The organism is Pontiella sulfatireligans (genome assembly GCF_900890705.1).
Lineage (GTDB): Bacteria > Verrucomicrobiota > Kiritimatiellia > Kiritimatiellales > Pontiellaceae > Pontiella > Pontiella sulfatireligans.
Genome location: NZ_CAAHFH010000003.1, coordinates 1 through 115,343 on the forward strand (window position 1 = coordinate 1; position 115,343 = coordinate 115,343).

Genomic DNA, 115,343 nt, shown 5'->3' on the forward strand with positions numbered 1-115,343 from the left:
TGTCGATGGAGGCCGTCAGCTTTCCCGCCTTGGCTCCGCTGCCGTATTCATAGCGGCGGTGCGGCTCGCGCGCGCCATACCAGAAAAACCACGGTCGACCCTTTGCCGTTTCCAAAAACGCATCAAAGTTGGCTGCATAATCCTCGTTGGACATGCCCTGAGCCGGCGGTTTTGCCTTAATTTCCGCCCAAGCGGTTCCGATCATCTGCCGCGGACAGCCATCCATCATTCCGGGATCACCCGGCCCCCAGCCCTTCCCAGTTTTGGCCGTGAGGTATCCGTTTTCCCGCAGGATCTCCGGGAAGGTTTTAAATTTTGCGGGAAATTTAATCACATGGTTTGCGGCCTCTTCGAGCTGCCACGAATTGCGGCCCGTCAAAATGCTCGACCGTGACGGCGCGCACTTAGCATTGGGTGTATAGGCATTGCGGAACAGAATACCCTCCCCCGCCAGCCGATCAAACGCAGGCGTTTCCACCCAGTCACAACCGCAGGCCCCCATATGCATCCATGTGGCATCGTCCATGATGCAAAATAGAATATTGGGCCGTTCTGCACCTTGTGCCGACAAACAAACCAGAAACAAAACCCATTTAATCCATTTCATAAAAACTCCAGACCTCCGAACCAACGATCAGATATTCTTCGCATCAAAAGGTTATATTTACCCATACGATGCAAATCATGGAATCTAAACGGGAAGTTCAACCCCTTTCGATGAGTCGCTAAAAAAACCGTACGGTTAATCATTTTTTCCTGCGGATCGAACCATTGCGAGGCCGACTAACACCATAATCTGTTTAGTTTTCTTCAATAATCAGCCGGATGAATTGGTTGGTTGTTCCGGCGGTAAAAATGCGGTTGGAAACAAAATTAAAGTCGCCATCGACGATATTGGTTCCGATGACGGTATAGCCTTCGTTTTTCCAAACATTGGAAACGAGATTGTCGGTCAGTTCCAGATAGTACAGCAGGCCGCTGTTTGGATCGGATCGGACGGCGTGGACATAGTTAAACCCATCGCTCCCTTTTTCAAAGGTTGGACGATGGCCTTGATGCGCGGGATTGGTTGGATCGCCGCCGAGTCCATATTCGACGAAGTTGGAAAACTGGTCGTTGTCGTCGTCGCCATCCGGCCCGAAAACAAGGCCATACTGATTCGACCAAGCAGCATAGCCGGAAGTTCGGGTTGCCCACACCGTCGTGTAGCCATTGGAAACGTCGTTAAAGTCGGCAAATAGAATGCTGTTTCCATTTGTCCAACTCTGTTCCCAGTCTTCGGTCAGCATGTTGGTTTGTCCGTTCGACCAATTTACATAATTATTGGTCACCAATGTTGTAAAATCAGCAATCCGGTCGCCCCTCCACCGTAACACTCCTTGATCGATGTTCATGACGGCATCATCGTCCATGCGCAAAGCAGCAGAAAAGCTGCCTTCGATCTGAAGCAATCCGCTATTCAGGTTAAGCGTCGATGATCCGGCATCGGTATCGCTCCAATCCATCTCAACCCCAGGGGTCAGGATGGTGCCGCCATTGAGGTTCACGGTGCCATCTCCTTCGCCCGTCCCGATGCGTAGCGGATTCCACGCGGAGAGCGAAAGGTTCAGGTTGCCGCCATTGATTTCGAGTTCCCCATGTGACGAATCCCCCACGAAGAAAAAGTTCCCGATTGTTGCCGCTCCATTATTCAGCAGCAACCGGCCTATTGAGTTACCGAACGTGCCCAGCTTAACATCGTTTTTTACCATTAGATGGCCCCCAGGTGAAACCGCCACGGTGGCCATTGCATCATGCGAAATATTCAATATATATGCATAGGATTCGGCATCGACCTCAAGCGAGCCTGCAACCGATGTATGATGGACCGCATCAACGGTAGCTGGAACGGTTCCGACATCCCAGTTGGCCGCATTCGTCCAGCGTCCATCCCCAGTCGTATTGACAAACTCACAAGTCTTAGGATCGGTTTCTTGCTTAATCAATCGCACAAAAAAGACGGGCACTTCCTCTACGGAATGCAGCTCAAAATCAAAGTTTAAATCCGGGGCGTCCATCACGGCATCAATGAAAAAGGTTACGGTTTTCACCTTGTCCTCACCGGTTGCCACCACCGACTTTTCCTGCGTCCCACTGCTAGTGGTATAAACCAGCTTTAGCGTACCAGGAACTCCATCATAGTAAGATACTTTAATAACGACAGGGTGCTCGCCCATTAGCAACAAACGATCATCCACAACAAATCCCATCTTTTGGCCTTTGCGCGCAGTATAGTCATAGGGCCTGCCGTTATCCGCATACCACAAATCCTTTGCGGTAGGCACCGCCATACACGGGGTTGTTTCGTATCCGGAAATATCCCGCTGATACAGCCAGCGTTCCACATTTTTCACCGGCCCTGCATTGGAGCTGCCGTCTTCGTTTTTGTTGGCCCATGGACTGATGCTGAGTTCATTGAGCATGACCCAGGCATCGGGCGTATTCTCAACGTTTCTGGATAGACCCAGTCCCAGGTACCAGGTGAGTTCCGGGTTGAGTGTATTGTTGTCATGCATCACATAATTGCGGCGCATCTGCAGCATACGGAACGACGAGATCTGATATCGATACGGGAACGATTCCTTCCAGCCGAACCGCTCTTCGTTAGAGTACTCTTCATTCTCATCGCCAAACCGCAGGTTGTTTGCAATGAACGGATTGGTTTCGTCCACATCCACGTGCCGGTCTGAATTGATCGTTATACCGAACTGAGGCATGTGAATGGTTGCCCCGTACATTTCGATAAATCCATTTCGGCTGCCGATGCCCAATTGGCCGGCATAATCCACGTGCGATTGCAGACCACTGCCCACATACATCAGCTTCCAGACATTTGTACCGAAGGCATCAGCCCAGAAATCTAGCCTTTCTTTCGTGCGGGAGGCAATTTCGTCGGCTGTATATTCAAATCCAAGCTGATCAAAATCATCCTGATCGTATACAGTAAACTCTTCACCATACGAGGCCGACCGGTAGCACAGATTCACCACCTTCAGTTCCTCCATGGCCGGAATGCCGCTATTGCCAAGGGCCTCGATCAGGAGTTGATAACGGCTGTGATAATCGGGATCCATAATATCCAAATTATGGACCTGATAATCCGTCCGATCCGTATGCATGTTGATTTTAGCAATATCCAGCGAGTCCATCCAACGCGGTGCATTTTCTCGTAATTGCATGCCGGAGAGCGGCAGCCCGGTCGGAGATACGGTTTCCCAGAGAGCGGCTCGAAGCCTGAGGCTTACGCCGTCATACCCTTCCGCTGCATCCAGAATCTGCTGGCGCAACGACTCAAAGTCATAGACGCCTTCAGTCGGTTCGAGCTCATCCCAGGTCACGTGCAGATCCCGCAAGCTGCCGCATGAGAGTTCATGGATATCATCTCCCGCAAATTTAAAATAGGCATTCGGATCCGCTGCCACCGATTCCGGCAAAGACCAGTCCCACCCATTCACCACGGTGTTATTGGTTATCCATACTGCAGGATAAGGCTGCGTCACTTTGTTAAATGTGCCCCAGTATTTCCACAGATTTTCGGCATAGGCACTTGTCAAAACCATCAGATCAAAGGCTTCGAGCAGGTCATCGCCCTCCGCAACCAAGCTGTCATTTCCGTTGTAGCTTAAAGACATATCCGGAACATCTGTGACCTCACGTGGAATCTCAATTGCACTGTCCAGTCGCAGCACAACCACGGTGCTGTTACTTAAGGAAGTTTGCATCACCGGATTCATTATACCGTCAACCAGCACCGTGAAGTTTGATGCCATGGCTGTACCGGTGACCGGCTTGCTGAGATTGACCAGTAGCTCCTGCTGATTAAAAGGGTTCACCTGAACATCATTGACCGCCAGCACATCGCCGATCTTGATATACTCAAACCATAGATCGCCAAAATAGGGATCTCCGGCATTGCCGATATAGAAATTGATCGTCTCAATATTGCCGTGCTGCTGCCCATGCGTCAATTCCCAGGATTCCACCAGAGGAGCCAGATCAATTTCGATATTCTGCCATGCATCGGTCGATGCGTTCAGCCCGGGATAGATACGCCATGTTCCCAAATCGCCGTTGCTCGTCGTCAGCCCGTCGATCGTAATCGTCACCGCACAGCCGGCCACTTTATCGGGTTCTACATGACCGATACGATAACGAAAGAACATCCTGGGAAGCTCGAAGATATCTTGATTAATATCGAACAGGAGTCGGGCTTTCCACGACTGCTGCTCCTCGGCGATACTCATCTTCAATTCACCATCAGCGGCTGAAAGTGTTGCATTTTCCACAGCGATCCCTACATAGCTCCCCACCTCAAAATCGTAAATAATGGAGGCCGCATGAATATGCATTCCGGCAAACAGAACCAGCGCAAGCAAACAGGCCGTTTTAAGTCGTATATGATTCATAGATGCCTATTTCTACAGAACCTGTAGTTGAATGAACAAACTGTTTTTCAGCACTATTATAATGATTGCTCACCGCAATATAGTCATTGCGAAACGGACCGACCATCTGCGAATCCCAGTCATTAGTATTCACCGTTCCATTTACCAGATTGGTTTGGTCGAGCAAACGATAGACGAGTGAGCTATCGCCCACATTGGAAGCATGAACAAAAGCAAATGCTTTTATTGGGTCACAGATCGTCATCTATTCTTCCTTCTTATTCAGCAATGACACGATAAAAAATGTGAGTCTGCTCGTTGGCAAACGACTCGGTCCATTCCACCAGCGTTTCAGCCCCCGACAGCACTTCAATAGCTTTCCAGTCATTAGAAATGAGGTTCTCGCTACGCTGGATGATGTAATATTCATGGTCACCGGAACCGCTCAGCGACAAATGTACCGTTGAAGGCAGCTCAAGTTCCATTTCCTCAATAGCCACTGACCCTGTGCTCCACAACGGCGCTTCGCGCGAATATGCCAGGCGGCCTTCTGCACGAGGATCATCAAAAAGCTGCGGATTCATTTTGTGTGAACCTTCCACATCGACTCCAACGCCGATATGACCGATCGGATGACGACCGCCATTGATATAATTCTGCACCGCAAAACGTAGAGCCGGCTCGTGACCAACCGGATCAAGTACCGCCAGCGCGGCGATATATTCACCCTCGGGAACTCGTTCACACGGTACAGGGATCGATACATTCACGGTATAGTTGGAAGCTGGCGTCAGATAACTATGACCATCCTCGTCCCAGTCATCGCCCGGTAGCCATTCGCGGATATCCACCTCGTCGAGGATGGTTTTCCAGATCGGTTTACGTGTGGCGGGATCAAGCAAACTGAACTCCAACGGCCAGTCGTGGTAAAATGGCGCGGCACCGGTATTGCAGATCGTCATGGCCAGCCGCAGATTCCCGCCGGGCTCAACCCGGCCAGACCAACTGATCTGCGAAATCAGAAAGCGGTAACCGAACGCCTTCTGAACTTCCTGCGCACCGGCCTGTACCGCCGGATCACTTTCGGTATAGGAAGAAACCCAACCCAAACCACTGCAATGCAGGTTATAGATCGTATCCAACAGAAAATCGAGATGAACGGGATCAGTCAGCGTGTCATCGGGATCATCGCCGGGTTGAATCTGCCAATCACCCCAGTTGTAAGCCGTCTCGCCTTCCATTGGATGCGTTTTCCATCGTCCGGTTGCATTGTTCAGCTCTTCGATCATGGCACTATGTGAACCCATCTGCTGAATGTGCGCCCATGAGTCCCAGTAGATCCCGACATCATAATTCGTGAATTGATCCGCATGACGCACAAGGAATTTCTTGTTGGTAAAGGCCGCTGTGAACGCATCGCCCATGAGGGTCTGGATCTCCGCCGTCGGCGAAGGACTATGGTGCTCGCCCCAGTAGCCGATCAGCCCCATCTGCACCCAGGCCACGCGCGGATCATTGTCCCAGCACTCACCCAATCGATAAATCAGTCGTTCCAGCCGTTGGGTAAACTGGGTGCTGCTGTAGTCGCCGGTGGTCATATCGGATGGCCAGTATTCATTCCCCGGGTTGGAATCCCAGTCGAGATAAACCCGCGGAATCACCTTGATGCCTTGTTCCGCCAGTCCGGCCCATTTTGCATCACAGTAATCTTTGATCTTCTGAACCGTATCGCTCTCGTCGTTTTCGATGTTGTTCCAACGGATATAATCACGTCCAATCGTCCCGTATTCATGATTAACTGCACTGTTTCGGTTGGGCCGAAAGCCTTTGAGCGGATTCATCAGCGCATCGGTGTTTTCGGGTGGAAAAACGGTGATCAGCGGCGCACCATTTTCGCAATCCACACCGAGTTGCAGCGCTTCTGCAAAGCGAGCTGCCCAGTCACCGCCCACCGGAAGCAGGCCGGCTGTAAAACAGTATGCATTCAAAGCGGTCGGTATGGCGCCGTCAATCGCCAGGTTAATAACAATATTACTTATGCCCGCCGACACCGAAATGGTCTCGACGGCATATTCTGCCCCGGGTTCCGACATCTGCTGCAGGCTGAGGCGGATCTCGCGATTGGTTGTGGCAACATAATTCACCGACACAGGTACCGTGGAACCGGGAATAATTACCGGCGATGCAATCAAAGCGATGGTTTCTTCAAGTCCGGTCAATGTAATGCAATCTACATCAGACTCGATAATTTCATCCAGACGGTCATTCCAGCTGCCCTCCACCGGCTGAAGGCTGACACCGAATTTGTATGCATCGAGCGCCTCCGGTGTATCCGCATCGATATCGACATTAATGACTTCACTTTTGAACCCCGCCGGGACCGTAAAACGCGTATACCCGTATCCGGTCCAGAGATTGGAATTGAGCTGAAAGCTGACCTCGATATCGCGCTCCGTAGTAGCTTCATAGCGAACCGTGACCGGAACTGTAGTTCCCGGTCGTACCGCATCAGGAGCCTCGATGTATACCAGATCATCCGTCTCTGGAATCGGCTCCTCGAAACAGCTGATGTCGGGTTCGATGATCTGATCCAGCCGCTCCGGCCAGCCGCCCCCGATCGGTTCAATGGTTATCCCGAACTTGTATGCATTGGTCGCAATGGGGATGGAAGCATTTATGGCCAATTCAACGATCACGCTTCCGGTTCCGGCGGGAACCATTACCGAACTGCTGCCGTATCCGGTCCAGGGACTGCTGTTCTGCTGAAACCTCACCGCAACTGTTCGGCTTTCCATCGCTTCATACTGCACCGTCACAGGAACAACCGATCCAGGATGAACCACGTTCGTGACCGACACCGAAGTCAGGACATCGGCTGCGATGACAGCCGTCGACAGCAGGGTCATACATACTGTTGCATGATATTTCATTAAAGCTCCAATTCAACTTAGGCTTCCGCTTCAGCACAGCGTTCAGTTATACAGCGTCGACCATACATATTACATACGCTTGGCTGTTGTGGCGGGATATCAAAAAACCCCGAAACCTGGGGCTTTTGATGATTTATTGCCCGTATTTAAACGGGATGCATCAATCCCGGTTAAGGCGCCAGCTCTTCCGCCACGAAGAATTCTACCGGATTAAAAGCAGGAACATTCCATGTAGCCGAAGATACGCCATTGGTCGTGCCAACGGCACTCCAACCCGGGGTGGTCAGTGACATTGAGCCCGTCATTCTCCGCAAAGAGCGTACGAGGCGAGCGCCAACTGAGACTCAATAATGTGACATTTACATATTTTCATTCGGACAGGTGCCATACCAAGCAATTTAGTTGTACGATGATTCTTTTCAAACAAGCCCCGGTTTCCCGGGACCTGTCGGTGTTACTGCTTATGTTCGGACTAAAGTTCTTCAATCAGCAGTTTGATGAACCGTTGGTCCACCGTCATGCCATAGTTGTTGGTGACCGTTGAGTAGTCTCCAACAACAGGTCCGCTGGACTGGGAATCCCAATTATTGGTATTCCCCGGAACATACACCAGATCTGTAGTATCCACGAGCGTGTAGCCAATGCCGGCGTCGCCATCGCGTTTGGCGTAGACATAGCTGAACGTTGTCCCGTCGTTGTTCGCATCCACATGGCCCGTGTCGCCATTATTGGTCGGATTACCATTAAGAGCATACTCACGAAAGTTACTCGCTCCGTCCTCGTCGTCATCTCCAAAGGATCCTTCCTGCAGGTTGTACTGGATTGCATACGACTCGTACCCGGAAGGAAGCGAAGATAGATCAAAAGCCCAGACAGTCGTGAACCCATCCGCAAATTCTGCAAACAGAACGGACATGCCGTTGGTCCAGGATTTATCCCATGTCTCGCTCACCCTATTCGTCATCCCGTTGGCCCAGGTAATGAATCCGTTATCTACGTAATTGGTAGCAAAAAAATCGACCCAATTTCCGGCCCATTTAAACACACCTTGGTCGAAATTAATTTGAGCATTGTCATCCAGACGTAGTGCGGCGTCAAAATTACCATCAATCTGCAGCAAGCCGCCATTAAGGTTGATCGTTCCAGTACCTTCGTCTATATCTCCCCATTCGACTTGCATGCCGCTGGTGACAATTGAACCGCCATTAAGATTGAGCGTGCCATCGCCCGAACCGTCGCCTACCCTAAGTGGATCAAATCCATTTTTTGCAATCAGCGACCCACCATTCATATTCAGGATGCCGGCACCTGTACGCCCAATCTCGAAAAGCCCTGTCTGCGTATAGATGCCCCCATTGATCGTCAACTCGCCGGATGCGGGATTGAAACCTCCAAGAGATGTGGTTCCACCCGCGGAAATACTACCGGAATTCAGGAATCCAATGCCTTTCCGGGTAGTCCCGAAAATGCCGAATTCAATGCTACTCCCGGTGGTTAACTCACCGCCGTCAATTCGAAGGATACCCACGCCATTTCCTCCGCTGTTGCCCACTTGAATTTTATTATTTACGGCAAGGGCACCGAAATCAACAACGGCTACCGTGGCCGAGCTGTCGTTAGAGATAAACAGATCTTCCACCTCAACGTCAGATGCGATGACCAATGTGTCTCCATTCGCGGTATGATTTACAGTATCCTCTATGGTCGGCACCGTCCCGATATCCCAGTTCGCTGCCGTAGTCCAAAGCTGATCTCCACTGCCATTATTGAAGGTATGCGTTTCGGCAACACCATTGCTGACGGCAGGTTCCGTAACTGAAGAAAGGTTGTATGCCCAAACCGTGGTGAATCCATTCGTCACATCATTATAATCTGCAAAAAGCGCATTTCCATACGTAACGGACCAATAGCCGTAATCATACGTTATTCCATTGGTCCAGGAAGCATCCCAGTTTTCGGTCAGCATATTGGTACCGCCAAGGATGTAGGATACCACATCATTCGTTACCAGTTCCGTCATGGCATCAACCTGATCACCGGACCAGTACAGGACACCCTCCTGGAAAGCCAGCGTCGACTCATCCTGCATATTCACGTCCGGATCAACCTGCCACCACTCTCCTCCATATAGATTAACAACAGCGGTTCCGGCATCGGTCGAAGCATCGGCATCCATTGAAAGATTATTGTTGTTAACCAGCTTGCCTCCGTACAGGTTGACCGCTCCGTTGCCCTGACCAATACCGATCTGCATCGTGTTGTTACTGCCCGCAATGCCTTCAGTAAACAGACCGCCATAAAGGTTGAGCACGCCCTCGTCCGTCGCAAGGTTACCGCCGCCAATCATACTCCGGCCTGAAACGGTGTAGGTGCCGCCGTTTACATCGACCCGACCATTTACGCCGATTCCCTGTCCGGCTGTGCCGATCTTATTGTTCGTGGAGACATTAATGGATCCACTGTTGAGAACGAACAACGCCTCCCCCTGGGACGTAGCCTGCCCCGCAACAGAAATGTCATTGCCCACATAAAGATGGCCTCCATTGACGTTCAACTCAGCATCTACTGGTCCATTGGAGAATTCATTCAACGCCACATCACCGATGGTAGTCAATGAACCGTTGGTTGCAACAAGAAGAATATTGTCACCACTCCCATGCCGTGACCAGAAACGATCTGCAAAAGCTGCATCGTCGATTGTGACCGCATCACCGGTCCAGTTGGCAGTGTCATTGGTCAGCGTCGGCACAAAGCCCACATTCCAGTTGGCCGGGTTGGTCCACATACCGTCCTCGCCATTGCCGTTCCATCTGGCGTTCTGCCCTGAAGCGGACATGACCGTCGCGACCACTAACGCCGCTAACGTTGACATTTTAATATACTCTCTCATCATCTTACCCTCCGTTGGTTTTTATTTTCTGAATCATCTTTCATGTTACAGCATGAATGCACGACGAACCATCAACATGATACCACCCATGGCAGCAACCAGCCCCAGCGTTGCCGGTTCCGGGATTGCCGCCCACATGGTGGTACTGCCGGCAGTGGCATCGTTATAGTCGACAAAAAGGATACTGCCCGTCCCGTTGGTGTAGCTGACATCCCAGTTTTCAGTCAGCATAGTGGTGCTTGAGCTATCCCAGGTGATGTTTCCGGCGTCAACTGCGCTCGTGAATAAGGAAATTGAATCACCGTCTCTTTCCACAACACCGTTGCCGATGAAAAATTCAGCATCGTCGTTGGCAACGGTGAACGCGTCGTCGCTCCATTTATTCCTGATCTGAAGCAACCCGCCGTTGATTTCCGCACGGGCGCTCCCCGCAGCGGTGTCATCCATTGAGAACAGGTCGACGGAGACCGTGCCGCCATTCAGAACGAACAGCCCGTCTCCCGCGCCATTGCCAACTTCCAAAGTTCCCGGCCCCCATTGTCCGGTCAGATCCAGTGTTCCAGCATTCATGGTCAGTGCTCCGGCGCCAGTTACCCCGACTCGCACACGCTCATTGGCGGTATAGGTCCCTCCGTTGATAGTAAGGTCTCCGGTTCCTGTGTTCCATCCACCAATCTGAGTCTGTCCGGAGGCTGTTATGCTTCCTGTATTTAAAGTGACGATGCCGCTGCGCGTACCAAATCGCCCGAGTTGAAAGTCCCCGCCAACACTCAGAGAGCCGCCATCTACATTCAGGATACCGACGCCCACACCATCGCTGTTGGCGATATCGAACCGACCGCCAGTGGTCAGGCTGCCACCACTTACAATGTTAAAGGTGCTGGTGCTGTTGTTGCCGTTATTAAAGGACGCCACTGTACCAGCGTCTGAGTCCAGATTCAGCAATGCTCCGCCGGACGCTGTCTGTGTCACCGCATCTGCGGCGTCCGGCAAACCAGCGCTCCAGTTCGCCGGATTGCTCCAGAGATGGTCTCCTCCGCCATCTGTGAAGCCAGTCTGCGCCGACGCACTAATGGAACCTGTTACCAACAATGTAATTAAGAAACGAATACTACTCTTTTTCATGTTTAGACCTCTCCTTGATGTGATCAGCATATACAACTGAACAAATTTACTGTGTCACATATGTAAACGAGCCCTTCAGGCAACTTCTAAACGAATAATGTCAAAAAAAATGAAACTATATTTTCGGTGGACATCTCATCGTTTCAAAAACAATGTAACGCATTGCTGAAAAAGGCTTAACAATGATGGAGCAAGCCATTTACGGATACGGGCGCTCAATCACCTTTACCTGTTCGGGCAGCTTTTTCAATTCTTCGGCAGACATCTGCCCCGGAGTAATGACAAGTTCCCTCAGATGAACCAACTGCTTAATGGGCCAGATTATTTTCATCGGTGTTCCGCGAATATCCAGCCGCTCCACCGGAAGTTCCTTCTGCGCCCAGAGCGCTTCAATGTCGGATCCACTGATATCCAGCTCGCGCAGTTTCAAGGCAACAAATAAGTTTTTTTCAGATGATATTATATTCAATCCTGACCCGCCCAGGCGAAGCCTGCTTTTTTCAGCGTCATATTCAAACCAGCCGTCCGTCCATAAAGGATTGATTCCATGCAGATAGGCCTCGATGATCCTGGCTCGCTCCTCAAGATCAAACCGGTTTTTCTGGTCTTCCAGAACAACCGCAAAGGCTGGTCCTTGCCGATTGCCTAACCGATGGATCACATCGACCACCTGATCGGCGGTCAGTTTTTCATCGTCCGGCTTCATGGCGGCATAATCGCGAACCAGGTCGTGAACCGGATCTTCAGGGTGAATGCCTTGGGCGAACCAAGGCAGGGCCGCTCGGAAACGCTGTCGAGCCATAAGCACCTCACCCAGCGTGCGTGAAAGCTTTTCATCTCCGGGATGTTCCCCCAGCGCCGTCTCCAGAATGGCCAGCGCCCGATCAACATTTCCCTGGTTCTGGTAGCGCTGGGCAAGCAGGATAATGGAATCGATACTCTCCGCATTCACCTTTTCAAGTTCCGTCTGCCCGGCCTCATAGAGCGCCAGCGTGCGCTCCGCATCCTGCCGCGCTTCGGTGGCCATCCGTTCCTTTTCACTGATTTTTATAAACCCAAAAACCGTACCGACCACAATAACGAGCAGAGAGCAAAGAACGGTCAGGCAAAAGCGGCGGTTGCGGCGGTAAAACAGGTTAAGCTGTTTGAATACACCGGCATTCTCCGCCTCGGTTGCAAATCCGGTCAGGTATCGGTGCACCTCATCCCGCAGTGTATCGACCGAGGCATAGCGCCTGGCTGGATCCGTTGCGAGCGCTTTCATCGCTACCGCATTCAAGGCCATCGGGATATCCTGTTCCGGTGCCCGCTCAATCGGAGGCACGATGGCTCCATCCTTTGTCCGTTTTATGATCTCCTCTTCATCTCCGGTCAACGTACGCAGGAACGTGAGCATCGAATAGAGAATGCAGCCGAGTCCGTAAACATCGGTACGCGCATCGACCTTGCCATCGTCTTCCAGCCGTTCCGGCGCCATATAACCGGGCGTGCCTTTGAATTGGCCATACAGGTTGCTCGAACCCAGCAAATCCGGGTTAAACAACATACGATCCAATTCCTGCGGATTATCGCCTCCCAGTACACATCCAAGTCCCCAGTCGCAGACCAGCACGCGACCATATTCACCGATCTGGATATTCGCAGGTTTCAAATCAAGATGGAGCACGTTCACGGAGTGGGCATACGATACCGCATCGCAAATCTTCAGGAAAATCTGCAACAACGTCTCTAAAGGATATTTAGCCCGTGTTTTCCGGTCCCCTGCGTGCAGGTTCTCGATCAGCCCACGCAACGTTTGCCCCTGCTTCAGATCCATTGTAAAATAGGGCTGTTTACCTTCCTTTACCCCCACATCATGGATGGTGATGATGTTGGGATGATCGAGCCGTGCAGTCAGCCACGCCTCATGAATGAATGGATCACATAAATCTTCAGGAGCATCTTCGCGCAACATCGCCAGAGCAAGATGTCGTTTTGCACGGGCATCATACACCCTGTAGATCCGCTTCATGCCGCCCTCGGCGATCAGCTCGGCCGACTGGTAACGCTGCGTCACCTGCGAGAGATCATTCAGCGAAGGATTAATATCCTCCGTATCGATACCGTCATACTCTTCCGCCATGCGGTAAAAATCCTGCACCAGTGGATTAATAGGAATGGATTTCGATTCGGGCTCCATTAGAATTCCACCTCCCTCATGATGGCGTTTACTTCTTTAATGAAGCGTGCTTTCACTCTGTTCTTCAAGGTGTAGACCGAATCAATACGTATGTCCAGTTGCTCTGCAATTGCTTTGACAGACCGGCCCTCCAGGCTGAACTCAAACACCTTCACTGCTGTTTCTGAAAAAATGCCCCGCAACCGTTCAAGCGCGAAATTGGTCATGTAGAGTTCCCACTCCTTCTGGATCATCTGCTCCAAATCTGATCCCTCGGACGCATGGATGGATTCTTCGATAGGCACATTGCCGGCGATCACGTTGCCGCGGCGCTGCTCTGCCTTATAGTAATCATAAACCGCATTGCGCACCACATGGGCCAACCAGGTGCGGAACTTGGCCTGCTGCTTTTCGTAGCTCTGCAGATTTTTCCAAAGCTTAACCAGCACCACCTGCACCATATCCTCAAAGTCGTCCGCGTTGATATTCATGCGGTGCAGCAGGTGGCAGATAAAGCGTTCGTAATACTTAACAAAATCCGCCCAGGCCTCCTCGTCCGTCGGATCCTTCGCCCTCAGTACCAGCGACTGCCGTGTATTCCACTCTTCGTTCAAAACGCTCTCCAGTTGAGGAGGTAAAAGTACCCGGATTACAGTTTGATTACACGCACAAACGAAATGTGTACAGCGGCCCGGGAGGATTTGAATATGATGTCGTATTCCATCTCTTCAGCCGAAAACAAAGCCTTGTTGACAATGAAGGTTGCGGTCCTCAGTTTTTCAGTGCCTTTTAAATGAATCCGCTTACGCGCCCCTCCGTTCGCGGTCCGTATGCCCACATCCACCGTGCCGCGACCCATATCGAAATACGTCACCTTCACCGCCACGTCCACCGGTCCACCGCCGCACCAGCGATCATCAACGGCCAAACCGATCTGCTTTCCTCTGCGCGCAATGTAGTCGTAATAGTGATCCGGCTGCACCATCCACATCTGATTCGGCGGCTGGTCGACTTTCACCACCGGTTCCGTTTCAAACCCATCGCTGTCGCGCTGATAGAGCCAGCGCTCAAAGTTTTTTACCGGCCCAATGCCCCGGACATAACTTTCGCGAAGCGAACACCAGATATCCGGAGTATCCTCGACAGTTCGCCCAAGGGTCTGCCCCACCCACACCATCTGCTCTGGAATGATGGAAAATGAATTATAGAGGACATAATTGGACTGCATCTGGAGCAGTCGCAGGTTGGAGGTATGATATCGATAGGTGTAACTGTCGGTGTTGGGACCGAACCGAAAATCGCGCTTTTCCGTAGCCCAGGCTTCTTCATACTCCTCATTTTCCTCGCCGTGGAAAACCCGGCGCTTTAGGAGGTCGACTGATTCATCCACCCACAGATAACCGTTTTCATCCACCCTCTGCCCGATTATTTCATCCGGGATGTGATACAGATACATTTCGACGAAACCTCGGCGGATACCAAAACCCAGATCAAGCCCGTGTTGCGAAATCCCGCCCATAAACACCTTTTGCTCAACACCCTTGAACGCACGTGCCCAAGCATCCAGTCGTTCAATCACATGAGGAACCGTGTCGGGATCCACCCCGTGCGGCCCGATCCCCTCATCACCATTTGACGGCGAGGCATAGCCCAAAAATGCCCCCTTAAGTGCGTCCATATGCGGAATACCGCTTTTGCCCAGATGATCAATAAAGCGGATATAGCGTGTATGGAATTCAGGATGGGAAACTTCATAATTCGTCATCTTCGATTGTTTATGCTCTTCGCGGAAAGGGATGTCGTAATCATGAATCCACTCCGGTGCAAAATTGACGGCGGAAAAGAGCATCCGCAAGACTACGCTGTATCCACACTCTTCCGCTTCCAGAATTCTCTGACGCAGAACATCGAATTTGAACTGCCCCTCCGTCGGATCCAGATCCTTCCATTTGATCCAAAGCGTTACCGTCGGATTCATCGGAAGGTCCAACGGCTCAAGCAGTTTATCCAGTGAACGGTCCAAGCTGAATGAGCGTTCAACCGCCATTAAACTGGACGGTGCCGGTTTTACGTGCGGAGGCAACGACCAGTCCCAGCCATCAATCACATGATCCTTTTGTCGCCACTCCTGCGGACGGATTTCGTTCAGGGGGGTCTTCTGATATTCCGGCCAATAAGGCCAATCCGCATAAATACTGGAGGCAACAAAAAAAAGTAGTATGAGTCTGATCACGGAATTATTTCCCCAAAGTGGTTACCGCTCGCTTTTGGGATGCAGCACCCACCCGTATGATACGTACAAACGAAATGACAGGATCAGTTTCCAATCCCTGGAAAACAACATCGTGTTCCATGCCTTTGGCACTAAAGACCGCGTTTTTCAGTAAAAAGGTGGCTGTTTTCAGCTTGCCGGAACCGGTCAGTTTGATGACGCGCCTTTGCCGACCAACGTGCATCTGAACCCTGCCTTTGCCGATATCAAAATAGGTGACCTTGATCGCTACATCCGTTGGCTTGCCGCCGCACCATCGGTCGTCAACGGCGAGGCCGATGCGCTTCCCAGAACGGGCGATATAATCGTAGTAGCGATCCTTTTCCACCATCCACATTTTGATGGGTTGCTTGATTTGCACAGCCGGTTCCGTTTCAAATCCATCGCTATCGCGCTGATAGAGCCAGCGTTCCCAGTTTTTGGCGGGGCCGTCTTTGCGCAGATAACTCTCGCGCATAAAACACCAGATATCCGGAGTGTTCTCGACCGTGCGCCCCAGTTCCAGTGCCACAAAAGGCAGCAATTCGGGAATGAGGGTATCCTTGTTGTGAACGTAGGAGCAGCGCATCTGCAACAGGCGCAGGTTGGAGCAGAAATAGCGGTAGGCAAAACTGTCGGTGCTGTGGCCGAAACGGAAACCGCGGGCGGCCGTCGCCCACGATGCCGACGTTGGGATGGATGGCCAATCCCGATGCATCCACAATGGGCTCCCTTTTATAACGGATCATGGCCACATCTTTTCCAAGGTATGGAACTGCCACCGGTTTGTAGGTAGCCGGTAGGTTGAACGACCAACCGATGTCGGGAATGATGGTTTGTGTCCCGGCAAGGCCGATGGTCGCCAGCGACGCTATATATAGAATAGAAGTCCATTTCTTCATTGCACCCATCTCCATTCCGTCCAGATTCCTTAAATCATATATCCTTGGGATCGGAGATGAAACTTGGATTGTCGGCGGAAATGTTGCGCGCCTTCAGATCCCGCAGGGTTTTGTGCTTTACAGATTCGTAGGTGCTGAAGCTGATGATCTAGTCATAACCGAGTTCCAGCAGCTTTTGGATATTGTCGGCACCCCGCGATCCGGTCTCGATTTCAACGGCAATGCGTTTCCCGTCCTTTTCGGCATGCAGGTCTATGCACTGTTGTTGCCGATGGGCTTTTCCAGCTCAACCGTCCAGCCGTCATGCTCAAATTTTCGATGGATCTCGTTGTCCCAATAGTTGTGGATGAGGCCGCCCTCTTTGCGTTTGGCTACACGATGCCACTGGTTATTCCCCTTCCAGCTCCAGCAACTTCTGGTTCACGTGGGGCTTGGCATCCTTCTTAAATTCATTCTGCATTTTAGCCAGCAGTTCCTGCGCTTTTTCCGGGTGCGACTTCACGCAGTTTTTCTCTTCGGAAACATCCTTTTCAAGATTGTAGAGCTCCATGTTCAGATCCGAGTCAAAGGGTGATGCATTGGCCAGCAGCAATTTCCAATCCCCGGAGCGCAGCGCTAGATTTTTCGGCGTACGCCAGTAGAAGTTTTCCGGTTCCGGTTCTGCGAGAAAATCACGCCCGGACGATGGGTCATCCAGTTTCACCAGACCGAGGATCGTGTGGTACAAATCCTGAACAATCACCGGGCGGTTCCAATCCTTGGAACTCAACCGTCCTTTCCAATACATAAACGCCGGCGTACACACTCCGCCATCGTAAGGAGAGGCCTTCCAGCCGCGCAACGGGCCGACATCGCCATAGACGCCGTCATTGCCATAGAAATTGATCGAGAAGGCTTCTTCCGGGATATACCACTTTTTGCCCGGAGCCGACGGCCCGTTGTCGCTGAAGAACACCACCAACGTATTTTCCAAAAGCTGTTGTTTTTCCAGGGTCTGAAAAATCTGCCCAATGGAATCATCCAACTGTGCCATCATACCGGCATAGCCCACGCGGGTTTTTGTGTCGAATTTACCTTCATAGGGCGCGACCCATTTGGGATCAACCTGGATCGGCACATGCGGAGCGGTATAACTGACACACAGGAAAAAAGGGTCCTTGCCTGCGTCATTTAAATAACGAACCGCTTCTGCGGTCAATAGATCAGTGGTGTGTCCTTCTTCCTTCGGCGCAACTTCATCATTTCGCCACCAGTCATAACCGATCTCTGGGTTTTCGCGCGTATACTGGTCGAACCAACCACCGCGTAAACCATAATGCATTTCAAAACCGTGTGCACATGGAGCCAGTTCCGATTGCACGCCTAGGTGCCATTTTCCGATCAGAGCGGTTTTATACCCATTTTTCAGGAATACTTCCGGCAGGGTCTCTTTTTCAGCTGGGATTCCATAATGATCGTCATGCTGAATCGGATACACAATCCCCGAACGGCTCGGTGCTTCTCCGGTAAAAAACGCAGCGCGCGTCGGCGTGCAGGTAGAGTAGGTATAAAACTTGTTCAATCGAATACCTTGTTTTGCATATCGATCAATCTGAGGCGTCTTGATATCACCGCCCATATAACCAACATCCTGCCATCCGGCATCATCCAAAACAAAAACCAGCACATTCGGTAACTGCTCCTGAACCGGACTGGCACCGCCGAGTACTGCCGCATTGAACATACTCAAAAAAACTAACCCCGTTAAAACGCGTTTCATTGCCCCGCCTCCTTATGCATTAATTTAACTTTCCCCCATTCGCTTTTTGCCTCAAGCACCCAGCTTGGAGCATCTCCCAAACGGTGCGTCAACTGAGCTTCATAAAGCGATTCCGGTTCAACCGGAGTCCCGTACGATTCAACAATTCCAAGGTGATCTTCGTTGAAGGTCGACCTCACGCCGTGAAAACCGATGTAATTGGGATAGACAATCTTGGTCTTGCCGAAATACATGTCCTTCTTCTCTTCTGCGGTTTTCGGCATGTTCCAATAGTCGTGGTAAATTTTTTCACCGATCTGCTCAAAGTTCCAGAAGGTCAGGTCGACCAGATGATTGGGTTGCAGAAAGGAAGCTCCCCCATTATTGCGCAGGTTGGCGACAGAACTGTCCCACAGAGAACAGTATGGAAACTGCGCATGAAAATCGGGCCCGCCGCAACGTGGAGTTTGCTTTGTTTCACCGACTGATTCATAACGCCAAATCACGCCGCCGACATGCTCATGCGAAATGCCGCACCCGTGAAAGGATCCTATATCGCTCAAGTCCTGGCAAAGGCCGATCAGATTTCCATACCCCCATTTTGTATTGAAGTTTCCATGCCCCTGATGCCCATCAACGGTGTTCATCAGGAAGGACGTGGCCATACAGCCGGTGGCATAACAGGCGTGCGACAGATCCGTAAAGCGGCAGCGGCGGATCCAGCCATTCTTGCCCTGAATCATCTCAACCGCAAAATACCCGCTGTCGTGGATATAATCTTTGTGATGCACAAACGGAGTCGGGCTGTTACCACTAAAATGGATATCCTCTACCCCCCAGCCCTGCGTGGTCGGATAATCATAGACCTTCCACCCGTGGCTCGGATTAATATCCGTGTGCAACGGTTCTTCCAGAAAGAGAGTATTCCCCTCGATCTTAACTACCGTATGCTTTTCTGCCACCGACACACCGTTGTCTACAATTTCGTGGAATATGTCGCGTGGCTTCAGCCCCTTCAGAAAAACGTCGTTGGCCGCCGTGTTCTGCATATGCAACATAATCGTCTGACCGATCTTAAACTTCGAAGCATTGGCCGCATCAATTCTGAACGTTCCGTTTTTTGCGGCCTCGACTACTGTAGTTACCGGAACAAACGACTCCCGGAGTCTAAAGTGATAGGCCCCGCTTCCGGGCGTTTCAAAACTGAATACCGGAGGCGTCGTCCACTTCTTTGTTGTGTCTTCCGGCACATAATGGTGTTTCTGGTGAATCTCACTACCGCCCTGGCCACTACCACTTCCCCGCAAAACAATATTAGCTCCATGAATTTTGATTGATTCCTTTCGGCCTTCTTTTTCCGCAACCAAGAATTTTCCTTTTGGGAAAAAGACGATGCCTGAACCGTTGGCCTCTGCCGCCTTAACCGCTTTCTGAATCGCATCGAAGTCGGATTTGCCATCGTTCGCAACGGCACCGAAATCAATAACGTTAAAAACCTCCCAGGTTACATCCGGAATCGCTTCGGTTCCGTATTTATACCCTGCCCATGAATAATCAGGAATCACCGGTTTGCCGGAAACCCAGTCTTTCCAGACCTTGGAAGTTTCAGCAGATGAAAAAACGGAGCTACCTAAAAACATCAGCACTAGCACGGATGCAAAAATTGGAGGGCGACGCTCCGTCGGAGCTTCACCGCAGATCAGGGTTCCCACGGAGCGTCGCCCTCTACGAGTAGTGCGTTTTTTCATATCCATTATAACTCCATCATAAACTGAAAGGTTTGCTCCGCAAATCCCGGAGGTGGCTCGTGCCCGAAGTCCGGGTATATCTCGATCGACTTTTCAGCCGTGATTTTATTATAGGCCGCAAACTGGGTGGACGGCGGACAAATGGTATCCGCCAGCGTGGCACCAAAAAAAACGTCTGCTGAGATCTTGGAAACATGGTGCTGAACATCGATGTATCCCAGACGGGTAAAGAATTCATCCTGCCGTTTATGTTGCGGGTCTACCCGCCGAAAAAAATCGGTGAGTTCGGCATAGGCATCTTTTGCCAGATCCATTTCCCACACCCGTTGATAATCGCAAAGGAAGGGATGCAAGGCGGCAACCCGCTGAATCCTCGGCTCCAGCGCAGCGCAGACCAGCGCCAGCGCTCCGCCTTGACTGCCGCCTATGGTTCCAATACGGGCTTCATCCACGCGGTCCAATCCCATCACGATATGCGCCAGTTGGACCGTATCGAGAAAATTGGATCGGTAGAGCAGTTTTTCCGCTCCATCTTCCAGCCCTCGGATAATATGGCCGTAGTGCGTATTGCCCGAAACTCCGCCGACATCTTCCGACAAGCCGCCCTGCCCGCGGCAGTCGAGCGCCGCCACGGCATATCCCGCAGCAACATATGCCAACTTATCGAGCCATCCACCGCAATCGCCGGTATAGCCATGAAACATCAGCACGGCCGGACGCTTTTCTTCGACCAATTTCGGATGAATCAGCTTAGCATGAATCCGCGCCCCGCCGATGCCTGTAAACCACAGATGCGAGCAAACGGCATACGACGTTTGAAATTCCTCGTCCGGAATGATTTCAATCTGCGGGTCAACCGACAGCATTTCAGCCGCAGCCTTTTCCCAATACGCATCAAAATCACCCGGGTTAGGATTTGTCCCCTGATAGAGGAGCAACTTCTCAAGCGGCATATCAAACGTCGATGGCATGATTCTCTCCTAGAGAGTACTATTACGTACTGCGTATTTCGTATCAGAAACTCATACCTGACCTACGCAATACGTAATACGTAATACACATTATGCGTTATATCTAGGTTCTGCCCAGAGTTTCTTCAGGAAGTGACAGACCATTTTCGGCTGTCGATCGCGGGTGAACGCGCCCTTCTTGTTGCCGCCAACGCGTACAAAGTTTTGCGCGGTTCGGAAGTCTGCAAAGTTCCAGATGTGCTCGCCAACGACATAGTCGAGATCGCGCATGACTTCAATGAGCCCGAGGATCAGCTCGGTCTGGTATTCCTCGCTCCACTGCTCGGCCGGCAGGCTGTGCAGGCCGGGGATGGTATCTGCGCCAAACTCGGTGATGAGGATCGGCTTTTTAAACTTGGCGTACATTTTTTCGAGCGTCTCGCGCAGGTCGTCTTTCGCCGACGCAATCTGTCCGGGCAGGTGGTACCAGCCGGGATAGAGGTTCACGCCGACCACGTCGAAGAATTCCATCACCATGTCTTCCTCGGCCTTGCAGGTAATCATCGTCACCGGGCGGGTGGCGTCCATCGACCGCACCAGCTCGGAGAGCGCCTTGAAATATGGAATCGATTCCGGGCGGTTGGTAGTGGCTTCGTTGGCCACCGACCACATCACAACCGAAGGATAGTTGCGGTCGCGCTCGATCAGCTCAGCCAAAACTTTCAGGTGGGCATCAAGCGTCTTTTGCGTCACAAACTCAAAGTTGATCGAAACCGCCGGCGCTTCGGAAATGAGCAGAATGCCCTGCTCGTCGCACAGCTGGATCAGCTCTTCCGAATAGGGATAGTGCGTAGTCCGGTAAGAGTTGGCGTTGATCCATTTCAACAGCTCGTGGTCGCGCACGTTCACGGCATGGTTCAATCCTTTGCCGCTGATGTGGAAATCTTCGTGGCGGCCAAAGCCCTGGAAATAGACCGGCTTGCCATTGAGCAGAATGCGGTCGCCTTTCACCTCGACGGTACGCACGCCAAAACGCTGCGTGTACTCGTCCAGCATATTTCCAGTAGCGTCCAAAATCTGGATTTTTACATAGTAGAGATTCGGCTGATAAACATCCCAAAGTTTGGCGTTTTCAATATCGAACGACACGCTGAATCCGCCGTCAGCAATGGGCGTTTCCACGGTGGTTTCCAAACATTGGAAAATTGCTTTGGCCGCAGAACCCGCGACCTCGCCGGTCAGGTTCACTGTACCGGTCGTTCCGGCCACGTCGGTAGTGACGACCACTTTATCGAGCCAGGCAGTCTTCGATGTGGTGTAGATCATGACTGGGCGCTGAATGCCTGCATAGGGGAAAAAGTCGAACGGCGTATCTGGATATTGTCCGGCAAACTGCCCCGGTTCCGGACTGTTCTGCAAGTTGCCCATCGGAACGGTTTCGGCAGAAAGAATATTTTCCACCCGCACCGTAATCAGATTTTCATTTTCAAAGTCGATGATGTCGGTAACATCGAACTCAAACGGCGTGTAGCCGGTTTCGTGGGAGCCGAGACGCTGCCCGTTCAGGAAGGCTTCGCCGCGGTAGCTGACCGAGTTAAAGCGCAGCACAACACGCTCGTCCTTGAGCATTTTCGGCATGGTCACCTTGCGGGCATACCAGACACCGGCGTGGTGCATGCGGAACTCTTCTTCCGTGAACAAGTCGTTGTACGAGCTCGGAACAGCCACCTGTTTTTCGGGCACAAAGCCGTTGGAATAGTCGCCCTGGTCGAGTTCGCGGGCAAAATCCCAGATGCCGTTAAGTTCAAATAAATCGCGGGTGCGGGTGCGTTGTGGGTAGATCATGATTCTGTTCCTTTCTTTCAGTAATTCGCAACGATTAATGTGTAAAAATCTCTGTTTCTTCTGTGTCTTCCGCGGTTTAAAAAAACCATTTGCGGTTTATTTTTTCCGTGGGGGTGTTTTTCCAGGATTTGGAACGAGCTCGGCCCAAGACTCGTAGCGGAAGCGATATGGGGCCGGCAGCGTATCTGCATATTTCATATATTTCGCCTTCATGCCCTCAGCCACTTCCGGTTTAACCTTCATCAAATCATCCTGCTCCAGCGGATCGTCTTTCATGTTGTGCAGGCTTATGAATGCAGCGCGGCCTTCTGGATAGGCTTGCTCCAGACCGGGATCGAGTGTGCCGATGAAACGCAGAATATAGTCGCCCTCGACAATCGCCCAACCACCGTTCCAGCGGTCACGTTCCTCCTGAGCGTTAACGATGGTTTTTTTACTGGAGTATCCCCAGGCCGGGGCATGAATGCCCGCCCAACAAAGTTCATCGTGCAGCGTCAGTTCCGGATTCGTGATGATTGGAAGCAGATTCTTGCCGTCGATATTATCCGGCAGTGTTGCGCCGGCAGCCACCAGAGCCGTCGGGAGGACGTCCATGGACGATACGTTCTGGTCGATCACTGAGGCTGTTTTGATTTTGTCCGGCCAGACCATCATCATCGGAATGCGGGTGCCGCCCAGATAGAGCTGCCCCTTGTGCCCTTTGTGGACTCCGTTGCCGGGAATCAGACTCAGGTCGCCATCGCCCGTTTTGCAGGTGGCACCATTATCGGAAAGGAAAAACAGAATCGTGTTATCCCACGCCCCGCGTTTTTTCAGCATATCGACGATGCGCTTCACCGACTGGTCGACGCCGTAGATGTGGGAATAAAACTGATCGACTGCTTTGTAGCCGGTTTTGAAGCGATTTGCATATGCGGCCGGTGCATCAACATCGAGCGGAATGTGCACCGCATGCAGCGCCAGTTCCATGAAGAACGGCTTTCCTTTGTCCAGCGACTCCTCCATGAACGTCATGGCCTTGCGGGTGAAGAGGTCGGTGTTGTATTCGGTCGAAACGCCGGTGTATTCGCGGTTTTCCCAGATCAGTTCGGAGTTGTAGAACGGGCACTCCCAAAGGTTGTAGAAATAAGCATAGTCGAAACCGTTATTGAGTGGATGATCCTTTTCACAAACCGAGCCCCGGTAGCCGGCCTTAATCAAATCCGCATCCGTACCGCCCGCTGCTTCGACCTTTTTCTTGAGCACGTTGTCCTTCGAGCCGACATGCCACTTGCCGACAAAGCCGGTTGAATACCCCAAGCCCTGAAAGCGATCGGCCAGACAACGGCCTTCGGGCAATCCGCAAACATTGATGTCGATATTGCGGTAGGCGCCCCAGCGGGTCGGACTGGTTCCGGTCAGCACCCCCTGACGCGCCGGTGCACAAAGGTTGCTCGCGGAAAATGCACGGGTAAAAACAACGCCCCTTTCAGCCAGCGTATCCATGAACGGCATCGCCCGGCGCGAAGCCTCCAGCGCCGCCTGCTGATCATAGGGTTCATCCAGCAGTTCGGTATAGGCCTTGAAATCGGGATCGACCTCGTCCAGCTCCAGTTGTCTGGCCACCGGCGCAAAATGCCCCGTCCCAAAGTCATCCAGCAGCACGACCAAAATATTCGGTTGTTCCGCCGCTTGAAGCATCGACGCCGATACCGCAATTAGAACCAATAAACGCTTAAACATCAGTTTGTCCCTCAACGCGTTTTGCATATCTTATCAGCCCCCAGCCTACTGCAAGGAGTACGCCCGAACAAAAGGCAATCGCCAAACGTCCCGATACCGGGTTCGGAATGAAGATGCCCAGCCCGACAAAGCCCCCGTACACCAGCGAGAGAGTTCCCATGATGCGAGCCTGCTGCGCGGTGTTGTCGTTGCCGATCTCCTTTTCAAAATCGACGGGCGTTTCCAGCCGGCGGGTAAACTCTGCGATATCTTTTCGATAGGCTACGTTGTGCTTGGTCTCTCGATAGAAAAGTTTGGTCAGGATAAAGAAGATCGAACAGAGCGGAACCGTGAACATGTTCGTGAAGGTAAATTTATTGGTGACAGTGTATGAGGCAAAGCCTTCCCCGAACACATTCGTCATCCAGGCTTGAGCCTGTTCAGTCGGAGCCACGTCATAGACCAGGATCGTAGAAAGAATGCCGATAAGAATCGTGGCCCAGCCCGCCCAAGCCGGCGTTCTCTTGACAAAGATCGACAGGAACAAGGCCACCGTAAGCGGCGCCTGAATGTAGGCGTTGATGTATAGATAGGCATCGAAAAGCGAGACCTCCCCTCTCGTCACAATCACCAGCGCAAGCACCAGCATGACCAGTCCGCAGAAGATGGTTGCCACGTGCCCCGCCTTAAGCTGCTCCTGCTCGGAGGCGTTTTTGCGGAAGATGGGCTGGTAGAAATTCTTTACGAGGAAGCCGGCATTAACGTTGAGGGCCGTATCCATCGAAGACATCGTGGCAGCAAACAAGCCGGCGACGGTCAATCCCAGCAAGCCCTTGGGCAGCACCTCCATGCAGACGGCAATATAGGCCGCTTCGGAGGGGTTGCTGAACGAGGCATAGGTCTCCAGAAGATCCGGCACAAGGATGGTCGCCGCCATGGCGGGAAGGAACCAGGCTACCGGAAGGAGGATATAGCCGATAAGCGGAATCAACACGGATTTCTTGGCGTGCCGGTCGTCCTTGGCGGCAATATATTTTGCCGCACCGAAGAGAATGCTGTTCTTCAGATAGACGCCCCAGATCAGCCCAGTAACAATGTAGAGCCAGTCGTATTTAATCGAACCGATCGGATGGAAAAACGTGCCATGCCCTTCCGGCAATCCCTTCAGCAGTTCGGAGAGGCCGCCGACGTGATGGATCGTGAGCGCCACAACGGCCACCGATACACCGGAAAGAAGAACGGTCTGGACAAAATCGCTGCCGGACACCGCCCACTTGCCACCTATAAGCGTCATCACCGTGATGGTGACCGTGCAAAAGATGACGACCGGAATCTGAGGGAATCCAAAAGAAGTGGAAACCAGAATGGACAGGCCGACCAACCAGATCGCGCCACCGAAAAAGGCCGTGATGACCTGCAGCCAGGTGAACAGCTGTTCGTTGGATTTCCCCAGACGCAGCCGCACGGCATCCATCGCGGTAACGAGCCGCAACCGCCGGAAGTGTCCCGCAAACCAGAAATAACTGACGAGGAATCCGACGATGTCCAGAATCGTGATGCTGAAGACGACCACGCCGAAGCTGTAGGCCATGCCGGCAGCACCCGTAAATGACCAAGCGCTGAAGTTGGAGACAAACGAGCTGGCCCCTAGCAGCCACCAATTCATCTTGCACCCGCCAGCGAAATAGTCCGTGCCACCTTTATTGAGACGCTTAAATACGAATCCAAGGGAGAGCGTAAACAGGAAATAGAATACAATTACGATATAGTCATAGATAGAAAGCATAGGTATCCCTTTAGTAACTCCAATAGCTTGCGACACACAAAACTAACTGGTCCAACACTAGGTAACAACCGTCATTATGCGCAATCCAAATCTATGATTTGCGCACCATCTGATCTATTCTATGCTTTTGATTGTTTCCGGCGATATTCGGTGGCGCTCATTTCCAGCAGTTTTTGAAAGGCAAACTCGAAGCGCTCGGTGTTATTGAACCCGCTCTCTTTAGCGACGCGCGATACGGGCCAGTCGGTGGTCAGCAGGAGTTCTTTCGCATGCTCAACATGGATGCGACGGATTTCCTGATAGATTCCGTGGCCCACCTCGGCCTTAAACTTCATCTCAAGCCAGCGCCGCGAAACGGGCACTACGTCGAGCACGTTGGTGACATCAATAAACTGGTTGGCATGGTTGCGGATAAACCGCAAAGCACGCGCCACCTCGGGATATTGAGAACGCGTCATATCGGTCGAATTGCGGAAAACAATGCGTATGGGCGGAACAAGAACATGCGGTTGCTCCAGTTCTTCCCCGCTCATCAGCTTGTCGAGCATGCCGGCGGCGATAAAGCCCACATCCCGGGCGTTCGGCGCAATGCTCGTCATTGAAGAATAGGCCAGGTTGCAATACATCTCGTCGTTGTCCACGCCAATCAGCGCAACATCTTCGGGCGAGCGCAGCCCGAGCTTGCGGCAGGCCTCCAGCACGGCAAACCCAACGCGATCGCTCGACGCCATGATTCCAACCGGGAGCGTCAGCGCTTCCAAAGCGCCGAGCAGCTCCTCCGGCATCACCAGCTCCTCCGAAACGTGCGTGCCCCTCACATCCCGGGCTTCGTACCGCACCGTCGTACAATCGCTTCCCGCATTTTCCAAGGTCTGGATAAAACCCTCCTGCCGTTCACGCACGTGGCAAAGACCGGTTGGCCCCACAAAGGCAAAGTTGTCGAGCTTGCATTCAATCAGGTGTTCGGCCGCCATGCTGCCGATGGTGTGGTTGTCCACCCGAACCGAAGGAAAATCGTTTGCAAGCGTGTTGCTGGAGGTGTTCACAACAGGAATGGAGAGCAAATTATAAATAGCGACGTCCTCCTCGGTGTAAATTTCGCCGATGACTCCATCGCCGTCCCAATCGGCAAGATCCTCGGGCATCACAAACGGCTGCGATTGCGCATTGCGGTGGATCTCCCAGGCGGAATGCTTACGGTAATAATCAATGATGCCCTTGATCTTACGGCGCCCATGGGCATATTCGTGCGCAACAATGGCCAAGGCCACCTGTTTATATTGCATTGCACTGCTTCTTCGCTTTCTACCCATTTTTTCTTTCTTCATGGACACAACATGCCCTTGTTTTGCGCAAATATCAAGATCGTCTGCGCAAACGTTGTTTATCTCAACCTGACAACATTAACAACCGGCTCCAGTTCTGCGGGCCTGCTCAGTTTAAACCCGTCCTGATTCTGCTTCATGGCTACCGGAGCTTCATTGACCAGCAGACAAGCCGTCGCAAATGATTTTCCAAGGTCAGGGAGAACGAGCCCGTCCTCCGGCCATTCGAGGATATGAAGATAAACCTCATCGCCCTTACATGAAGCTCCGCCCCAGGATCCCGGTTCAAACGGACCGCCTTTTGTGCCGTAGATCGCATCGCTGTTCGCATGGATCCATTGGCCGGCTCCTTCAAACACGGCAACGTGTTCCGGGTCCAGCGATCCATCCCCCTTCGGACCAATGTTGATCATCATATTCCCCCCTCGGCAGATCACGCGCGAAACGGTGCGAATCCAATGATCAGTCCCGCGGCCTTCCTGGATGCCAGGAACATGGCTCCACCATTCATTCAACGCATCGCAACCTTCCCACAGGCGGTCGTTCTGGATCTTGTTTTGATCGAGAAATTTATAAAGCTGCCCAGCTTCGTGCGTATCAAAATCGCCCTGCCAACCAGAGCGCGGATTAATGATCACATCGGGCTGCAACTCGCGCACCATGGCGTTGAGCTTTTCAGGCTCCCAGAACCACTGGCCCTGATCGCCCGGCGTTCCGGGTTCGCGCCCGTGCCAGCCGGTCTTCATGGAAAAGTGCAATCCGCCATGCGCCAGCCATCCGCCGTCGTACCACAGCACGGGAATCTCGCCGTAGTTGCTCATCAGCTCGCGAATCTGGGCATAGCCCTGCTCCTTCATAGCCAAAGCGTTCTTGCGGTACATGTGCGGGAAAAAGTATCCAGGAAAACGCCAGTCCATCGGCGAATAATAGAGCGCCGGACACAATCCTTTTGCACGGAATGCATCGAGATATTCCCGCACAAAGTCCCGATTTGCCCCGGTTTTGATGGATGTAAAATCCGAGGTCAGGCTGTCAAAAAGACAAAATCCATCATGATGGCGAGTCGTAAAATAGCTATAGCGTGCGCCAAGAGTCAGCGCCAGTTCAGCCAGCTCATCGGCCTTGAATTTTTCGCCCGTGAATTCGTCCGCCCGTTTGGCATATTCATCCACATCGATGCCGTCGAGGAACATCGTCCACTCGCCCTCCTGCGTAAGCGAATAGAGCCCCCAGTGAATGTAGAGCCCGATCTTTGCTTCGCGGTACCACTCAAGCTTTTCAGCAGGAAGCAATAGCGGGTCATCCGTCACGACCTCCCCGGCAATCTGCAAATCCATATCAGACATGATTTCCTCCGGGATGGATGGAGCTCAACCTTTTTAACGATGCATGCAGGCGCATCTGAATTATAGTGCTGTAAGTCATATACCACTCTTCCTGATTCAAAAATTATGTGTTTAGAAGGGTAGATAACTAGATTGAGTTTAGTTCATCAATTTTCGTTTTGCGCAATAGATCAGGCTTATTTGCGCAGCAATTTTACCTAATGCTTTGAAGCAGCTTGTGCTGCAAAGCGATCAGCGTCAACCCCCTCCAGAATTTGCCCTCCTCATCTTTGCGATAATCCTGCCCGGATTGGTAAAAACATGCGCATTGACTCGCTGAATAATGATTCGTTCTTCGGTAAAATGCGTACGGAAGACCGCAATATAGGTATCATTCACATTCCCGCTTCCGGTCGGGCGTATACTGGCAGGCTGTCCGGCAACATCAAACCGTTCGGCAATGAAGGTCGGTGTCATATTCGGCGTCCTGTATCGGCGGTTTATTTATTCAGAAATTTCCAAAGGCTGGAGATAGGTTTGTTCTCCGAAGAATTCGTGGTCGAAATAGCGAGCGCCTTCGGAGGAATAGATGGTGGCCAGCCGTACAACGGCAACCGGAAAAAAGCACCTTGCAGCCGCCTCGTTGCCATAGAAAGAACTTAACGATGGAAAGAGAATGGCGTCCCATAGGCAAACCACAAAAACTCACTGTTCGCCACTCTTAACCTCACTTTAACCGCATTGACTTCCCCCGGACATTTAGGCACTCTAGCCTCATGAACAAGGCGCTGTTGAAAATCGAGGAACCAGAGGATTACTTTACAGGCACAGAAAAAAACATTTAGCCGTATCTTAAAAAAAAAGACCGGCCAAACACCACGGACCTATCGAAACCAACGTTAACCCCAAAAACCGTTCGTAAATTGTGCTCTACGATTGCGCATTATCCATATTGTGAATTTCCCTGTGGACGCTAACCTGTTCAACGTTACAAACAGGAGAATCATGAATACGTCAAATCCATTTAAAATTATTCTGCGCTACGGCCTCGATCCCTTTAACGGATTGGAGGAAAACCTTAAGCAGCTTGAAATCTTCATCAAGGAATCAACCATCAATGAAGTAATGTTTTTATTAATGCCCGAAGAACGCAGTTCGGGCCATCCGACGAAAGAGATTTCCCAACCGTGGTGTGATGCCATCAAAAAAGCCCAGGCCATGTTCGCCAAATACGGCGTAGAAACCAGCCTTAATCCATGGACCACCACCTATCATGCCGGTCGCGGCCGCCACCTGCATGCCGACCAGGATTTCCGCCTGATGGTGGGTGAAACCGGAGCGGATAACGGCATGTCCCCCTGCCCGCTTTGTAAAAACTGGCAGGCATATCTCATCGACTACTTTGTGTATCTGACCAAAGAGATCCAACCGGTTGCGCTGTGGGTAGAAGACGACTGGCGCTTGCATAATCACGGTGGTGAAATGGGGTACGGCGGATGCTTCTGCGAATGCTGCCTTGAACGCTTCGCTGAAATGGTGGGCGAAACAAGCGTAACTCGAGAACAGGTTGTGGCAAAAGTCGCCGCTCCCGGCGAACCCCATCCATGGCGCGCCCAGTGGCTGGAACTGGCATGGCAGGCCCTGAGTGAGCCGGCGCAGAAATTGACCGATGCCCTGAAAGCGGAAAAACCGGAAATGCGCATCGGCCTGATGTCCTCCATTCCCGATGTGCAGAGCATTGAAAAACGGGACTGGAACGGACTGATGAATATCTTCACAGATGACGGTGAGAACTATCTGATCCGTCCGCACATGCCGCCCTACACGGAAGAGCCGCCGATCACTACTGCCCCGTGCTATTCCCGCCAGACCATTGCCCTGCTCGACCGCGATGCCGACATCTATCCTGAACTTGAAAACTCACCGCGCTGCGGTCCCTACAGCGGGACGCACAAGTATTCCATCTGGGAAATGACCAATGGTATTCTGTACGGCGCGCGCGGCATCACCATCAACCATTTCGACAACATGGGAATGAACACCTATGCCGACCGCGGTTTTGGAAAGGTGCTGGGCAAAAAACGGAAACAGTTTGATACCCTGATGGGTCTAAAGCTCGATGACCGCAAGGCTCGCGGCGTGAAGGTTTTATTCTCCCCCGACATCGCGCAACATAAATGGGCAGGGGCCTCCGGCGGTGGCGCCAAAATGTATACCGGCGAAGATCTCTCAAAGTTTGAAACCGGCGGAGGTTCGCTGAACGATCTGCAAGCCAATTCCACAGAATGGAGCAAGGTCTTTTATATCCTCGGCATCAGCCATTCCTTCACCCGGGATATTCATGGAGAAAAAGGCGACATCTTTGCCGTATCCGACCAGACCCTGCGCTGCTACTCCGATGATGAAATTAAAATCCTGCTTTCGCAGAATATCATCCTCGACCTGCCGAGTTCCGAAGTACTGGTGCAACGCGGCTTCGGCAGCCTGATCGGTGTAAAGAATATCTCGCGCACCAAACTCGAAGAGTCGGCCTACTCCATGGAAGAAGTCGAAGAAGCATTCTTCGGAAAAATGGAAGGCGATGTGAAACCGCGTATGTGCGCCCAGCGAGTTGCAACCCCGATCGGCGTGCTCAACTATGCTGAAGGCACCGAAACTCTTTCCACCATCAAAGGCGCAGAGTTCGACGCTAAGTTTCCGGGATCCGGAATGTACCGTAATGAACTCGGCGGCACCGTCTACACCACCTGTTACCCGTTGGGCAACGCACAGTTTTATATGGCCTACTTTAACCGGGTCCGCCAGGAATACTGGAGCAAGGTGCTATTCAATATGTCGAAAGGAAACGGCAGCCAGACCATTGCGACCGGACATCCCTTCCACGTGCATGCCCACGACCTCGAAGGCGGCATCTCCATAGCCTGCACCAACGTGATCTATGACACATCCGAAAACGTAAGCCTCCAAGTGAATGCCCATGAGATTGAGGGCAAAAAGTTCCAAACCCTGGAAAATGCGGCGTGGGTCAACATTGATCCGCAAATCGAGATTGAGGGTCATGTGGCGACCCTCTCCTTCGATCTTCAGGTACGAACGCTTGAAACTGCCTTAATTGTAATGCGATAAGCCATAGGTATCCGCTATCCAACTTCCAATCATTGGAACCTGTGGATTACTCCTCAGACGCCGCGTCCGTCTTACCTGTAAAATAATCATTACAGGTCAGGCAGACGCCCTGCCCAGTTGCCGTTTTTTCTGAATTTTCGTCATTAATATGCGCGTAAACGCCCGTTGTTGAAAGGCGCAGGCCGCTCATCAGAGCCATGCGCGAAGGTCCGCAATGCGGGGCGGCCGTATGGGCGTTCATGAAAACAGTACCCCGGCAAGCCAGGCGATCCATATGGGGAATTCTGGCATTCGGATGGCCGTCCATTAACCCAACCCAATCGTTCAGGTCGTCAACGGCAATCATCAATACATTGGGGCGCTCCTGCGCTACGTGCACATGCGTACTACAACAACCAGCATTGCTGCGCAGATCATCCTTTGAAACTTCATTACACCTCGACCTGAGCGACAACAACCATCCTGATGCGGGAATCGGAGACAGGATTCGCCCCCCCTAGATGATTCGACGTCCATCCGCACAACCATAGTCGATGAGATATTCCCGTCCATCTTTAAGCTTCAGCTCCACACCACACGCTGTTCCCGAAGGAGCCCAGTCCAGAACTTCCAGATTTTCAATGGGATTCAGTTCGTCATCTGTCCAGTCGCCGCCGTCGAGGCGATGCAGCAAAACGGTCACAAAAACTTCCATGCCGGAATAATCCTGCTCACGGATGCGTTCGGTATAAAGAACGGTACTTTCATCAGCCTCGGGATTGAGTTTGCTGTGCACCGCCACGTCAATGCGATCCCATCCCAGCACTGGAATCATCGCCAGTTTTCGGCCTTCGGGAATCGAAGCAATCAGCCCGTCGCCAACCTTTTCAACAACCGCCTCTCCATCAAGATGCGGCAACGCAAAATGGCCGAGCTGGAGCTCGTAGCGGTACGGAACCCGCACACGATCCACCCGGATGACCCCTCCAGAGATTGAAATATCGCAAAGATCAATTCGCTCCGGGCCCCGGTTGACGCCGCCCTTATTGGGGTCGCCCAGCCCAACCGGCTGCGTGTTCTGCAAACGATAGAGAATGCCGTCTTCGATCTTGTTAAACGCAATATTGAGCGGTATGCGGAAATCGTGTCCCATATCCTTTTCACGAATGGAATAACTTGCGGCGTTGGCGCCGGCCGGCGTTTCGGGCTCGAGCGGAAAGTCGGGATTAAACTGGAGTTGATTATAGTAGGTCTCGTGCAGCTTCACCTTGCCGGTGCGCAGTTCGGTGGTGCCGGTCTTGCCGTTATTGACAATCTGCATGCCGGGGCCGAACAGCTCGATGGTTTCGGTGCGGTCGCCCAGCTCCGGCCAAAAGCCTTCGTTTTCCTCCGCCGCCCAGAACGGCGAATCCTCCGGAAGCGTCAATGCCACAAAGTTCTTGGCGCACCAGAACGGGCTGGCGGCGCAGCTGTAAAATTGGATCAGCGGCTCGAAGGGACCATAGTAGCCGAGGCACGGCAGCCCGTTGACGTACAGCTCTTCGCGCGACAAAAACTGCATCATATTGCCCGATGCAATACGGCGGGCAAAACCAGGATCCAGCACCGGATCCTTCATCAGAAAATGCGCACCGAACGCCGTGGATGCCGCAAAACGGTAGATGATGCTTCGCCCCCACATCAGCTGCTTGCCGTCGCGGGCAAAGAAGCGTGGCCAGTTTGTCACAAAATCGCGGTTACGCTGCTCAATGATGGCGGCAATTTCCGGCTCATGCTCATAGCCATACCATTTGCACCAAAGCGGTCCATAAAAATGAAAGCCCCACGGGTTGTATAAATCATAATTGGTGTCGTCGATATACCAGCCGTCACCCACATAATTACTCATCAGGTGCTGCAGATGGTCTTTAAGAGCGGCTTCATCAATCGCAAATCCGTTCACCTTCAGGAAGGTCAGCATCAGCACATTAAAAAAGCGCCAGTTATGGCCGATGGTCAGGCTATGGGCATAGTCGGAAATCAGATCGGCAACCTGTTGCCGCTCCTTGGCGGCATAGCGGTCCCAAATTTGCATTTTGGTGTTCATCAGGTTGATCACCAGCGCAGCGCCTTCAACGGTTTGCTGATACTGCATGCGGCCCGTCTCTTTGGTGAAATCGGTAATGCGACCCCAGTAACGCGGCGACTTCGGATCCGTTGCCATCAGAATCTGGTTGGCGTAATAGTCGCGCAGATTCAACCCGTTGCACATGGTCGCCGGATTATCCATCAGCACCGGCCCCGCCGCCATCAGCGTGCGTGCCAGCCCCTCAAATTCCGCCGCTTGGAAACGATGCTTGGGATCGTTCGGTTGTGGATAGCTGATGGCATTCTGCTTCGGCATCAGAATCGGACTATCGATGTCCGCCACATGCTGAAATACGCCTTCGGTCAAAAACCGCGCGGCGTCAATCCAATGCCGGCGTGTCATGCCGGTGAACGGGCTTTTTCCAAGGTCTGGATTTTCCACTGAAAAGGCAAAGGGCTTGCCTTGCATCCAAGTGGACTCGGTTCCGTCCACAGCGCCGGGGTTCTTCAAATCATATGCCATCTCATCTCTCCAATAATAAGCGCAACGGAAGTTGCAACCGAGAGAGAACAGCATCAGGCATTAACGTTCAATCGTAATTTTGCGCAATAGGATCCTTCTATTTGCGCAACGAGTAAAGATGGATGACTATATGGAACAGGGCTCTTCCCCATCATCCACCAATCCAAACTTCCAACCTTAGTATGCCCTTGCGTCATTGTTCTCGCAAAATATTCAGAGCTGATAAAAGCCGTTAAAACAGCAGTAAAAAACTGTTTTTAATAGGTTTTTAGAGGAAAAACAATGGCGCCCTGAACAGGAATCGAACCTGTGACCTACGCATTGGAAGTCCGCCGGTTCTGTGAGCCTAGAGCGGATTAAGAAATGTTGCAGCCGATCCCTTTCGTGTAGGTGAGATCCATGATCTCGCAACCCGTCCGAAATGCCTACCCCTCCATATCTCGCTCTAACCTTTGATGGCCTTGGAAGGCGGAACGCCGCGGTGCTTCTTGTAGACGCGGGAAAAGTAGAGCGGGTCCTCGAAACCGCAGGCCTCCGCAATCCGCGCCATGCGCCAGTCGGGATGGGCCTTCATCAACCGATCGGCAAGATCCAGCCGCTGGGTTATCTGAAAACGTTTAAAGTTCGTTCCCATCATCGCACTAAACAGGTGCGACAGACGCGAAGCGCTCAACCCCACAAACCGCGCGGCCTCGGTCAGGGTCAACAATTCTTCCGGGCGGGCGCGCATTCGCTCGATCAGCGGCCCTAGCAGGTCAAAATCGCGCCGGCCCACGAGCGACTGGCTGGCGATGTGCTGAATCAGCACTTCAAACATGCTGAGCAGATCATCGACCTTTTCGCGGGTAAACACCGGAAGCTTTTTCAAGGCCTGAAGCTCCCGCTGATTACGCCCCGCCTCTGCCGCCCCGGCCAAGCGGAACTGGCCGATCATCGCATAGCCGATCGGCACTTCGGCCGCATAAACCGGAACCACGGCCTCGCATAGCCCGGCGTGGCATTGATAAAAATAAACGCCGCCGTTTTCCTGCGCCACCTCACGTCCGTGCTGATCATCGGCTAGGCATCCGGCGTTGAAGGCCTGCGAGCGGCGGCGCATACTACAGAAGTCACAAATACTGCGGTTCTTTCCAATGCATAACTCCTCCCCATCCATGGAAAAGAAAGCAATGCGCACTTCCGTCAGCGAAGTAAAGTGGTCGAGCAGCTTCAGCATTTCGTCGGTAAAAATATATTCCATCGCTCGTTGCATGGAGTTTATTTACCCTCTTCCAGCAAGTTTGTCCATTTTTATAGCGAGTGCGTCTATGGCTATTTTGCACCGAAATGGCATATTCAGCACTGAGTATTGCGTGCAAATTTTCTGGCACCCTTCCAGGGAGTCAATACGAAATACGCAGTACGTAATAATCGGGGTGTTAACAATTCAGGAGAATGTCATGACAAAACGAGAAGTGGTCACAGCAGTTTTAAACGGCGAAAAGCCTCCGTATGTTCCGTGGTCCTACAAATTTACAGAGGAACCGGAAAAGGTTTTAACTGAATATCTGGGCTGCGAGGATCTGGAAAAAACCCTCGGCAACCACATTGTTCGCGTTGGCAGCGACATTGGTTTCTTTGATGATATCGGCAACGACCGTTTGCGTGACGTGTTCGGCGTCATCTGGGATCGCAGCGTCGATAAGGATATTGGCGTGTGTGAAAACTGCCTGATTCCCGAACCGACGATGAAAGGCTTCGAATTTCCCGATCCGCTCGATAAACGTTTCTTTGAAAACATTGAGCCGAAGTTGGATAAATATTCCGACTGCTTCCGCGTCTTTGAACTCGGTTTCTCGCTCTACGAACGGGCATGGACGCTGCGCGGCATGGAAAACTTCATGATCGACATGATGGAAGAACCGGAGTTTGTGCATGAACTGCTGACCGCCATTGCCGACTACAACCTCGCGCAGGTGGAAGAAGCGCTGAAGTATGATATCGACGCCGTTTATTTCGGCGATGACTGGGGCCAGCAAAGCGGCCTGATTATGGGGCCAACCATGTGGCGGGAATATATCCTTCCCCAGCTCAAGCGCATGTACGGAAAAGTACGTGACGCCGGCAAGTTTGTAATGATCCACTCCTGCGGCGATGTGGATGAACTGTTTGATGATCTCGTTGAAGCCGGACTCAACTGCTTCAACCCCTTCCAGCCGGAAGTGATGGATATTCACTCCATTCTGCCGGCCTACCGCGGGCGCCTCGCCTTCCACGGCGGACTCAGCATGCAGAAGACCCTCCCCTTCGGAACCGTCAAAGATGTGCGCAACGAATCGCGCGACCTGCTCAAGCTCGGCGCCGACGGCGGCTACATCTTCTCGCCGTCGCATTCGGTGGAGAGCGATACCTCCATCGAAAACATGATGGCCTTCATTGAAGAAGCCTATGCACAGGAAAGCTATCAGGCCATGTATCCCGGCGTGGGGCTGAAATTGCCGGCGTAATAATCGCCCTTCGTCCTCCTCCATCGTTCTCGTCCTCGGTCTAAGCACATCGAGAACGAGGAGGACGATCGAGGACGAGGAGTTCCACGAGAAGTTGGGGTTAACAGAATCAGGAGAAGATAATGTTAAACAGGAGACATGCTCATGACCAACCCTCAAGACCTCATCATAGAAGAAAAATGGTTTAAGGCGGATATCGACCGACGGGAGTTTAAGGCTCTCATGCAGAAAGACGACATCCATGGACTCATCAATACAACACTATGGATCGCATCCCTCCTAGGCTTTGGCTATCTGTCCTGGCTGGCGATCCCCCACGGCTTACTCTATTCCATCCCGGCCTTTTTGCTGTATGGAATATTCTATTGTGCCTGCGATGCACGGTGGCACGAGAGCTCGCACCACACCGTGTTCAAAACGCAATGGATGAATGTGGCGTTGAACTTTTTTTCCACGGCCATGCAGCAACGCGACATCATCTTCACCACCTGGTCGCACGCCCGCCACCATTCCTACACAGTGATTACGGAAATCGACCCCGAAATCACCGTAACCCGGCCACCGAAATTCTGGCCGCACTTCCTCGACTTTTTCAGTCTGAAGGAGTGCACCTACTATTTCCCGATCCTCATCCAACATACACTCGGAATTCCCAGCAAATCCGCCAAAGAATTTGTTCCGGAAGAGGAGTTCAAAAAAATGTTCTGGTGGGCGCGTGCTTCATTTGCGCTGAACATGGTTCCCGTTGCTCTGGCGGTGGTTTACCAGACCTGGATTCCCCTGCTCTTCTTCATTGGCCCCAAATTTTACGCCAACTTTGTGCAACGCGCCTTTGTGCTGGCCCAGCATGCCGGCATGGATGAAAATGTTTGGGACCACCGCGCCAACTCGCGCACGATCAAGGTGAATCCACTGTTGGGGTTTCTCTACATGAACATGCAGTATCACATCGAACACCACATGCATCCGCTCATGCCGTTCCACGCCCTGCCTAAATTTCACGAACGCGTAAAAGAACAGATGCCGGCACCGTATAAAGGCATGGGAGCCGTTTATAAAGAAATGCTGCCCGCGCTCAAAGAGCAGGCGAAGGACATCACCTACTACATCAAACGGTTGGTGCAGGGCGTGCTGCCGGAACGCCGGGTTGTAAAACGCAAAGGCGAAAAAACAGAAACGGCTTCAGGCAGCGAAACCTTCATTCCGCAATGTGACACCCCCGAACATGAACTGGCCTGGCATCCGGCCCTGAAAGCCGACGAGCTGGACGTAAACGATTCCATGAATGTGACCATCAACGAATCACACTATGCGATCTATCAGCTGGAAGCCGGCAATTACCGCGCCACGGAAGGCGTCTGCACCCACGAGTTTGCCCTGCTGGCCGACGGCGTACTGCAGGACGGCTGCATCTCCTGTCCGAAGCATAACGCGAAATATGATGTATGCTCGGGCAAAGTTCTGACACGACCAGGCAAACGTGATTTAATAACGTATCCGGTACGACTTGAAAATGGCTCACTCATGATCGGACTGCCCGAACCGCAGACAGCCGATCAATAAACAGGGAAGGCCGGAAAGGCCGGATTTCTCATGATCCAATGCTAGACCGGCTTTTGTTCCGTCGCGGCGCGGATATCCTGCACTTGGAGTTGGAGCGAACTGCTTCCGTTCCAGTTGTTTTCCTTCAACGTAAAAGCGACGTCGAGCAGGCCTTGCGGCAGCTGTTCAAGCGGATAGTTGAACGCGATGGCATCGAACGGCCGCCCGGCGGAAACGAATGAGAGCTTGAGATGAGTCTGCCCCACTATACGCGGCGTTCCGGAGACCTGTACACCGTGCAAAGCCCAGACCGGTTCGGCATTGTTCTGCCCAAAGGGGCGTAGCTGCTTTAAGCTGTTGAGAAAATCCCAATCCAAATCCCCGGCTTCCACTTCGGCATCGATGCGCTGCACCGGAGCAAGATCGACATCCCGAAGCGTGGCGGTCGCCTCTTGATTGAAAGCGGCCTTGAAGGCTTCGAGCGAGCCGGACTTAACCTCCAGACCGGCCGCCATCTTGTGGCCGCCAAACTTATTCAACAGCGACTCGCAGGCTTCCAGCCCGTCGAGCAGGTTGTATTCATCGACGCTGCGACAGGAACCGCGCGCGCTGCCGTCCTCTTCGATGCCCATCACAATGGCCGGGCGGTGGTAGTGCCGCGAAACGCGCGACGCCACAATCCCGACGACACCCGGATGCCACCCCTCGCGCGCGACCACGAGGCCAAAGTTTTTCCCCGGATCGAAGTAGGCGTCGATTTCTGCAAAGGCCTCGTCGGCCATCTCGCGCTCGATGCGCTGGCGCTCGCGGTTGGTGCCGTCGAGCAGCGTGGCGATGTTCCGGGCCTCGTCGGCGCTGTCGGTGACGAGCAACCGCAAGGCCTGCATGGGCTGTCCGATCCGGCCGGCGGCGTTGATGCGCGGCCCGAGCTGGAAGCCGAGATGGAAGGTGTTGGCCTCGCCCTTCACCCCTGCAACCTCTTTGAGCGCCCGCAGGCCCACCCACTTGGAGGCGTTGAGCTGGGCCAGGCCGTGGCGGACAATGATGCGGTTTTCCTCTACTAACGGCACGATATCGGCCACCGTTCCGAGCGCGACAATGTCGAGGTAGTCGCGCAGTTTCAGCCCTGCGGAAGCCTTACTGTGCGCCCGGCCGAACTTGACGAGGGCGTGCGCCAATTTGAACGCGACGCCAACCCCTGAAAGGTTTTTAAGCATGGGGCTCCCGCCCAGCTTGGGATTGATGAGCGCGAAGGCGGGCGCGGTCTGTTCGTCCGGCTCATGATGGTCGGTCACGATAACATCGATGCCCTTCTCTTGGGCATGCGTCACGCTTTCAACCGAGTTGACGCCGCAGTCGACAGAAACCACAAGCGTTGATCCATGTTCCGCAAGGCAGCGGGCGAGCGCATCCTGCGAGAGCCCGTAGCCCTCGTCGAGCCGATCGGGAATGAACGGCTTCACATCAGCGCCGAGCGCCCCGAAGATGCGGGTCAGCAGCGCGGTGGAGGTTACGCCATCCACATCATAGTCCCCAAACACAGTGATGGTTTCGCCGGCATCGATGGCTTTCCAAATCCGGACAACCGCTTTCTCCATGTCCGGCAGTTCAAACGGCTCGGCGAGATCCGCCAGCCGCGGGTTTAAAAAAGAGCTGGCCTCTTCCATCGTTCGGAAACCGCGGGCAACCAGCACGCGGGCAATCGGCTCCGGCAGCCGCGATGCGGCGGCCATGGCCCGGACAGTGTCTTCATCAACGGGGGTGACGGTCTTCCATAGTTTAGGCATTATTTTTTCCAATCGCAGAAACCGAACTATCGACCGGCACGGAAGAAGCGGTAGAGCAGGGATTTAATTAAAATTTTAACATCTTCAAAAAGCGAGCGGATGTGGGCATACCAGAGCGAGTCGGTTAGCCGGTCGCTTTCTTTGCAGTAGTCGGCGTAAGAAAAAACGGCCGGATAATACTGTTTGAGCTGGTGGATGATTTCGTCGTCCTCGGGATGGCGCATCGGCGGCTGCCCGCAAACAAACAAGCGGCCACGCAATGCCAGCAGAAGCCAGGGGAAACGATCGAGCGTGAGCGCACGGAAAAGGCTGTAGGCCACGGAGCGGCGGTTCTTCAGTTTGCGGAACACCGGAAGCGCGGTGTAGCCGGTGCGCGGGTCGTGGAATTTTTCATCAAAATATTTGCCGATGCGGACCGCACGCACCACGGGGTATAAAATGCAGAAGGGAACCAGTTGCGCGAGAGCCACGCCGAACCCAAGGAACCACAGTACAATGTAGCGCACGAGGTCTTCCGTCCGCATATCGGGCCGGTTGCGCGCCACCAGCCAAGAGTCATCGATTTCAATCGAGGTGCCGTCTTCCGGGTTCACCAGCCGGTTGCCGGAAACAATCTTGTTCTTGATTTCCAAATTTTGGCCGATATAGGTGTCTTGCAGAATCAGGCAGTTTTCGAGTTCAGAGCGTGAATCAACGATTACGTGGTCGCCGATCACCGCTTTGGGGCCGATGGTGGTCATGGCGGCAAACCGGCAGTCGTTGCCGACGAGGATGGGCGCGCGCAGCTGCGCCGAGGGCAGCGTGAGCACGTTGTAGCCGATTGAGCTATGGTCCGAATCCAAAAAACCCGCTGTGACGTAGCGGGGGAATTCGCCGGCCACCATCTTCATGTTCAGGTCGAAATAGGCCGCGGTGCTGTCGATGGTGAAGGGATGGATATGGATCTGCTCCAAACCGGTTCTTGAGCCGGGCTCGCCGGCGAGCAGCGCCTTTACCTCGGCCCCGCTTTTTCCGAACAAAAACTGAATCTGTCCGTCATGCTCATGCAGACAAGCGTCCAAGGTTTCAAACCCCGCCGGCGTGAACGCCTTACGGTGGCGGAGAAAGAACGGCGCGCCGATAAACAGCAGGCCCTCATCCCAACGGTCGGCGATCGACTTCAGGTAGTCGAGCGGGTGCTCGCTGGTGCGGGCAAAGCTGTAGCTTATTTTCAGCCCCCAGCGGGCGCCGTCGCGCGCAAAGTCCTCCACCCGCTCCGAGTCTTCGCCAAGAATAACCTGCACCTGCTCGATCCCCTGCTCCGCACACGCCTCGAGCCAATAATCGAGCAGCGGGCGATTGGCCACCGGCAACAGCGGCCAAGGGATATCCCCAAGGCTTTCGGCCCAAGACTGGGCGTCAGCGGTATAGAAAACAGCATTCATGCAACAGGTACAGTTCTCCTATTCGAATGCTTTCAGTGCTTCTTCTACGGTATCGAAAATTTCGAATACCTTGTAGGCCCGGGTGATCTCAAACACCATGCGCGGTTTTTTCTGCAGGCAGGCAATTTTCATGTCGCCGCCTTTTTCGGAAATGCGCTTGAGCATGGCAATCATCGTGCCCAAGCCGGCGCTGTCCATGAAATCCACGTGCTTGAGGTCAATGACATAGTTGAGTACATCGTCTTCAGCTTCCTGCCATTTGGAAAGCTGCTCGCGGAATGAGTCCACCGTGGCCGCGGTCAACGCATGGCTGACCTCCACGATGCCGATTCCCTGCTCCTTTGAACATGTAACAATCATTGCTGGGCTCCTTAATATGCACCGCGCCCGAAGAGCACGACGGGGATGGTTTTAATGATGATGACGAGATCCTTCCAGAAGCTTTGGCTTCGGATATACTGCATATCCAGACTGACCAACCGGTCGAACGGAATTTCGGACCGGCCCTGAATCTGCCATAAGCAGGTGAGGCCCGGCTTGACTTGCAGGCGCTTGCGGTCGGAAAGGGAATATTTCGCCACCTCTTCGGGGAGCGGCGGGCGCGGGCCGACGAGCGCTAGGTCGCCAGCAAGCACATTCAAGAACTGCGGTGTTTCATCGATGCTGAAACGGCGGAGGAAGCGTCCGGACCGCGTGATGCGCGGGTCGTCCTTCATTTTAAAGATGATGCCGTCGTCTGACTCGTTCCGGTGAAGCAGCTCGCTTTTCATCTCCTCGGCGTTGCGGCACATAGTGCGAAACTTTAGCAGGCGGAATTCGTGGCCGTACAGCCCCACCCGTTTTTGCAGGAGCAGGACCGGAAAACCGTCTTCAATCAAAATCAGCACCGCCGACGTAATGTACAACGGCAGCAAGAAGATCAAGGCAAATATGCTGACCGTAACGTCGAACGCGCGCTTAATAACGAACAAGTTGCGCAATCCGGCTTCCCAGAAGGCCAGGCGCCAGCGCTGTTTCCACTTAAGGTAGCGCATTTCGGCCTTGGTCACGGGTACATCCATCCGGTCAAAGAGCTCGCGCCGAGCGAGATAGATCGACTCCTTCATTTCATTCCCCCTCCGAGTCGATGATGGTGCAGTAGGTCAGGTTTTCCGTATTCACCCGGTAGCGCTCGATGCGGTCGACCAGCGAATGGGTGATGGCCAATCCGCGTCCACGGTCGCCCATGTAGGCTTCATCGATTTCCCTGTTCAGCGCGGTTTCGAGATTCCACTCTTCGCCTTCATCGCGCAACACGAGCTGGCAGACCTTGCCATCAACACGGATCTGCAGCCAGAAAGAGTCTTCCTCGCCCAGCCCGCTATGGTCGACCAGGTTTGCGCCAAGCTCCATGACCAGCAGACGGAGCATGGCCGCGGTGTCTGCGGAGATCCCTTTCGAAATCACAGCCGCCTCACTTTGCTTGGCGATGTCCGAAACCAAATAGATGTTCCGTGGCACCTTTTGCTCGACCACCACCTTCAGCGGATCGAGCATGTGAATAGAAATTGCCGTACAGTCGTCCTGGTCAAGTTGGTAGCCGCTGGCCTCAATCGCATTAAGCACCTCGGCGGCCTTGTCGGACACCACTGGATCTTTTGCCATTTTACGGTAAACATCGGTAATCTTATCGCCGCATTCCTCGCCAGAGAGAACATGCCGCGCTTCGGTGAGGCCGTCAGTATAGAGTAGCAGGAACGAATCGCCCTCGTCCGCAAAACACACCTCGTCCGAGACGGAATAGGGCTTTTCGTCGCCAAACGGGAACCCAATGGGCGCGCCGCCGCCTTTGTTCAAAAGTCCTGATTCCATATGGCCGTTGCCACGGATCAGCAACGGGTTCGGATGGCCGCAGTTCATGCAGCGCCATTCCATTTTTTCGGGATCGTGCAGCGCCATGAACAGCGTGGCGAAATAGGCAGGATTGTCGATGCGCCGGCGGATCACCACATTGAGCGCATTGCAAATAGCGGCTGGCCCCTGCTCTGCATAGCGGCGGATCATCTCGCTAGCAGTTGCCTTGAGCAATGCAGAAATCATAGCCGGAGCCACGCCGTGCCCGGAAACGTCGGCCACATAGACGCAGTGCTTGCCGTCCGGCAACGTAACAATGTCGAAAGCGTCGCCTCCAACATCCATGCACGTGCGGTAGGCAATGCGCGCCTCGAACCGCCGTGAAAAATGGGGCACTACCGAAAACATTGACCGCTGAATGGCGCCGGCAAGTTCTAGATCGCGCGATACGCGCTTATTCCAAATGGCCAGAGCGTCATTGCTCTTTTTCAGCGCCAGCGCATTGCCGACGCGCAGCACCAGCTCGCGGGGATTGAACGGCTTGCGGATATAGTCCATTGCGCCTTGTTCAAAGCCAGTTTCAATATCTTCAATCTTTGATTTGGCCGTAACCATGATAACCGGGATATCCGCGGCGCGCGGCTCGTCGCGAAGCATGCCGCACAACTGAAAGCCGTCTATTTCCGGCATGATGACATCGACCAGAATCAGGTCGGGCTGGTACTTCATGGCGAGATCAAGCGCCTCCATCGCACTGGACGCGTCGAACACCTCACACGTGCGCGCTTCGAGGAGCTTGCGCAAATAGAGGCGGTTGGGCAATTCATCGTCCACCACCAGCACGCGCCCGGACAGGTTGCACATCAAGCGTGATGTGGTTTTCTCCTTATCGGCATCCTGTAAGGTTTCGCCCATTCAAGCTCCTATTGCAAAACCTGCATCCACTCGGCCAAGGCAGTCACCAGAGACACAGCATCCTCAAGCCGATCTTCCTTTGCCATGTTTTCAATCTCGAGCCCCAGCACTGAAATTTCCGGCAGGCCGATCGTCCCGCCCATCCCCTTGATGGAATGCGCCGCCATGCGGATAATCTCCCCATCGCGTTTCGCCAAACCGTCTTGCAGTTCGGCGGTCAAGCGGATCAGTTCGTCCGTAAACACTTCGATCAACTCATCGTCGATCTCGTCGGTGTCCACCATGAACTGCCCGCTCCGAGCCTGCAGATCGGGGATCAATTCCGCAATCCATTCCATATTTCCAAAAACATCCGCCATAACAACCTCCGAACAATATAATGTTTTAAAACCTAAAGGATCATAGCACTGTCGATGCAGGAGGCAAATCCACAATAGGTCATTTTAAGAGGCTGGCACATTAAAGCATTTGCGGGCCATGGGAGCGCTTTCCACCGCCGCCTCAATCCCTATTGCTGCTTGCCCGACCCGTCCGAAAAATGCCTTGCCCACGGCCTTGAGGCAACGCTCATAGATCGCGCCGTACTCATCGTGGTGCGTTTCCATATTGGTAACCAAATCAAACGAAACCTTGAACGGAGGAGCAACGCCCTCCGCCCGCAAATCGTGCACATCCACCAGCCCGTCCTCTTCTTGGATAAACAAGTGCAGCATATCATTCAGCTCATCAAACAAGGGGTGCGAGCGGTCGACCGGATCCAGATGGGCCACGGCGCGCCAGCCCAGTCTTTTCTCGACGGCGTGCTCCGCCTCTTCGGAAACGGCATGCGCATCCACCAAGCTCATCTTGGCATCCACTTCAATGTGGAAGGAAACCATCTTCACGTCGCCGTATTGATGCACCATGATTTCATGCGAGCCCATCACGCCTGCGACGGATGCCACCGCGCGACAGATGTCCCGCACCTCGCTGGGATCAGGCCGCTTGCCCAACAGAATATCAATGGCTTCTCGGGCGTAGGTCAGGCCTGTGTAGAGAATAAAGGCCGCCACGGCGAGCGCCGTCCATCCGTCAACAGCGCCCCAGCCCATCCTTGAACTGACCAACGCCACGACCACCATCAGCGTGCAGATAATATCGAATGTATGGTTCCACGCATCGGCTTCAAGCACCTGGGATTTTGACAGCTTTGCTAAGCGGCGCGCAAACACCGCCATCCAGGTCTTTACGGCCACAGTGACGCCCACTGCAACCAGCAGCCACGCCGGCGCCTCGACCGGCTTCGGAGCAATCAAACGGCCGAGGCCCGACTTGGCCACCTCGGCGCCCACGATGATCAGCGCAACGGCCAGAATCAGCGTGGCCACAGCTTCGATGCGGCCATGCCCGAACGGGTGCTCCTCGTCACGCGGCTTGCGCGACCATTGAAAACCCAGCGCAATCACAAGGCTGCTGCCCATGTCTGTCAGGTTGTTGGTGGCATCGGCAATCATCGATACGCTGCCCGAAACCAGCCCAAGCCAACCCTTGGCCAACGCTAGCAACGCGCTCAAGACCGTGCTCGTCCAACCGGCCAGCATACCCAGCCGCGTACGGTTTTCGTGGCCGTCGGGCGGCGTTTCAGGATCCAGCACCTTGCGCAGCAGGAAGCTCATTGCAGGGCAAGGCATGGTGCACAGCTTCTCGTTGCCGGCTCTGTTTTTTTCGTTTGTTTGCAATTCGCTATTCCATTTCGTTCAAACGGCTTTTGATGAGTGACGAGTGAAACGTGATTCAAACATCACGCCTCACTCATCACGTTTCACGCATCAGCAACAAATAAAACGGGCGCCCCGAAATCTCAAGACGCCCGAAACCATAGCCTTCCAAGAAGTGGAAGTCTACTTCACCTTTTCTTCCTTGTGCCACAGCAGGACGACCGGCGTAGCCACAAAGACGGAGGAGTAGGTGCCGACCAGGATGCCGATGCAGAGCGCCAGCGCAAAGTCGTAGACCGCGCCTCCGCCGAAGACCAGCAACATGATGACCGTGAGCAGCGTGGTGAACGAAGTCAGCACGGTACGGCTGAGGGTCTGGTTGATGGACAGGTTGGCGATGTCCTGATAGGACTTCCCCTTGACCATCTTGAGATCCTCGCGAATACGGTCGAACACCACGATCGTATCGTTCACGGAGTAGCCGACGATGGTCAGCAGCGCTGCAATGATCGGCATGCTCAGCTCGTTGCCGAGCGCGCAATAGATGCCGATCGTGATCAATACGTCATGCGCCAGCGCGGTAATCGCGCCCATGGCGAAGGCGAACTCGAAGCGGATCGAAATGTAGATGATGATTCCGATCAGCGCGAAGATGATGGCGTTGATGCCCTTCTTCTTCAGCTCGGCGCCGATCTGCGAGCCCACGCTGTCGTTCTTAACATCCTTGTAGCTGCCCGGCAGGCTCTTTACGGCCACGAGGGCCGGCTCGGCTTCTTCGCCGGAAGCGCCGACTTTGACTTCAAGGAATTCCTGTCCGTCCATCGAGGCCTGATAGGCCACATTGGCGGAACCAAACCCGGCTTCGCCCAATGCGGAGCGAACCACTTCGATGTCCTGCTTGTCGTCAAATTCGAAGGTGATGACCGATCCACCGGTAAAGTCCACGCCGAAGTTGTCATCGCCTTTAGAGAGGAACAGCCCCCATGTAGCCAAAATGACCGTCAAGGAAACGATCCCGGCAATTTTGCGGCCGCCGAGGAAATTAAACTTGGCGTTCTGCAGAAACGGAATCGACATCATTTTAACCGTCTTCAGCATCTTGGAATCAGCCAAGGTGTTGAAGAACAAGCGGGTTATAACGAGTACAATGAACATGCTCACCAGAATACCGGCACTCAACGTGACCGCGAAACCGCGGATCGGGCCGGAGCCCTGCCAAAAGAGAATGACCGCCGTCAACAAGGTGGTGACGTTAGCGTCAAGAATGGTGCTGAATGCTTTGTTGTAGCCCGCGTTAATCGCGCCCGAAATCGACTTTCCGACTTTCCACTCTTCACGCATGCGCTCAAAGATAAGCACGTTGGCGTCCACCGCCATGCCGACCGTCAGCACGATACCGGCAATGCCGTAGAGCGTAAGCGTCGGCAGGCTGACCGCGCCGCCGTCGAGCGAGCCGGAAATCACGCCGAGGAAGCCCGCAGTAACCACCATCCCGCAGGGCAGCAGCAGCAATACAAACAACAGCGAAAGGTTGGCAATGAGGCCGGGAACCATGTAGTAGAGGCCCATAAAGACCAGCACGGAAACACCGCCGTAGATGATCGCCTGAACGCCGCTGTTGATGGAGTCCTGCCCAAGCGTCGGGGCCACGGTGCGCTCTTCAACAATCTTAACACGACCGGGCAATGCGCCGGCGCGCAGCACGTTGACCAAGCGACGTGCTTCGGGAACCGTAAAGCTTCCGGAAATCTCGGCACGGCCGCTATAGATGGCCTCGTTGATGCGCGGAGCAGAATAGAGCTTGTCGTCGAGGATAATAGCCATGCGGCGATAAGTGCCGTCTTCCGAAGGGCTGTTCACTTCCGTAACGCGCCCAAAGGCTTTCTTACCTTCGCTATCGAACTCGAGCGAAATACTCGGAAGACCGGTCATTTGGTCGTAGGAAACGAAGGCGTCCTTGATGGTGTCGCCACCAAGCTGCGAGCGGCGCTCGACGAATTCCATGCGGTAGACCGTTGATCCGTCGCGCAGCTTTTCTTCGCGCAGCATGAAGTCGGCCGTCTTGCCGCCGAAGCGCTTGAGCTTTTCGAAGAAAGTACGGTCAAGCTGGCTGTCATCCATGGCTGAACGGTCGCGGATCAAAAACGCGCCGCCACCATCTCGGCCACCAAGGGTGTAGCCCGCAGGAATGCGGCTGGAGTTGATGAGTTCGGACACCCATGCATCGCTTTCGAGATGCACCATCTTGAAGTTCAGTACGGCGTCGCGCGAAATCTGCGCCTTGGCTTCGGCGCGTGTTTCAGCGTCGGCGCCCGGCAGGCGGATCACAATGCGGTTTTCGCCTTCCGGATAAATTTCCGGTTCGGAGGTGCCCAGCACGTCAATGCGGTTGCGGATGATTTCCACCGCAATGTCGCGCACTTTCTTGATTTCGTCTTTCAGCGCGGACTCACTAACGGCTTCGAACGATTCGGCCTCGCCTCGTTCAACCAGCTTTTTAGCGACGTCTTCAGCATCGACTTCAACTACGAAACTCGATCCACCCTTAAGGTCGAGACCCAGCTTAACCTTTTGGCTCAGCGGGGTGACGAGTGCGAAGGACCAGATTACCAACAGGCCGAGAAGCAGCCATTTCCAAAGTTTATTTTTATCCATTGCGACGAGCCTTTCTACTTGGACGGTTCAATTTCTGCGGGGGTTTCCCCTTTTTCCAACACTTGCGAGATCGCGGACTTGACGACTTCGATCTTGGTGTTTTCAGCGATGCGGACCACCAGCACGCCATCCTTGACGTTGGTGATTTGGCCAATGATTCCGCTTGTGAGCAACACGCGGGTTCCGGTCTTAACGTTCGAAATCATTTCCTTGCGCTCTTTTTCGCGGCGCTTCTGAGGACGGATCATCATGAAATACATGATGGCAAACAGGATCACCATCATGATCGGAAACTGCAGCGGCGAGCCCGATGAGGCGGCGGCCGGAGCGGCTTCGGCGATGGTCAGGGGTAATAAGTACATTTAGTTGTTCTCCTTTACGTTTAACGCATGTTCTTCAAGCACTACGCGATAGCCGGCGTGGAATTCCGTTCGGAATTCGTTGAACCGCCCATTCTCTATCGCCTTCCTCATATCTCTCAAAAACTCCAGATAGCAATGCAGATTGTGCATCGTCACCAGCCGCAGCCCGAGAATTTCGCCCACATTGAGCAGGTGACGCACATACGCCCGCGTAAAGTTCCGGCACGCGTAGCAAGTGCATCCCTCCTCCAAGGGACGGCTATCCTCCTTATAGAGGGCCGTTTTCACAGGGTAGCGACCGCGACGCGTCGAAACCGTTCCGTTGCGCGCCTGGCGCGTGGGCATCACGCAGTCGAACATATCGACTCCGCGGGCCACCGACTCCACCATCTGGGCCATTTCTCCCACGCCCATCAAATAGCGAGGCTTCTCCACGGGCAGATGGTCGACCGTGTCGTCCACCCCCCGCAGGATCAGCTCATCGGGTTCCCCCACACTTACGCCGCCAATGGCATAACCGTCGAAATCCATCTCGACGAGCCCTTTGGCGCACTCTTCACGCAACTCGGAAAAAACACCGCCCTGGGCAATGCCAAAAACCAACTGGCTGTCCGCCCGGGGCGCTTCCCTGCAAATAGTCGCCCAATCTAGGGTTCTGCGTACGGCTTTGCAAGCGTAATCCTGCTCGCACGGATATGGCGGACATTCGTCGAAAACCATCGCAATATCCGAGCCGAGCTTGCGCTGGATCTCCATCGATTCCCGCGGGCCGATGAAATGCTTCCGTCCGTCGGAATGCGACTGGAACGAGACGCCTTCATCGGTGATTTTGTTCATGTTGCCGAGACTGAACACCTGGTAGCCGCCGCTGTCCGTCAAAATCGCGCGGTTCCAGCCCATGAACTGGTGCAAGCCACCCATGCGCTCGACCAGATCCGGGCCGGGGCGGTCGTTGAGGTGATAGGTGTTGCCCAACAAAATCTCGCAATCAAGATCGTGCATTTCCTGCGGCGACATGCCTTTGACCGAAGCCTGCGTGCCGACCGGCATAAACACCGGCGTTTCAATCGAGCCATGCGCCGTATGATAGCGCCCCCGCCGCGCCTTGCACGATGGATCCGTCCCCAGCAGTTCAAATTTTCCAAGCATAGAATAGAGTTTTAAGTGTTAGGTTTTAAGTGGTTAAGCGCAGTCGCATCACAGGTGTTCCCTAGTGCCTCATGCCAATTGCCTGATGCCTACTTAACATCTTCATAAAATTTCGCAAACGTGGTCTGCATGTAGGGAAAGAGCCAGAGGAAGCCGATGCCGCCAGTGAAAAACGCGGCCAGCAACGCCCAACCGAAAAAGCGCCAATGCAGACAGAAAAACTTCCATTTGTTCCCCGCCATCATTTCCTTGCTGCGTCCAAGCGCCTTGAGCGCACCGCAGTCCCGGTCGTCGGCAATAATAAAAAAGACCATTGCATAGCTGAACGCGGCAATAATGCCGGGAACGATAAACAGCAACGTCCAAAGGAAAATAAACAGCGAATAGAAAAAATAGGCCGCAAACGACGTCCAAAAACGCTGAAACCCGACGAACAACAGATCCAGCCGCGCCGCGCCTTCTTGTGCAATACCGAGGAAAAAGGCCATTAAGCCAACCAGGAACGCCCCGGAAACCAGCAGCTCCGCAAACTGTGCCACAAGTTGCATAAGATTCACCGCCGCCACCGTGTTGCCATCTCCCAGCGCACTCACAACGCTCACAAAAAACACAGACGAAAACACAAATGCCGAAAAGCTCATTACGAGAATAAAATAGAGCACGTAGCCCAGCACCCCCATGCCCCAGTTGCCCGAAAGCGACATGCGTGCCGCTGCCATCAGTTCCGGGTTCGACGAACCGCCGACTCCGTCGCTCAAGCCCGGCGTTTTCAGCGAGCCACCCTCGCCCATCATATCGGTCAAACTGCCCATGAGTTTCCCCTTAAAAGAATCAAGGCGCGAATATTGCCCAAAAACACAGGACAAACCAAGTAAAACCACCAAATACACAAAACACATAAAATGTGTCCTCTAAAACACTCCACTTTCGTGTATTAAGTGTCTAATTCACTCAATCGAAGGGGAAGCATGAAACATCTCTCAATCTTGTTCATCTCAGTAATCGTCGTCATTAGCGCATTCTCGGCCCAACGCCCGCCCAACTTCATCGTTATCTTTACCGACGACCAAGGCTATCAGGACGTCGGTTGCTTTGGATCGCCCGACATCGCCACCCCCAACCTCGACCAAATGGCGAAGGGGGGCATGCGCTTTACCGACTTCTACGTCGCCGCTCCCGTCTGCACCCCGTCGCGCGCCGCGCTGCTGACCGGAAAATATCCCAAACGCCTCGGCATGGCCAAAGGCGTGCTGTTCCCCCACTCCGGCAACAAGGGACTGCCGCCGAGCGAAATCACTATTGCCGACCACCTGAAGCAGAAAAACTATGCCACCGCCTGCATCGGCAAATGGCACCTCGGCCACTTGGATAAATATCTGCCGACCGCCCAGGGCTTCGACACCTACTACGGCGTGCCCTACTCCAACGACATGTGGCTCGCCCCCGAACTCAAGCCCGCGAAAAACATCCAATTGCTGGACGGCGTGACCATAGAGCAAATGAAAGCCATGGGCGCCAAGAAGCCTAAAAAAGAGGATCGCTCGAAAGTCCCGCTGATGCGCAATAACGAGATTGTCGAATTCCCCGCCGACCAAGCCACCCTCACCAAGCGCTATGCCGAAGAAGCCGTTAAATTCATCGAGAAAAACAAAGACAAACCCTTCTTTATCTACCTCACCCCCGCCATGCCGCACATCCCCCTCTTCGCCTCCCAAGCGTTCAAAGGGAAAAGCAAGGCCGGGCTCTACGGCGACACCATCGAAGAGATCGACTGGGCCGTCGGCCAAATTAATCAGGCGCTGAAAAAGAATGGACTTGAAGACAACACCCTCGTCGTCTTCACGTCAGATAACGGCCCATGGCTCTCCCATGGCGACCACGGCGGACATGCCCTGCCCCTGCGCAACGGCAAAGGCTCCACCTTCGAAGGCGGACAGCGCGTCCCCTGCATCATGAAGATGCCCGGCACCATCCCCGCTGGCGCCACCTGCTCTGAAATGACCGGAACACTCGATCTGCTGCCCACCATTGGCAGCCTCGCCGGAGCACCGGTCGTCCACGCCATCGACGGCGCGGATGCGTCAGCACTCTTGAAAGGCGAACCCGGCGCAAAAGCGCCACGCGACTTTTTCCTCTACTACCTGCACAACGACAACCTCTCCGCCATCCGCATGGGCGATTGGAAACTGATCCTCTCCGTTCCGGCCATCTCCTATTCCCAGAAAGTTGAACCCAAAGATTACACCAAGGGGGAATTCGAGCCCGAGCTCTACAACCTCCGCGAAGATATCGGAGAAACCAAGAACCTCTACAAACAGCATCCCGAAATCGCCGCCAAGCTCCTAGCCCGTGCACAGACCGAACACGAAAAGATCATCCAATGATCGGAAACCATAGATCGCTCTGACGAATGCGATGGAGGAAAGCTCGGTCATCTGAACCCAACGCTATCGATTATGCAATCGACTCTTGCCGACCGGGCGTTGCAATGCCGCGGTGAATTGGTAGCATGATTCGGTTATGACGATCAGAACTGTAGACGAACTCAACACGATCATCCGCAACGGCGGCATTCAGGCCTATATCCAGCAGGAGGAAGAGGCTAAAAAGGTCCAGGTGGAAGCGATTGCCGGCGAAGTCGCAAAAAAGAAAAACGGCCTCAAGTGGATCTGGCTGGCAGGGCCGTCATCGGCGGGAAAGACGACATTTACGCATCAGCTCAGCAACGCTTTGAACCGGCAAGGCATCCCGACGCATGCCATCTCGCTCGACAACTATTTCGTAAACCGCGAGTTGACCCCGCGGAACTCCAAGGGCGAACACGACTACGAGCATATCGAGGCCATCGACCTCCCGCTGCTGAAGCGCCATCTGGAAAAACTGGACAACGGCCATACGGTCGAGATGCCGCACTTTAAGTTTCTGCATGGCCGCCGCGAGTTCCGCAACGACATCGTCCGCCTTGCTCCGGGCGAGCTGGCCCTGATTGAAGGCATTCACGGACTCAACCCGCGCATCACCTCGTTTGTCGACCCCATGCATGCGCTGAAAATCTACATCGGCGCGCGCACCACGCTGCTGCTGGCCGGCGGCGAACGAATTTCCAGCACCAACCACAGAATGCTGCGCCGCATGATTAGGGACCACAACTTCCGCGGGAACCTCGTCGAGAAAACCTTCAGCCTTTGGCCCTCGGTCCGGGCGGGCGAGGATAAATGGATTTTCCCATTCCAGCCCTTGGCGGACCACGAATACAACTCGGCGCTGGGCTACGAAATTTCGGTTCTAAAGCCTTTGGTCGAGCCGCTGATCCGGGCGCTTCCCAACACGCATCCGGGATGCATAAAGGCCAAGGAACTGCTGGAGTTCCTTGGCCTTTTTGAAGCCATAGACAAAACGCGGGTTCCGGCCGATTCCATTCTTCAGGAATTCATCGAAACCCCGCGCTGAAAGCTTAGTCTAACGTTACGACAACGAAGCGCGAACTGCGGCCGTCGTTGACAAGCAGCAGCACCCGGCCCGTATCCTCGCTGGCAGCCAAAGCTTCCTTGAAATCGTTCAGATCGGCGACCGGCCTGCGGTTGACGCTGGTAATGAGCTGTCCAGGTGTTAGACCGGCCCGCCAAGCAGCGCCACCCTGCTCCACCTTGGTGACCACAACCGCGTCAAAACCCTCGACACCAAGCTGGCGGGCGCCATCGGCATCCAGAGTCTCGGCAGTTAGGCCAAGCTTGTCGTAGATCTCAGTCTCAACATCGCCTCCGGCAATGTCCGCGCCCTCCATCTCCTTGGTAATGGCGGAAACATGCTTATACTTTCCATCGCGGAATATTTTCAGATCGATCTTGGTATTGGGCGGTATGGAGGCCACGCGGTTGCGGAACGCGCCCACCTTGCCCGCCTTTACGCCTTCGATCTCCACCACAATGTCGCCGCCTTCAATTCCGGCTTCTTCAGCGGCGGAGCCTTCCACCACCTGCGAAATCAAAATACCGCCGGATTCTTCCAGCCCAAAGCTCTTGGCCAGGTCTTCATCGACCTCCTGGATGAACACGCCGAGGATACTGCGCGTCACCTTGCCGAACTTGATGAGCTGATCCTTGATCTGGATGGCTTGGTTCACCGGAATGGCGAATCCAATGCCCATATAGCCTCCAGTGCGCGTGTAAATGGCGGTGTTTATACCTACCACCTTGCCGTCGATGTTCAGCAACGGCCCACCGGAGTTGCCGGGGTTGATGGCAGCGTCGGTCTGAATAAAGTTTCCGTATTCAGCGATGCCGGTCTCGGCCCGCCCCTTCGCGCTGACAATGCCCGCGGTAACGGTTTGAGAGAGGCCGAACGGATTGCCGGCGGCAAGAACCCACTCGCCCACCTCCAGCGCATCGGAATCGCCCAGCTCAAGACACGGCAGATCTTCGCCGTCTTCGATTTTGATCAGAGCAACCTCCGACTTCGGGTCTGTGCCAATCATCGTGGCGTCGAACTTGCGGCCATCACCGAGTGTCACGGTAATGCGGTCGGCCTCCTTCACCACATGGTTATTGGTCAGGATGTAGCCGTCCTTGGAAATAATGAAACCTGAGCCTTGGCCTTGCTGGCTGTATTTTCGGGGCTCGGCCTCTTCCGGAACACCGTAGCTGCGATAGCGCCCGCCGCCGAAAAACTCTTCGAACGGATTCTGGCGGTATGCGCGCTGCGGTACTTCAACCACAGTTTCCACATCCACAAAAACAACCGCCGGCAAGGCTTCCTTCGCGATCTGCGAAAATGCGCTTCCCGTCTCCTTCAGCACATTGATCTTACCTGCTTCCACGACGTTTACCGACAGTGAGGCCGCCGCAACAATTCCCGCTAAAAACAATCCATGAGTACGCATTCTATATCTCCTGGTTAAGGTTCAATTTCTAAATACGAAGATTTAGAGCACGAATTGGAGATAGCGTTCAAAGTTTGTAAAAATTCTGCCGCAGGAACGGCGTGGGGCCGCCATTTATGAACCGGCTAGCGCCAGCTTTTAACGATATCGTTGGTGCTGATGGAACCTTTCAGCCAGTAGAGCCCGAACGAGGCAACGGCCACTTTTCGGCGAACGGTTTCGTTGCCGAAAACCAGCTCGCCGTCATAGTCGGTATCGAGTGCAATCCGGTATTGTTTGCCCCATGGATCCACAAAATTTCCGTCGGCGGACGGGCTCGACTGCGGATCCAGAAAAACCATCTTCGCCGGATTTTCCGCCAGCTCTGCATCAGCGTCAAACGTGAGGATTGAAATGATCAACTTGCTGTTTTCCTTCGAATCCGAATCGTCGCTATCTTCAAAAACGAGGTCGCTGCCAAACTCAACGGGGAGCTTTCCATATTTGCTCACATAGGATTTAACGGCTGTTTCGATGGATTTCATCTCCACCATGGCCTGGGCCTTCTTCGCGCTGATGCGCGCGTTGCGGAGGCCTTTCGAACCCAAGGTGATGAGGAGCGCCAGAATGGCGATCACCACCAGCAGTTCAATCAAAGTAAAACCGTTTTTGTTCATGATCTAGTATTCCGCCGAGGACGGATTGATGTTGTCATAGTCGCTGTCGGCGACCGGCCCCTCCGACCAAATGCGGTACAGGAACCGGTTGCTGCAGACGTAGATATAGGCGCGGCCCCAAGGATCGGTCAGCGTAACGCCCTCGACCGCATTGGTCAGAAAACCGGAGGCATCGAGCGCGTGAACTTCCATCGCATTTTCGCTCGCCGGATAGCGGCCGTATTCCACGCGGTATTCGTTCAGCGCCGTGCGCAGCTTTTCAAGATCGGCCTTCGCGCGGCTTTCCTTGGCCTGCCGGCGGGCCAGGCTGTAGCCCTTGGCCCCCAGTCCAGCGAGGATGGCGATGATCGCCATCACCGCCAGTAGCTCAAGAAGTGTAAAACCGCGTCGTGTTCCACGCATTGGAAAGCCTAGCGGGTGATCCCCTTTTCAGAGGCGCGGCAGAACTCGATCAGGTGCTTGATTTCCGTCGTCTGCTCCACCTCGGCCTCGATCTTATCCAGCGCAACCGAAACCGGCGCGTCCTGGCGGTAGAGGATGCGGTAGGCTTCTTTGATCGCCTTGCGCCCGTTTTCATCGACCCCGCGCCGCTCCATCCCGATCTTATTGAAGCTGCGAACCTGAATGGGATCCCCATGGGCAATCATGTAGGGCGGAACGTCTTTGTTTATTTTCGACATTGCACCGATATAGGCCATCGCGCCAACACGCATAAATTGAACAATTCCAACCGATCCTTCAATCGTTGCCATATCCTCAATAACCACATGCCCGGCAATCTGGCAGGCATTGACAATGACCACATCATTTCCAATATGGCAGCAGTGGGCAATGTGTGAATAAGCCAGAATATGACAATTATTGCCCACCGTCGTAAAATCGCCGTCGTTCGTGGCGGCGTTGATCGTGACATATTCACGAATCGTGTTGTTGTCGCCGATCTTCACCCCCGGCAGGCCACCCTTGAACTTGAGATCCTGCGTGCGCCCGCCCAGCACGGCAAACGGCGAAACCCGGTTGCCTTCGCCGATGATGGTTTTACCGGCAACGACAACGTGCGAAATCAACTCGGTGCCACTTCCGATCACCGCCTCAGCGCTGACGGTGCAATACGGCCCGACAATGGCGTCAGCGGCAATCTGGGCGCCCTCGGCCACAATGGCTGTTGGATGAATCTGCGCCATGTTTTACGCTCCGTAGCCGAACATCAAATCTGCCTGGCTGGCCAGTTCGTCGCCAACATAGGACTTGCCAGAAACCACCGCCATGCGCGAGCGCATCCGCGTGACAACAATCTCCATGCGCAAGACATCGCCCGGAACCACTTTGCGGCGGAACTTGGCTTTGTCGATCGACATGAAGTAGGCAATCTGGCCTTCCTTGTCGTTCACCTTGTTCAACAGGATGCCGGCAATTTGCGCCATGGCCTCGAGCTGCATAACACCGGGCATGATTGGCTCGCTCGGAAAATGCCCCTGAAAGAACGGCTCGTTGAAGGTCAGGTTTTTGAACCCCACAATCTTCTGTTCCTCCACATCCAACTCCGTAATGCGGTCCACCAGCATAAACGGATAGCGGTGCGGCAATATCGACAGAATCTCATTAACATCCATAATCATCAGCTCTCTCCTGTTTGTTGTATATAGCTGCTGAGTTTAGGGATTACCCCGCACTCACTCAATGCTTTTCTTCCCATCCAGCAGAGCCTGCGGATAAAACGGATGCTGGGCACATGCCGGTTCGTTCTACAGTTGCAACACCAGTCCAATTGAAGCGGCAAAATACCATTAAAATATAAATGGCACTTTTTATGCGTCGAGTGTCTATACCAACTGAAAGGAGCAAGAAAATGAGCATCCAGATTACAGTGCCATGGAAAATCCGACTCCGCTCGTCAGAATCGCAAGAACTGGAAAGCAAGCACTGGTGGAACCGGAAAAGATGCAATGATTCCGAGGAGGGGCATGCCCTGTCGCATGAGGACGATCTCGATCACCTTGGCGCCCTCCATAAAACCCAGCACCAAAAACGCTGATCGGGGTTTTATAGAAAAAACAGTTCGTAATCACCAGCCGGTGAATTGTCCCGCATAGTGCAGAGGGTCGCGCGCCTGACCGGTTTTTGCCGATGCCGGAAAATTTACGCCTTCTTCACAAACTCCGACTTCAGCTTCATGGCACCGAAACCGGTTATTTTGCAGTCGATGTTGTGGTCGCCCTCGACAAGCCGGATGTTTTTAACCTTGGTGCCGACCTTTAGATCCGACTGCGCGCCTTTGACTTTAAGCCCCTTGACGATAGTCACCGAATCGCCGTCGGCCAAAACATTGCCGTGGGCATCGAGAACAGAAAGCCCGGCCGCTGCGTCCGGTCAGCAGCGAAGCGCGGGTCGGGCTGCAGACCGAGGCGGCGACAAAGAAGCCGGCCATAGCATCCAGCTCCGGGGTCTTGAGCGTCGAGTGGCCATAATAGCCGACATCGCCCCAGCCCTGATCGTCGGAGATGATGTTGGGATGCGGCAGCGGCTTTTTCCCCAGCACCGTCAGCTGATAGGCACTCGTCGCCCCGGCAGCGCCAGCGGCGGCGGAAAAGCATTTCATAAAATGGCGACGCTGCATGTTGGTACCTCTTGTTTCCAATGTCTGGACGTTACTGAACAGACGCTTCCAAGGATTGGAAATTCCCGCCTGCCTTCCAAGGATTGGAAGTTTTCCGTAGAAGAGATGTCCTCGTCGCTTTCCGGCAGGACGGGCGGCGTGACGGCGACAACGCGATGGAGCATCGCGGCTACATTGCCGGACCAATAAAAAAGGCCGCCCGCGGCGGCCTTTTCAATTTTTATTGTATGATCGATTAGTTCCTGGACCTGCGGCGAACCCAAAGCATGCCAAAGCCCAGCACGGCAAACAGGCCGAGCGTTGACGGTTCAGGAATCGTGGTATTGACCCATACCGTGGTCTCGGTTCCATCGAAAGAGGTATGGAGATAGGATCCGGTTCCGTTGCCCCAGGTCTTGTCGCCAACATCAACGTCAACAACCGATCCGTTGGCCCATGTGATATTGCCGTCGGTTATGAAGCCGTCGATCGGGGTCCATTGGTCACCAACCCAGGTCACGGTCGCGTCACCTTCGATGTTGAGCGAGCTGGTGGCGTCAGCGAAGGATAATGTATTGGCGTTGGTAATGGTCATCGTGCCAGCGAACAGGGCGATGGTTCCATTGGCTTGAATATACACATCCCCTGCCAATAAATCGCCGCCATTCAACGTCAGGGTTCCGGCACCGTCGGCGTTGCCGACAGTGATGGCACCTGCCACATTCAGCATGCCGCTATCCATCGTGAACGAACCCACTGCGTTGGAGCCGGTGCCGATGCTGAAGCCGGTCAAGTTGACATCGCCTACGGGATTAAGGTCGGCGAGCGTCAACACTACGTTGGCGTTGTCATTGTTGGCCAGAGTAATTGCACCGCCACCAATCAAGCTGTGGGTGGACGTTCCGCCAAAGGTGAGCGCCGCGTTTTGGGTGAGTCCGGTCAGCTGGTGGTCCCCGCCCGTGATAGTCAATGCCGAGTTGACCGTCAGGCTGCCAATACTGTCATTCGCGCTGATCAAATTGACAATGGAAGCACCGGTGTTCGCGCCCACGCCAAAGTCGCCGAGCGGTCCGGCGACCACGAAATCGGCCGCCGTAAGGTTGTGGGTAGAACCCGCGCCCATTCCAATGAACAGACCGTTGGTGGAATTCAGCGCGATGGGCGCCCCGGAATTGTTCAGCGTCGCGACCGAGTTTTCGCCCGAGGCCGCCTCGAAGTTTCCGCCGGCGGAGAGAGCCAGGCCGGATACATTCATCGTGCCAACACTCCCTGGACGCCCTGCAATGATCAGATCGCCGCCAATGTTGACCGTGCCGCCATTGGTGCTGGTGTATGTGGCGGTCGAGCCGATTCCCGCGGCGACAATAAAGTCGGTACCCACGTTCAGGGTTCCGTCGTTGACCAGAGTTCCGACCGAATCCGTAGCGTCGCCTATCCGGACGGTGGTTCCAATCGTCATGACCGAGCCGGCGGCCATGTTGACGGTTCCCGTTCCGGAGCCAGAAGCGCCCAATTCCAGGCCATTAACGGCGGTGAGTGCGGATCCGCCAGCCATGTTGAGCGTTCCATCGGCGCCGACATTGTTTCCAAGGATAATTTTATCCGCCATGTTGATAACGGAGTTGGAGCCGGCATTGAACACGCCCACAGAATTCAAGGATTGGCCGATTTTCAAGGTTTGGGTGTGGTTGAGCGTTGCTCCATCGCCCATAGTCATCGTTCCGGTCGCGCCGGCATTGTTGCCCAAGAGCGTCTGCCGGACATTGATAACGCCGCTATTAAAATCGAGCGTGCCGACGCCGACACCATTCCCGACCTTAAGCTCGTCCACCAGCATTGTGATGTCGGTCAGTTCGGCATACCCGGTTCCACCGACGTTGCCTATATTAAAATCCTTGCCAGCAGCAAAAGTAATCGTGCTGTTCGTAGCAACCAGCGACGCATTGGCCCCCGCATTTGCTCCGACTATTATTTGGTTCAAGCCCTCGAAGGTTGCGTTGTATAGCTCCATGGAGCTGTTGTCGAACAACTCGGTAGGGGCGCCGGCATCCGTTTGCAAGGTTCCGCCATTCATGGTCAGCTTGGAGGTGCCGAATATTTCAATATCATTCTTTGCGCGTACGGTTCCGCCGTTGATGACCATTGTAGAGGTGTCGAACAGTTCCAGTTTATCCGACGTCACGGATCCGCTATTCACGACCATGTTGGCGGTCTGGCTGAGGGTAAGGTCGTCTGTGCTGGTCAAGGTTCCGCCGTTTACCGTCAGGACGGCATCCTTCTTAACAAAGGTAATATCCTCTACCGACAGGGAGCCCCTTAAATCCACTGTCGATCCCAAGGCGTTGCCGATTGTCGCGTCCTTCGAACCATCACCCGCCATGTTGATCGTAGCGCCGGCATCAATCAGCACGGCCGCAGTATTCACTTTGAAGTGCCCCCCGACCGTTTGCGCGGACCCCGCATACGCATTGGCTTTAATTACTGCGTCGCCTGCGGTCGGCAGTACGGCTCCAGCCCAGTTGTTGGTATCGCTCCAGAGCGAATAGTCCGTGCCCAAGATATTGGTGATGGCTCCCCCTCCGACTAAGTCGACAGCCATTGACTGAGCAGCGATTCCCAGCACTGCGAGTGCGATGATTGCGGATGCTATTTGCTTTCTCATGCGTCTTTTCTCCGTTTGGTTGTTACCGAACCTCATATAATCAATCTTCTAAAAAAAAAATAATTTATTTTACCCCGTCGCCAAGGATTGTCAACCTGAGTTTGCCGCCCCCCCCCTTTTTTTTAGGGGCAGGTATTATTTAATACAAATAAGCCGTCGAAACGGGAATCCCCGCCTGCCGTCCAAGGATTGGAAGTTTTCCTGATTATTAGTGTTTCGTTCTCGATGAAACATTAACCAACCATAGAGCGAGTCCACTTCAAGGCGGATTCGATATCGGCATGGGCAAAGAGAACAGACATCAACCCCCAGCACTGAATCCCGCGAACCCGATCTACGCGCCAGTGCTGCGAGACTTCCAGCGATGGGCACAGGATCAGACGTTTATCCATACGCTTGGCATGGTCGGCCAGACCGAGAGCCATTTTCCATGCAAGGCAGCCTATGCCGTCGCCGTCTACTCGAACAGATCCATTTGCATCGCGCTTCGATCCTTTCCGAGTCTGGTTGAATAAACCGTATTGAAATGGCGGGCGGATTCACAGGGAAAAGGCCGGAAGTGTCCTAACGAATTTTCAGGGGTTGGGTGCAACTTAGGGGATATATGTATCGTGAATCTGCGCCGGGGTGGCCTCTTCCCTGAGTCGGTGGGGTTTTAGCGATACCTCCCCGCCAATCTTCCCACTTTCTTCCCACATTGTTCAGCGAAAATCAGGAGGCATCAGAAGTTATCATATTTTCAGGAAAACAGGACGAACTGCATAATAGGCAATAAAAAAGGGCCATTCGGTTAAGAATGGCCCTCAGAAAATGGTGGGCGTTGACGGGCTCGAACCGCCGACCCTCTCGGTGTAAACGAGATGCTCTAGCCAACTGAGCTAAACGCCCATTTCCTTCAAAGGAGCGCACATAGTACCCATTCCCGATTTCGAGTCAAGCGGTGAAAAACAAAAAAGTTAATAATTCTATCCGCCCACTACACCAAGCCATGTGTCGGCCATCAAGGCGTGCCCCGAAATTGATGGATGGACACCGTCTTCCGCCCAATAAGACGGGATATGGCGAAGCTGTGCAGCAACGAAGGCGGCATCGAAATCCACCCAGACCGCGCCGAATTCGCCGGCCAGCCTTTTCATGATTCCAATCTTTGGTTCGAGGTCTTCGCGCATGCGCTTCACCGACGGGCCGGTATGGAGCAGAAAGGGAGAGCAGAGCACCAACTTAGCGGAGGTTTCGCTCTTTACCCGCTGCAGCAGCTCACGGTATTCCGATTCGAACTGGTCGTCCGGCGTTGGGTCGTTGTGGTCATACCGCCGCCAAGTATTATTGACGCCGACGAGAATGGAAACCCAGTCGGGCTTCAGACTGATGCAGTCGGCATCCCACCTTGCCAAGAGATCACACGTGCGGTCGCCATTGACCCCCCGGTTCAGAAAGCGCAGGTTCAGCTCGGCATGGTCGAGCCCCAGCCGGCCGGCAACCATGCCGGCATAGCCCATTCCTAAGGTATCCGGAATGGCTTTATCACGGCGGCAATCGGTGATGCTGTCGCCAATAAAGAGAATTAGTTCATCCTCTTTGAAGGAAGCGCTCACGCCATCACCGCTTTGAGCGCATTGAGCATGGTTTGATTTTGCTCCGGAGTGCCTATGGTGATGCGGATGTGGTCGGGCAGTCCGTAGGGATCCATCGGACGCACAATCACTTTGCGCTTTTGCAGCTTCTGGAACACTTCGCGACCGTTGCCGGTTTTCACGAGAATAAAGTTTGCGCCGGAGGGCACCGTTTCAATTCCAAGCTTTGGAAGCTCGCGTTCAAAAAACGCCAATCCTTGGAAAACCATTTCGCGGGTTTCAACGATGTGGGTATTATCATCGAGCGCCGCCATGGCGGCGGCCTGCGCCATGGCGTTGACGTTGAACGGCTGGCGCACCTTGTTGAGCAGGCCGATCAATTTGGGATGGCCAACGGCGTAGCCGATGCGCAGACCGGCCAGCCCGTAGGCCTTGGAGAAGGTGCGCAGCACAATGATGTTTTCCTTGCCGGCGCGGATGTGTTTGAGCACATCGGGCTTCTTATCTTCGGGCATCACTTCAAAGTAGGCTTCATCAAAAACAGCAACCACGTGATCGGGCAGTTTTTCGATGAAAGCGTCGATGGCTTCGGCCGAAACTATCGTGCCGGTGGGGTTGTTGGGGTTGCAGATGCAGACCAAGCGGGTGTCCGGCGTAATGGCCGCAAGCATGCCTTCGAGATCATGCACGTGATCCGGCATCGGAACGCGGATGGTCTCGCCCTGGTACAATGCATTCGCGAGGAAATAGACCGCAAACGCCTCTGCACCCATCACAAGGTTTTTCCCCTGCTCCATGAAAACGTGACAAAGGAAAATAATCAGTTCGTTGCTGCCGCACCCGAACAGAAGCTGTTCGGGTTCGACTCCAATCTTATCGACCAGTTTGCGCTTAAGGTAGAACGCGCCGCCGTCGGGATAGCGGTGCATATCAGGAATGGCTTCCTGCATGGCTTCAATGGCCATAGGCGACGGCCCCAACTCGTTTTCGTTGGAAGCCACCTTTACAATGTCTGCAATATCATCAAACCCCAGCTCGCGCGCCACCTCTTCAATGGGCTTGCCCGGTTCGTACACCCGTAAATCTGAAATCCAGTCCTTTGCCTTCATGCTGAAACTCCTTTTGGTTCATTTGAAACGCATATCGTAGCACCTCCACGCAAGGGAGCAATCCGGATATAAAATTTGCGGCGCACTTTTTTATATCCGCGGAAGCTCCGGCTAAAACGAGGGAACGGCGGAGAGAAGCTTGCGGGTGTATTCGTGCTGCGGATGGTCGATCACGTCGGCAACATCGCCCATCTCGACGATTTCGCCGTTGTACATCACGGCGACGCGGTCGCAGATATTGCGCACCACGGCCAAGTCATGGCTGACAAACAGAAACGCCAAGCCACGGTCTGTACGCAGTTTCCCCAATAGTTGGAGGATTTCCGCCTGCACGGAAACGTCGAGTGCAGATACGGGTTCGTCGGCCACCAGCAGATCCGGCTTCAATGCCAATGCGCGGGCGATGCAGATGCGCTGGCGCTGACCGCCGCTGAATTCGTGGGGATATCGCCAAGCCCATTCACGGTTCAGGCCGACAGAATCAAAAAGCTCGGATACCCGTTCGCGGCGTTCGGCCTTGTTTTTGCCAATGCGGTGCACTTCCAAAACATCGACAATGGCATTGCCCACTTTCATACGCGGATTGAGCGAACCGTACGGGTCCTGGAAGACCATCTGCACTTCCTGCCGATAGTCCTTCAGGGCTTTCCCCTTAAGCAGCGAAACGTTGTCGCCGTTGAAAACCATCTTACCAGAGGATGGATCGGTCAGCCGGACAATGGCTTTGCCGAGCGAGCTTTTCCCGCAGCCGCTTTCTCCAACGAGTCCGAAGATTTCACCGGACTTGATATTAAACGTCACGTCCTTCACAGCATGCACTGAATCTTTGCCGTGTCCATAAATGACATTCAATTTTTCGACTGTAAGTAACTGTTTCACTCATTAGGGGTCAGTCCTATGAAATGATGTTTTAACATCATTTCATAGGACTGACCCCTCCTCCTTTTGCTGGGTGCAGGCGCGGGACGGCGGCCATGAGTTGCTTGGTGTAGTCGTGTTGCGGATCGTCAAGCACCTGGCGCGTTTGCCCCTCTTCGACAATCTTTCCTTTTTTCATGACGCAGACGTGGTCGGCGAGGTCGGAGACGATGCCGAAGTTGTGGGTGATCATGAGAACGGACAGGTTCACTTTCTTGCTGAGCTCGGCGAGCAGATTGAGAATCTCGCGTTGCACAGTTACATCAAGCGCCGTGGTGGGTTCGTCTGCCACAAGCAGCTCGGGCGAGCAAGCCAGCGCCATAGCGATCATGCAGCGCTGCAACTGCCCCCCGCTCATCTGATGCGGATAAGCCGTCGCCAAGCGGTCGGGTAGATACACGAGATCGAGCAAATGGCTGATCTCGACTTTGCGGTCGATGCCCTTGCGATGGAGCTTCAACGCCTCTTCAATCTGCCAGCCAATCGTGTAGACCGGATTGAACGAAACCATCGGCTCCTGGAAAATATATGAAATTTGGCTGCCGCGGATGCCGCGTAGTTCGCGGTCGGAAAGCGAAAGCATGTTTTGGCCGCCGAACATGACCTGCCCGCCTTCGAAGCGCGCGGCGCGCGGCGTGAGCTTGGTGATCGACAGCGCGCTGATGCTCTTGCCGCTGCCGCTTTCGCCGACCAGCGCCAGCGTTTCGCCGTGCCCGACGACAAATGAAACATCATCGACCGCCTTGACGGTTTCGTCGCCGTGGCCGAAATGCACGCTCAGGTTCTGTACCTCTAGAATGTTATCTGCAGTTGTCATGCTTGTTTAAACACTCGTTCGCTACGCTCTCTAAAAACATGAAGCTCACGAAGATCAGATTCGTGTTGCTTAGTGCTCTTCGAGCTTTTGTGTTTTAGTACCCGATTAATCATTTAGGCGTGGATCCAAAGCGTCGCGCAGGGCGTCGCCCAACAGGTTGAAGGCCAGCACCAACAGAAATACAGCCAGCGTTACGAAGGTCATTTCCCACCATATGCCCTGCCATAGACGCATGCGGGCACTGTTGATCATGAGCCCCCAAGAGGGTTGGTCCTGCACGCCGATGCCAAGGAAGCTCAGGAAAACCTCGGTGCCAACTGCCGCCGGAAAGCGCAGCGTGAACGTTACGATGATGACGTGCATGACGTTGGGCAGGATGTGGCGGAAGATGATGCGGCCGGAGCTGAGGCCGAGCGCCTGGGCGGCCAGCACATAGGTCTGCCCCTTGTGCTTGATGACCTCGCCGCGCATGAGGCGGCAGATGCCCACCCAGGTGGTCAGGCCTATGCCAAGGTAGATGCCGAGCAGCCCCTTTCCCACGACCATGGCGATGGCCAAGATGAAGAGCAGTCCGGGCATGGAGGCAAAGGTGGAATAGAGCCAGACGACAAAGTCATCCACCTTGCCGCCGAAATACCCCGCGATGCATCCGAAGAAGACCCCGATCGGAATGGCGATGAGCGAGGTAATGATGCCGACCTTGTAGGCGATGCTCACGCCTTGCACCAGCCGGGCCATGACATCGCGCCCGAGTCCGTCTGTACCCATCCAATGCTTGGAAGACGGCGCCTTGAAGGCCATGTCGAGGTCGGTGTTTTGATAGGCGGGCGTAGTGTCCTTGATGTCGTGGTAGCGGTAGAGCACCTCGCCATAAACGGCGAGCACCGTAAAGAGCACCACCAGCGAAAGGCATGCCATGGCAATGCGGTTTTTCTTCAACCGTTGCCAGGCGTCGCCCCATAAACTCTGATTTCGCTCCATATTCATTCCGCTAAAATCCTAATTTCCAATATCTAAATCCTAAACAACCCCAAATCAACGGAACCCAAAGGCTCCAAAACAGCTGCCGTTGCCACCCCTGCATCACTTTGTTCATTTGTGTTTGTTTAGGATTTATAGCTTCGTTATTTCAATTTCACCCTTGGGTCGGCCACCGCGTAGCAAATGTCGGTTAAAAGGTTCGAGACCACGAAAAGCAGTGCGCCAATCAAGACGAGTGCCCGGACAACATCGATATCGGACGAAAGGATGGCATTGATGCCCAGATAGCCGAGGCCGGGAATGCCGAAGAAACTTTCGAGCAGCAACGAACCGGTGTATAGGAACGGAATGGCGATCACAACATTGGTGATGATCGGGATCATGGCGTTCTTGAGGACATGCACGAACAGGACGCGCGGTTTGGAAACGCCTTTGGCGAAGGCGGTGCGCACATAGTCCTTGTACATTTCATCAAGCATCACCGTGCGGTAGAAGCGGATGTTGGAGCCGAGGCCGCTGACGACCCCGATGAGAACCGGCAATGCGAGATAGCGGGCCGACTCATAGCCCCACACGGGGAACATGCCGTGCTTGTAGGCGAGGATATACTGCCCCGCCACAATGTAGACGAGATAGTTGATGCTCATGAGCGCCACGGAAAACATAACGAGAAAGCGGTCGATGAAGGTGTCGCGAAAAAAGGCGCATACCAACGAAAGGCTGATCGAGACCACCACCCCGATAAAAAAGATCGGTATCGTTAGCGAGAGCGAAGGAAGGATCCCGTCGGCCAGCAGTTTGGAAACCGGCTGGTGAAGGCTTTCGGAAGTGCCCAGGTCGCCCCGCATCAACTGCTTCACATAATAGAGCAACTGGGAGTCGAAGGGGTTTTTGACGACCCTTCGAAGCTTCAATCGACGGATTTCAAGCGTATCCTTTTCGGTCGAAAAACCGCCGTCTTCCATTCCTTGGAAACGGATTTTTTCGGTTTTCCAATCCTTGGAAGCCAGCTCCCGCCCCGCCAGCGTTCCGGCGCCTCGGAAGGAGATGGTCCATTCGAAATCATTGTCAGGATTGAGTTTAAAGGCAATCGGGCTGAATGCAGACTTCGGCTGGAGCATCACGGCTGCGGATTCGGCGGAATAGACCGCATTGCTCCACGTGCGCCAGCGCCCCGCCCCTTCAGAAAAATCCTGATCTTCATAGGCGCGGCTTTTTGCGCGGGTTCCGAAAAACAGGGGTTTGTTGAGTCCGCGCTGCTCGTCGAAGCTTTCCATGGATTGAAGGGATACTTTCTTTCCCATAGCAATGGCGGCCAGATCGCCACCCACCACATTGAAGAGCACAAACGTGAGCAGAATGACGCCCACCACGGTCGGCAGCATTTGCAAAATTCGCTTGAGAATATATTTCAACATGCGCTAGTTCCGCCCTGACATGTTCAGTTTTACATCGCCATACGACTCGATCCACTTTTGGCGGACCTCTGAATTAATGCGCCGGTACTTGCCCATTCCGTAGGGATAGTCGTGCGGAAGGTAGTTTTCGACCCAGCTGTGCTTGAGCGCAAAGCTCATGGGCTGGAACATAAAGATCCACGGCGAATCCTCGACGATAATGTTCGCCATCTTTTCGTAGATTTCAGTCCGCTCCGGCGAATCCTGCATCGTTCGGATCTGTTCGTAAAAGCGGTCGATTTCGGCATTGCGGTAGTTGGAATGATTGGGGCCCGGCGACTCGTTTTTGCTGTAGAAAAGCTGCAGAAAGTTTTCCGCATCGGGGTAGTCGGCCACCCAGGCCAAGCGGAACAACTGCCCCTGGCGGCGGTTCATCTTTTCGATAAAGGCCGGCCAGGTGTTGTAGTTGGCCTTCAAAACCACACCGATTTTCTGAAACATATCAGCCATCAGCTCCATCGACTGCCGCGTGTTTGTATCGGCGCTTCCCATCTCAACCGACAATTCCAGTCGGCGCCCGGTTTTGCTGTCGATCCCCTCGGGATATCCAGCCTCAGCCAGCAGCTTCCTCGCCTTGTCCAGATTATAGCGGTATGGCGACGGCTTCTCCAGACAGCCCGCCAACGGCGTGGGAATGGGCCCGTCGATCGGATAGTAGCGATTGTTCATGAACTGGTTCATCAGATCGAATTCGTAGGCGCAGCTCAGTGCCTGCCGAAGCTTCCGGTTGCGCAGGTCCTGCCCGGAATCATCGCTTTCGCCAACCATAGCATCGTCCCAATTGAACCCCATGTAGTAGACGGCGGTATACGGAGATGAGATCAGTTCGATGCCGCGCTGTTCCAGCGATTCGTTCAAGCTTTTATCGGGGGTGACCACGACATCCCAGTTGTCCGGAGAAATGATGGATGACCCGAGCTGTCCGGACAGGAACATCATCCAGGAGGTGCTGGTGTCGTCGACCACATACTGGACAACGCGGTCAATGAATGGAATCGGCTTCCCCGCATCTTTCAACAGCCCGGCAGCCTTCTGCTCGAGAGTGCCTGTTTCCGGGTATGTTTCAATGCGCCCGGTTTCGGCCCACTTGGGGTTCCGGACAAACTCAATGCGCGAATTGCGCCGCCATTCGACGAGCTTGTACGGCCCGGTGCCGACCGGATGGTTCACAAACTTATTTCCATAAAATTCTACCGCTTCGCGGGGCACGGCAAACGCGTAGTGCATGGCCAGCACGTAGAGCAGCTGCGGATAGGGCTCGGTCAACACGATTTCAAGCGTATGGCTGTCCACCACATGAAGCCCTTCCACATCCATGTCGTAATCCGAGGGTTCAGGCTTCATGGAAGCCTCATGGAAAATATTGATGCCCTTTATCCGGCGGTTGTATGCCCAGAACCCGGAAGAAACATTCTTCACGTCGGCCACACGCTTGATTGAATAGGCAAAGTCCTCGGCGACGAGTTCGCGCCCTTTTCCATCCAGGAAGCAGGGATCGTCCTGAAAATAGATGCCCTTTCGGATCTTAAAGGTATAGGTCAGTCCGTCGGCCGAAACCTCGGGCATGGACTCCGCCAGCAGCGGCACCACTTTGTAGGGGCGCGCAAGATAGTCGTATTCCAACAGGCCTTCGTAGATGCGCGCAATCGCCAGCGACGACGAAACTTCTCCGGCTGAAGCGGGATCAAGTCCACGGATGCGCGATGTCTGGGAATAGGAAACGGTTTCGCCGTTTCCAATGGCTGGATCTTTTTCCGCGCCTCCGCATCCGGACAGCAGGAAACTCCCCAAAACAGCCAGCAGGCCACTTATGAAGAGTTTATGATCTGGGACATAAAATCTCATGCCGGATGCACGGATCTGAGACTACATATCCTCAGATTGTGCCGCCGGAACTTCAACGACCGGCGCAACATCCACTGCGGTCGTATCCAGTTCGAGCGGCGCCTGCATCGCCTGCCCTTGGGGCATCAGCGGTGCGGCGGAATCCATCAAAGTACTGTCCTGCTGGGAAAATAAAATGCCCAGAACCAAGGTGCTGGCCATGAACACTACTCCAATGACCACCGTGATCTTGGAAAGAACATTGCCGGCACGCGCACCGAAAAGCGACTCGCCGGCACCAGCGCCAAACGCCAATCCCAGGCCTTCGCTTTTTGACTTCTGCAGCAGCACGAGGCCGATCAACAGCAGGCAGCAGAGCACTTCAACCACAACAAACAGAGTTTTGATAAAAATCATAATGAATCCTTTATTAGTTTACAGTGCGGCTTTAACGATGGCCGCGAAAGAAGTCGCGTCCAGCGCAGCGCCACCAATCAAGCCGCCGTCAATGTCGGGCTGCGAAAGCAGCTCGGGGGCATTGGCGGCCTTCATGCTACCGCCGTATTGAATGCGCACCGCGTCGGCCGCTTCCGCGCCAACCATGTCCTTAACGATGCCACGAATGAACGCGTGCACTTCCTGCGCCTGGGCGGAGGTTGCCACCTTGCCGGTGCCGATGGCCCAAACGGGCTCGTATGCAATAACCAGCTCGGTGTAGGCCGAAGCAGGAACGTCTTTCAGGCCTTCGCGAACCTGGACCTCAACCACCTTCTCGGTGTTGCCGTTTTCGCGGTCTTCCAGCTTTTCACCCACGCAGAGGATTGGGCGAAGATTTTTTTCAAGGGCCTTAATGACCTTTTTGTTAACCCAAAAATCGTTTTCCTTGTAGTACTCGCGGCGTTCGCTGTGGCCAAGAATGACGTAGCGAACGAAGAGTTCCTTCAGCATGCCGTGGGAGATTTCGCCGGTGTAGGCGCCGTCTTCTTCGGAGCTCATGTTTTGCGAGCCCACGTTGATAAGGGTTTCCGAAACCACGTCGCTAACGGATTTAAGAGCGGTGAACGGAGGGCAAAGAACCACGTCTACTTCTTTGCAGTCAGCCAGTTCAAGCTTAACATTGTTGGCGAGTTCGACGGCGTCTGCGACGGTCTTGTTCATCTTCCAGTTTCCGGCAATAATTTTCTTTCTCATCAAGTTCTCCATTTAATTGGGTAAAATACGGTTTTTCCACAAAAATAAGCAGAGAACTTACCGAAAGGCTCCCCGCTAGGCAACGCCCAAAACACAGAAAAAGGCGGTCGGATGCTACGCAAAATCAACGCCGTCAAGAATCGGCACAATATCGGCGGTGTTCTTCTCTTCGGTGGCATCGAACAGCCCGCCTAGTTCGCTCACGGATTGCGTGGCCTTCCAGCGATTGAAGCTTTCCAAGGTTGCGCCCCGCCCAATCAGGTATTGCCCCACCGGATTGGACGCCATGTCGAAGTCCGGTTCATGGATGGCGCGCTCCACAAAACCCTCAAACGGCCCAGCGCTGCCATGTACAAAATTGTCTCGACCGGGGAACTCGACCGGATATTCCGAATAAAGCTGTCCGCGGAGGCTTTCCGGCACGGCGTTGCTGGCATTCGTTGCCCCCAGTATCTTTTTGCGGAAATCAGCCCACGAAACCTGCCCGGGATCAAATTCAACCACGTAGTAGTCGATCTCGGTGGCCTCATCATAAAGATTGGCCTCCATCGAAGGATAAAATGCATTGATGCAGTAAGCGTCCAGTTTTTCAATATAAGCCATAATCAGCCCGTCCTGAATTTTTGCGGTCTTTCCGTGAACAAACAGGCCGTTCCATAGGTCAAACAGCTCATGGACATCCAATCCGTTGTTTGCCAGCAGCTCCGCCGTGCCCATGATGCGTTTGGCAGCCACCTCATCATCCCAGCTTTTTCCGAAAGCGGCCTCAAACTTGGCCTTCCCTTCGTCCGACACGCCTAAATCGGCGGGGGTGGCGGCGCATGCAGCTTTGCTGTACATGAGATAGTGCTTCTTTATGACTTCGCGCGTCGCCAGCTCTGGGCCGGTCACCTTTTGGCTCAATACAAAGCTGAAGCCCTTGGCTTCGAAGAAGCTCCGCGCCAGCTCGTCCAGTTGGCACGCGGTGAGATCAATGCCCAAATGATGAACAGGTTTTGTGAAAATAACAGCTTGGTTGACAGACATGCAAATCTCCAAAAGTTGAATTGTTTATCAGATTACCCTGTGTATTCGTGCAAACCAAGCCGAAGCCAGCGTTTTTTACACCCGGAATCTGGAATAATTCCAATTGGAACAGGAACAAAAAAGCCAACCGATCGAGCAACTGAGGGGAATTGCCATCCCTCGGCTCTCACACCACCGGATGTACGGATCACGTATCACGGCGGTTCCGAATGATCATGCTGTTCTGGTTCTCAGCAACGTTTCGAACAGGTTTACCAGTCCGAGACTGGTCGAAGTATTTCTTCCTGAATGCGTCGTTCATGTGAGAAGCACCGCTGTTCCACCGCGGCCCTCGACCGTTATAGGCGGACTTGCGGATCCTCTCTTCGGCAAGTCCGCGGACGCTCATCCGCACCGATCACCCGTGCGGCGCTTTCTCTATGGAAACACGGAGTGGATTTTGAAAAAGCAGGTCGAGTTGGTCGAGCTAATGGTGGAGTCCAGATTGGTTTCGGTTCCGCTTGAAACCGCGCCATGCTGTGTCCACTGATTCCCGATGAGATCTTCCGTGCCCCAAACCGAATAGGACCGATTCGTGACCGTTGACCAGCGGAGGTAGGTCTGGTCCGTTGGCAGCGGGTTGAACGAGATCAGCTGAAAGACGCTGTTGGAATCCGCCGGATTCGTTCCGGCCCAAAACTCCGCCGTATCGGTTGCGCCATCCTGGTCGAGATCTCCAGCTTCGCCGAGGGTGGTTAATGTTCCGAACTCACGCAGTTCCCATTCATCCGTGATCCCATCGTTATCCGTGTCCGGCCCAATGGCGGTTAAAAGAAGATGCGGCGCGAAGGCCCCGCCATCCGCTTCGCGGCTTTTCAATAATCCGGCGTCTGCATTGCTCGTCTCATCGAGCGCGACACTAAAGATGCCGTTGCTCTGGATATATGCTGTTAGATCAAACTCAATCCACCCTGTTGCGGGAGTGGACCCGCTGGCGAGCAGGCTCCCGAAACCGGGCATAAAGCTGTTCCATGTTACGTTGGTTTCAGACCAATTGTTATCGATGGCGTAGACGTTAATCGGATCGAACTCGCTGATGGAGTAAACGCGCAGCATGGCTTTCCCAAAGAGAGGTTCATCTGTTAGGTCAAATTTCAACAGAGGAATTCGGCTGTAGCTATGATCTTGCGAACGAATAGCGAGCGTTGTGGTCGTTCCATAGTTATCGGTCGAATAGAACTTGTGAATGAAGGTGTCTTCAATGGCGGCACTTTGGATGGGGTCGAAAAAGCCATCATTGTCGAGATCGGGGTCGGCATTGTCGCCAAGGCCGTCGCCATCGGTATCGGCTGTTTCCGTAGAATCTTTCGGGAAGGCATCGAGCGAGTCAACGACTCCGTCCCCATCATCATCGTTGTCGAGGTGATCGGGAATGTTATCGCCGTCCGTATCGCGGAGGGCCGCTCGGAGAACCATATCCGAATGATTTCCGGCGAGTCCATAGAGCGATCCCGAGGTGTTGCTGCTCAAAATCCCGACGGCATCCTGCCCGGACTGGGAGGTAATTGCATAACGCACTTGTACATCAATGTTTGTAATTCCCTGATAGGCTGCGCCGGACAGATCAAGCTGCAATGTGGAGGTCAATGTTTCTGTTGTGCTTAAGGTGACCACATTGCTGGCAGCCTCGACATAGGTTCCGCCTGGAACCCGGGTGTAGACGCTTAACGTATGTTCATCCGCTCCGTTGTACGTATAGGCAAACCAATCCAGACTCAGGGTCGAAAATTCAAAGTCGGAGCCGGGGTCTGCGGAGACGGAAAACTCGGCAATCGCCAGGCCGTTTTGGCTCATAGACAGATTGTTAATGCTGGCCAAGGTTGAATTATTGGTGAGGAGATTGAGATCGATTGCGGGATGCTGCGTGGCATCCAGCATTGATGCGACTGAATTGGTATCCGAATCGGTGGAGTCCAAACTTCCGTTGAGAAACCGATAGCGGGCGACTTCCCGGGTGAAGTTTAATACTTCGAGGTCTTTTAAGGGGGACAGATCGTTGCGAGAGAGCAACGAGGCCTCTTCCTCGCTCAGCTCGCGATTGTAAATGTGTATTTCATCGAGGAAGCCATTGAAATACGCATCGGAAATCGTTGCGGAGGATGCGCCTTGCCAAACAAGGGAGAGGTCGTCCGATCCTCCGAAGGTGGTGCGGAAGGAGGCGTCACCGACGGTTGAGAAAGGAATGGCGGAGTGCGTACTTCCAATCCGCAGGTTATTGCGGAAGAGATGTCCGGAGAGTTCTCCGCCGGCCCCGTCAAAGCGCAGGGTGACCGCATGCCAGTTCGATTCCAAAGCGGTCCCGAGCTCCACAAAGTGCTCTTGTCCGGCAGACCAGGCTCCCAGCCAAATCGCGGCGTCGTTGAGATAAATCGTTAACCCGCTATCCGCCCCGCCCTCTTTATAGAGGACTTGATAGCCGTTGGGCTCAACGGGATAGAATCGGAGGTGAATGGATCGTTGCGCAGCGGGGCCGAAGTCGGTGGTTGGGATGTCTAAAAATTTGCCGGCACCATTAAGATATAACCGCGCATCGGCGACAGACGGATTGCCGATCAGCGCCGCATCGTTGTCGCTTCCCTGGGTGGAGGTATCGGAGACGGAAGATCCTGTGGCCTCGCTAAAGGTGTAGGCGGCGATATGGCCCTGATCATGAATGAACGGCATCGGATCAACGTCGCCGGTTAGATTGTCCGCATCGCAATCGTATTTAGTGGACTGCAGCGGCCAAGTTCCTGCACTGATTTCATCCGCGGTAATGGTTCCATCATTATCCTGGTCAGCTAACTGCTCGATCGCCAGATAGTTCCGCTGATGCGGATCCATTCGCAGGATCCGCTCCCATACGGGTGGAATTCCATCATTGTCCTGGCTGATTTCGGCATCCGAGGGATCATTGATGTCAAACAAATGGGAATCGGTCAGCGGGTGGCCGTTTTCCCAGTCGACCACAAAATTCAACTCCCACGCGTTGCCCATTCCGTCGCCGTCAAAATCGGCATTCTGGCCTAAGTCCCGACGGACAAACCCGTCTGAAAGATAGCCGGACAAATGCCCGTCAAACGCATTGGTCGGGTTTAAGCTGGCCTGCGTACACTCATGGGTATCGAGAATGTTATCTCCATCGGAATCGGACTCATAGGGGTTGGTCCCATACAGATTAATTTCATCGTCGGTTGAAATCAGGTCTCCGTCCGGGTCGCTCGGATCGACGGTTCCTGTGCGGTTGACCGCTTCAAGAAGAGCTTGCCGCGCCGGTCGAGGGCCGCCTCCGTTTTCTTCAAACCAAAGGGGCATATGCAGCCAGGTTACCGAGGCGGGCAGCGCGTCGCATTTGCTGTGAATATAATCCACATAGTCGATTCGGTTGCGGATGTACTCGACCCCGCCATAGGCGCCGACCGCACTCAGCAGCAAGGGAACCCCTTCTGTATCCGAAAAAGATTTTGCAACCGTGAACTGATAATCCAAAAGGTCCTTGCTCGCTTGGGTCTGCCAGCTGGCTCCGCCGGCAAACCTGCGGTGAAAGTCCGCAAACCAATAGAGTCCCGAATCGGTATAGGGGAAACTCATATAACTGAGCCTCTCCGCCCAATTTATTTTCGGGGGCGTATAGATGAGCAGACGGCTGGGATCTTGCGGCCGCAAATAGGTTGTGACGTCATCGTAGAGTGCATCCAGTCGACCGGCATCGCTGACAAAGGTGTTGCCGGCGGTTTCAAGAAATAGGTGATAAGCCAGACGATGAGAGCGATGGGCGTAGCGATCTGCAGTGACTTGCCACCACTGCAACATTTCCGCGTGGTATGCAACAGCATCATCGGGATCGGCATCGGATTCGTCGGAGTTTCCGATATGACAATACAGTCCATGTCGTAACGCCTGCTCGATCCAGCGGTCCAGCAGGTCGTAAAAGTGCGGTTCATTCCAAGGGAGAATACCCAGACTCCGATTTTGCCCAATGTGCATCCGGATATGTTTAAAGCCGGCCTTCTTCAGCTGAATCAGGTCCGTTTCAGGAATGGAGGTCGTGGTTAACTCCCGCGCTTCAACAATTATGCCGTGTTTCATATTGGCCTGATAAATCGCGGGGAGAATCGGATCGTCTGGCGCGGCGGAGAGGGTTCCCGCCTGTAGACCGCAGGTGTGGGTGAGGGTTCCAGAGGCATCCACCATCGTGATCTGAATCCATTGGTTGGTCGGCTCCATGAAAAAATAGAGGTCTTCCAGAAAGTCCTGCGCCGGGGCGGCGATCCATGCTGCGCTGTCCGGGACACCCCCTTGAACCAACAGCTTATAGGTGTAGCTGACCGCGGGAGCGGCGGCGGTCGCCTCAATACGAATATGATCCGAGCTGATCAGCGACGGCGCAACCACGGCCGTCACATTTGAACCGCCCCGGTCTACCACTGAAATTCCGCGCGGAGGCTCCACGGTCAGAACCGTAAGTCTTTCGAGATTGAATGAATCGGTTCGTGAATCGGAAGGGTCCGCTCCGGAAACCAGCCCCCGGATCGTCAGCGTCGATCCCTCCAGCAGTACAACACCTGCATCAAAGGTATAATCGCTGCTGTTGGTCACCACACTGCTGTTCCAGGACAGTTCGTATAAATCCAGACTCGTGATCGCCTGTAAATCAAGCGCCTTGAGTTCAACGTCTTGATTGAATCGCAGCGAGATCGATTCACCGGGATTGATCGAGGCAGATCGTCCGCCATCCACGCCGACGCGAACGCCGGCATTAAAGATCCCGGGCGCAGTCCCGTTGGTTTGGGTAACCTCTTCGGCGGTCAGGATCAATCCGGTATCCGGATTCGACACACTGGCGCCCGCGCCTAGATTATCGAAGGTGCCGTTCCCTGAAGAGCTGGAACCCGTCGTCAAGTTCGTGTGATCTCCTGTCCACCCGACAAGACTGGTGGCCCCGGCATGAGGAGCGGCAGTCAAGGTTCCACCAAACTGAACCACCTCCGCCGCCTGACTACCCAACGCAAGCGTGGAGAATAATAAAAGAGTGATCCTTATAAGTTTCATGAGAGAAACGCTCCGACTATTTCTTGGTGTGAAAGTCAATTATGTGATGAAGCGATTAAACAGTGCTTTTCAAGCTATACGAGTACATTTCATCAAGTATATTTGCTATATATCATATACATATCATATACATAATTTAAGGCAGGGATTTTGTCAAGGTAGGGGGCCTACCCTCTCGGGACGATCCCTCAAACGAGAAAACAGCAGCCTCATAATCTCCACGAGCTTGCGATTGATCATTTTCGCAATAAAATTAATACCAAAGGCATGGCTCACAATAGCCGCGTTTCTTTGCGACCGAATGCGCGCCCTCTGCAAATGATTGCACACGAACATCGACCAAATCGAGGAACGCCCCGCAACGCCTAAGGTGAAATTCCGCAGAAATAAGACAGGAACCAAAAAAAGGTCTGGATGAATTAACCATCGAGACCCCTCTTAAAACAACTACCTGCGCGCGTCTAGATCATGAAACGACGACGGATAAACAGGATGCCCGCGCCAAATGCGGCAACCAGACCCAGCGTGGCCGGCTCCGGGATGACTTCAGCGAATCCTGCAGCGAGAAACGAACCATTAGAGCTCCTGTCAATAGCGTCACTGTTCGTAAAGCTCCATGCGATGTCATAGGATGTTCCACTCGCTATGTTTGTGCTGGCGGAAAAACGCTGATTGCTTCCTGTATCGTCTGCGTCAAGGTTTACTGAATCGCCAGATACGATACGCAGGTGAGACGCGCCACCGATCACAGCGATCTCACCGTAGAGCGGATTCGTAGTCCAGCCCAGAGAATTGTTCACAGTGAGAGATGCACCACCGGCCAGGCCAGCATAAGTCGCCTCATCACCATCAAGGAAAGCAACGTCTCCTTGATTAGAAGATAGAAGATAGATTCCGTTACGGTCAGCGACAGTTCCGTTACCGGTCACAAGGAAGTCATAGGTTCCAGCAGTGTCGATAACCGCATAAGACATCCATGCGGCCGGGTTCGGGTTTGTTTCGGTTGTCCACGAGTTAATCGCGGTAAACGTCTCGGCGGAGGTCGAACTGAAGACCGGGCTGTACACGCTCGGTTTTTTGTTGGTTCCGGCGAACATGACAACAACATCACCTTTCGCAACCGTCAGACTCTGCACTGCCTGAAAGGTCCCGCCATCTGCATCATCAATACCGCCCATGAGCGTGTAATCGACCGACAACGATGCAGACGCGCTTCCGGCGACTAAACCAGCTATAGCCAAAATCATCAGTTTTTTCATTTTATTCCCCTTTTATTTCTCTTTCAATCAAAGCTATTGCTTTAGCGAGACAGGCCACCCCCACCCGAACACAATCCTAGCGGGAATTCATCATGTCTATACCATCTCTATATCAGCGTCAACAAATTATTCCTGCTTTTCCGAAAGAACATCATTTACACCCACTTACTTACACCGAAAACTCAAGCAACATATCGATCGCACTAACAGCTATTGATATACAAGTGATTTGGAGGAACCATTCGCGAACACAGAATCCCAAAGAAAAAAAAACCAACAATTCCCCGCACTCAACATCCCTTCGGCGACGCCGACGAAAACCTGCAACCCTGAAAACGGACATGAACCACAGATGAATAGGCATGTGATTCGAATGGCACTTCCTTAAGGGCTCCTATCACACACATAAAACCGCAGTTTTAGGGTAAAAACCAATGCTATTATCTTGATATATATCACGAAGAATGCAAGTATCTTGCATGAATAATACAACACCATTCCTGCCTGGACTTCATCTTCAATCGCTCCGTAAAAAACCGCGCTCTACGGCACAAATAATGGCCGATGAAATGATGCATAAAAAAGACAAATCACTGCTGGGTCTAAAAGCTTGTTTCGGACGTTTCATTCCCGAATGTTTTTTGAAAAACAATGTGAAGGGACATCATAGTCGTCACCGTATTTTCAGCAAGGAAACCACTTTCTGGGCGTTCTTTTCTCAGATTATTGATGCCGATGGGGGCTGTGCTGAAGTCGTTAAAAAACTGAAAACATATCTCGCTTTCAATAGTGATCAGTCGCTGTCCGTTTCCACGGGTTCTTACTGCAAGGCGCGAAAAAAACTAGAGGAGACGGATTTGGTCGAAATCCTCAAACACACCTCAGAGTCGTTTCATGTTAACCTCGACGATCAGCCTCTCGCGGGCCGGCGCGTTATTGTTGTTGATGGAACGGGGTTGAGTATGCCTGACACCTCTGAAAATCAAGACGAATGGCCTCAAATTTCCTCTCAAAAAAAAGGGTGCGGTTTCCCGACAATGCGCCTGCTCGACTGTTTCGATCTCGCGACGGGCGCAATTCTAAGCTATGCAGTCGGAAATAAAAAAAACCATGAACTCCCCTTGCTTCGCCAGCAGGAAGGCACTTTCAAGGAAGGGGATATTTTCCTGGGGGACAAAGGGTTCTGTAGTTTTTATGATGTTGATCGGCTCCGAGAAAAGGGCGTTGACAGTATCATTCCATTAGCGCGTCGAATACCGAAAACGGAACAGACCTGCATCAAAAAGTTGGCGAACAATGATCTCCTGATTCGCTGGGAAAGGCCCGCTTGGTATAAAAAGGCACCCCTCCCGAAAGACGAGTGGAACCAGTTGCCCGAAGAGCTTCTATTGCGTCAAATCAAAGTCGATGTTGAGCAGCCTGGATTCCGAGTGAAAAGCTTTTACATCATCACTACGCTACTCGATCCGCTTATCTATTCAGCAAAGAGTATCGCCGACCTCTACTATCGCAGATGGAGCGTTGAACTCTTTTTTCGCGACCTAAAAACAACCACGAAAATGGATATATTGCGTTGCAAATCCCCCGCGATGATTCGGAAGGAACTGCTCATGTATTTCATCGCCTACAATGCCATTCGTCATTTGATCTATGAGACCGCGCACGCTCATGAAAAAGACCCCATGCGGCTGAGTTATAAAGGCGCACTACAAGCACTCCGGCAGGCGGAAGTATACTTTAATCGAGCCGCGCTTTGCCCATCCGAAATCCTTCGGATACGGGAAAACCTGCTCGATTCGATCCGCACCAATATAATTCCCTTTCGGCCCGGAAGGAGTGAGCCGCGATGCCTTAAAAGAAGACTCAAACCCTATCAACTTTTAACACTGCATCGTCATGAAATGATCGAGATAAAGCATCGGAGTAAATATAATGCCAAAGCAGCTTAAGGAAGTGGCATTCGCATGTGATTCCATTTTCCTATCCAGAGCAAAGGATCACTCCGAAGAGCTTATAGATCCGGCATCAAAAGATTGAGAATTCCATCAGGCGGAACACGGCCCGGAGGACCGTGCTATGCAGAACGGTTCTCCGAGCCGTTTTCCACCGCACAGCTCTCCATTCAAATGAGTCAAATATCAGTCTAAAACCCCAATATTTAACTGATGGAGCAATGTAGCGCCTTGCGAAACAGCATGTCCGCTTCTATCTATCTCACTGGAGGGGCATCGGCCTCAATGCCCCGTCGGCGAGCCCGCCCTACCCTTCATAGCTGTCTAGCGGAACTCAACCTGCAGCCGGATGAAGCGTTGAGCCTCATCCGCCACGGGAACCCGGTTGGTGATGGCCTGATACGCCGAATCCACATCGTTGGATCCCGTGACCGTGTAGCCGGAATTCGCCCAAGCCCCGGAAACCAGATTGGTCGACAGCTTCAGCGTGTACGCGAGCCCGCGGTCGGCGGCATCCGTGCGCTTTACATAGACATAGTCGACATAGTTTGAGCCGTCCTCTGCCAAGGTCTGGGCGGTCGGCCAGTAGCCCGCCACCAAGGCGTTGGTCGGATCGCCGCCAATGGCATATTCGATCAGGTTGTTGGCTTGGTCGGCATCGGGGTTGTCGGTCAGGTTGGTGCTTCCCATTCCGGGGTAGTCCGTCAACCAGAAGGCATAATAGGACTCCGGCGTGACCATGAGACGCTGCTCAGAAAATACCAGATTGTCGATCAGCACCACATCTCCGAGCGCCCAGCTGTTGCCGCCATTGATGGTCTGGACGTGCATTCTGAGATTATCGAGCGTGAACCCGGCAGCAATCGCGTTGGTGACGGCGGTTTCCGCCCCTCCATCAAAACGATAATATGCGATAAACGATCCCATTGCCCCGGCATGATCAAGGTCATACACGGCGCGGACATGCAGATTTGAAAGTGCGCCGGCTCCATCGAGCATCGTGTGCCGAATCGTCGTGTCGCCAATAAGGACCAAACGAAACTGATTATTGGCGATCGCACCATCATAGCGAACCAGCAACGTTCCGTTCTCGGCCAGGGAATTGTCCCGAATGCCGTATCCCAACTGGGCCGTTCCATTGGAGGCCGCCGTATTGGAAAAGTCAGCCAAGACCACGTCATAGCTGATCTGATAGATTCCGTTGGATGCGCCTTCGTAGGAGCTTCCGGAGGTCACTGGTCCTTGGAACGCCCCTTCTGTTACACCATTATATTCCCAACGTTGCATCCCATTGGAAACCACGGCCAAAGGCGAATCGCCCCACGCCAACCCCGTCCCCGTTGTGCTCAATGCCTGAGACAATCCCGACCCGTCCGCCAGCCCCTCGAAATCCCACGCTTCCAAAGCCACCCAGGCGAGGGATGAAACGGGAACCCGTTCATAACGATCCGGATCGAGCGGATACGCGTCGTCCGAGTCGGAATACCCATCGCCATCGGTATCCGCAAGAAACGGGTTGGTGCCGAGCAGAATCTCTTCATTGTTGGACAGCGTATCGGCATCGGACTGGAGCGAGCCATCGATGACCTCGACATCGAGCGTGGCATAGTCGGTCAGCCCGGCACTGTCTTCCACCCGCACGAAAACCTCGTACGATCCCAATCCCGCCAGGGCGCCCGAAAACTCCAGACCGTCCACCCCGCTGTCGGAAACCCATGGAGGGTTGATCCCGGTCAGCGAAAAGGAGAGGGCGTCCTCCGGATTTTGATCGGTTACATACTGTAAAAGGTCGTTGCTGTGCACCATGTCGTCGGAAGCATACACCGTGACGTGTGTGCCCTCGAACTTCGGGGTGAATTCCATGCCGGCGGTAGCGATCGATTTATCCAGCCCGGTGATGGTGCATAATGAAAACGGCGGCAGCACGAGGGTCGATGCCATCGTAAAGTTTGAATAGACCAAATCGCTGTCATTCACGATAAAGGCGTAGAAGCTGGATGCCGTAATCACGGTTACATCGGCGCCGACCGGCCCCAGGATGGAGGTATCGATTTCCTGCACCTGATCAGAAACGTTGCCTATAATGGCACTGGATTCCGTCGCATCACTAAACAGGGTTCCCACCAAGGCGGGATAGGCATCGATCCCCGGCGGGGAAACGATATGCACATTGCCGAACTGGAGCGGCGCAATGCTTTCTTTATCGCGAGACACATGGGCAAGAGCCCGGACCATATGGCCCTGCGCAGTCAGATCGCCCAAAACCGTCGTTAGATCCCCTTGCCCGACATCGATATTCACCTTAGCCAAGGCATCCGGCCCGCCATGATGCATATCGACATATTGCTGCTCGGAAAACATCACCGCTCGTTCATGCGCCATCAAGGCTTGATACAACGTAAATTCAGCCAACCCGTCAGCCCAGGTTCCGGTAAAGGTGTACGGCCGATTATTAATGCCAAACTCCGTGTACCACACGGGCTTGTTCGGCGGAAGATACAGCGCCGGATTACCGAGCTTGTCGATCCACGCATTCTTTGCAACGCCCATCACAACCTGAACGGCATTCGTGTCGTTCACAAAATAATTCCACTGCGCGGTTTGTTCGGCAACATCCGTCGTCTCGGCGTAGCCCAGGTCGATCCCCGAGCCCATATAAAGATGAATCGTAACCGCATCATAGTTGGTGCAGGCCGTAGTTACATCCAGGTTCCAACCCCCGCCGCGCGAGCTCGTCGAAACGTTGCGGGTCAGCGGAAGGGAGCAGATCGCATCGGGAAACTCGGCCTTCATGGCCGTAATCCAGCCATTCATATCCTCGCCGTAGTCGGTGCCGGTCTCCCATCCGTTGGTAACCCCGGCGGGATAGATGTACAGCGTCTCATAATTGGCAGACGTCGGGTCAAACTTGCTGAAATAATACTCGTTGCCCATCTCCACATACTTGACTTCAACCCCTTGGTCACGGGCAATGCCGAGCGCATTGGTGACGTCCGGCATCGTGTCCGTCAGCACATTGAGCATCCATATCATTTTGCCGTCCATCGCATCACTGGCCGGCTTGGTCTGTTCGGGCGGAAAATTGTGAGTCTCCACCGGCTTGGTGAGGTAATGCCCCTCCAGCCAATCAAAATAATTCCCGTATGTCCCGCCGGGGTAGCGCAACAGATTGATCCCCACCTCGATCAGATCGCTTATGTGCTGCGGGTCGAGCCACTGATCCGTGGTGCCCCCGCCAAACTGATCGCGGCCCATCGTCCCATTGGTCCCAATCGCAGTGGGCGGAATCTGACGAACAGGCCCAACCGAGACGGTCTGGAGGCCTTGCGCCGCCAAACTCGTGGCAAACAGAATGGATATAACACACGAAATGTGGATGACTGGCTTCACCATAATAGCGCCCTCTTCCTTACGACTGAAGCTCCTCGGGGCAAGCCCGCGCTCGATTAAAAAAGCCCCCGCTTCAACGGGGGGCATTGCGAAGATTTTTAAGCAATCATCTACGGAGTGAATTTGATCCGCAGGTTAAGGAACTTCTTGGCGGCATCGTCCGTCGAAATCCGGTTGGTTACCGCGTTGTAACCCGGGATGGCCGATGCGCCGCTTCCGACAAACTCGATGCCTGCAGTGCCCCAGTTCGTGACAACTAGGTCGGTTCCCAACTCAAGCATCGAAGCAAGGCCGCGATCGGCTGCATCAGCGCGCTCGTAGTAGACATGCACGAGATAGTTGGCGCCGCCTTCGCTCATTTGCGACTGAACCGGCATATTGCCATTTTCATTCGGATTGCCTGGATTTCCGCCGAACGCATATTCCGTCAGGTTATCCAGCAGATCGCCGTCGGCATCATCCGTAAGATTGGATTCAGCACCCACAGAGAACCCGCCTACCCAATCACTGTAATACGACTCGGGCGTGCTGTTCGTCGGCGGAACCTGAACCTCCTGGATGGTCTCAATGGTCCATTGGTCGATAGAAACCGTAGAGCCGGACTGGAAAGGCGTTGATGCGGTACCGATGCGGATCTTATCGAGTTCCTCAAAGGCAACAACATTGGTGTCTGAAAGGCCGTAGGCCCCGCCCGTCGCACCAGTCTGCCAATCCGCATCGACGCCCTCTCTCAGGTAGAACAGGTTATACGTATCGGTCTCCAGATCAACATCCATGCGCAACTGCAGGCCGGTCCATCCAAAGGCCGTCATGTTCAGATTCGTATCCGGGCTGATTTTAATCACCGCTTGCAAGTCCTCGGACAGCGTATCGGCTTTTATTTGGAGCTGATTGCCGGATCCGCCCACTCTCAACTGTAGATAAGCGAGCTTGGATGCATCACCGAGGCCAAACCCGACCGCCGCACCAAAGGTGGTTTCCTCGTCAAAATTAAAATCAGCGATGCGGACCGTGGATCGAAGAATCAAATTGGTCCCCGCCACAAATGTATCGCCGAGACCGGCAAACGCACTTTTGTTTCCCGCGACCATATTGCTCCAGTTCATGCTGGAACCATCGGTAACGCCAAACGTCTCCGTCTCGGGCGCAAGACTAAACGTCCCTGTGCCCGTGCCCTGCCAAACATTATCAAGCGTCGAGTTGGTCGGGGTTTCCGTTGCGCTTCCATCCGCGTTAAAGTTGACATCATTGATGAGGTTCGTGACAACCGGCACCGGCGGTGGCTCATAGGTTTCAACCGTAACAGAGTCGATTTCAATCATGGATCCTGCCAGAAACGCACTTCCCGCTCCAATACGAATCTTGTCGATCTCCGCGAACAACCCGTCACCTGCACCCAGTCCAAGCGCCATACCATTCGTAAGCGTCGTATAGCCTGCATCGTCATGCTGCCAGGCGATGCCGTGGGTGTTATTGGACAAATTCAACGTCCACTGAAGATCCAATGTCGCCCAGCCTGCCTGCGTCATGGTTAGATTACTGGCATCGGTAAAGATACCTCCGTGATTAACCACGGACTGGTTATACCCCTGACTGCGCACCTGAAGCTGCGTTCCGGGTCCCCCGACCTGAAGTACCATCTTAGCCAGTTTGCTGGCATCCCGAAGCTCGAAAACAAGATTAGCTCCGTACGTGGTTTCAGGGCCGAAATCAAAGTCGGTGATTCGAACGGTATACACCAGGGTCTCGGTTGAATTGGTATCAAACGGCCCTTCAGTCAAATCCAGGCCCGCATAGCCCGTGGCTGCACTTGTCATATTCGTCCAAACCATGTGACCCGCGCCATCGGTTGCACCAAATGCGTCCACACCAGAAGGATTGAATCCCGGGGTCGGGTCAACAGCAACTGCATCCACGACTGTTCCTGCAACGTCATTAAACTGCACATCAAAGACCTTTCCCGCCGATGCACCCACTGCGCACAGCAGGGTACCCATTAATACTGCCATCCATCTCTTCATCTCTTTTCTCCGGTTATAAACTTCTCTCTCCACTCAGCGGCGGAAGCACCCGCCTCCCACGCACACAATACATGCCTATTTCCAATATGATTAGTGTCTATATATATCACTTATGCATTTGTCAATCTATACTCCAACTATTCTTCCCGATCCAAAACATAAACATTGACTCGGCCAGGACCGCCTGCGCTTACAACCCCAATTACACCTTTCTTAGAACCTGTCTTTCACCTGACTCAAGGAAGATAAGAGCCGGATGAAACTAAATAGCCCGAGTACACTCTTGCCATATTGTTATGCTTTTGTTATATGTCGCATCAAATTAACCGATCGATCACCCTAACCATGAAACACGTGCCATCCATATTGCTTTTCGCGGCATTGCTGCTCGGATCATCATGCTCGCATCTGCCGGATCAAATTGCGGTGGACGGCAACCGCTTTGTCCGGCCCAACGGAGAAGCCATGGTTTTCCGTGGCCTTGCACTGGCCGATCCCTCCCTGCTTAAGAGCAACGGCTATTGGAACAAGAAGCATTTTAAGCAAGCCCGGGCTTGGAACGCCGACCTCGTCCGCATCCCCGTCATCCCCAGGCGCTGGCGCGATCTCGGCAAGGATGAATATCTGCGCCTGCTCGACGATGGCATCAAATGGGCCGCCGCCAACCAGCTGTATGTCGTGATCGACTGGCACTCCATGGGCAATCTCAAGGACAACAAGTACCAGCGGCTCCAACAGGAAACCACGCTGAAGGAAACCCTCGACTTCTGGGAAACCATCGCCGCCCGCTATGCCGGAAACCCAACCGTGGCCTTCTATGAAATCTTCAACGAACCCACCGACTTTTTCGGAAAACTCGGCGAGCTCCCGTGGGACGACTGGCGCGACATTTCCAAAACCATCGTCGCCGCCATCCGCCAGCACGACACCCAGACCATCCCCGTCGTTGCCGGCCTGAAGTGGGGCTACGACCTGAGCGAAGCCCGCGAAAAGCCTTTCGACATCGAAGGCATCGCCTATTCCATTCACCCCTACCCCATGAAATCCAAGGAACCGTGGGAGGAAAACTGGGAAAAAACCTGGGGCTTCGTCGCCGATACCTACCCCATGATTGCGCTCGAATTCGGCTACATGAAAGAAGACGACCCCGGCGCGCATATCCCCTGCATCACCACCGATGAAGCGCAATTTGGCGAACGCATCATTAACTATCTCGGCCAAAAGGGCATCTCCTGGACCGCCTGGTGCTTCTTTCCCAACTGGAGTCCGACTCTGATCGACAAGAACTACAACCCCGCTCCCGGACAAGGCGAATTTTTCCACCGGGTGCTAACCGAAGCCATAACCCATTTCCCAATCAATGAAGAGGAGAAGTAACACGATGAAAACAGCGATTGAAAAGAAACTGTTTTGGATTGGCGGCGTCATAACATTGGCAGCAGCCTCCGCCGTCGCAGCACCGCTTACTGTAGATGAAATCAACCAGATCGAGACCGACCTCGGCATCACGATGAGCGCGTCGGACAAAGCGGATCTGGCCGCCATCGTCAAACCCGACGTCCCCGATCAATTTCACATCGATGCCGAGACAAGAATCGACCAGCACCGCAAAGCCGACCTGACCCTGAGCATTCTCGACCCATACGGCAATCCCGTTCCCGGCGCCGATGTGGATGTGATGCTGCGCCGGAAAAAATTTCACTTCGGCGGCGTCATGAACCTCAAGCGGTTTGCCGGCGTGACCGCCATGGGCATGAGCACCAACCGCTATTCCGAGCTCTACCTCAAGTTTTTCGACACGGCCGGCCTCGGCAACGGACTCAAAGCCAAGCTGCGCGCCGGCAACGAACCCTATCTGCCGGGCTACTTTGCCTGGTGCGAAGCCAACGACATCCGCTCGCGCGGCCACACGCTGATCTGGCCGGGCAACCCCGGCAGCAACCACCTGCCCGCCAACATCCGAAGCATTCTCGACGACCTCTACGCCACCGCGACCACCAACGGCACGGAAATCATCTACGACGAACAGCTGAAGACCGATCTCGATACCGCCTGCGATGACATCGTCGCGGAGTGGGCCGGCCTTTGGCCGGTGTACGAATGGGACGTCTACAACGAACCGTTCGGCAACCATGAGATTCAGGAAATCCTCGGCTATGATGTCATGCTCAAATGGTTCCACAGTGCGCAAACAAATGCGGTTGATCCCAACTGCGGCCTGTTCATCAACGACAACCGCATGGTCTCGGCGACCAGTCCCTCGAGCTACATCAGCAGAACCGATGTTTACAAAGGGTACATCGACTATATCATGGCATCGAACGCGCCAATCACCGGGATCGGCTTCCAGAACCGGATTAAATTCGAGTATGGCGACCCGCAGCTGCTCCATGACCGGCTCGATGACTTTGCGACCTACGGACTCGATATGGCCGGCACTGAATTCCACATTATAACGAACTCCACTTTTTCGCCGACCCCATACCGCCGGGCCGAAATGACCGAGGAAATTATGACCACCTACCTGAGTCATCCCAACACCTCTGGGCTGAACTGCTGGTCCTACACCTCTACCGATGTGGCGGGTGGCGGCCCGCTCGTCGACGAAAACAACGGAAACGTGCAGCTCAACGGACTCGTCTGGTACTACCTCAACCGCATCAAATACATCACGCAGGAGTCGCTCACCACCGATCTAAACGGCCAGGTCAGCCTGCGAGGCTTTATCGGCGACTACGACATTGTGGTTCAGAACGGACCGGACACCTACAACGCAACCCTGACCCTCGACTCCCTGGGCGAGCAGCGAACCGCGTTCTATCTCGACACCGAAGCGCGCGTTGACCGCTTCGAAGCCGTGGCCGACGCACATGTCTACCGCAGGTTCCCGAGCACGAACTATGGCAGCTCCACGAAACTAAACATGCGTAAGAGCAGCGACGGATGGGGCCGGCAGGCCTACCTGAAATTTAACGTCTCCGAGCTCACCGCCCCGATCGCGAGCGCAAAGCTCTTTCTCTACTCCGAAACAGAAACCAATACCGTAGAGGCGCTGTCCGTTCAGTATGGCAACTGGACCGAAAACAGCATCACCTGGAGCAACCGCCCGGCCGTCGGTGCCCTCATCGGAACCGCCCAGGCGCAAAGCAACAGCTGGCTCGCCATCGACGTCACCAGCTACATCACCAACAACGGCACCTATACCATCGCCCTCGACGAAACCGGCAACTTCCCCGCACAGAATATTACCAGCCGCGAAGGAATCAACCGCCCCTACCTCGAAATCATGCCCTCGCCCGACACCGATGCCGACGGCACACAAAACTGGGTTGATACCGACGACGACGGCGACCTTCTGCCGGATGCCTACGAGACCCTCCACGGATTCAATCCGCTGCTCGCCGGCGATGGCCAGGCAGACCCCGACCACGATGGCGACTCTTCGGCACTGGAATTTGCGCTTGGACAAAACCCCGTCCTGCCACCCGCCAGCGCAACCGACAACGGCTTCCGCATCGCGTCCGCCGAAAACGGGATCGAACTGTTCCTCAACGAACGCCAAAACCTAGCCGCCGATGGACTGGCCGTTGTGCTCGACCATTCCTCCAACCTCGTCTCCTGGACCACGATCGATTCCTTCGACTTTACATCGCTCGGCTACACCGAAAATGGCGCCAGCTCGAATGTCGTCACCGATGCCTATGGACCGATCGATCAACGCAGCTTTGAACTGGCCACGCCACTAACCAACGGGTTCTTCCGAGTACGCATCGAACAAGAATCCGGAACGAGCCACTAAAGCAAAGAGGAGAACGTGAAACGCCGATCGCTTATTGGATCAATCCTTATCGCATGCGCCGCGCTGCCGGCGCTTGCCGAAAGCAACCGTCCGAACATTATCTATATTCTGGCGGATGATCTCGGCTATGACGAGCTGGGGTGCTACGGGCAAAAGAGGATACAAACCCCGCACATCGACCGGATTGCGCGTGAGGGCATGCGCTTTACGCAGCATTATTCCGGGGCGGCCGTCTGCGCGCCTTCCCGCTACACCTTGCTGACCGGAAAGCATATCGGCCGATCGCATACGCCCGGACAGGGCCAGCGTCTTCCGGATGGAGAAACGACGTTGGGAACGGTCATGAAACGGGCGGGCTACCGTACCGCCGCGTTCGGAAAATGGGGGCTGGGCGACAACCCCAACGAGCAGGGCTTCGACGAATGGCTGGGCTTTTTGGATCAGGGGCGCGCTCATTTTTTCTATCCGGAGTGGGTTTGGAAAAACACGGAGCAGTTGAAATTCCCCGAAAATATTGGCCTGCGCAAGGAGGGCGCCTATGGCGACATTTCCGGCGGCACCTATATCCACGATGTGTTTACCGATTCCGCACTGGACTTCATTCGGCAGAGCCAAGCCGAGCCCTTTTTCCTCTACCTTCCGTATACCATCCCGCATGCCGAATTCGTAGTTCCGGAGGATTCGCTTGCGGCATATGCCGGGTGTTGGCCGGAGCATCCGGAAAAGGCGCACAAAACCGTGCTGGATCCCGCAAAAGGAAAGCGAGGCATCGAGGGCGGCACCGCATTCTATGACGGCTACGGCTATTGCAGCGTCGATAAGCCCAATGCCACCTATGCGGCGATGGTTTCGCGCATGGACCGCGATGTCGGGCAGATTATGGCGCTGCTCAAGGAGCTGGGACTCGACGACAACACGCTGGTTCTTTTTGCCAGCGATAACGGGCCGACCTTTATCCCCGGCTACAATCGCGAATTCTTTGAGGTTCCGGAAAGCTTTCCGTTCAGCGGCCATAAGGGGAGCCTGGAGGAGGGCGGAATTCGCATTCCGTTTGTCGCGCGCTGGCCTGGCCGGATTGCGGCGGGTTCCGTGACCGATCATCTAAGCTATTTTCCCGACATCCTGCCGACTTTTGCCAAACTGGCCGGCGTCGAGGTCTCCGCCCCCATCGATGGAACCTCGCTGCTCCCCGTTTTGCTGAACCAGCCCGACCGGATTCAGCAGGCGCCCTATTTGTATTGGCAGAAGGGCGATGCCCCCGTCGTTCGACTGGGCGAATACAAGGGATTTTTCAAGCAGGACAAGCTGATGAAGGCGTATAGCATTAACGAAGACATCGGCGAGAAAAACGACATCACGAATCAGCTGCCGTCCGCCATCCGAACACAGATGGAGGAGATTGTTCAATCGGTTTTATCAAAGCCAAAACACCCAGCCGCAAAGGGGAAGCTAAAATAAATATGCTGCATTTAATCTTACGGCCATATGGCCGCCCCTCGCTCTTCGCCCAGCTGATCCTGCTGAGTCTGGCTCTTGGTGGAGTGAGTTTGGCTGCGAACAAACAGCCCAACATTCTGTTTTTTCTCGCCGATGACCATCGTGCCGATGCCGTGGCCGCATTCGGCCATCCGGATGCGCCCCCGGATCTGGATGGCTACAGTGTGGCTCCGATTTGCCGCGAAAAAGTCTATGGAATACCGCATGGCCCATAGCGGCGGAGCGACCGGTTGGAGCCGGGCTTGGATCATCAACTTCTGGGCGCGCTTCAACGAAGGGGATAAAGCGCACGAAAATATTGAAATTGCCCTGCGCCACAACTCCTCCGACAACCTGTTCAATGTAAACCCGCCCTTCCAGATCGACGGAAACTTCGGCCACTCCGCCGCCATTGCGGAAATGCTCCTGCAGAGCCACAGCGGCGAAGTGCATCTGCTTCCTGCGCTGCCCTCCGTTTGGCCGAATGGGCATGCGCGCGGCCTGTGCGCCCGCGACGGCTTCGAAGTGGATATGACGTGGGATGACGGAAAACTGGCAACGTGTTCCATCCTGTCCAAATTAGGAAACCCCTGCACCGTTCGCTATGGCGCTCAGGTTCAAACCTTCGAAACCAAACCGAATTCAAGAATTCAGGTCCAGTTTAAGTAAGGCGCGGCATTTTACCTGCTTGACGCTTTTTTTCTCAACGGCAAAGACGTATATTGGAGTAAGTGATTCGACTTCATAAAACCCTCTTTTACCGCTAATGACAGGACGTATTGATGAAGAAACAACACCAATGGATATTGACCCTGATTTTTTCGCTGCTTGCCGGACTTGCCATGGGAACCCCTGCGGATAACCGCCCGAACATTCTCTGGATCACCATCGAAGACTGGTGCCCGGACTTGTCGTGCTATGGCACGAAGGGCATTCAAACGCCGCATGTGGACCAACTGGCCGCCGAAGGAATCCGATATGAATACGCGTTCACCACGGCCCCCGTCTGCTCCGCCTCGCGGTCGGCCATGATGACGGGTTTTCACCAAAACTATATCGGCGCCTCCCAGCACCGCACGCCGGGGAATGATAAAAAACCGCTCCCCTACGGCATTAAGCCCATCTCCAACCTCCTCGCTGAGGCCGGCTATTTCACCTGCTTGATGAGCAAAAAAATTGACTGCAACTTTGTCCCCAGCGGCCATGACGATCTGTTTATGGGCCACGATTGGAAAGAGCGACAGCCCGGACAACCCTTCTTTGCCCGGATTACGCTGAGCGGAACCCATCGGTCGTGGAAGCGCGATCCGGTTCGCCCGATCGCCATTAAAGATATCGAACTTCCCCCCTACTATCCCGACACCCCCTTTGTGCGTCGCGACTGGGCCAACGGCCTCGAACAGATGCAGCTGGTCGATCGGGAAACCGGCGACTTGCTTCAACGGCTCGAAGATGAAGGGCTGGCTGGGAATACAATCGTGATCTTCATTGCGGATCATGGCCGATGCCACATCCGCGGCAAACAGTTCCTCTATGATGGCGGCATTCGAATCCCCATGATTGTCCGCTGGCCCGGGCACATCAAACCTGGACAGGTGAATCAGTCGCTCGTCAGTTCGCTGGATCTTTGCGCGACCTCTCTCGAGGTGGCCGGCGTAACACCCCCGGTGCCGCTGCACGGTGCCAGCCTGTTCAGCCAGGAAGTCAAAACCCGGAAATATGTCTTCGCCGCGCGCGACAAAATGGATGAAACCCACGATTCCATGCGGGCCATCCGTTCGCACGACTTCAAGCTGATTCAAAACCTGATGCCGGAACGGCCTTATCTGCAATACAACTTTTACAAAGAAGGCCACTACCCGATGCTTGCAGAAATGGCCGTCATGTATGCAAAAGGCACGCTGACTCCGGCTCAGGCGGCCTTCTTTGCCCCCACCAAGCCGGAAGTTGAATTGTACGACCTGCGCACGGACCCTCATGAAACAAAGAATCTGGCTGGCAATTCGAAATATGCCTCCATCAAAAAAGAGTTGCTGACGGAGTTGAACAAGTGGCGAAAATCCATCAACGATCACGGCGTGTCTGCCGATTTCCGCGCAGACGGCATCTTCCCCAAAACCTGCACGACTAAAACCGTACAGGAATGGGTGGAGAGCAATGGAAAAAAATATGATTTTAAAACAAACGGCTGGCCTGCATGGTACCCCACTCGTGATCTTGCCGATTGGCAGCGGATTCGCGACCAATGGGAGCCCTATGTGTTCAGAACTCCGGCCGCCAAGGCGAAAAAACCCGCTGGCTTCACCAAGTCCTGGAAAAAGAAGAAGAAATAAACCGACAACCCGGAACCCCCCAACCCAAAAGGAAAATTTGATATGAAAAAATCTAAATTAGGCTCTATGGCGCTCGCAACAATCGCATGTGCCAGTCTCGTCCTAGCGAATCCCAAGCCGAATGTCGTCATTATCTATGGAGACGATGTCGGCTATGGCGATGTGGGGGTCTATGGATCTAAAATGATCCCGACACCCAACATTGATAAGCTGGCAGGTCAAGGACTCGTCTTTACCGACGGCCACTGCGCCGCCGCCACTTGCACTCCGTCGCGCTTCTCCATGCTCACCGGCCGCTATGCCTTTCGCCATGAAGGCACCGGCATCCTGCCCGGTGATGCCGCCATGGCGATCAAGCCCGAAATGTTCACCCTGCCCGATCTCTTTCAGCAAGCGGGCTACAAAACCGCCGTATTCGGCAAATGGCATCTGGGACTCGGCGATGGCGAAACTCCGATCGACTGGAATAAGGAAATCAAGCCCGGTCCGCTCGAAATCGGCTTCGATTGCAGCTTCCTGTTCCCTGCCACTAACGATCGCGTTCCCTGCGTCTATATGCGCAACCGCCACATCCTCAACATCGACCCGGCCGACCCTATCACCGTCAGCTATAAAAACAAGCTGACCGACACCTATCCCGACGGCAAAGAGCACCCCGAAGCCATGACCTACTACCCCAGCACCCACGGCCACAACAACTCGGTGATCAACGGAATCGGCCGCATCGGCTGGATGTCCGGCGGAAAAACCGCCCTGTGGAACGACGAAGACAACTCCGACGTCCTCGTTCAGGAGGCCCGTGCCTTCATTGATGCCAACAAAACGAAGCCCTTCTTTATCTACTTCGCTTCGCAGGACATTCATGTACCTCGCACCCCGCACAAACGCTTCCACGGCGCGACCGAACTGGGCTATCGCGGCGATGCAATGGTCGCCTTCGACTGGAGCACCGGTGAAATCATGAAGGCGCTTGCAGAAAACGGCCTCACCGAAAATACGATCGTAATCTTTTCATCCGACAACGGCCCCGTCTACGACGACGGCTATGCCGATGGATGCACTGTCAAAACATCGACGAAAGAAAGCGACCGCGGTCACGATAGTTCCGGCGAACTGCGCGGCGGGAAATACCAAATCTATGAAGGTGGCACCCGCGTGCCGTTCATTGTCAGTTGGCCCGGAACCATTAAGGCGGGCTCCAGCCCCGCGCTCGTCACCCAAACCGACTTCATGGCCTCCTTTGCCGAGTTTCTAAAAATCGACCTGCCGGCGGGCGAAGCCACCGACAGCCAGAACGTCCTCGCCGCCCTGCTCGGCAAATCCGTAACAGGAAATGAGCTGATTATCGAACAGGCCCGTGGCGTCAAAGCGCTGCGGCAGGGCCCGTGGAAATACATCCCGGCGCAAAAAGGGAACAAGAAGAAAAACCTCCCGCCTGTTCCGCCACAGCTCTTCAACCTGGATGAAGATCTGGGCGAAACCGCCAACCTCATCGGCCAACATCCCGAGCGTGCGAACGAACTCAAAGCCCTGCTCAAAAAATATCAGGAAAAGGGCCTCCGCGAACAATAAAGCATTCCATGATATTCCAAACTCAGGAAACCCCTCTTTTGACTAATTGGGTAGACTGTAAATTAAAATGCCCAACTTTTCTGAGCCAGGTGCGTCTCATGCAGCGATCTCCTGAATGAACAACTCTTCCGCGGTTTTAAAATTCAGTATCTTGCGTGGATAGCGGTTGATCCAGTTCTCGATTTCCTGAATGGCGGTGCGGGTGCATTTGGTTATATCGCTTCCCTTGGGGATGAATCGGCGAATCATCCGGTTGGTATTCTCGTTGCTGCCCCGCTCCCTGGACGAATAGGGATGCGCATAATAGAGGTGGGTTCGGGCCGAACTCCCGAATTCAGATGCCTCCAATGCCGCGGAATCAAGGAACTCGCTGCCGTTGTCTGCCGTAATGGACTTGCGCACACGACCTTGAGAACGCCTCCTTGCCCATGGAGCGTTCATGCCATTGATGGCCCGACTCACCGCAGCCGGGGTCTTGTCCTTGATCTTGCGGATGATCAGCTTCCGGCTCTTACGCTCAACGAGCGTGAGCAGGGCGGCGGCTCCACTCACGCATCAACGACGAGTTTGGAGAACTGTTTCAATCCACGCCCCCCGTGCGAGGGGCGACAAAAGGTTTGTAGTCCCGCCTTTAGGCGGTTGAGTTTCAATCCGCGCCCCCGTGCGGGGGGCGACCCATAGTGGCTACGTGGCAATACAGCACGCCAAGTTTCAATCCGCGCCCCCCGTGCGGGGGGCGACAATAATGTTTAATACTGATAATGTTTTTTATCATGTTTCAATCCGCGCCCCCCGTGCGGGGGGCGACTTGTCTACCGTCGACCACGGATCCAATACAGACCGTTTCAATCCGCGCCCCCCGTGCGGGGGGCGACGGGGCTAGTTTAATGATTTTGGCCGGGGGGAAGTTTCAATCCGCGCCCCCGCCCCCCGTGCGGGGGGCGACTTGTATGTTACATGATAACTATGGGCTGTATGGGTTTCAATCCGCGCCCCCCGTGCGGGGGGCGACTATGGTGATGCCGAGTTTGATCAGTTCATGGATGTTTCAATCCGCGCCCCCCGTGCGGGGGGCGACATCACCGCCGGAGTGGGCCAATACACGAGTCTTGTTTCAATCCGCGCCCCCCGTGCGGGGGGCGACAAACAGCGACAGCAAAAGGCGCTTTCCCGGCGTGTTTCAATCCGCGCCCCCCGTGCGGGGGGCGACTATGCGCAGGTCATAATAACCCAGCAACCTACGAGTTTCAATCCGCGCCCCCCGTGCGGGGGGCGACCAGATCATTGGAGTTCCTTTTGTTTTGGTACCAGTTTCAATCCGCGCCCCCCGTGCGGGGGGCGACCTGTAAAAATTCATATGCGTTGGAAAGATCAAAGTTTCAATCCGCGCCCCCCGTGCGGGGGGCGACGCCATGCCGTTATGACGGAGCAAGGCTTTGTCAGTTTCAATCCGCGCCCCCCGTGCGGGGGGCGACCCAGGCACCGCCAAACGACCACACGGATCAACCGTTTCAATCCGCGCCCCCCGTGCGGGGGGCGACTTGTCAATTATATAGCTCCGGTTTCTGAGGCGTTGTTTCAATCCGCGCCCCCCGTGCGGGGGGCGACGTTCGCGTTTCGCGCTTTCGACTTGATCGGCGGTTTCAATCCGCGCCCCCCGTGCGGGGGGCGACGGGCACGGTAAGCAGTACCTTGGTACACCCGCGTGTTTCAATCCGCGCCCCCCGTGCGGGGGGCGACTGTATGGGCTGCATTGTAGCGTGTTGTCCGGAGGTTTCAATCCGCGCCCCCCGTGCGGGGGGCGACCGATTTCACGATTCCTTCATTCCAGCTGGATTTGTTTCAATCCGCGCCCCCCGTGCGGGGGGCGACTCAGGAGGTATATCAGAGCCCGGAAAATAGATGTGTTTCAATCCGCGCCCCCCGTGCGGGGGGCGACATATCGTCACGTATATTACCGCTAGATACTCTATGTTTCAATCCGCGCCCCCCGTGCGGGGGGCGACATAACCCCCACGAAATACAAACCCAAAGCAATCAGTTTCAATCCGCGCCCCCCGTGCGGGGGGCGACCTATATCATCGCCCGTAAGCCCCACATTTTCCAGTTTCAATCCGCGCCCCCCGTGCGGGGGGCGACCGGCGTTGCCGGGGGAATACCCGGCGCGACGGTGTTTCAATCCGCGCCCCCCGTGCGGGGGGCGACCCAGCTCGGTGGTGGCACCGGCCAGCTTTTCCTGTTTCAATCCGCGCCCCCCGTGCGGGGGGCGACGGTGCTGTTGTAAGCGCTTGGGAGCATGGAGTCAATGGCCGCGTTTGCGCGAACCGTCCGCATTCTGTAATTCAGTATTCAGTTGTCAAAGAACAGAGTTGGTTAGAGCGTTTGCAGAGAACGGATTAGCTGGTTTGCGAACCTGCCGGGGTTTTGGCGGAGGCTTGGGGTTCGCAACATCAGATGATCAGAGTGCCGCTTTCGAGATTGGGGGTGTCCTTTGCGCCGTGATGCTCGACCTTTCGCTCCCAGTTGCTGCCGAGGAAATAGAAGCGGAGGGAGTCTTCTTCGGGTTTGTAAAGGCGGAGAAGCTCGGCGCGAAAGGTGGTCCATTGGGCGGAATCGACGAGGCATTCGAAAACGGAGTTTTGGACCCGCTGGCCATAGTTGAGGCAGGTTTTGGCGATGCGTGCGAGGCGTCGCTGTCCGGGCTTGTTGATGGTGGATACGTCGTAGCTGACTAAAACTAGCATAGGACTCCCTTTGGGAGATTTGAGATCGAATAGTTCAGATTTCAAATCCCGCCACTGTGGCTTTGCGTTCATCATCTTTCATTTGAAATCTCATATTTTAGATTCCTTCATCGCCAGATGAAGGGAGGATAGGCTTCGAGGTCGCCGCGCAGGTGGCGGGCGAGGAGCTGGGCCTGCAGGTGCGGGAGGAGGCCGACTTTGCATTTTTCGCCGAGATAGGGATGGGTTATTTCCTCTTGCTTGCGCTTTTGCCAGGCGTTGAGGAGCTCTTTGCGGGCGGCGTCGGTCATGGAGACGGCGCCGCCGGCGGAGTCGTTGAAATCCTTGGGCTGGATCTGTCGGCGGTTGATGAGCGATAGCACCAAACGGTCGGCCATGACGGCGCGGAATTCTTCCATGAGGTCGAGCGCGAGGGATGGGCGCCCGGGGCGGTCGGCGTGGAGGAAGCCGACGCAGGGGTCGAGGCCGACGCCTTCGAGGGCGGAGCGGCAGTCGTGGACGAGAAGCGTATAGGTAAAGGAGAGCAGCGCGTTTACGGGATCGGTGGGCGGGCGGCGGTTGCGCCCGGTGAAGGCGAAGGCTTCTTCCTTTGCGGTGACGAGCTGAGGGAAGGCGGCGAAGTAGGAGGCGGCGGCTTCGCCTTCGTTGCCGCGCAGTTCATCCATGGGCATGGAATTTTCCAACCGGCGTAGGTATTGGGTCAACCGGGATTCGGCGGTTGCAAGTTCGTGGTTTTCGCCGTGGTCGCGTTGGGCGCGCCGGAGAACGGCACGGGCATTGGCGAGCTTGCCGACGAGCATGTTGCTGGCAATTTTTGACGCGGATTCAGGCTGGTCGGCCACGCGGTATTGCTCGCGCCGGAGCAGCACGTTGCCGGAGACGGGGCCTTGGATGCGGGCGAGGAATTTGCCGTATTGGGAGAGAAAGGAGACAGCCACGTTGCTTTCGGCGCAGTGGTGCATGAGGAAGGGGCTCATGGAAACCGCGCCGAAGCAGACGATGCCGTCGAGCGTATGCACGGGAATGCGCAGGCGCGTTTCCTTTTCGACGTTGACGACGACGGACTGCCCTTCCTTGTGGAGGTAGGCGTTCTGGGTGGTGACGTATAGGGTGTTAAGGTGCTTCTTCATAACGCCTCCGGCGATTTGAGATTTTATATTTCAGATTTCAGATAACGCATCGGCCAGATAGCTGGCGACTGGCCGATGCGTTTTCGGCATGCAGGTTTCGAGCAGCGAGCAGGCGTCGCACTTTTTCTCGTCATATTCGGCGGGCGGCGTTTTTCCGATGCGGATCAGTTCGTGCAGCGCGGCGGCGGTCTGCTCGGTTTCGGCGCGGAGCTCAGGAGTGAACTCCACGGCTTGCCGGCGGCGCGGCAAGCCGTAGAAGATGGCGCCCTCCCCGATCTCGACGCCGAGCGTTTCTTCGAGGCAGAGCGCCTGGGCGCAGAGCTGCACCCAGTCGCAATGCGTCGGCTTCGGGCGGCCGTGCTTGTGCTCCACAGGAAAGACGCGGAGCGTTTGTTCCTGTGATTTGAGATCTGAAATTTGAAATTTGAAATCTCCAGCCATAGGCTGGAGGCGGAATTCAACCGTGTCCGCCTTGCCGATCAACCCGAGGCGCAGGGAGCGCAGGAGCACGGCATATTCATAGCGGATGCCGTCCCGCATTTCGTGCTCGGGACGGTCGACGCGTTCGTGCTGCGCCCGGCCCTCGGCGGTGAAGCGGTTTTCCGTCCACTGCTGTTCGAGATGGATCAGGGCGCACTGGCGCGGGCAATAGATGAAATGCTGCAAGGCCGAGAGCGGCAGGAGGTCGGAATCGGAAAACATTATTCCAGCCCCCGCTCCCGCTTCAGCTGTTCGAGCCGCTCCTCTTGCTGCCTTTTGAGGTCCTCCATGAACGCCTCGGCCTTTCCTTTTTGCTGATAGGAAGCCTTGGACTGGGCCGTCAGATGCCGGGTTCCCTTAATGTCCGACTCCTGCAGCGAAAACGCCCAGCCTCCGAGCTGGCGAGAAATGCTTTTCGCCAGCAATCTGAGATCTGAAATTTGAGATTTCAAATGATCGAACGTGCTTATGCGTTCGATGACATGGCAGATGGAACGCACCTCTCCGGCCGAGCCTTTGGCATAATAGAGGAACTGCAGCAGCTCCGGCGTAGTTCCCCGCTCAAAGCCTTCGGCAATATTGTTTGGCACCGAAAGCGCCGCCCGCTGGATCTGGTTCGCAATATCGCCCTGCCCGCGGAAAGACGGATCGCGCGTCGCTTCGAAAACCTTCACCGTCAGTTTAATCCCATCCTTCCAAACCGGAACATCCTCGAAGTTTGCGTATTTCATAGGTCGCTTCGCTCCATCTCAAATTTCATATCTGCTATTTCAAACCGCAAGCCCTCCGGCTTGCGTCAAAGCATCTCGATCAGCTCCACCCCATCAGGAACATCCTGCGGATCAATCGGCGAAACAGTGTAGTCATTGAAAGCGCGAGGCGGATTTTCGCCGCAGTTTTTCGCCACCGTCACCAAATTGAACAGCTTCTGCGCAGGAGCGTTACCGAGTTCGGAAGCATGCTTGAAGACGATCAGCTTCTGCGGGGCCATTTCGCCTCGTGCGGCGGAACGGTCGTGATCGAACATGTTCAGCAACGCATCCCAAAACAACGTCAAATCGTCTTCGGAAAACCCGGTCTGCTTGGCCAGTGGCGCAGAGATGAAGCCGTGCACTTCGTAGAGGCCGTAGGGAATGGTGAACTTGCGCCCCATAGTGCGGTTGTCGCCTTTTTGTTTTACCGCTTCCGCTTCCGTCGCAACAGCCATGCGGGTGATGGTGTGTTCTCCGGTGAAGATTCGATCCTTGCTGCGGGCAAAGCCAAGCTGAACCGGACCGCGCACCTGACCGCAGTTGAATTCCTTCAACGACATCACAGCGCCGAACGTGCGGATATCGAAAAAGTTTTTACACATCCACGCCCTCGCCTGCTCGGCAGTAGTTGCACCATCCTTTTCTTCTGCCGAAAGCGCATCGTAGGCTTTCTTCTGTTGAGTAGTAAGAACGGCCTTCTCTTTCACATAAATTTCGAAGGGCGGCTGTTCGCCTTTGGACAATGTGACGTAGTTGCGCACCTTGCGTTTGAGGCAAACATCCGTCACCAGTCCGTTGCCGGTTTCGGGGTCGATGCGTGGCAGGTTGCCAGCGTCGGGGTCGCCGTTGGGATTGCCGTCCTTCACATCGAACAACAGTACAAATTCATAGCGATTATTGATGGGTGTGCTCATGCGTCTTCTCCTTGTTCTTCGATTAATTCCTTCTTCGTGAAAAAGTCCTGGCGTTGGTGGTAGTAGCCGATTGAGAAACGGCCTTGATCTTCGAGGCTGAGGATGGGCGGTATCCCCTCTTTCGGGAGAAGCCCATTCACCTCTCCCAACAACCTATCCAGCCAGACGGTGTTCTTGCCGGAATTGCGCATCTTTGCCAAGTGATGCACCGAAAGCTGGTCGAGCCGATTAAATGTGACGAGCGGCGAGCTGGTGGCGGCACCGAAATAGGTGTCGCGTATCGTCTTGTTCAGGCCTTTCCCTTGCGCCTGTTCCTGTATGCGTTCGAGCACGGCGAAAAGCCGGCCGAGCACGTATCCAATGTTGTCGTATGTTTTATCCAGTCCCATGGAGACCTCCTGTTGATTTGATTTTGAAATACGGGCGTTGCGAACGAGAAATGCTTTTATGATGGATGCACGGGCGAAGCCAACATTCTGCTCCGCCTTGCATCGGCGGATGGCGTTGGCGAAGAGCGTGCGAGGATAAGCGGTTCCGGCGAGCACCGCCCGCGCGACATCCCCTCCGAGATTCGGCGGAATGTTGTCCGCCTTCCGCTCCGTTGCCATTGAAACCAGCAACTGAAACAGCGAGAGAAACTCAGGATCATGAGGCGCGCGAACCATTTCCAAGTCCAGGAAGTGTTCCACCACCCGCTCCTTAATTTCCTTCACGCTGCCCTCGTACCAAAAGCGGATGGCGATGCGTGCGGCGTTCGGAGCAAGGCCAAGGACATAAAACGGCTGGTCTGCCTCTTCGGGCGGAATGCCGGTTTTGACGGCGGACAGCAACCCCTTGATCTTGCTGTAATCCACCGCTTCTTCGCCTTTTTTCGGGGCAAGGTAGTCGAGAAAGTCCGCCTCGAAACCGCAAGCATTCTTTGCCCAGAACACTGTGCTGGCATCGCCCACCTGCATCCGCTGCTTTTCGGAGGCAAGCAGATGGTTCAGCGCGGTGGTGTAGGCAAACTCGGTTCGCTGTCCAATCGGAGCATTATTCCCCTGCTTTTTCCCGAATGATTCTACCGAATCGAGATTGAAAGAAACGATGTTGGCACCAGAGGACTGCGCACCCCAAACCCCTTTGATCGCCGTATGCAATTTAGCCGGGACATCTTCCTGCCCGCTGACGGAACAGGTTTGCGTCTCCCCTTCCGGCCCCGCGCTTTCAAGAATTGCGGAAACCACTTTGGAGCGCTGACAAACCAGCTGCATATCTCCGGAAAGCGAAAAGGAAATATTTCCGCCCGCCTCTTCGAGATCGTTCCAAACCGCATGGCTGAAAACCGCTTCGAAACTTCCTTTCTTCAGAAATGAAAGAACGGCCTGGATTCCAGAATCCGCGCAACCATTGAAATTTTGTTCGATTTTTTCAATAAACGCTTCGAGCTGTTTTTCAGCGCGATCCGGCTTTTCGGGATTGTATCCAAAGACATACGGAGCTGTATCCCACAGCAGATTGGCGGCAATGCCGGAGGTTTTCTTCACGCCCTTGGGCACAAGCGAAACGCGTCCCTTTCGTTTTTTTCCGGTTCCTTCACGAATATCACGCAGGTTTTCAAAACTGCCATCCGCGTTCAACACAACGAGGAAGTCGATGGGCTTGCGCTCGAAGCCCGGCGGGGCGATTTCGGTGTTCGGATCATCGGCCAGGCGCTGATAGTAATCGGCCAGGGCTTTGAGGATCATGAGCGCACCTCCACGTTTCGCAGGTTGATCGAGCCGTCTTCCATTTGGGCATGGAAAAACTGGGGCATGGGTTCCGCTCCAGAGTAGTCCATATCGTAGAGCATCCAGCCTAGATCGCGATCGGTTCCAAGGGATGGAAGCGGATCGGCGTCTTTCGGAATGAACTCAAAATCGACGGGAAATTCGCGACAGCCGAAATAGGGGCGGTGGAAGCAGGCGCCCTTTGAAGCGCGGCGGATAAACATTTCGGTGAACTTGGTGACGGAGTCCCCTTCCCCGGCTCGTTCGGTCATTTCCAACTCGGCGTGGATGACGTAGGCGACATCACGCAGAAACAACCCCGCCCGTTGCTGGCGTTCTTTTTCAATAAACAATCCAAGCGGTGTTGAGCTTTCGCCACGAAGATGGGCGGCGGTCGGCTTAGTGGCCTTCTTTCCGACCTCGTTGCGGCGCACCGATTCCCATTTGATCGGCTTGAGCACGTCGATCTGAAGAATGTTCCACTTGATAGCGGGCTTCCACAGGATCGCCTCCAAGATGCCGCGCGCAGCGGAGGGCGTCATGACCTCATACGACACGCGCTCCACTTTCATCTCTGGCCGGGTGAAGCAGGCGTTCTCGCCGCTATGCCCTTTTCATCGAGCGCACTTTCGCCGAGCTGGAAAAAGCGTTGCTCGAAATAACTTCGGAAGGTTTCTGGCAGGAAGATGTTTTCGAGCCGGTCTACCTTGAGATAATCCCGAGCAAGGGAGGCGGGCGACTGGACATAGGCAGGTTGCTTCTCGGGCACAAAGACGACGGTTGTTCCTTCGGGGAGCTTGCCCTCGCGGTTGCAGCGTCCGGCGGCCTGGGCAATGGAGTCAAGCCCGGCGAGGGCGCGATAAACCACGGGAAAGTCGAGATCAACCCCGGCTTCGACCAGCGAGGTGCTGACCACGCAGAATGGTTCTCCTTCGGATTTCAGCCGAGCCCGAATTTTCCCCAAGGTTTGGAAACGGTGTTCGGCGCACAGGTTGGTGGAGAGATGGATGGTCTGCTGTTCCGGCAATAGTTTCGCCAACGTCCGGGCGTCCTCCTTTTTGTTGACGATGCAAAGGACGGATTGGCTTGCTGCACGGATGGCTTCGGCAACTGCTTCGTAGGCAACAGGGTTTAGATTGGAAAAGGTTTCCACCCCCACGCGCTTGAGGTCGTCCGTGAGCGAAGCAGGATTTTCGATGATCTCCACGACCGACTCGAAACCTTCCTTGAAGTTGAAATCAAACTGCTTGGTTTGGGTCAATACGGGCTGGGTTGCGGTACAGAGTACGGGCGTCACACCGTAGTGGCGGTGCAACTCGCGGATGGCGAATACCGATGGACGCAGAAAGCTTGGAGGCAGGCATTGGGCTTCGTCGAAGATGATGACACTGTCTGCCAGATTGTGCAGCTTGCGGCAACGGCTGGTTTTGCAGGCATATAGCGATTCGAAGAACTGTACGGCGGTGGTTACGACAATCGGCGCATCCCAGTTTTCGAAGGCCAACCGACTGCGCACGCTCTCCTTGCTTTCGTCATCGGTCGCCACGTTGCAGTGATGCTCCAGCACTGCCTTTCCAAACCCTTGAATTCCACGGAACACCCCGGCCGTTTGCTCGATGATACTGGTGTAGGGTATCACGTAAATGATGCGCCGTTTCCCATGATTAACGGCATGCCGCAGCGCAAACGCCAGCGAGGAAAGGGTCTTCCCCCCACCCGTTGGAACCGTCAGCGAAAAGACATCCGGTTCTTTTTCCGCTGCAACCCGGCACTGATCCAATACCTCTGCTCGGATTTGGTTTACTTTCGTTGGTTTAGCATCTTTGCACATGCCATCCATATGCTTATCGAAAGCGGCGAGCAATTCGTCGAGTTTGGGATATTCTTCGTTCCGCAACTTTTCCCTGCCCTTATCCATGAAGGCTTCGGTGTCGAGAAAGTCGGCATCGACCACACAGGAAAACAACATGCGGATGAAGAAGGAGACATCGGCACCATTTTGCAACGGTTTCGGTGGCTCAGGTTCGGACTGGTTCTTTATTCCCTCCGGCACTTTTTTAATAATCACGTCCGACTCGTCAGGCGTGCGCATTTTCGGTTCAAGCGCTCTTGCGCCCGTTTGATCCGAACCATAATCAGCCAGCCCGGCGTGATGCCCCATGATCAACCAACAGAAGACGCGATCCATGCCCCGCGTCATTTTCTGTTGCGCCAAATGCCCGCCCGCCTGCGAATGGATCGGCTTTCCGGGTTTGGTTTCCAAATGGCATTCAATGCCGTTGGCTTCATAAAGCATTTTCTGGAACTCGTTGGAATATTTTCCAAGGTCGTGCCAGAGGCCCGCGAGCCGCGCCCACTCCTCCCCGCCGAAGGGTTCGGCAAATTCCGCCGCCAGTTTGGCGACGCTCTCTAAATGCTCTTCGAGCGGTTGCCAGTCTGCTGGCGGCGCTCCTTCCTTGCTGTGGGCATAGTACGGCATAAGACATCCATCTTAAACGCTTGATTCTATCTGTCCATAATTTTGCTTCTTATTTCGTCTTTGCAAATACATGATAAGTGCTCTCATGATTCGCAATACCCTCAGGTTTGTGCCAAGATCTGCCTTCGATTGACTAAAAGGAGACGACATGCCCTGCTACGAAGAAAAAGACGGTTGCATTATTCTGAACGTGCGGGTGGTGCCGCGCGCTTCGAAGGACGGCATTGCCGGCCTGCTGGGCGACGCGCTGAAGGTGCGCATCCAGGCGCCGCCGGTCGATGGCAAGGCCAATGCCTATTTGGTTAAGTTTTTTTCCAAGCATTGGAAGGTTTCGCGCGCAAGCATCGAGATCCTTTCCGGCGAAACCGGACGGAATAAACGACTGAAGTTTTCAAGCCCCTCCGACAAAATGCGGGCGGCGTTGAACGCACTGACCTGAGTCTATACGAAGTGGCAGAACAACTTTAACCCCGTCGGGGAAAACCATTCTGCCATTCATGCATTCAGCCTTAACAATCAGCAGATCAAGATGATCACCTAACCGATACGGTTTCCGTACCGTACACCCATTGTCCGCTGCGCAGTTTAACTGCAATGATGCATTCAACATTGCCGCGACCTTCTATCGCTCCCATTAGCGCAGTACAATCAAACCGGCTCTCCAGCCGAACCGACCGGCTAAACCACCGGCTGGTTCTGAGCTTCATGCGTTTGGCGACAGCGCCGCCCGGCATCAACACCATGGGTTCATTCAGGTCGCTCTGCACCATACCCAGCCCTGTCAGCTCCAACCGACCGGTCAACGTTCGCCGGCTCCTGCGCCGACTCAAATAATGCGGACGTAATGATGCTCTTGCCTCCAGCGCTGCGACCACCGTCACGGCGCACGAGTCCGGCTCCGAATCATCGTAACCGTCATTGACGACCAGCTTGATGGCGTTCTCTCCAACCGGCAGTTGCACATTTGCCACGGCCCCTGTTGCGATCAGTTCATCCGCGACGTTATACCAGAAATATTCCAAGGCATTCCCATCGTCGTCATACGACCCTGTTCCGTCCAGCAGCACCGGCGCATATCCATCGATCCAAGCATAAACCGCCTGGTTTGTTCCGGCATCGGATACCGGCGGAATGTTCAAGACAATCACCTCTTGATCTTGGGTCGATGTGTTGCCGTCTATATCGTAATAGGCCCATGTCACCGTATATGTTCCCGGGTTGGTTATAATAACTGTAACAGGATCCCCATATGCCAAAATAGGATCCCCGGATTTCACAACAGGAATTCCCTCTAGTTGGTATATTTCACCAGCCGTATTATCAGTCGCGGTTGGAACCGTCAACGCGAAGGAGCATCGTCCATTGGTCGGAGAAAGATCTGCAACATCAGGAACTGGGCAGCCTCGGAGCAGTTCCATTCTGTCCCAAGCAGCACCTGCTTTCTCCCAATAATGCCCCCCATATAGAGACTTAATTACTGGCTGATCCGCAGGTTCGATTTTCCACTTACTCTTTCCCTCTCTTACCCTGAGCCCTCCCGGATCATTCGCAGAGTCATATGATACGAACTCATCAGTGGTTTGATTAAGATAAAAAACTGCTATATCCTTATACCCGTCTTCATCAAAATGATACGGCCACCTAAACATCAACCTTTCATACAGATGATGTCCTTCGAATCCAACCAAGCTTCCATCGTATAATATTTCGAAACCCCGCTCATGGTAATGATCATGCTCACCTCCAAAGCCGTCATACATCGAATATCTAAGATCATCAAAAGTTTGAAGCTGGATCCTGTAATAGCCGGAAGCAGGATAGTTGTTCATTTCCTGAATATAATTTGCGAATGCTTGCTTTGGATTAAGTTCACCGAACGCACTCTTTAACGAAACCGAGCCCCATTCAGGCGAGGTCAATAACCGTTCAGCCATCATCCGGCATGCATTATAAACATTTCTCAAGCGGTCATCGGGCTCATCTGTGCCCTTTCCCGGATGACCGTCTGCATCAGGGTTTCCGACCAGCGTTTCATGGCTGCCTCGAAGAGAATACAGCATATGCCTTTGAATCTCCGTGCTAATCTGAGGCAACATAGGTTCGAATCGGACAGTCCTTTCATCCTCAGCATAAAGCCCCACATATTGATTGACCTCGTTGCTTACACTAAAATCTAAATCAAAACCTTTAGAAACCAATCCATCGACGCCATTCCCAGTATTGACTCCTGGGACCGGGTCAATGGCTAGAATGTTTATTTTAACCGGCCGTGGATAGCGTTTCAGCACACCCGCCAACTGCATGGCCGATATACCCCCTCGGCTAAACCCAATCAGGTTGACTATAAGGTCTCCACTTCCAGCATTCTGTTCAAACTCCCAAAACGCCTTACCTGCCTCGCTTTTGGGAATATCATAATTCCTACAACCCCGCGACGTTTGAAAAGGCAATGCCTCACAACCTACATCTTTGAACCAATTAACAACCCAAATTGTATTGGGGCACGATTCGATCTTATCCCCATCGTAATGTATCCCAATGCCGTCAATAAAAGCTTTGTACTTAGGCCCGGATTCTGGGGGAATTTCTGCTTTAAACCACCAGTCCAAACCTGCTCCAACAAGCCCGCTGCTTATTTCAACCGGAGTTGAATTATCATCGCTATAAAGCTTCGAAAGCAGTTCAGAATAACCTTCGCCATAGTCATCAAAGCTGCTGTTTTCATGCATCGTTGTTCCGGCAAAATAGATGGTCAACACCTTCTCTCCCTCTGCATATGCACCGGACACCACAATCAATAGGCTCAGCAGAACCATGGTGGTGAACATTTTTATCGCTTTCATTCTCTTGTCTCCCTTCAAATTAATAAATTTAGTGAGTTCATATTCGAATTGTGTGGATGCTCGCGCTAGGGCCACTTTCTTTCCCATTGGTGCGCCGCTCCTGCAGGGATAAATTTAAAGAAGCACTTCGGGGGCAGGGACAAGGACTGGGCATCTGCAACAATGAGGTGGTGCACTGCAAGGCGCATTGTCATGGTATTTGCTGCACTCATAACTTTCTCCCGTTCAATGGGATTACGAGCTATGACGGGTGGCTATTTTTACGAATTCGAACAACCCGTAATAACTCTTCCCTAGGAAGGAAATCTACGCCTCGGCGGCACCAAGTCAACAAATCTTTTTTGTTATATATCTAAGTTTTAACTGTAATATTTTATTTAGGCATCCAAATACCCAAATATAATTCTTTTATTCTTACGCATATCAAGCAAACTATAAGAGAGAAGTGTGATTCAGGACTCAACCGACTTCCTACGGCCTGTCGAAATACGGGCGATGCTGTTGACATTAAACGACGGATAGGACATCAATTCGGGACATGAAAGGTACTATATACATTTTAGCGGCGCTGCTCCTGTTCGGATGCGCGGAAAAAAAGGATGAACCCAAGAGCGGAAAACCGTCGGTATTCGTCAGCATTCCCCCACAGGCGGGCCTGGCCAAAGCCGTTGCAGGCGACCTCTTTGGAGTCTCCACGCTGGTTGGCGAGGGGCAGTCGCCCCATGCCTACGAGCCGACTGCCCGGCAGCTCGCCAAGCTGGGCGAAGCCGACGCGCTGTTCACCATTGGGGTTCCGTTTGAAACGGCGCTGCTCAAGAAGATTGTTCCGCTCTACCCCGATCTTCCAATCGTTGGAACGGAGGATCAAATCAGGCTGCGCGACCTGCCGCACGCCCATCATGGCGAGGCGTGCACCCACGACCATGGTGCGAAGGATCCGCATGTATGGCTCAATCCGCTCAACGCGCTGGCCGTTGCGGAATCCATGTACCAAACCCTGGAAAAAATTGATCCCAGCAACTCCGCCGCCTACCGCAGCAACTTTAAGGCGCTCAGCACCGAGCTCGAAAACCTGGATGCGGAGATCCGCGCCATGCTGAAGCCGCACCAAGGCGCGCGCTTTTATGTCTTCCATCCGTCGTTCGGCTACTTTGCCGATGCGTACGGCCTGCAGCAGGTGCCGATCGAGCTCGACGGCAAGTCGCCCTCCCCGCGCCAGCTGGCCACGCTGATTGAACAAGCTCAGGAGGACGGCGTGAAGGTGGTGTTTGTGCAGAAGCAGTTTCCGGCCGGCAGCGCCAAGGCGGTGGCCGACGCCATCGGCGGCCGCGTCGTCCAGCTCGATCCACTGGCCGAAGATGTTGTTGCCAACCTGCGGAAAATCGCCGAAAGTATTGTCCAAGCATTGGAACAATAATGGCCAACCCTCCCATCCAAATTAAAAACCTCGATTTTGCCTACGGCCCCGTTACCGTATTGGAGGATGCTTGCCTGACGATTGCCGACAAGGAGTTCATCTGCATGGTGGGCCCCAACGGCGGAGGCAAGACCACGCTTCTTAAGGTAATGCTCGGACTGCTGGAACCGCAGAAGGGAACCGTGTCGGTCTTCGGGCAGGCTCCAACCCTTGGCCGAAAATGGATCGGCTATCTGCCGCAATACGCCAGCCTTGACCCCAGTTTCCCGGTCACCGCCCTCGATACGGTCCTGATGGGCCGGCTGGGAAAAACGCGGAGCCTGGGCTTTTACTCCAAAGCCGACCACGAAGCCGCACGAGCCATGCTGGCCCGCGTCGGGCTCGAAAAAATCGAGAAGCGCCCGCTGGCCGCGCTCTCCGGCGGGCAGCGCCAACGGGTGCTGATTGCCCGCGCATTGGTTTCCGAGCCGAAGCTGCTGCTGCTCGACGAGCCGACGTCGAGCCTCGATGACTATGTGGAAAAGGAACTTTATGAGCTGCTGCAGGAGCTCAACAAAGACCTCACCGTCATTGTGGTTTCCCACGACATCGCCTTTGTCTCAAGCTATGTGGAAAGAGTCGTCTGCGTGAACAAGCAGGTGCATGTGCATCCCACCAGCGAGATCGGCGAAAACATTATTCACGACATGTACGGCGAACACGTCCACATGGTCCGCCACGACCAGGAGCAACGCCATGGGTGAGTTTTTCCAGGCCCTGCTCCATCACAGCTTTTTGCAGCATGCCCTGCTCGCCGGACTGCTCGCCAGCGTTTCGTGCGGCATTGTCGGCACCTATGTCGTCACCCGCCGCATCACCTATCTGGCCGGCGGGATTGCCCACTGCGTGCTCGGCGGCATGGGTTTTGCGCGCTACATGCAGGTGGTCCACGGCTGGTCGTTCCTGACGCCCATGCTCGGCGCCCTGCTGGCCGCGCTGGCCGCCGCCTTCATCATCGGCTGGGTCAACATCAAGGCCAAGGAGCGGATCGACACGGTGATCAGCGCCTTCTGGGGCATGGGCATGGCGGTCGGCATTCTGTTCATTTCCAAGACGCCGGGCTACGGCGAGGATCTGATGTCCTACCTGTTCGGCAACATTCTGCTCGTCACGCAGCGCGACCTGCAGCTGATCGTCGGCCTCGACGTTCTTATTGCCGGAACGGCGCTGCTGTTCCACAAGCAGTTTGTGGCCGTCTGCTTCGACGAAGAGTTTGCCCGGCTGCGCGGCATCAACACCCAGTTTTTCTATTTCCTGATGCTGGCGCTCACCGCCCTCACGGTGGTGCTGCTCGTGTCCATCGTTGGGATCGTGATGGTGATTGTCCTGCTGACGCTCCCGGCCGCCATTGCAGGCCGCTTCTGCCTGCGCATGGGCTCGATGATGGCGCTGGCGGCGGGAATCTGCGCGGTCTTAACCTCCGCCGGCCTAGCCGTCAGCTACCAGCCCGACCTGCCCGCCGGCGCCACCATCATTATTTTGGCCGGCGTCACATATCTTGCATCCTTGGCGTTCAATAAGCGCTAGTTTCTCGTTTATAAGAACCCCTGGACGGCTTCGAATTTACGCGGCACAGTAAATACACTCTCTCAGCACTTATTTATGCCTGTCCACGCTACATGGCACGTCCCCTGCTAATACATTCAGCATGAATAAACGAGTGCTGAACCTAATTGATATGGATGTGGGATTATTCGTCAGCTATGAGCTAACCGCCGAATCGCTGAACACGAAACTTTTCCGCATCTTTACCCTGAACCGGATTCCGTTGAAAAAGGTGATGGATTTGCGCGAAGCCGCAGATGAGGATGTCACCAAGCTCAACCGGCTTAATTGGTTCAACTTCATACCGTCGCGCCGGACGCTCTGCCCCGTCTACACCCTGCAAGCCACCGAAACCTCACCGCGCATTTTCATGCGTCTGGAACAAGGCTCCCACATCGACCTAAAAAACAAGCTCGGTACGATGCATCATGCCTAGGGCCATCGGAAAAACGAATCTCAGCTCGGCCGGCCTCGGCTCCATCTTCTCTTACGAATTATGCGGCGACCAAATCGTTAGCCGTCTGTTCGGCCTCTTTCCCGTCCGGTCCATCAATTTGGCGGCGGTCTGCTATTTGCGCCTCGCCACGCGCTCCGAAGTATCGCCCGTCTACTTTTTGACGAGCTGGATGCAGTTCATGCCCCACCGCCGCACCATCAACCCGGTCTATGTGCTCCAAACCCGCAAAGGACACCGCCTCTTCCTAAAGCTTCAAGGCGACGCGCACTTCAAGCTCCGCCAAGCCATTGGCCGCTTCCAAGCCAACGGCAAGCATCGCATGGCCGCCTAGCCCAGCCACAAAAAAACCGCCCGGGTATAAACGGACGGTTTGCGCGTAGCGCTTTCGAGTGCGCCGACACCGTCGGCGCTTCCCCTTGCGCAGAGAAGCGGAGACGCGGTCTCCGCTCTCCAGAACTTTTCTTTATTCCTCGGAGGCTTCGGCTTCCTTCTCGACCTTCTTCGGCAGTTTGATCTGCAGGTGCAGGTCGCGGACTTGATTGAACTCCACTTCGCCCGGAGCGCCCATCAGCAGATCCTGCGCTTTCTGGTTCATCGGGAAAGCAATGACTTCGCGGATGTTCGGCTCGTTGGCCAGCAGCATGATGATGCGGTCAACGCCCGGAGCAATGCCGGCGTGCGGCGGTGCGCCATACTGGAACGCGCGGTGCAGCGCCGGGAACTTCTCTTCAACCACCGACTGGTCGTAGCCGGCAATGTTGAACGCTTTGATCATCAGCTCGGAGCTGTGGTTGCGCACCGCACCGGAGGAGAGCTCCGTACCGTTGCAGACAATGTCGTACTGGTAGGCGAGGATGTCGAGCGGATCTTTCTCGTCGATATCCTTCATGCCGCCCTGGGGCATCGAGAACGGATTGTGGGAAAACTCAACCTTGCCTTCGTCGTCGAGCTCATACATCGGGAAGTCGACGATCCAGCAAAACTTGAAGACGTCCGGATCAATAAGTTCAAGGCGCTGCCCCAGTTCATCGCGAACGCATGCACCGATGAGGGAAGCTTCCTTTTCCTTGTCGGCAATGAAGAACATCACGTCGCCGTCGCCCACGCCGCCCAATTCCTTGAGCTGGTTCATGGTTTCCTCGGAGAGGAACTTCGCAATCGGGCTCTGAACTTCGCCGTCGATCCAACGCAGATAGCCGAGGCCCTTGGAGCCGACGCTCTGGGCAAACTTGATCATGTCGTCGAAGAACTTGCGCGATTTTTCAGCGCAGCCCTTGGCGGCGATGGTCTTGACGACGCCGCCGGAAGCAACCACGCCGGCAAAGGCCTTGAAGTCGCAGTTGCGGAACAGCTCGGAGGCATCCTGAATAATAAGCGGGTTCCGCAGATCGGGCTTGTCGGAACCATACTTGTCCATCGCTTCCAAATAAGGAATGCGCTTGAACGGAATGTCATCGACCTTCTTGTCGGAAAACTCGGTGAAGATTTTGTGCAGCACCTTCTCGTTCACCTCAAAGACGTCTTCCTGAGTGGCGAAGGCCATTTCCATATCGAGCTGGTAGAACTCGCCCGGCGAACGGTCGGCCCGCGCGTCTTCGTCGCGGAAGCACGGGGCAATCTGGAAATAGCGGTCGAAGCCGGAGGTCATGAGCAGCTGTTTGAACTGCTGGGGCGCCTGCGGCAGCGCGTAGAACTTGCCGGGATGGATGCGGCTCGGCACGAGGTAGTCGCGGGCGCCTTCAGGCGAGCTGCTGGTGAGGATCGGCGTCTGGATTTCCATAAAGCCTTCGCCAGTCATCAATTCGCGCATGCGGGAAATGACCTTGGAGCGCAGCACAATGTTGTCGTGCAGGGTTTCGCGGCGCAGGTCGAGGAAGCGGTATTCCAGTCGAAGCGTTTCGTTGCACTCTTCGTCTTTGGAAACCTGGAAAGGCAACACCTGCGATTCGCCGAGGGTTTCCATTTCGCGGGCCACCACTTCGATGTCGCCGGTAGGCAGCTTCGGGTTGATGGCGTCCGGAATGCGGTCGACAACCTGGCCGGTGAAGCAAATCGTGCTTTCAACACGCCAGTGCTCAACGCCTTTGTAGAACGGTTGCATAGGATCGACCACGATCTGGGTCAGGCCGTAGTGGTCGCGAAGGTCGATAAAAATGATGCCGCCGTGGTCGCGCACGCTGTGCACCCAACCGGAAAGCTTAACGATTTGGTGAACGTCTTCTTTTCGAAGTTGGCCGCAATTGTGTGTTCTGTATCTGTGCATGTGCTTCTCCTAAATTTGGGCGTGACGCTTGAGGCGTGAGTCGTGATTTTCCAGAGATTGGAAGTCACGGCTCACGTTTCACGCATCACGGATTACGTCTTCAAGGCTCAACTCTTCCTGCGAACCTTCGTTCATGTCCTTTACAACAACGGTACCGGCGGCGAGTTCGTCTTCGCCGCGGATGATGGCTTTTTCTGCGCCGCTCCGGTTGGCTTTGCGCATCTGCGCCTTCATGCTTTTGACCTCTAGCTCCATGCCGCATCGCACGCCTTTGGCGCGCAGTTTGCGGGCGAGCTTCATGTTTTCAGCCAGCGCGGCTTCGCCGAGCGACACCAGCCACACGCCGCCTTTCGGAGCAAACTGATCGGCGGTGATGCCGCACGCTTCAAGCGATGTAATCACGCGTTCCATGCCCATGGCGAATCCAACGCCGGGCACGGCTTTCTTGCCGAGGGCGATTTCGTAGCGCCCCCCGCCGGCGATGGCGTTCTGCGCACCCAACGCGCCATGGGTGATTTCCCAGACGGTGTGCACATAGTAGTCGAGCCCGCGCACCAGCTTGGGGTTGACCTCCACCTCGATGTCCATAATTTCCAATGCCTGAATCACTTGGTCGAGATAAGTGCGCGACCCCTCGCTCATAAATTCGATGGCGGTGGGAATCTGATCGACAATCTTCTGGCAGCTTTCGTTCTTGCAATCAATGACGCGCAGCACGTTTTCGTCGATGCGTCGCTGGCAGTCGTCGCACAGCTCAGCGAGGTGCGGCTGCAACGCCGCGCGCAGTCCATCGGCAACGGGCTTGCGGTCGGACGGCATGCCGCGCGTGCTGATTTGAATCTTCGAGCCGTGCAGCCCCCACTCTTCGAGCAGGTGCTGCTGGAGGGCGATGCACTCGGCATCGGCCAAGGGATTCGCCTCACCGGTGGCTTCAACGCCAATCTGGTGAAACTGGCGTTTGCGCCCAGCCTGCGGGCGCTCATAGCGGAACATGGACGCAATGTAGAAAACGCGGGCGTTCAGCCCCTCTTCACCACGCCCGGCCAAATGGCGGATCGTTCCAGCCGTGCCCTCGGGCCGCATCGCAATATCGTGCTTACCCGGCTTAAAAGCATACATTTCCTTCTTCACCACATCGGTCGTATCGCCGATGGAGCGTTTGAAGACGGAAAGTTTTTCAAGCACGGGCGTGCGCAACTCTTCATAGCCGTAGCTGTTGAAGATGGTGCGCGCCTTTTCCTCGATCATCCGCCAGATATAGATTTCCGGCGCATTGATGTCGGACATGCCCTGCAGGGGCTGGAACTCGTTACTTGCCATTTGATTA

At 54.3% G+C, this 115,343-nt stretch carries 87 protein-coding genes, 1 tRNA gene, 2 pseudogenes and 1 CRISPR repeat array; of the genes and pseudogenes, 22 read left to right on the plus strand and 68 right to left on the minus strand.

Annotation, left to right across the window (positions count from 1 at the left end; genetic code table 11):
• The 10 genes from SCARR_RS24465 to SCARR_RS24510 all read right to left on the minus strand — a co-directional run.
• Positions 1–607: sulfatase-like hydrolase/transferase (locus tag SCARR_RS24465; RefSeq protein ID WP_168433596.1), on the minus strand; the 607-nt coding region annotated here is incomplete at its 3' end.
• A gap of 193 nt (positions 608–800) precedes the next feature.
• The gene (locus SCARR_RS24470) at positions 801–4,445 is read right to left on the minus strand and encodes a hypothetical protein (RefSeq protein WP_136064782.1); all 3,645 of its coding nucleotides are present in this window, start codon (positions 4,443–4,445) and stop codon (positions 801–803) included.
• Positions 4,426–4,689, minus strand: a complete 264-nt coding sequence (locus SCARR_RS24475) for a hypothetical protein (RefSeq protein ID WP_136064784.1) — start codon at positions 4,687–4,689, stop codon at positions 4,426–4,428. Before SCARR_RS24475 ends, SCARR_RS24470 begins: the two co-directional genes overlap by 20 nt.
• Positions 4,690–4,702: 13 nt before the next feature.
• Entirely contained in the window at positions 4,703–7,354 is a 2,652-nt protein-coding gene (locus SCARR_RS24480; protein ID WP_136064786.1) for a DUF4832 domain-containing protein, read from the minus strand.
• Between the two features lie 472 nt (positions 7,355–7,826).
• Positions 7,827–10,226, minus strand: coding sequence for an autotransporter outer membrane beta-barrel domain-containing protein (locus tag SCARR_RS24485; protein WP_168433597.1), 2,400 nt, complete (start codon positions 10,224–10,226; stop codon positions 7,827–7,829).
• A gap of 63 nt (positions 10,227–10,289) precedes the next feature.
• Complete coding sequence (locus SCARR_RS24490; protein WP_168433598.1) at positions 10,290–11,369, minus strand: PEP-CTERM sorting domain-containing protein; 1,080 nt, start codon at positions 11,367–11,369, stop codon at positions 10,290–10,292.
• A gap of 199 nt (positions 11,370–11,568) precedes the next feature.
• On the minus strand, positions 11,569–13,548 hold the full coding sequence (locus SCARR_RS24495; RefSeq protein ID WP_136064792.1) for a protein kinase domain-containing protein: 1,980 nt from the start codon (positions 13,546–13,548) through the stop codon (positions 11,569–11,571).
• A complete protein-coding gene (locus SCARR_RS24500) occupies positions 13,548–14,141 on the minus strand; it encodes an RNA polymerase sigma factor (protein WP_168433599.1) in 594 nt (197 codons plus the stop codon). The genes SCARR_RS24495 and SCARR_RS24500 overlap by 1 nt, the downstream gene beginning before the upstream one ends.
• A gap of 35 nt (positions 14,142–14,176) precedes the next feature.
• Positions 14,177–15,760 carry a hypothetical protein gene (locus tag SCARR_RS24505; RefSeq protein WP_136064796.1) on the minus strand — a complete coding sequence of 528 codons (1,584 nt, stop codon included), beginning with the start codon at positions 15,758–15,760 and terminating at the stop codon, positions 14,177–14,179.
• 4 nt (positions 15,761–15,764) lie between these two features.
• Complete coding sequence (locus tag SCARR_RS24510; protein WP_136064798.1) at positions 15,765–16,496, minus strand: hypothetical protein; 732 nt, start codon at positions 16,494–16,496, stop codon at positions 15,765–15,767.
• Positions 16,497–16,792: 296 nt separating this feature from the next.
• Here SCARR_RS24510 and SCARR_RS24515 point away from each other — a divergent pair, with 296 nt between their 5' ends.
• The gene (locus tag SCARR_RS24515) at positions 16,793–17,020 is read left to right on the plus strand and encodes a hypothetical protein (RefSeq protein WP_136064800.1); all 228 of its coding nucleotides are present in this window, start codon (positions 16,793–16,795) and stop codon (positions 17,018–17,020) included.
• A gap of 48 nt (positions 17,021–17,068) precedes the next feature.
• Here SCARR_RS24515 and SCARR_RS24520 read toward each other — a convergent pair whose 3' ends face one another.
• The 8 genes from SCARR_RS24520 to SCARR_RS24555 all read right to left on the minus strand — a co-directional run bounded on the left by SCARR_RS24520 (position 17,069) and on the right by SCARR_RS24555 (position 29,119).
• Entirely contained in the window at positions 17,069–18,439 is a 1,371-nt protein-coding gene (locus SCARR_RS24520) for a sulfatase-like hydrolase/transferase (RefSeq protein WP_136064802.1), read from the minus strand.
• Positions 18,436–20,172, minus strand: coding sequence for a DUF4955 domain-containing protein (locus tag SCARR_RS24525; protein ID WP_136064804.1), 1,737 nt, complete (start codon positions 20,170–20,172; stop codon positions 18,436–18,438). Before SCARR_RS24525 ends, SCARR_RS24520 begins: the two co-directional genes overlap by 4 nt.
• Positions 20,172–21,137, minus strand: a complete 966-nt coding sequence (locus SCARR_RS24530; protein ID WP_136064806.1) for an alpha/beta fold hydrolase — start codon at positions 21,135–21,137, stop codon at positions 20,172–20,174. Before SCARR_RS24530 ends, SCARR_RS24525 begins: the two co-directional genes overlap by 1 nt.
• Before the next feature lie 90 nt (positions 21,138–21,227).
• Positions 21,228–22,961 carry a beta-glucuronidase gene (gene uidA, locus SCARR_RS24535; protein ID WP_136064808.1) on the minus strand — a complete coding sequence of 578 codons (1,734 nt, stop codon included), beginning with the start codon at positions 22,959–22,961 and terminating at the stop codon, positions 21,228–21,230.
• A 96-nt stretch (positions 22,962–23,057) separates the two neighbouring features.
• Positions 23,058–24,683, minus strand: a complete 1,626-nt coding sequence (locus SCARR_RS24540) for a sulfatase family protein (protein ID WP_168433600.1) — start codon at positions 24,681–24,683, stop codon at positions 23,058–23,060.
• Positions 24,676–26,448: a sodium:solute symporter family transporter gene (locus tag SCARR_RS24545; RefSeq protein WP_136064812.1), complete on the minus strand. Its 1,773-nt coding sequence runs from the start codon at positions 26,446–26,448 to the stop codon at positions 24,676–24,678. Before SCARR_RS24545 ends, SCARR_RS24540 begins: the two co-directional genes overlap by 8 nt.
• A gap of 119 nt (positions 26,449–26,567) precedes the next feature.
• Positions 26,568–27,734, minus strand: coding sequence for an AraC family transcriptional regulator (locus SCARR_RS24550; RefSeq protein ID WP_168433601.1), 1,167 nt, complete (start codon positions 27,732–27,734; stop codon positions 26,568–26,570).
• 98 nt (positions 27,735–27,832) lie between these two features.
• Positions 27,833–29,119: an alpha-L-fucosidase gene (locus tag SCARR_RS24555; RefSeq protein WP_136064816.1), complete on the minus strand. Its 1,287-nt coding sequence runs from the start codon at positions 29,117–29,119 to the stop codon at positions 27,833–27,835.
• Between the two features lie 300 nt (positions 29,120–29,419).
• Here SCARR_RS24555 and SCARR_RS24560 point away from each other — a divergent pair, with 300 nt between their 5' ends.
• Both SCARR_RS24560 and SCARR_RS24565 read left to right on the plus strand, forming a co-directional pair.
• Positions 29,420–29,761, plus strand: coding sequence for a hypothetical protein (locus tag SCARR_RS24560; protein ID WP_136064818.1), 342 nt, complete (start codon positions 29,420–29,422; stop codon positions 29,759–29,761).
• 342 nt (positions 29,762–30,103) lie between these two features.
• Positions 30,104–32,224: a hypothetical protein gene (locus SCARR_RS24565; RefSeq protein ID WP_136064820.1), complete on the plus strand. Its 2,121-nt coding sequence runs from the start codon at positions 30,104–30,106 to the stop codon at positions 32,222–32,224.
• A 46-nt stretch (positions 32,225–32,270) separates the two neighbouring features.
• Here SCARR_RS24565 and SCARR_RS24570 read toward each other — a convergent pair whose 3' ends face one another.
• The 3 genes from SCARR_RS24570 to SCARR_RS24580 form a co-directional block, all read right to left on the minus strand.
• Complete coding sequence (locus tag SCARR_RS24570; protein WP_136065753.1) at positions 32,271–32,570, minus strand: sulfatase-like hydrolase/transferase; 300 nt, start codon at positions 32,568–32,570, stop codon at positions 32,271–32,273.
• A 150-nt stretch (positions 32,571–32,720) separates the two neighbouring features.
• On the minus strand, positions 32,721–34,793 hold the full coding sequence (locus SCARR_RS24575; protein ID WP_168433602.1) for a DUF2264 domain-containing protein: 2,073 nt from the start codon (positions 34,791–34,793) through the stop codon (positions 32,721–32,723).
• A 445-nt stretch (positions 34,794–35,238) separates the two neighbouring features.
• Positions 35,239–36,045: a PocR ligand-binding domain-containing protein gene (locus SCARR_RS24580; protein ID WP_136064824.1), complete on the minus strand. Its 807-nt coding sequence runs from the start codon at positions 36,043–36,045 to the stop codon at positions 35,239–35,241.
• Between the two features lie 187 nt (positions 36,046–36,232).
• Between SCARR_RS24580 and SCARR_RS24585 the strand changes: the two genes are divergently transcribed.
• On the plus strand, positions 36,233–37,279 hold the full coding sequence (locus tag SCARR_RS24585) for a uroporphyrinogen decarboxylase family protein (protein WP_136064826.1): 1,047 nt from the start codon (positions 36,233–36,235) through the stop codon (positions 37,277–37,279).
• 144 nt (positions 37,280–37,423) lie between these two features.
• Complete coding sequence (locus SCARR_RS24590) at positions 37,424–38,842, plus strand: fatty acid desaturase (RefSeq protein ID WP_168433603.1); 1,419 nt, start codon at positions 37,424–37,426, stop codon at positions 38,840–38,842.
• 41 nt (positions 38,843–38,883) lie between these two features.
• Here SCARR_RS24590 and recJ read toward each other — a convergent pair whose 3' ends face one another.
• The 11 genes from recJ to SCARR_RS24645 form a co-directional block, all read right to left on the minus strand.
• Positions 38,884–40,608 (minus strand): single-stranded-DNA-specific exonuclease RecJ, encoded by a 1,725-nt coding sequence (recJ, locus tag SCARR_RS24595; RefSeq protein WP_136064830.1) that lies wholly within the window; start codon positions 40,606–40,608, stop codon positions 38,884–38,886.
• A gap of 26 nt (positions 40,609–40,634) precedes the next feature.
• Positions 40,635–42,032, minus strand: a complete 1,398-nt coding sequence (locus SCARR_RS24600; protein ID WP_136064832.1) for a sugar phosphate nucleotidyltransferase — start codon at positions 42,030–42,032, stop codon at positions 40,635–40,637.
• Positions 42,033–42,050: 18 nt separating this feature from the next.
• The gene (locus SCARR_RS24605; RefSeq protein WP_136064835.1) at positions 42,051–42,392 is read right to left on the minus strand and encodes an STAS domain-containing protein; all 342 of its coding nucleotides are present in this window, start codon (positions 42,390–42,392) and stop codon (positions 42,051–42,053) included.
• A gap of 11 nt (positions 42,393–42,403) precedes the next feature.
• Positions 42,404–43,138: a sugar transferase gene (locus SCARR_RS24610; protein ID WP_136064837.1), complete on the minus strand. Its 735-nt coding sequence runs from the start codon at positions 43,136–43,138 to the stop codon at positions 42,404–42,406.
• 1 nt (position 43,139) lies between these two features.
• On the minus strand, positions 43,140–44,780 hold the full coding sequence (locus tag SCARR_RS24615) for an ATP-binding SpoIIE family protein phosphatase (RefSeq protein WP_136064838.1): 1,641 nt from the start codon (positions 44,778–44,780) through the stop codon (positions 43,140–43,142).
• 8 nt (positions 44,781–44,788) lie between these two features.
• Positions 44,789–45,139, minus strand: a complete 351-nt coding sequence (locus SCARR_RS24620) for an Hpt domain-containing protein (protein WP_136064840.1) — start codon at positions 45,137–45,139, stop codon at positions 44,789–44,791.
• A gap of 84 nt (positions 45,140–45,223) precedes the next feature.
• On the minus strand, positions 45,224–46,498 hold the full coding sequence (locus SCARR_RS24625; protein WP_136064842.1) for a cation diffusion facilitator family transporter: 1,275 nt from the start codon (positions 46,496–46,498) through the stop codon (positions 45,224–45,226).
• 162 nt (positions 46,499–46,660) lie between these two features.
• Positions 46,661–49,132 carry a protein translocase subunit SecD gene (gene secD, locus SCARR_RS24630; RefSeq protein ID WP_136064844.1) on the minus strand — a complete coding sequence of 824 codons (2,472 nt, stop codon included), beginning with the start codon at positions 49,130–49,132 and terminating at the stop codon, positions 46,661–46,663.
• A 14-nt stretch (positions 49,133–49,146) separates the two neighbouring features.
• Positions 49,147–49,494 carry a preprotein translocase subunit YajC gene (gene yajC, locus SCARR_RS24635; RefSeq protein WP_136064847.1) on the minus strand — a complete coding sequence of 116 codons (348 nt, stop codon included), beginning with the start codon at positions 49,492–49,494 and terminating at the stop codon, positions 49,147–49,149.
• Positions 49,495–50,643, minus strand: coding sequence for a tRNA guanosine(34) transglycosylase Tgt (gene tgt, locus SCARR_RS24640; protein ID WP_136064849.1), 1,149 nt, complete (start codon positions 50,641–50,643; stop codon positions 49,495–49,497).
• Between the two features lie 89 nt (positions 50,644–50,732).
• Positions 50,733–51,455 (minus strand): DUF975 family protein, encoded by a 723-nt coding sequence (locus tag SCARR_RS24645; RefSeq protein ID WP_168433604.1) that lies wholly within the window; start codon positions 51,453–51,455, stop codon positions 50,733–50,735.
• A gap of 156 nt (positions 51,456–51,611) precedes the next feature.
• Here SCARR_RS24645 and SCARR_RS24650 point away from each other — a divergent pair, with 156 nt between their 5' ends.
• Positions 51,612–53,027 (plus strand): sulfatase family protein, encoded by a 1,416-nt coding sequence (locus SCARR_RS24650; protein ID WP_136064853.1) that lies wholly within the window; start codon positions 51,612–51,614, stop codon positions 53,025–53,027.
• A gap of 136 nt (positions 53,028–53,163) precedes the next feature.
• Positions 53,164–54,093 carry a nucleoside kinase gene (locus SCARR_RS24655; RefSeq protein WP_136064855.1) on the plus strand — a complete coding sequence of 310 codons (930 nt, stop codon included), beginning with the start codon at positions 53,164–53,166 and terminating at the stop codon, positions 54,091–54,093.
• A 4-nt stretch (positions 54,094–54,097) separates the two neighbouring features.
• Here the strand turns inward: SCARR_RS24655 and SCARR_RS24660 are convergent, their stop codons facing one another.
• The 5 genes from SCARR_RS24660 to fabZ form a co-directional block, all read right to left on the minus strand.
• Complete coding sequence (locus SCARR_RS24660) at positions 54,098–55,522, minus strand: Do family serine endopeptidase (RefSeq protein WP_136064857.1); 1,425 nt, start codon at positions 55,520–55,522, stop codon at positions 54,098–54,100.
• 125 nt (positions 55,523–55,647) lie between these two features.
• Complete coding sequence (locus SCARR_RS24665) at positions 55,648–56,178, minus strand: type II secretion system protein (RefSeq protein ID WP_136064859.1); 531 nt, start codon at positions 56,176–56,178, stop codon at positions 55,648–55,650.
• A gap of 3 nt (positions 56,179–56,181) precedes the next feature.
• On the minus strand, positions 56,182–56,580 hold the full coding sequence (locus SCARR_RS24670) for a type II secretion system protein GspG (protein WP_136064861.1): 399 nt from the start codon (positions 56,578–56,580) through the stop codon (positions 56,182–56,184).
• 8 nt (positions 56,581–56,588) lie between these two features.
• Complete coding sequence (gene lpxA, locus SCARR_RS24675) at positions 56,589–57,362, minus strand: acyl-ACP--UDP-N-acetylglucosamine O-acyltransferase (protein ID WP_136064863.1); 774 nt, start codon at positions 57,360–57,362, stop codon at positions 56,589–56,591.
• 3 nt (positions 57,363–57,365) lie between these two features.
• On the minus strand, positions 57,366–57,797 hold the full coding sequence (gene fabZ, locus SCARR_RS24680; RefSeq protein WP_222846449.1) for a 3-hydroxyacyl-ACP dehydratase FabZ: 432 nt from the start codon (positions 57,795–57,797) through the stop codon (positions 57,366–57,368).
• Positions 57,798–58,027: 230 nt separating this feature from the next.
• On the opposite strand from fabZ, the gene SCARR_RS24685 reads away from it, so the two are divergent.
• On the plus strand, positions 58,028–58,213 hold the full coding sequence (locus SCARR_RS24685; protein WP_136064865.1) for a hypothetical protein: 186 nt from the start codon (positions 58,028–58,030) through the stop codon (positions 58,211–58,213).
• Between the two features lie 104 nt (positions 58,214–58,317).
• Here the strand turns inward: SCARR_RS24685 and SCARR_RS24690 are convergent.
• The 17 genes and pseudogenes from SCARR_RS24690 to SCARR_RS24770 form a co-directional block, all read right to left on the minus strand.
• Positions 58,318–58,533, minus strand: a pseudogene (locus SCARR_RS24690) (zinc ribbon domain-containing protein YjdM); the annotation flags it as partial.
• On the minus strand, positions 58,460–58,795 hold the full coding sequence (locus SCARR_RS24695; RefSeq protein WP_222846450.1) for a sulfatase-like hydrolase/transferase: 336 nt from the start codon (positions 58,793–58,795) through the stop codon (positions 58,460–58,462). The pseudogene SCARR_RS24690 and the gene SCARR_RS24695, both read right to left, overlap by 74 nt.
• 235 nt (positions 58,796–59,030) lie before the next feature.
• Positions 59,031–61,436, minus strand: a complete 2,406-nt coding sequence (locus SCARR_RS24700) for a beta strand repeat-containing protein (RefSeq protein WP_168433605.1) — start codon at positions 61,434–61,436, stop codon at positions 59,031–59,033.
• An 811-nt stretch (positions 61,437–62,247) separates the two neighbouring features.
• Positions 62,248–62,324, minus strand: a tRNA-Val gene (locus tag SCARR_RS24705).
• 77 nt (positions 62,325–62,401) lie between these two features.
• Positions 62,402–63,031 carry an SGNH/GDSL hydrolase family protein gene (locus SCARR_RS24710; RefSeq protein ID WP_136064872.1) on the minus strand — a complete coding sequence of 210 codons (630 nt, stop codon included), beginning with the start codon at positions 63,029–63,031 and terminating at the stop codon, positions 62,402–62,404.
• Positions 63,028–64,119: a histidinol-phosphate transaminase gene (hisC, locus tag SCARR_RS24715; protein WP_136064874.1), complete on the minus strand. Its 1,092-nt coding sequence runs from the start codon at positions 64,117–64,119 to the stop codon at positions 63,028–63,030. Before hisC ends, SCARR_RS24710 begins: the two co-directional genes overlap by 4 nt.
• Positions 64,120–64,230: 111 nt before the next feature.
• A complete protein-coding gene (locus SCARR_RS24720; protein WP_136064876.1) occupies positions 64,231–64,998 on the minus strand; it encodes an ATP-binding cassette domain-containing protein in 768 nt (255 codons plus the stop codon).
• Between the two features lie 37 nt (positions 64,999–65,035).
• Positions 65,036–65,854 carry an ATP-binding cassette domain-containing protein gene (locus SCARR_RS24725; protein ID WP_136064878.1) on the minus strand — a complete coding sequence of 273 codons (819 nt, stop codon included), beginning with the start codon at positions 65,852–65,854 and terminating at the stop codon, positions 65,036–65,038.
• A gap of 105 nt (positions 65,855–65,959) precedes the next feature.
• Positions 65,960–66,841 carry an ABC transporter permease gene (locus SCARR_RS24730; protein ID WP_136064880.1) on the minus strand — a complete coding sequence of 294 codons (882 nt, stop codon included), beginning with the start codon at positions 66,839–66,841 and terminating at the stop codon, positions 65,960–65,962.
• Between the two features lie 137 nt (positions 66,842–66,978).
• Positions 66,979–68,253 carry an ABC transporter permease gene (locus SCARR_RS24735; RefSeq protein WP_136064882.1) on the minus strand — a complete coding sequence of 425 codons (1,275 nt, stop codon included), beginning with the start codon at positions 68,251–68,253 and terminating at the stop codon, positions 66,979–66,981.
• A gap of 3 nt (positions 68,254–68,256) precedes the next feature.
• Entirely contained in the window at positions 68,257–70,137 is a 1,881-nt protein-coding gene (locus tag SCARR_RS24740) for an ABC transporter substrate-binding protein (protein WP_136064884.1), read from the minus strand.
• A gap of 21 nt (positions 70,138–70,158) precedes the next feature.
• Positions 70,159–70,533 (minus strand): preprotein translocase subunit SecG, encoded by a 375-nt coding sequence (secG, locus tag SCARR_RS24745; protein ID WP_136064886.1) that lies wholly within the window; start codon positions 70,531–70,533, stop codon positions 70,159–70,161.
• A gap of 18 nt (positions 70,534–70,551) precedes the next feature.
• Positions 70,552–71,307, minus strand: a complete 756-nt coding sequence (gene tpiA / locus SCARR_RS24750) for a triose-phosphate isomerase (RefSeq protein ID WP_136064888.1) — start codon at positions 71,305–71,307, stop codon at positions 70,552–70,554.
• 114 nt (positions 71,308–71,421) lie between these two features.
• Complete coding sequence (locus tag SCARR_RS24755; RefSeq protein ID WP_136064890.1) at positions 71,422–72,333, minus strand: hypothetical protein; 912 nt, start codon at positions 72,331–72,333, stop codon at positions 71,422–71,424.
• 213 nt (positions 72,334–72,546) lie between these two features.
• Positions 72,547–72,709: pseudogene (locus tag SCARR_RS29405) on the minus strand (group II intron reverse transcriptase/maturase); the annotation flags it as partial.
• Positions 72,710–72,750: 41 nt separating this feature from the next.
• Complete coding sequence (locus tag SCARR_RS24765) at positions 72,751–77,403, minus strand: CBM96 family carbohydrate-binding protein (protein ID WP_136064892.1); 4,653 nt, start codon at positions 77,401–77,403, stop codon at positions 72,751–72,753.
• A gap of 461 nt (positions 77,404–77,864) precedes the next feature.
• Positions 77,865–78,662 (minus strand): PEP-CTERM sorting domain-containing protein, encoded by a 798-nt coding sequence (locus tag SCARR_RS24770; protein ID WP_136064894.1) that lies wholly within the window; start codon positions 78,660–78,662, stop codon positions 77,865–77,867.
• Between the two features lie 479 nt (positions 78,663–79,141).
• Here SCARR_RS24770 and SCARR_RS24775 point away from each other — a divergent pair, with 479 nt between their 5' ends.
• Complete coding sequence (locus SCARR_RS24775) at positions 79,142–80,611, plus strand: IS4 family transposase (protein WP_136064896.1); 1,470 nt, start codon at positions 79,142–79,144, stop codon at positions 80,609–80,611.
• 327 nt (positions 80,612–80,938) lie between these two features.
• Here SCARR_RS24775 and SCARR_RS24780 read toward each other — a convergent pair whose 3' ends face one another.
• Together SCARR_RS24780 and SCARR_RS24785 are read right to left on the minus strand one after the other, a co-directional pair.
• Complete coding sequence (locus tag SCARR_RS24780) at positions 80,939–84,007, minus strand: hypothetical protein (protein WP_136064898.1); 3,069 nt, start codon at positions 84,005–84,007, stop codon at positions 80,939–80,941.
• Positions 84,008–84,114: 107 nt separating this feature from the next.
• Positions 84,115–86,025: a hypothetical protein gene (locus SCARR_RS24785; RefSeq protein WP_136064901.1), complete on the minus strand. Its 1,911-nt coding sequence runs from the start codon at positions 86,023–86,025 to the stop codon at positions 84,115–84,117.
• 354 nt (positions 86,026–86,379) lie between these two features.
• Here SCARR_RS24785 and SCARR_RS24790 point away from each other — a divergent pair, with 354 nt between their 5' ends.
• The 7 genes from SCARR_RS24790 (at position 86,380) to SCARR_RS24820 (ending at position 95,205) form a co-directional block, all read left to right on the plus strand.
• Positions 86,380–87,402 (plus strand): glycoside hydrolase family 5 protein, encoded by a 1,023-nt coding sequence (locus SCARR_RS24790; protein ID WP_168433606.1) that lies wholly within the window; start codon positions 86,380–86,382, stop codon positions 87,400–87,402.
• A 4-nt stretch (positions 87,403–87,406) separates the two neighbouring features.
• Complete coding sequence (locus tag SCARR_RS24795; RefSeq protein WP_168433607.1) at positions 87,407–89,824, plus strand: CBM96 family carbohydrate-binding protein; 2,418 nt, start codon at positions 87,407–87,409, stop codon at positions 89,822–89,824.
• A 15-nt stretch (positions 89,825–89,839) separates the two neighbouring features.
• Entirely contained in the window at positions 89,840–91,282 is a 1,443-nt protein-coding gene (locus tag SCARR_RS24800) for an arylsulfatase (protein ID WP_136064908.1), read from the plus strand.
• A gap of 2 nt (positions 91,283–91,284) precedes the next feature.
• A complete protein-coding gene (locus tag SCARR_RS24805) occupies positions 91,285–91,536 on the plus strand; it encodes a hypothetical protein (protein ID WP_136064910.1) in 252 nt (83 codons plus the stop codon).
• Positions 91,526–91,969, plus strand: coding sequence for a glycoside hydrolase family 95-like protein (locus SCARR_RS24810; RefSeq protein WP_136064912.1), 444 nt, complete (start codon positions 91,526–91,528; stop codon positions 91,967–91,969). The genes SCARR_RS24805 and SCARR_RS24810 overlap by 11 nt, the downstream gene beginning before the upstream one ends.
• A 113-nt stretch (positions 91,970–92,082) precedes the next feature.
• Positions 92,083–93,633, plus strand: coding sequence for a sulfatase family protein (locus tag SCARR_RS24815; RefSeq protein WP_136064914.1), 1,551 nt, complete (start codon positions 92,083–92,085; stop codon positions 93,631–93,633).
• 42 nt (positions 93,634–93,675) lie between these two features.
• Positions 93,676–95,205, plus strand: coding sequence for a sulfatase family protein (locus SCARR_RS24820; RefSeq protein ID WP_136064916.1), 1,530 nt, complete (start codon positions 93,676–93,678; stop codon positions 95,203–95,205).
• Between the two features lie 96 nt (positions 95,206–95,301).
• Here the strand turns inward: SCARR_RS24820 and SCARR_RS24825 are convergent, their stop codons facing one another.
• From SCARR_RS24825 to SCARR_RS24865, 9 genes are all read right to left on the minus strand, one after another.
• A complete protein-coding gene (locus SCARR_RS24825) occupies positions 95,302–95,757 on the minus strand; it encodes an IS30 family transposase (protein WP_136064918.1) in 456 nt (151 codons plus the stop codon).
• A gap of 427 nt (positions 95,758–96,184) precedes the next feature.
• A CRISPR array of direct repeats spans positions 96,185–97,476; the repeat unit is 33 nt; unit sequence GTTTCAATCCGCGCCCCCCGTGCGGGGGGCGAC.
• Positions 97,477–97,655: 179 nt separating this feature from the next.
• Positions 97,656–97,949, minus strand: coding sequence for a CRISPR-associated endonuclease Cas2 (gene cas2, locus SCARR_RS24830; RefSeq protein WP_136064920.1), 294 nt, complete (start codon positions 97,947–97,949; stop codon positions 97,656–97,658).
• 107 nt (positions 97,950–98,056) lie between these two features.
• Positions 98,057–99,079, minus strand: coding sequence for a type I-C CRISPR-associated endonuclease Cas1c (gene cas1c / locus SCARR_RS24835; protein WP_136064922.1), 1,023 nt, complete (start codon positions 99,077–99,079; stop codon positions 98,057–98,059).
• A 30-nt stretch (positions 99,080–99,109) separates the two neighbouring features.
• Positions 99,110–99,781, minus strand: coding sequence for a CRISPR-associated protein Cas4 (gene cas4, locus SCARR_RS24840; protein WP_222846452.1), 672 nt, complete (start codon positions 99,779–99,781; stop codon positions 99,110–99,112).
• Positions 99,781–100,290: a four helix bundle protein gene (locus SCARR_RS24845; protein WP_136064926.1), complete on the minus strand. Its 510-nt coding sequence runs from the start codon at positions 100,288–100,290 to the stop codon at positions 99,781–99,783. The genes cas4 and SCARR_RS24845 overlap by 1 nt, the downstream gene beginning before the upstream one ends.
• A 65-nt stretch (positions 100,291–100,355) precedes the next feature.
• Complete coding sequence (gene cas7c, locus SCARR_RS24850; RefSeq protein ID WP_136064928.1) at positions 100,356–101,225, minus strand: type I-C CRISPR-associated protein Cas7/Csd2; 870 nt, start codon at positions 101,223–101,225, stop codon at positions 100,356–100,358.
• Positions 101,222–102,952 (minus strand): type I-C CRISPR-associated protein Cas8c/Csd1, encoded by a 1,731-nt coding sequence (cas8c, locus tag SCARR_RS24855; protein ID WP_136064930.1) that lies wholly within the window; start codon positions 102,950–102,952, stop codon positions 101,222–101,224. Before cas8c ends, cas7c begins: the two co-directional genes overlap by 4 nt.
• Positions 102,949–103,545: a type I-C CRISPR-associated protein Cas5c gene (cas5c, locus tag SCARR_RS24860; RefSeq protein WP_136064932.1), complete on the minus strand. Its 597-nt coding sequence runs from the start codon at positions 103,543–103,545 to the stop codon at positions 102,949–102,951. Before cas5c ends, cas8c begins: the two co-directional genes overlap by 4 nt.
• Positions 103,542–105,452 (minus strand): CRISPR-associated endonuclease Cas3'', encoded by a 1,911-nt coding sequence (locus SCARR_RS24865; protein WP_136064934.1) that lies wholly within the window; start codon positions 105,450–105,452, stop codon positions 103,542–103,544. Before SCARR_RS24865 ends, cas5c begins: the two co-directional genes overlap by 4 nt.
• Positions 105,453–105,600: 148 nt before the next feature.
• On the opposite strand from SCARR_RS24865, the gene SCARR_RS24870 reads away from it, so the two are divergent.
• Positions 105,601–105,891: a DUF167 domain-containing protein gene (locus tag SCARR_RS24870; protein ID WP_136064936.1), complete on the plus strand. Its 291-nt coding sequence runs from the start codon at positions 105,601–105,603 to the stop codon at positions 105,889–105,891.
• Positions 105,892–105,985: 94 nt separating this feature from the next.
• On the opposite strand, the gene SCARR_RS24875 is transcribed toward SCARR_RS24870, so the two are convergent.
• Positions 105,986–108,382, minus strand: coding sequence for a hypothetical protein (locus SCARR_RS24875; RefSeq protein ID WP_136064938.1), 2,397 nt, complete (start codon positions 108,380–108,382; stop codon positions 105,986–105,988).
• A gap of 451 nt (positions 108,383–108,833) precedes the next feature.
• On the opposite strand from SCARR_RS24875, the gene SCARR_RS24880 reads away from it, so the two are divergent.
• The 5 genes from SCARR_RS24880 to SCARR_RS24900 all read left to right on the plus strand — a co-directional run bounded on the left by SCARR_RS24880 (position 108,834) and on the right by SCARR_RS24900 (position 112,084).
• Positions 108,834–109,712, plus strand: coding sequence for a metal ABC transporter solute-binding protein, Zn/Mn family (locus SCARR_RS24880; RefSeq protein WP_136064940.1), 879 nt, complete (start codon positions 108,834–108,836; stop codon positions 109,710–109,712).
• The gene (locus SCARR_RS24885) at positions 109,712–110,455 is read left to right on the plus strand and encodes a metal ABC transporter ATP-binding protein (protein ID WP_136064942.1); all 744 of its coding nucleotides are present in this window, start codon (positions 109,712–109,714) and stop codon (positions 110,453–110,455) included. Before SCARR_RS24880 ends, SCARR_RS24885 begins: the two co-directional genes overlap by 1 nt.
• Positions 110,448–111,278 carry a metal ABC transporter permease gene (locus tag SCARR_RS24890; protein ID WP_136064944.1) on the plus strand — a complete coding sequence of 277 codons (831 nt, stop codon included), beginning with the start codon at positions 110,448–110,450 and terminating at the stop codon, positions 111,276–111,278. The genes SCARR_RS24885 and SCARR_RS24890 overlap by 8 nt, the downstream gene beginning before the upstream one ends.
• A 133-nt stretch (positions 111,279–111,411) precedes the next feature.
• Positions 111,412–111,732, plus strand: a complete 321-nt coding sequence (locus SCARR_RS24895; protein ID WP_136064946.1) for a hypothetical protein — start codon at positions 111,412–111,414, stop codon at positions 111,730–111,732.
• A complete protein-coding gene (locus tag SCARR_RS24900; RefSeq protein ID WP_136064948.1) occupies positions 111,725–112,084 on the plus strand; it encodes a hypothetical protein in 360 nt (119 codons plus the stop codon). Before SCARR_RS24895 ends, SCARR_RS24900 begins: the two co-directional genes overlap by 8 nt.
• Before the next feature lie 132 nt (positions 112,085–112,216).
• Here SCARR_RS24900 and aspS read toward each other — a convergent pair whose 3' ends face one another.
• A complete protein-coding gene (gene aspS / locus SCARR_RS24905) occupies positions 112,217–114,016 on the minus strand; it encodes an aspartate--tRNA ligase (protein WP_136064950.1) in 1,800 nt (599 codons plus the stop codon).
• Positions 114,017–114,094: 78 nt separating this feature from the next.
• Positions 114,095–115,336, minus strand: a complete 1,242-nt coding sequence (gene hisS, locus SCARR_RS24910) for a histidine--tRNA ligase (RefSeq protein ID WP_136064952.1) — start codon at positions 115,334–115,336, stop codon at positions 114,095–114,097.
• Positions 115,337–115,343: the final 7 nt, after the last annotated feature.

Bases quoted from the DNA above. Each gene is read 5' to 3' on its own strand.
- SCARR_RS24470 (WP_136064782.1), bottom strand. From the start codon at position 4,445: ATGAATCATATACGACTTAAAACGGCCTGTTTGCTTGCGCTGGTTCTG.
- SCARR_RS24475 (WP_136064784.1), bottom strand. From the start codon at position 4,689: ATGACGATCTGTGACCCAATAAAAGCATTTGCTTTTGTTCATGCTTCC.
- SCARR_RS24480 (WP_136064786.1), bottom strand. From the start codon at position 7,354: ATGAAATATCATGCAACAGTATGTATGACCCTGCTGTCGACGGCTGTC.
- SCARR_RS24485 (WP_168433597.1), bottom strand. From the start codon at position 10,226: ATGTCAACGTTAGCGGCGTTAGTGGTCGCGACGGTCATGTCCGCTTCA.
- SCARR_RS24490 (WP_168433598.1), bottom strand. From the start codon at position 11,369: ATGAAAAAGAGTAGTATTCGTTTCTTAATTACATTGTTGGTAACAGGT.
- SCARR_RS24495 (WP_136064792.1), bottom strand. From the start codon at position 13,548: ATGGAGCCCGAATCGAAATCCATTCCTATTAATCCACTGGTGCAGGAT.
- SCARR_RS24510 (WP_136064798.1), bottom strand. From the start codon at position 16,496: ATGCATCGGGATTGGCCATCCATCCCAACGTCGGCATCGTGGGCGACG.
- SCARR_RS24520 (WP_136064802.1), bottom strand. From the start codon at position 18,439: ATGAAACGCGTTTTAACGGGGTTAGTTTTTTTGAGTATGTTCAATGCG.
- SCARR_RS24525 (WP_136064804.1), bottom strand. From the start codon at position 20,172: ATGGATATGAAAAAACGCACTACTCGTAGAGGGCGACGCTCCGTGGGA.
- SCARR_RS24530 (WP_136064806.1), bottom strand. From the start codon at position 21,137: ATGCCATCGACGTTTGATATGCCGCTTGAGAAGTTGCTCCTCTATCAG.
- uidA (WP_136064808.1), bottom strand. From the start codon at position 22,961: ATGATCTACCCACAACGCACCCGCACCCGCGATTTATTTGAACTTAAC.
- SCARR_RS24540 (WP_168433600.1), bottom strand. From the start codon at position 24,683: ATGTTTAAGCGTTTATTGGTTCTAATTGCGGTATCGGCGTCGATGCTT.
- SCARR_RS24545 (WP_136064812.1), bottom strand. From the start codon at position 26,448: ATGCTTTCTATCTATGACTATATCGTAATTGTATTCTATTTCCTGTTT.
- SCARR_RS24550 (WP_168433601.1), bottom strand. From the start codon at position 27,734: ATGCAATATAAACAGGTGGCCTTGGCCATTGTTGCGCACGAATATGCC.
- SCARR_RS24555 (WP_136064816.1), bottom strand. From the start codon at position 29,119: ATGTCTGATATGGATTTGCAGATTGCCGGGGAGGTCGTGACGGATGAC.
- SCARR_RS24560 (WP_136064818.1), top strand. From the start codon at position 29,420: ATGCGCATTGACTCGCTGAATAATGATTCGTTCTTCGGTAAAATGCGT.
- SCARR_RS24565 (WP_136064820.1), top strand. From the start codon at position 30,104: ATGAATACGTCAAATCCATTTAAAATTATTCTGCGCTACGGCCTCGAT.
- SCARR_RS24570 (WP_136065753.1), bottom strand. From the start codon at position 32,570: ATGATTGCCGTTGACGACCTGAACGATTGGGTTGGGTTAATGGACGGC.
- SCARR_RS24575 (WP_168433602.1), bottom strand. From the start codon at position 34,793: ATGGCATATGATTTGAAGAACCCCGGCGCTGTGGACGGAACCGAGTCC.
- SCARR_RS24580 (WP_136064824.1), bottom strand. From the start codon at position 36,045: ATGCAACGAGCGATGGAATATATTTTTACCGACGAAATGCTGAAGCTG.
- SCARR_RS24585 (WP_136064826.1), top strand. From the start codon at position 36,233: ATGACAAAACGAGAAGTGGTCACAGCAGTTTTAAACGGCGAAAAGCCT.
- SCARR_RS24590 (WP_168433603.1), top strand. From the start codon at position 37,424: ATGACCAACCCTCAAGACCTCATCATAGAAGAAAAATGGTTTAAGGCG.
- recJ (WP_136064830.1), bottom strand. From the start codon at position 40,608: ATGCCTAAACTATGGAAGACCGTCACCCCCGTTGATGAAGACACTGTC.
- SCARR_RS24600 (WP_136064832.1), bottom strand. From the start codon at position 42,032: ATGAATGCTGTTTTCTATACCGCTGACGCCCAGTCTTGGGCCGAAAGC.
- SCARR_RS24605 (WP_136064835.1), bottom strand. From the start codon at position 42,392: ATGATTGTTACATGTTCAAAGGAGCAGGGAATCGGCATCGTGGAGGTC.
- SCARR_RS24610 (WP_136064837.1), bottom strand. From the start codon at position 43,138: ATGAAGGAGTCGATCTATCTCGCTCGGCGCGAGCTCTTTGACCGGATG.
- SCARR_RS24615 (WP_136064838.1), bottom strand. From the start codon at position 44,780: ATGGGCGAAACCTTACAGGATGCCGATAAGGAGAAAACCACATCACGC.
- SCARR_RS24620 (WP_136064840.1), bottom strand. From the start codon at position 45,139: ATGGCGGATGTTTTTGGAAATATGGAATGGATTGCGGAATTGATCCCC.
- secD (WP_136064844.1), bottom strand. From the start codon at position 49,132: ATGGATAAAAATAAACTTTGGAAATGGCTGCTTCTCGGCCTGTTGGTA.
- yajC (WP_136064847.1), bottom strand. From the start codon at position 49,494: ATGTACTTATTACCCCTGACCATCGCCGAAGCCGCTCCGGCCGCCGCC.
- tgt (WP_136064849.1), bottom strand. From the start codon at position 50,643: ATGCTTGGAAAATTTGAACTGCTGGGGACGGATCCATCGTGCAAGGCG.
- SCARR_RS24645 (WP_168433604.1), bottom strand. From the start codon at position 51,455: ATGGGCAGTTTGACCGATATGATGGGCGAGGGTGGCTCGCTGAAAACG.
- SCARR_RS24650 (WP_136064853.1), top strand. From the start codon at position 51,612: ATGAAACATCTCTCAATCTTGTTCATCTCAGTAATCGTCGTCATTAGC.
- SCARR_RS24655 (WP_136064855.1), top strand. From the start codon at position 53,164: ATGACGATCAGAACTGTAGACGAACTCAACACGATCATCCGCAACGGC.
- SCARR_RS24660 (WP_136064857.1), bottom strand. From the start codon at position 55,522: ATGCGTACTCATGGATTGTTTTTAGCGGGAATTGTTGCGGCGGCCTCA.
- SCARR_RS24665 (WP_136064859.1), bottom strand. From the start codon at position 56,178: ATGAACAAAAACGGTTTTACTTTGATTGAACTGCTGGTGGTGATCGCC.
- SCARR_RS24670 (WP_136064861.1), bottom strand. From the start codon at position 56,580: ATGCGTGGAACACGACGCGGTTTTACACTTCTTGAGCTACTGGCGGTG.
- lpxA (WP_136064863.1), bottom strand. From the start codon at position 57,362: ATGGCGCAGATTCATCCAACAGCCATTGTGGCCGAGGGCGCCCAGATT.
- fabZ (WP_222846449.1), bottom strand. From the start codon at position 57,797: ATGATTATGGATGTTAATGAGATTCTGTCGATATTGCCGCACCGCTAT.
- SCARR_RS24685 (WP_136064865.1), top strand. From the start codon at position 58,028: ATGAGCATCCAGATTACAGTGCCATGGAAAATCCGACTCCGCTCGTCA.
- SCARR_RS24695 (WP_222846450.1), bottom strand. From the start codon at position 58,795: ATGCAGCGTCGCCATTTTATGAAATGCTTTTCCGCCGCCGCTGGCGCT.
- SCARR_RS24700 (WP_168433605.1), bottom strand. From the start codon at position 61,436: ATGAGAAAGCAAATAGCATCCGCAATCATCGCACTCGCAGTGCTGGGA.
- hisC (WP_136064874.1), bottom strand. From the start codon at position 64,119: ATGAAGGCAAAGGACTGGATTTCAGATTTACGGGTGTACGAACCGGGC.
- SCARR_RS24725 (WP_136064878.1), bottom strand. From the start codon at position 65,854: ATGACAACTGCAGATAACATTCTAGAGGTACAGAACCTGAGCGTGCAT.
- SCARR_RS24730 (WP_136064880.1), bottom strand. From the start codon at position 66,841: ATGAATATGGAGCGAAATCAGAGTTTATGGGGCGACGCCTGGCAACGG.
- SCARR_RS24735 (WP_136064882.1), bottom strand. From the start codon at position 68,253: ATGTTGAAATATATTCTCAAGCGAATTTTGCAAATGCTGCCGACCGTG.
- SCARR_RS24740 (WP_136064884.1), bottom strand. From the start codon at position 70,137: ATGAGATTTTATGTCCCAGATCATAAACTCTTCATAAGTGGCCTGCTG.
- secG (WP_136064886.1), bottom strand. From the start codon at position 70,533: ATGATTTTTATCAAAACTCTGTTTGTTGTGGTTGAAGTGCTCTGCTGC.
- tpiA (WP_136064888.1), bottom strand. From the start codon at position 71,307: ATGAGAAAGAAAATTATTGCCGGAAACTGGAAGATGAACAAGACCGTC.
- SCARR_RS24755 (WP_136064890.1), bottom strand. From the start codon at position 72,333: ATGTCTGTCAACCAAGCTGTTATTTTCACAAAACCTGTTCATCATTTG.
- SCARR_RS24765 (WP_136064892.1), bottom strand. From the start codon at position 77,403: ATGAAACTTATAAGGATCACTCTTTTATTATTCTCCACGCTTGCGTTG.
- SCARR_RS24770 (WP_136064894.1), bottom strand. From the start codon at position 78,662: ATGAAAAAACTGATGATTTTGGCTATAGCTGGTTTAGTCGCCGGAAGC.
- SCARR_RS24775 (WP_136064896.1), top strand. From the start codon at position 79,142: ATGAATAATACAACACCATTCCTGCCTGGACTTCATCTTCAATCGCTC.
- SCARR_RS24780 (WP_136064898.1), bottom strand. From the start codon at position 84,007: ATGGTGAAGCCAGTCATCCACATTTCGTGTGTTATATCCATTCTGTTT.
- SCARR_RS24785 (WP_136064901.1), bottom strand. From the start codon at position 86,025: ATGAAGAGATGGATGGCAGTATTAATGGGTACCCTGCTGTGCGCAGTG.
- SCARR_RS24795 (WP_168433607.1), top strand. From the start codon at position 87,407: ATGAAAACAGCGATTGAAAAGAAACTGTTTTGGATTGGCGGCGTCATA.
- SCARR_RS24805 (WP_136064910.1), top strand. From the start codon at position 91,285: ATGCTGCATTTAATCTTACGGCCATATGGCCGCCCCTCGCTCTTCGCC.
- SCARR_RS24810 (WP_136064912.1), top strand. From the start codon at position 91,526: ATGGCCCATAGCGGCGGAGCGACCGGTTGGAGCCGGGCTTGGATCATC.
- SCARR_RS24815 (WP_136064914.1), top strand. From the start codon at position 92,083: ATGAAGAAACAACACCAATGGATATTGACCCTGATTTTTTCGCTGCTT.
- SCARR_RS24820 (WP_136064916.1), top strand. From the start codon at position 93,676: ATGAAAAAATCTAAATTAGGCTCTATGGCGCTCGCAACAATCGCATGT.
- cas2 (WP_136064920.1), bottom strand. From the start codon at position 97,949: ATGCTAGTTTTAGTCAGCTACGACGTATCCACCATCAACAAGCCCGGA.
- cas1c (WP_136064922.1), bottom strand. From the start codon at position 99,079: ATGAAGAAGCACCTTAACACCCTATACGTCACCACCCAGAACGCCTAC.
- cas4 (WP_222846452.1), bottom strand. From the start codon at position 99,781: ATGTTTTCCGATTCCGACCTCCTGCCGCTCTCGGCCTTGCAGCATTTC.
- SCARR_RS24845 (WP_136064926.1), bottom strand. From the start codon at position 100,290: ATGAAATACGCAAACTTCGAGGATGTTCCGGTTTGGAAGGATGGGATT.
- cas7c (WP_136064928.1), bottom strand. From the start codon at position 101,225: ATGAGCACACCCATCAATAATCGCTATGAATTTGTACTGTTGTTCGAT.
- cas8c (WP_136064930.1), bottom strand. From the start codon at position 102,952: ATGATCCTCAAAGCCCTGGCCGATTACTATCAGCGCCTGGCCGATGAT.
- cas5c (WP_136064932.1), bottom strand. From the start codon at position 103,545: ATGAAAGTGGAGCGCGTGTCGTATGAGGTCATGACGCCCTCCGCTGCG.
- SCARR_RS24865 (WP_136064934.1), bottom strand. From the start codon at position 105,452: ATGCCGTACTATGCCCACAGCAAGGAAGGAGCGCCGCCAGCAGACTGG.
- SCARR_RS24870 (WP_136064936.1), top strand. From the start codon at position 105,601: ATGCCCTGCTACGAAGAAAAAGACGGTTGCATTATTCTGAACGTGCGG.
- SCARR_RS24875 (WP_136064938.1), bottom strand. From the start codon at position 108,382: ATGGGAAAGAAAGTGGCCCTAGCGCGAGCATCCACACAATTCGAATAT.
- SCARR_RS24880 (WP_136064940.1), top strand. From the start codon at position 108,834: ATGAAAGGTACTATATACATTTTAGCGGCGCTGCTCCTGTTCGGATGC.
- SCARR_RS24885 (WP_136064942.1), top strand. From the start codon at position 109,712: ATGGCCAACCCTCCCATCCAAATTAAAAACCTCGATTTTGCCTACGGC.
- SCARR_RS24890 (WP_136064944.1), top strand. From the start codon at position 110,448: ATGGGTGAGTTTTTCCAGGCCCTGCTCCATCACAGCTTTTTGCAGCAT.
- SCARR_RS24900 (WP_136064948.1), top strand. From the start codon at position 111,725: ATGCCTAGGGCCATCGGAAAAACGAATCTCAGCTCGGCCGGCCTCGGC.
- aspS (WP_136064950.1), bottom strand. From the start codon at position 114,016: ATGCACAGATACAGAACACACAATTGCGGCCAACTTCGAAAAGAAGAC.
- hisS (WP_136064952.1), bottom strand. From the start codon at position 115,336: ATGGCAAGTAACGAGTTCCAGCCCCTGCAGGGCATGTCCGACATCAAT.